Here is an 89,099-nt window from a genome sequence, read left to right on the forward strand (position 1 = left end):
CCGCACACCTTGACGTTCGCGACAGCGACGTCACCAACCGTTTCGCGGCTGACGCCGAGACGGCCATCGGCCCCGCCGACATTCTGGTCAACGCCGCCGGCACCACCGCCGAGCAGCCGGTCTGCGGCCATTCCGACGCGCTTTGGGACAAGATCGTCGACACCAACCTGACCGGCGCCTTCCGCGTCACGCGTGCCGTGCTGCCGGGTATGATCGAGCGCGGCTGGGGCCGCATCGTCAACATTGGCTCGACGGCCGCCTTGGTCGGGTGGAAGGACAACCCGGCCTACTGCGCGTCCAAGGCCGGCCTGCTGGGTCTCACCCGCTGCGTGGCGCTGGAAGGGGCGGCGCATGGCGTCACCTGCGTTATGATCAGCCCGACCTGGGTCGAGACCGAACTGATGCGCCGCAATGTGGCGCAGGTCGTCGAGCGCGAAGGCAAGGGGCGCACGCCAGAGGAAGCGATGGCCGAGATCGCCAGGGGCAACCCGCAGCAGCGCCTGCTGCAGCCGCAGGAGATTGCCGCTCTGGCCGTCTTCCTGTGCTCGGATCTCGCCAAGGGCATCACCATGGAAAACATCCAGATCACCGGCGGAGCGCTTTGGTAGCGTCTCGGACACGCAACCGGCTGATCTCTCCGCAGATGCCTCGCTGTAAGACAAGGTGACCGGATTTGCCATTGAGCGCCGGGCGCAATAGGTTATATTGCACTGCACAATGGAGACGCCGTTTATTGCACGCCCATGTCTGCGAAGATTCCGGCCGGCTCATGGCTTGCCGGCCCTGGGTCGTGTCGGCGGGACTCTGAGATGAAGATTCCAAAGTCCCTGCTGATCGATCCCGAGAAGAATTCGGTCTATGGCGCCTTTGCCGTAGCCGTTTCGATCTGGGCGTTTTCTTATTCGGTCATCTTCGGCCAGATATTGATCCTGGCCTACTATGCGGTCTGGCTCCCGCTCATCCTGGTCGACTACCGGCGGTTTGTGAGGCATCTGTCCAGCGCCTGGCTGCCGCTGCTGTTTGCTGCCTATGTCTGCTTCTCGGTTTTCTGGTCGCAGGCTCCCGGCGTCACCGCAAGGACGTCGGTCCAGTATTTTTCCCATATTGCCTGCGCCTACGTAGCTGCGCGCACCGTCAGCGTGCGCACGCTGACCATAGGGGCGCTGATCGGGATATTTGTCGTCCTCATCTATTCGCTGAAGGTCGGGAACTATTCCGAGGATGTCCTCGACGGCACCGTCAACTTCGTCGGCGCCTTCGCCTCCAAGAACCAGATCGGCTTTGTCGGCTCGCTCGGCATCTATTTCTGCGTCGTCTTCCTTGCGTTCTACAGGCGCGGCCGGCTGAGCTTCATCCTGGCGGTGCCCGTCGTGCTGCTGTCGGCCTATGTCCTGGTCGCCTCGCATTCCGCCACCTCGATGGCCTCGATACCCGCGGTTCTGGCGCTGGTGGCGCTTCTTGCGATGAGCAAACTTCTGTCACGACGCTATCGCCGGGTCATCTTCCTGATCGGCGCCGGCCTGCTGGTCGTGACGGCCTTCGTCGCCTTGAATCTCGGGTTGATGGACTTCGTCCTCGGCCTCTTCGGCAAGGATTCGACGCTCACCGGGCGAACCTATCTGTGGGAGCAAGGCTGGAACACGGTCCAGAAATCGCCGATTCTCGGCGTCGGCTATGCCGCCTATTGGGTGCAGGGTTTCGCTGAAGCCGAGCGGCTGTGGAACGAATTCTACATCACCACCCGCACCGGCTTCCACTTCCACAACACCTATATCGAGGCCCTCGTCGAACTCGGCTTCGTCGGAGCGACGCTGGTGTCGCTGATCATGCTGCGCACGCTCTACGGCCACGTCTCGGCGGTGATCTTCAAGGCATGGCAGGCGGACTCGGTGATCCTTTTCGGCGTGATGGTCCTGCTGCTGATCCGCTCCTTCGTCGAGGTCGAGATACTCAACCCCTACATCATGGGTTCTTTCCTGATGTATTTCAGCTTCTTCAAGCTGGCGCGGCTGCCTGTTACCCGCAGGCGGCGGTCGCCGGCTCTGGAGCCGGCTGACGCGGCCGGGGGCGAGACTGACTGGCCTCGGTATGCCGGCCATCCGGCGGGCGCCGGTCCCTCATAAATTATCATCTCGCGGGCTGAAGGGGGCGGTCTTCCTTTTTGAGCAAGCATGTGCTCGGACGGGAAGCCTCGATCCCGAGACGGCTATTATAGTTTCCGCAGGGGTTCAAACAACTGAGCCAGAGCCTCATCCCGGTTTGTCGGGTGAGGCTCTGGCTCGAAACACTGGATCGTGTTGGAAGTCGGTCTACTGGCTGGCCAGCGGCGCCAGCTTGATCTTGATCACATCGCCGGGCAGCACCGGGGTTTCTTCCTTGGCGGCTATTTCGGTGGTCTTGCCGTCGACATTGCGCACCAGCGAATAGAGCAGGGTCGGCTGCTGATCATTTGTCATAGCGGCCGCCATCGCGGGATCGCTGGCCTGGGCTATCAGGCCTTTCTGCATGTTCACCTTCAACGCGGCCTCGTTCAGGTCGGCTTCGGTCTGCTGCCGGTCAGTGGCGAGACTTGAACTCAAGGTGTTCTGGGCATCGATAGCATCCTGCTTCGCCTTGCTGATCGCCTGCTTGGCGGTGAGGATGGCGGTTTCGTAGTCCAGGATCTTGCCCTGCAGGTCGGCAACCGACTGGCGCGAATCCAGCAGTCGGGCGTTGGCGATCAGGCCTTTCTGCGCCAGCGGGCCGATGCTGGCGAGCTGCTGCTGCGCCAAGTCGACCTGCTGCTGCTGGTTGACGATCTTCTTCTGCAGCGATTCGATCTCGGATTCCAAAACCCCTTTGAGATCGTCGAGCGCTTCAAGCTTCAGCTTCAGCGCCTTTTGGTCCGCTGTCAGGATCGTCATCTCGTCCGCCACGATGGCTGGCAGTCTCGGATCGCCCTCGACCTCCTTCGGCACGTCGAAACTCGCCTTTCCGGCCATATCCGCATCGATGCGGGCGCGCCTTACGATCAGTCGGATGCGCTGGTCGTCGGAGATGTCGAACATGCCCTTGGCGGTGACCAGGTCCTTGCCGAGCTGGGGGCCGTAGTCGGCGTTTCGCCGGATGCCTCCGGCGACGCTGATGGCCTTCAACACCGTCAGGTCGGGCACATAAGGAAACTGGCCGGGGTTCTGGACTTCGCCCGAAATGTAGAATGGCCGGAACTGCGCCATCTCGACCGAGGCTTCCGGTCTGTCTGACAAAGCGAGCTTTTTCTGCAAAGCCTCGCCGATCGCCGTTGCGATTTCGGACGTGGTCTTGCCGGAGGCCGGCAGTTCGCCGGCGAACGGCACCGACAGCGTGCCGGATGGACCGACCGTGTACTCGCCATTCACCGCCGACCAGTCACGGAATGTGCCTTCCACGGTCTGCCATTCGGCGACGCGGATGGTGAGCTTGTCCTGCGAGCCGAGGCGATAGTCGCCGGCGGCGGCGATGTGCGGGACGACGAGGGCCATGGCAAGGCATGTGGCCAGCAAACGCGCCCGCCGCAGCCGGCCGGAATCCGGGCCGCTGCGAAAGGTTTCGAACAAATCTGTTTTCAACTCAACGTTCCGATCCGCTATAGCCCCATCGCCCGATGAGCTTGCGTCGAATGGCCGACGCCAATGTCTGGCATTGGCCACCGGCCGGTCAGTAAGAACCGCGCGACATCCAGACGGCCGGGACGGTCTTGATGATGATGCGAACGTCCTCGAACAGCGACCAGTTCTCGACATAGTGACGGTCGAAGGCGACGCGGCTGTCATAGGACACATCGTTGCGGCCGCTGACCTGCCACAGGCCGGTCAGGCCCGGACGCGATTTCAGGTAGTAGACGGCGGATGTGCCATAGATCTCCAGCTCGTCGCGCACAACCGGACGCGGACCGACAAGGCTCATATCGCCCTGCAGGATGTTGATGATCTGCGGCAACTCATCGAGGCTGAGTTTCCTCAGCACCGCTCCAACGCGGGTGACGCGCGGGTCGTTCTTCAGCTTGCGGGTCGCGATCCATTCCGCGTTGGCGTCCGGGTTGGTGGCGAGATAGGCTGCCAGCACCTTGTCGCCGTCCGGAACCATGGTGCGGAACTTCAGGCACGGAAAAATCCGTCCGCCCCGCCCGATTCGCCTGTGGCCGTAGAAAATCGAGCCGCCGTCGGAAAACTTGACGAGCAGCGCTATCATGACAAATAGCGGGCTGAGGGCGATCAAGCCAATCAGTGAACCGGTGATATCGAAGCTGCGTTTGAGCAGGCCGCCGATCGGCGGCGGAAAATCGATGTCAGCCTGCGAAAAGCTCGCGGTGGCTGACTTGGCAACGTCCCTCATGCCGTAAACTCCATGCGTTGAACGAATGGTTCACCACACGATACCCAAAAAATGTTGCAGCGCAACACACAATTTACCACCCCGTTGAAATAGTCACGTCATGAAATGACTAAATAATAAGCTTGCCATGCACAAATTTCGGCATATTTAGCACATTTGTGACAATAAATGGGCACAGCCGAAAAAATAGAGGCCTTTGTGGGGCGGTTTTTAGGCGGACCTACCTATTTGCCAAGGCGAGGTACAAATCAGTGCTTCATCATGCCGTGATGCTTGGTCAAAACCGTATAAAATACTACTTAATATTGCCCATTTTACTAAAAGATATCGACGAGAGGATATCGGCCTAGCTCCCGTTGCGTGCATTGCAACATGGCAGAGTCGATCGCAAAAAGCTCGATCAAAAATAACCGAAGTTGCCCTTGCCGCCTATTGCTCGCCTTAATAGAATTGCAAATTATACCTGTCACGGTGAGGACAGGTGGAAAAGGCCGGAAGCAACCGGTCGAGAGTGGGCGACCTTAACAAGCCCACATGACAAGGGACGGTGCTCGGGTGGGGCAATCGCGATAATACCCGAGCCGGTTTATGGGCTGTTGGGTATGGCACTTCCAAAATTCATCCTCGGGATGATTTTCGCTCTGGCGATCGTCGTCGGCTGGTCCTGGCTGGGCGGTGCGTCGATAGGCACGATATTGGTGCGTGTCATCATCTGCGCCGTGACCATTCAGGCCGGCTATTTCGTGCTCATCTACACCATGATCGCCAGGAGCGCGCCGACGCCTGCCGACATAGCTCGTGACGCCGAGCGCAAACTGAACGCACCCGAGGTCGCCGAAAGCGAGAAGCTGGGCGGTGCCAGGCGCGGCCTGCATTGATGCAGACTGCTCAAACGTGGCCGGTTTGGCGGCAACGACATGCTTCGAGACAAAGGGACCAAAGCGCCGCGTGAATCCGTTTCGGCGCGACGCGTCCTGGCCGCCGGCTCACGCCACATCAGCGGGTTCGCTCTCCGACTGTTCCCCCGACAGCATCCTCGACAACCGGCTGCCGGTTTTTTCCTTCAGCCGCTGATATTGGCCGACCTCGACGATACGGCCGTTTTCCATCGCCACCACCCAGTCGGCGAAGGCGATCATCGACGGCCGGTGCGCGATGGTCAGGATCGTCATCGTACCGCGTAATCCGTCGATCGACCTGGCGATCAGCGACTGGTTCTGCCAGTCGAGCGCGCTGGTCGCCTCGTCGAGGATGAGCAGCGACGGCTTGCGCAGCAGCGCGCGCGCGAGCGCGATGCGCTGACGTTCGCCGCCCGAGAGCCGCACGCCGCGATCGCCGACCACCGTCTCGAGCCTGAGGTCGAGCCGTTCGACAAACTCGCCGGCGTGCGCCTGACGCAGCGCGGCCCACAGATCGCCATCGCTGGCCCTTGGCGCGGCGAGGCGCAGGTTCGCCGCGATCGTGTCGTGCAGGAGGAACACGTCCTGCGGCACATAGGCCACCTGGTCGCGCCAGCGACGGCGATTGCTGGCATCGATCTCGACGCCATCGACAAGCATCTTGCCGGTGGTGGGCTCCAGCAGGCCAAGCAGCATGTCGGCGATCGTGCTCTTGCCCGATCCGGACGGGCCGATCAGGGCGGTGACCTTGCCGGCCGGCAGGCCGAAGGTGATGCCGCTCACCACCGCCTTGTCGACAGTATCTCCGTAGGCGAAGGACACGCCGCGAATATTCAATCCCGTATTGAGGGAGAGTGTCCCGGCGTCTGCGAACTCGGTATGGCCGGGTTCGCGTTCGGCGTCGAAACGTGCCTGCAGGCTGCGCATTGCCGTAAAGGCGGGCAGGTTGATCAGCACTTGCTGGGCCTGCGTCTGCATGTCCATGAAGCGCGGCGCGATACGCATGAAGACCAGGAGCAGGACGACGATCTCGGCCAGCGACAGGTTGAAGCGGACCAAAGCCACATAGATGAACAGGCTCAGGCCCACGACGCTCGCCACCTGGAATACAGCAGTGCCGATGGTGCTGTTGCGCACATAGTCGATGTTGTCGGCCTTCATCCTCTCAAGCGTCGACCGCAGCTGCGCGAAATAGCTGTCCTCGACGTTCAGGCTCTTGGCCACCTTGATGCCGCCGAGAAATTCCGAGACCGTCCGGTACTGGTCCTGGCGATTGGCGGTCAGCACACGGCCGAAGGCAGTGGCCCGTGCCCGGAAGGGCCGCAGCGCCACGAACATCAGGATGCCGATGACCACGGCAAACAGCGTCATGACCGGCGAGATAAACACGGAAACCAGGAGATAGCCGGCCAGAAGAACGGCGATCTGCACCAGCATCAGCAGTGCGAAAGCCGCGCCCTGGACGCGGTCGATGTCGCCGGTCAGGGCATGATCGAGATCGGAACTGCGCATGCGTGTAAAAACGCCCCAGCGCGCCTTGCCGATGCTTTCGAACAGGTTCATGCGAACGCGATTGATGAAATCGAACAGCAATTTGGCCATGTAGACCGACTTGAAGCGATTGAACGCCGCCTGCGCCGCAACAAGCCCGACCAGCGCGCAAAGCACGGTCGTCAGTTGCAGCGTGCCATCAGGCACCAGCCAGCGCACGAAATCATCATTGGGCAGCCGAACAGCGAAATCCTGGTCGGCACGTCCGACCAGATGCAGCAGCGGGACGAGCAGCAGGATCGAAATGCCCTCGGTCAGGCTGCCGAGGATGAGGAAGAACAGCGCCGTCCACGTTCGCCGGCCGCCGATCCGGGCAATGGTGGCGCCGAAGGCGGCAATTTCTCGAAACAGCGACAGGCGAAGGATTGGGGGCTTCGACATGGTTGCGCTCACAACCGCCGGCTGCCAGCCGACAGATCCTTTTCGATCAGTTCCACGGCTTCGCCGATCCTGTCCAGGCCCGTCGGGACTTCCAGCCGGTACACGCCGATATGGTTGGCAATCCATGAACATTGCCGAAGATGCGCCGTCGCGAAGTCGCCGGGCAGGGCCGCGCGGCCGAAGCGCGTCACATAGGAGAATTTGATGATGGCCGGCAGGGCGGCAATGGCGGGCAAGGGCGTGATGTCAGCCCTTTCGCCGCGCTCGAGGATATAGATCCTGGTCGCCGGCACCTCGTCGCCCGAAAAGCTACCGTTCAGGCGATGCTGCATCTTGTCGATCGCCGCATGCACTTGCGGCCGCACTTCCGCTTCCCCAAGCGAGATCGCCGCCGCGGCGTCGGCCGCCAGCTTGATCTGCGGAAAGCCCGGAACGGTCATTGGCTCACTCGGATTGGCGAGGTCCAGCGCCACCACGTCATCGGTAAGCAGTCGATGCCCGGCCCGGATCATCGCACTTGCGGTCGTCGACTTGCCGGCTCCCTTGTCACCCATGAAGATGGCGCTCGTGCCGGCGGCGGCGATGGCACTGGCATGCAGGACAAGCAGGCCGCGCCGGTGCAAGAGCAGCGCCATGACCGGACCAAGCAGCGGAAACGCGAGCAGCGCGTCGTCGACGCCGGGCGCCGGTTCGATGTCGATACGGCTGGAATCGGTGATCAGGAACGCGCCCACGGCATGCCACGCCAGATATTGCCGGTCCGGCTCGAAGCGAAAGTCGGTCGCGGCTTCGGGCGAGGGCTTTGGCAGGTCGATCGCGCCGACGGCAATCACGACATCCGCCGCCCCCGGCGCCGCCGGCTGCAGTTCGGGCAACGTCACCTCCGACGCGATGGTCAGGCCGTAGGCCCGGTAGAAGCGGCGTTCTCGCATGGCCCGGCCATGCGAAAAGGCATCATCATTGCATAGAGCGAGCGGCTCGTTGCGCGGCATCATGCGGGGCTCCCGCCATGCTGGAACTGCCGCAGCCAGAGCGACAGCGAGGCCGAGCGCCAGACATACTGGACATCCAGGGGGGCTGCCTGATCGGGCTGGCGCAGCAGCCGCGCATAGGCGGCACTCACTTGCGGCAGATTGACGTAAGGCGCGATGCGGTTCGCATCCGAGACCAGCAGCTGTTCCAGGAGGTCGCGATGGTTGCGCAGCATGCCATTGACGAGATTGGCAGTGAAGTCGATCTTGTCGCGCCGCCACTGCACCGCCTCCGGCAATACGCCTTGCATGGCGCGGCGCAGCACATAGCGGCCAAAACCGTGGCTCAGCTTCTCCTCGCCCGGCAACGCCAGGCAGAACTCGACCAGCGGCTTGTCCCAGAAGGGGTAGCGCGGCTCGACCCCGAAATTGGCGGCGGCCTTGTCGAGAACCTCGAAAGCATGCGGGACATAGCCGTTCGACAGGATCCAGCGATGGCTCAAGGCATCGCTGGCCTGGACGCCGGGCGGCATGTAGCCGGCCCGGTGAAACCGGTCGACAAGCTCGGTGCGCTTGGCCAGGTCCGGATTGATCAGGTCGCGCCAGCTTCGTGCGCGCGACACTTGCGCGGGCTTGCGGATCTTGTTCAGGGCACGGTTGGCCATATGCCTCAGCCTGGCGATGCGCCAGGCCGGCCCGTAGAGGGTCAGGAACTGGAGATAAAGGCCAAGCGTGCTGTCGCCATAGGTGTTGGATGCGCTGCGGACCTCGCGCCACAGATCCATCCATCGGCCGCCATTCGCAAGCTCGTGCAGGTGGCCGTGGCCTTGTGAAACGACCTCGTCGCCACCATGGCCGTCCAGCAGCACCTTGATGCCCTTGGCGCCGGCAGTCCGGTAGATGCCGCGGGTGAGCGTCAGGCCCGGCGCCAGGAACGTTCCTTCCTGTTCTTCCAGCACGCGCTCGAATTCGGCGAATGGGGCATAGTTGCCAACCGGGATCAGCGTCGCGTCGACCTTCTGCTGGTCGAGAACGGCATCGATGAAGGGCCGCTCGTCCATCGGCGAGCCCTTCTCGAAAATCAGCGAGAAGGTTGGCAGCTTCGGCTTGCGCGCGGCGGCATTCTGCAGGCCGGCGACACAGGCGATAGACGAGGAATCGAGGCCGCCGCTCAGCATTGCCCCGACCGCCGAGGTCCCTCGCATGCGGTTGCGCACCGATTGCGAGAACAGATGGGCGAATTCCTCCGATGCATCCGACCGCAAGGGCCGCGCCGACGGCTCGATCTGCCAGTATCGGCGCAGCATCACTTGTTGCGCGGTGACGGTTAGGCTGTGGCGGGCCGGCAGGCTGAATATATCGCTGTAGGGGGTCGACTGCGGGTCGTCGGGAAGCCCGGCCAGGAAGCCGGAGATCTGGCGCTCGCTGACACGTGCGCGGATACCCTCGACGCCCAGGATCGGACCGATCTCCGACGCAAAGGCAAAACGCCGGTCCGCCGCGTGGTAGTAGAACGGCTTGACGCCAAAATGATCGCGCGCGCAAAACAGCGATTGCCGCTCGTCATCCCAGATGGCGAAGGCGAAATCGCCTTGCAGATGCTCCGGGCAGGCTTCGCCCCAGCGCAGATAGGCCCGCATCAGCACGATCGCGTCGGCTACCGACTGGTCGCGGATACCGAGCCTGGCCAGCAACTCGTCACGGTTGTCCAGCCGGCAATCGGCGGTGATGGCGAGCCGGCCCCCAGCCATCGTCAAAGGGCCCGGACCGACTTCATCCGATGTGTTGAGCCAGGCGTGGCCAAGGGCGATGCTGGTGTCCAGCCACCAAGAACTGCCGTCAGGACCACGATGGCGCATGCGCGCCAGCATTTGCTGAATGTCGGCCGCCGCGACCGCCGGTGCGTTTGCTCCGCGCAACAGGATTCCGGCGACGCCGCTCATCGGCTGCCGTGGTCGACGAGATGGGCGAAGCCGTCGATCGATCCGCCAAGCACGATATGGTTGTCGCTGACCAGCCAGGCATGTGCTTTCAACTGCTCGCCTGTGCCACGTTCGATGCCGATGCGTATCGTCGATTCATTGCCTTGGCGGGCGAGAATATACTGGCCGGAGAGCGCCTGGGTCAGGCACGTGGCGTAAGGGACGAAACGGGCCGCGGCGGCAACGCCCCAGGCGACACGCCGCAGTTCGCCCATTGAGGCGCACTGCCGCGCGTCGAGGCGCGTCACCAGGCTGCGTACACGATTGTAGGACAACAGCGTCAGCCCCAGCCGAACTGTCGCCACCACCAGCAGGCAATAGCCAAGGAAGATCATTTCCGAGCCACTCAGGGAGAAAATCCTGACCAGCCCGCGCCGGCTCCCCCCGCGCTTCGTCTGCTTGACGTTTGTTTCTCTCGCCGGTTCCTGCCGTAAAGCCGTGGCCCGCGAAGACAAGGCCCGCGAAGACAAGGCCCGCGAAACCAGGGCCCGTGAAACCAGGGACTTGTGCTGGACCGGCTTAGACAAGTGCCTCATGATGCCGTCTCGCAAGCCCATTATCGGCCAGGCCCTTCAGCAATGCGTCGACATCGGCCTGGCAGCGCGCCGGGTCGACATTGTAGCGCGCAAGCACGGCGCTGCGGATGTCGCCGATCGACCGGGGTTCCTGGATCAAATCCCAGATGAAGGCGCCGACGCCATTCAGGCTGTAGTAGACATTGGATTTGAGATTGAGCAGCGCCAAGCCATCTCCGAACTCGCAAGCCACGGCATCCTTGGTCGCGCACACGCTATCGTGGTCGCCCAGATCACGGTCGGATAGCTCCCCGTTCATCCCCAAACCTCGCTGACAAAACGCTGCGACATCTCCAGGTGGCGCAGGAGAAATCGGGAGGCTGGCCCCCCGACCCCTCTTACGTCTGCTTTTGAATCCAGAGTCCCAACATGTCACTCTGGAATCGGCTGTAAGTCTCAGGAGAACGTCAGGTCGCCAATCGGCGTATGCGCGGGGAACGATGCGTCGATCGCCGTGCTGCCGCCGCCGCCCTGGGTGATGGTCTCAATCGAACCATGGACCGTCAGGCTTGGCGTTTCATATTCATGCTTTTCAACATTCTGTTCCATTTTACTCTCCGATTTAGGACTGGAAACGGCCTGTCGAGTGCCGTCAGCACTTTTATGCTGCAATGCAATAGCTGCACGGCAGCATTTATGAGTCAAGACTGTTTTACTTTCTGTTAATCAATTACGGTTGCTGGCGTCGTCACATGAGCGGCATGCCTAAAACTTGTCATTTTTTAGCCGATTCCTTGTGCACGACGATCGCGCCTGTGCTGATTCTTTAAGCATTTGATTTTGCTTGCATAAGCCGTTTGCGTTGTGCCTATATTTAGGCCTCTCTAATGAAAAGAATTTCCATTTGAGAAATCGTCCGGAGATTGCCTAAGCCGACGTGGCAAGAGACATTTCAACCGCGGTTTTCACTGCTTTCCGATGCCACCTCGATAGACGCTTTGGTGGCAAAAATTCGCACTGCAGAAGGAAAGGCTTTACGGCATCGAGGTTTTTGGTGATGCTTGCTTCGCACTTGCAGCATAAGTGTCGGCGCGAAACGCTTTCTTGGGAGACTGTGCGCTAAATGGCCTTGCCGGATGGCTCATACGAACGATTGCGCGCCGCCGGCTGTGCCGGCGAGGTGGCCTATGTGCAGGCTTGCCTGCGATTGTTTTTCGCCGGCCCGGGCGCGGGCGACGTTTCGATGCGCCATCTAGACGGTGAAAAAATTGCCGAGATTGCCAGGCTGAACAAGGTCGCCGTCTTTGTCCTCAAGGCGCTTTCGCGCGCACCCGCGCTTCAGAGGCCAACTAAGCTTTTCCAATGGCTCGACACCTACCGCAGGAAAACGGTTTCGATGAACGCGTCCTGCATCATGGATTCGATGGCGATCCAGGACGTGCTGCGCGCCAGCGAGATCGATTTCGTTTTTCTGAAGGGTCCGTTCCAGCAGCAACTTCTCTACGACGACCATTTTATGAAGCCCTCGGGCGATGTCGACATCCTGGTTTCGCCGCTCGGATTTTTCAGGGCGCGTGATGCGCTTCGCAAGATCGGCTATGAGGTATCAGGCAAGTCGAGCTCCGTCTGGTGGGTCCGCTTCCTCGGCGAACAGCACATGACCCGGGACGACGGGCCGAGGTCGTCCACCGTCGATCTCCACTACCGCCTCCAGCAGCCCGGCTCGCCAAGCCCGCGCGACGCGGACGGGTTCCTGCGGCGCAAGCGACAGGTCGAAATCGCCGGTGCGACGGTGCCGTTCACCTCGGTGGCCGATACATTGCTTTTGTCCTGCATCAGCGTCGCCAAGGCACTTTTCAACCGGGAACCCTGCGCCGGATACGTCTGTGATATCGGCGCCAGCGCCGGCCGCCTCGACGAGGCGGATCAGCAGCGTTTGCTCGATGCCGCTACCGCGCAAGGTCTGGACGACACGCTGCTGCTTGGCCTGCGCGCCGCCGACGTGCTGCTCGGCGGTGCCAGCACGCTGCTGTCGCAGCGCGCGACCAGGATCCTGCCGCGCATCGGCAATGAGGATCTGCTCAGCATGGTCATCGCGCCGTGGCTGCCGTCGCTGCGGTGGCCGCAGCGGCGAACGGTGCTTTGGGAACTGTGCGGCCGCGCGCCGGTCCGCTATCTGGCCGAAGCAGGCTGGGCGGCGTCCGCCGATATCAGCCGCCGCATCTTCGAGCGGCCGGCGAGTCGCTGAAGGTAAATTGGATGCTGATGGCAATTCTGTAGTGCATCGAACGAGTACGGGGCGAGGGCAAATCGATATTACCTGTACGAGAGGCAAATCCATGTCGATGACGAAATCCGAGGTCTGCGTGATCATCGCGGCAAAAAACGCCGCAGCGACAATCGCCGTCGCCATCGCATCCGCATTGCGCGAACCGGAAGTGGCGGAGGTCGTGGTCGTCGACGATGCCTCCACCGACGACACCGCCGGTGTCGCACGATCCGCCGATGATGGCAGCGGGCGGCTCTCCGTGATGCGCCTCGATGTCAATCGCGGCCCCTCCTTTGCCCGCAACGCAGCCATCGCCGGCTCGAAATCGCCGTTCATCAGCATTCTTGATGCCGACGATTTCTTCCTCGAAGGCCGGTTTCGCAACTTGTTTGCCGGCGCCGATTGGGATTTCGCCGCCGACAACATCATGCTGATCAGGGATGATGCGACAGGCGACGCGACGAAAATCGTCGCGCCGCAATTTGCCGCCGATCCGGAATTCCTCGATTTCGAGCGTTTCGTCGAAGGCAACATCTCCAGACGCCGCGTGCAGAGGGGCGAACTGGGCTTTTTGAAGCCGGTGATCAGCCGTGCCTTCCTCGACCGCCATGGGTTGAGCTACGACGAGAGCCTGCGGCTGGGCGAGGACTATGAACTCTACGCCCGCGCGGTCGCATGCGGGGCGCGGTTCAAGGTCATTCGCTCCTGCGGCTACGGCGCCATCGTCCGCGCCGATTCCCTGAGCGGCCGCCACAAGACCCAGGACTTGAAGCGTTTGGCCGATGCGGATCTGGCGCTGCTGGCGATCGACAGCCTGCCGGAAGGCTCGAAGGCGGTGCTGCGGCGGCATGAACGGCACGTGCGCGACAAATATCGGCTGCGTAATTTCCTTGACGTCAAGGCCGAGCGGGGGCTGGGCTCGGCTGCGGCTTACGCCTTCGCCAGCTTGTCCAACCTCGTCCCCATCGTCCAGGGCGTGGCTTCCGACAAGCTCGAGGCGCTGTTTCGTCGTGTCGGCCTTGTGTCCAGCCAAAAGCCTGTGCCGCCGCTGCGCTTTCTGATGGCCGGAACCAGCACGGGCAAGGAACGCTGAGAGTGGTCCCGATGCAGCGATTTGTCCACTCGCGGCATGTCATCACGCAAACCATTTCGGCCGGATTTATGAGTTTACGAATTGGGTGGTTGCCTCGCGGCTCCGACGATGGCAGTCTATGTTGCGGTGCAGCATAGTGGACGACCAGCCGAACTTGGCCCCCGATCGGATTGGTCTGATGTCTCTCCCTCAAAAGGAGCACGACAACGCAACACGAGTTTTTGAGCCCCGGCTGCGGGGATCGGCCAGAAGCCCGGCCCACAAGCCGGCGATGACGGGAACCTGAGTTCATGGCCTCGATATTCGGTTTCAGATCAAGGGATCCGGCCCGCGACCGTCAGGCCGATGTTTCACGTCTTGATCGTCTGGCAAAGCTGTTCGAGCAGATTGCGGCCGAGATCGAGGCCGAGAGAACCGGGCTTGAGAATCGCTACCGGACGACGTCGACCAACGCCGCCTTTCTGGTCGAAGCGATGGAAAACGGCTCTGCTTCCGACAAGCGGTCTTCGGAAGTCAGCGCCCTGACACAGTCGATCCTGAATTGCGAGCGCCGCATCGCGGCGCTGTCGCGCCAGGACGGCATGATGAAAGAGCTCCGTCATTCGCTGGATATGGTCTTTGACGAGGATGCCTCCTCGGCCGCCGCGGCGGAATTCGCCTGGCCGGCAGGCGCCGGCAGAGGTTGAACGTGAAGGCTCGGAACTGTTGCAACAGATTTGATGCAAGGCGGGAAGCAGAAGCAATCGAGAGGGTCACAAGGAGGTCAAGGTTGGCTCGTGCAGGAGCGGTTCGAACGTCGACTTTGGGTTGGGGACACACAGCGCAAAGGTGAGTTTGGTATGAATTGGAATCCGAAACCTACGACGGCAATTGACGCACCGCCTCTCGCATATCGGACCGGACAAGCCGCCCGGCGGCTGGGGTCGCTCGGTGCGTTGCTGCTGGCTGCTCTTGGCGGTTTCCTGGCAACCCCTTCCCATGCCCAGGACATTCCGACATCGCCGTCCTTTGTCGATGATTTCAAAAGCTTCGACCGCACGCGCTGGTATGTTTCCGACGGCTGGAACAACGGCAGCCATCAGAATTGCACCTGGTCGAAAAATATGGTCGAACTGTCGAATGGTGTGCTGTCGCTCGGCTTCGAAAAGCAGACGCTGAAGGATCGCGACTACGTCTGCGGCGAGATCCAGACCAAGCAGCGCTTCGGCTATGGCACCTATGAGGCACGGCTGAAGACCGATACCGGCTCCGGCCTCAACGCCGCGTTCTTCACCTATATCGGTCCAAGCGACAAGCAGCCCTGGGACGAGATCGACTTCGAGGTCCTGACCAAGGACACCTCCAAGGTGCAGGTCAACGCCTATATCGCGGGCAAGGGCAAGAACGAGAAACTGGTCGACGTACCGGGCGGCACGGAGAAGGCCTTCAACGACTACGCCTTCGTCTGGCAGAAGGACAGCTTGCGATGGTACGTCAACGGCCAACTGGTGAACACGATTACCGACCCGGCGAAGCTGCCCAGCCATGCACAGAAGATATTCTTCAGCTTTTGGGGCAGCGATACGATGAAGGGCTGGATGGGAGCGTTCGCGGATCCGGGCCGCAAGCTTTCCCTGCAGGTCGAGCGGGTCGCCTTCACGGCGCTCGGCGAACCCTGTCAATTTCCGGAATCGCTGGCATGCAGTGTAAAGTAGTTGGGAAAGTCGATTTGAACCGGCGGGGCCGAAAACGGTCCGCTGCCTTGCATGGGAATGAAACCGAATGAATTTGACGGTGTTTGGAATTGGCTATGTCGGCCTCGTGCAGGCGGCGGTGCTTGCCGAAGTCGGGCACCAGGTGGTGTGCGTCGACATCGACGCCGCCAAGGTCGAGCGGCTCAACCAGGGCCTGGTTCCCATTTTCGAACCCGGTTTGGAAAACCTCGTTAAGGAGAACCATGCCGCCGGCCGCATCAAGTTCACAACGGATGCCGCCGCCGCTGTCAGGCACGGCGAGATCCAGATGATCGCGGTCGGCACGCCGCCGGGCGAGGACGGCTCGGCCGACCTCAAATATGTGCTGGCAGTCGCCGAGACCATCGGCCGCGAAATGGACAAACCCAAGATCGTCGTCGGCAAGTCGACGGTGCCGGTCGGCACCTGCGAAAAGGTGAAGGCCAGGATCGCCGACACGCTGAAGAAAAGAGGCCGCGAGGACCTGGCTTTCGATGTCGCTTCAAATCCGGAATTCCTCAAGGAAGGGTCCGCGGTCGCCGACTGCATGAAGCCGGACCGCATCATCGTCGGCACCGACAGCGAGGACACCGAGGCTGTGATGCGCGAACTCTACGCGCCGTTCAATCGCAACCACGAGAAGATGATCGTGATGGACGTGCGCAGCGCAGAATTCACCAAATATGCCGCCAACTGCATGCTGGCGACCAAGATCAGCTTCATGAACGAGATGGCCAATCTGGCCGAACAACTCGGCGCCGACATCGAGGAGGTCCGCAAGGGCATCGGCAGCGATCCGCGCATCGGCTACCATTTCATCTATCCGGGCCTCGGCTATGGCGGCTCGTGCTTCCCGAAGGATGTGCGGGCGCTGATCAAGACCGCCGAAGGCGTCAAGTTCGACGCCAAGCTGCTGCGCGCCGTTGAGGAGCGCAACAACGCACAGAAATCGGTTCTCTTCGACAAGGTGGACCGCTATTTCAAGGGCAACCTCAAAGGCAGGACCTTTGCGCTCTGGGGTCTGGCCTTCAAGCCCAACACCGACGACATGCGTGAGGCGCCGGCGCGCGTCCTGATGGAGGCGCTCTGGAAGGCCGGCGCCAATGTGCAGGCCTATGATCCCGAGGCGATGCAGGAATGCCAGGCCATCTACGGGCTGCGCGACGACCTGCTTCTGTGCGGCACCAAGGAGGCGGCGCTGCGCGGCGCCGATGCGCTGCTGATCGCCACAGAATGGAAGAGCTTTCGCGCGCCGTCCTTCGACGCGGTGAAGGACGCGCTGACCACGCCGGTCATCTTCGACGGCCGCAACCTCTATGACCCCAAGGTCATCGCCCGCCATGGCATCGAATATCACTCGATCGGCAGAATGGCGGCATGAGACCGGGCCCTGGCAGACGGATGCAAGACTGGTCCGCACACGGCCTGCGGACGCTGGGGCTGAGCGCGTATTTCTGTGTGGAGTTGTAGCTGATGGTGCTGGACGTAAAGCCGGAGCAAATCACCAAGGATCATTTCGATCTCGTCGCGATCGGTTCCGGCTTCGGTTCGGCCTTCTTCCTGCATGAGTTCGCCAGGCGCCGAAAGGCGCGCATTCTGGTGCTGGAGTGGGGACGCCACAACACCCATGAATGGCAGCTCGAACAGAACGTCAACACCGACATCGAAGACGAGACGACCTACAAGACCAATTCCGACAAGCCGTGGAACTACACGATCGGACTGGGTGGCGGGACGAATTGCTGGTTCGCGCAGACGCCAAGATTTCATCCCAATGATTTCCGGCTGAAAAGCACCTACGGCATCGGTAATGACTGGCCGATCAGTTATGACGACGTCGAGCCGTTCTACTGCGACGCGGAAGACATCATGTCGATCTCCGGCGACCCCGACATGGCGGCGATGCTGCCCCGCTCGAAGCCGTTTCCGCAACCGCCGCATCGCATGTCGACACCGGACAGGATGATGAAGGCGGCGCAGCCCGACCAGCACTTCGTCATGCCAACCGCGCGGGCTCGCGTGCCGACCGCGCAGCGCAGCTCGTGCTGTGCCAATCTGCGTTGCTGGCTGTGCCCGGTCGACGCCAAATTCACCGTCAACAACGGGTTGATGCACGTCTTCGAGCATCCCGACATCTCGGTCTGCCTCGGTGCGGAAGTGCGCCGGCTCGATCACGTCGGCGGTGCTGTCCGTTCGGTCACGTTCAGCCATGACGGCAAGGAATACCAGGTCAGCGGCGATCTCTTCATTCTCGGCGCCAATGCCATCCAGAGTGCGGCGATCATGCTGCGATCCGGCCTGGGCGGCGAATTTGTCGGCAGCGGCCTGCATGAATCCTACGGCTGGAATTTCGAGGTCTATCTCGACGGTGTCGACAATTTCGACGGCAGCACCATCACAACCGGCCTGAATTTCGGCCTCTATGATGGTCCTCACCGATCGGAGCATGCGGCGGCACTGGTCTATTTCGAGAACCGCTGGCAGCACGGAATGCGTGCCGAAAAGGGGCGGCTACGCCAGGCGCTGCCGTTGGTCGTGGTCACCGAGAACCTGCTCGACCCCGAGAACTACGTCACGCTTGACGCGGATGACAATGCCTTCGTCAGCTTCAAGGCGCCATCGGACTACGCGGTGAAGGGCATGGCGCGCGCTCTGGAGAAATTGCCTGACCTTCTGGCGCCGCTGCCGGTCGAAAAGCTCTTCGACCGCGGCATTCGGCCGACCGAATCGCACGTCCAGGGCACGCTGAGGATGGGCACCGGCCCGGCCGATTCTGTGGTCGACAGCGGCATGATCCACCATCAGCTCAGAAACCTGGTCGTCGTCGGCACCAGCACCTATCCGAGCTGCTCCTGCGCCAACCCGAGCCTGACCGCGGCAGCGCTGTCCTTGCGGGCGGCGAGCCGGATCGCGTGAAAGGAGGTATCGCATGATCGAGATTTCCAGACGCTCGGCCCTGGCCGTCTTGGCTGGCGGAGTGGTTTCGACGGGGGTCGCCTACGCCACCGTTTCCTCCTTCTCGGACGAGGATCTGGTGCGCGTCACGCTGGAAAAATACCTTGGCAAGTTGAACATCCGCATCGAGCATCTGCAGCAGTTCGTGCTGGCGTTCCGCGACAGGAATCCATGGAACTTCCCAAGCGAAAAACTGAGTGACGCCGTCACCCTGGTGGAGGAGCTCAAACTGGGCGCCGCGCGTCGCTTGCTGCCCCGGCGGAAGCGGGAAGATCTGCTGCATTTCGACCGCTGGGTCGTCGCCGAATTCCATATGCTGACGGACTACGCCTGGCGCAGTTCGCCCAACGACCCGATCCGGTTTACCGGCTGGCAATCCTGTACCAATCCCTTCGCCAATCTGGAGCCGCCGAAACTTGCCTGACGTCGAAAGCGAGGCGGCGGCCTTTGCCTGTTGTCTCCGAGCAAGGAATACGAGATGCGACAAGGAGCCCGATCATGAAAGTTCTCTTTGCAGGCGGCAACGGCTACCCGCCCGAGTTCAGTGGCGGCGTTCAGTCGAGCACGCATCATCTGGCCGAACAGTTGATCGAGCACGGTCATGAAGCCGCTGTGCTCGCCGCCCTGTTCGGTGACGGTGTCTTCGGCTTCAAGGCGCGCGCCAAGATGAAGCTGTTGCGGCAGCCGGCGGTTGTCGACAGCTATCCCGGCTATCCGGTGGTGCGGGCCTGGTTTCCCTGGGAAGCGGCGGGTTATGCCGTCGACAGGCTGAAGCCCGATGTCGCCGTGGTCCAGTGTCACAAATCGGTTCCGATCGGCAAGGCGCTGCAGGCGGAGGGCGTGCCTCTGGTCGTTTATCTCCGCAATGTCGAGTTCCATGAACTGGGCGGCGATCTGCGCGAATTGCATTCGGCGCTCTACATTGCCAATTCGGATTTCACCGCGCGAACCTACAAAAAAGAATTCGGCATCGAGGCAGCAGTGATCCCGCCAACCATCAACCCGGCGCATTACTCGACGCCGACGACGGGCCAGTTCGTCACGCTGATCAACCCCTATGAGGAAAAGGGATTTGAGCTCGCGGTGCGGATTGCCGGCGCCTGCCGCGAAATTCCATTCCTGTTCGTCGAAAGCTGGAAGCTCGACGACGATCACCGGGCGCGGATCGAACAGACGATCGCTCCCTTGGGCAATGTCGTCCTGGAGAGCCGCACCAGCGACATGAAGACGGTCTATGGCCGCACGAAGATCCTGCTTGCTCCCAGCAAGTGGGAAGAGGCGTGGGGCCGCGTCGCTTCGGAGGCCCATTGCAGCGGAATCCCCGTTATCGGTTCGCGGCGCGGCGGTCTGCCCGAGGCTGTCGGCTCCGGTGGCGTGGTGCTGGATTACGATGCTCCGCTGGCCGATTGGGTCGCGGCCGTCAGGCGGCTGTGGAGCGACAACCAGGAATATGACCGGCTTTCCAGTCTCGCTCGCAGCTTCGCCGGGCGCCCGGAACTCGATCCCGATCGCCAGTTCATCACCTTCTTCTCGATACTGGACAGGGCCATGCAGCAGCGCGCGCGACAGGCGGCCTGACGACGCCGCCTGAGCAGGTCAGGCTGGACGCTTGACCCGGCTTTTCAGCGTCTCGTAGCCGCGGGCGCCAAGCAGTGCGCGGGCAATGGTCTTGGCGGCGCTCTTGCGGCCCTCTTGCGACTTGATCTGCCGCAGCCTTGCCGGCAGGTTGCGGGCCGCCTGGCCAAGTGCCGGCAGCGACAGCGCGTCGGGGAAGCTGACCATATGCGTTTCGACGCACAGCACCGGCTTGCCTGACAGTTCGGTGATCTTCAGCGCCTGTTCGTGCTCGCTCTCGATGAACAGGATGGCATCGGACTTGCGGTAGAAATCGGCCTTGAAACTGCCATGCGCGCCGAGTCGTTGCCGTTCCGCCTTGCTCGGCAGATCGAGCATGATCAGCTGGTCGTATTTGATTTCATGCTTGGCGAGCCATGCCTCGGTGAGCGCGCGGTATTTCTCCAGCCGGCTGGTGACCAGCCAGCCGATCCTGTGGGTCGCGACATGGAGCGGCCGCGCTTCGCTGAGGAATTTCTCATAGGCCGGGCCGTCGTCGTTTTCCGCCTCTGTCGGGTCGAGGCACAGCACGCCGTCAATGTCGACGCAGCATTGCGCCAGGAATTTGTGATGCATGAAGTTCCACTGGAACATGCGCGGATGCGGCACGACCTCGAAGACGAGGTCGGTTTCCTGGTGCAGGGGCTCAAGGCCGAACACGGCGGCAAAGGTGAAGTCCGCCTCGATGCCCGCAGCCTGGATGCGGGCGCGTGCGTCGCGCATGGCATTGCCGCCGGCGACGCTGTCGTCGATCACCAGCACCTTGCGCATCTCGGAAACCTTGCGGTCGAGAGCGGCCCGGCGCTTGGTGACGCCTGATGTGTAGATTCGCCCAGCCAGGAAGCTGTCGAGATCGGTCATCGGAATGTTCGCCGCAAGGCTGACCAGCGTCGCTGCCAAAACGCCGCTTCTCGGCACACCGACGACCAGGTCGATGTCGCGCGGCAGCCGGTGCAGGCCCCTGACGATGGCGTCGTTCATATCGGAGATCGATCGGTAGTGCATGGTTCAGACCTGGTCCTGGAGGAGATGTCCGTAGCAGTCGAAGACGCCCAAATTATTGCGCTTCGCGCGGCGCTGCCGCAGGCAGCCTTGCCGGCAGCATCTTGAGCGCCTCGCGCAAGGCTTCGCGGCCGGAGGCGAATGCCAGTGCGATGATGATCGTGATGAGGTAGGCGAACACGGCGCTGCTGGCCAGGGCGACGACATGCTGCTGCGGCAGCGCTGGCTTGACGAACCAGATCGCGGCCAGCGCCAGATGGGCGCCAAGCACGAACGGCGTTGCCGCGCGCAGCACATGATGCGCCTGCAGCGGTCCGCTCTTGCCGACATAGAGCCATAGGAAAGGCGTCCGCAGATATTCGCTGATCGCATAGGCGATCGCCACGCCCAGCGCGCCATAGGGCAGGCCGAGCATGAAAGCCAGCACCGACGTTACGGCCGTTATGATGCCCCAGCGCATGAAATCGCCGGAGCGGCCCTGGCTGACGAAAAGCCACCCCGCCGGATTGTTGAGCGGCTGCAGCAGCCCGGCAAAGCCGAGCGCCAGGAAAATCGAGGCGCTTGCGCGCCATTGCTCGCCGAGCACGAAGGGGATCAGCACATCCGACATCGCGGTGGCGAAGGCGACACCGGGAAGCGCCACCAGCAGGATCAGCGGCATGACGCGCAGATAGGCGCTGCGGTAGCGATCCGGCTCGTCCTTCAGCCTGGAAAGTGCTGGAACCATCACCTTCGACAAGGGATTGGTGATCTGGCTCAGCGGAAACAGAAGCAGCTTGTAGGCGCGGTCATAGAGGCCGAGCTGCGCCTCGCCCCAATATTTGCCGATCAGCACGTTGTCGAGGTTGCGGGCAAAGAAATTGGCGAAGTTGAAGCCGGTGATGCCGGCGCCGAAATTGATCAGCTCGCCGATGCCGGCGACCTTGCGCGGCAGGCCCGGACGCCAGCGCGAACTCGCCCAGTAGCAGAGCGTCGGCAGCACGGCACCGGTCAGCGTGCCGGCAAACAGGGCCCAATAGGAGCGATCGATGAAGGTCCAGGCGATCGACACGGCAAGCCCGGCGATGGCGCTGGCGACGTCGATGACGGCCAGCCGGCCGAACTGCATACGGCGCGTCAAGAGCGCCAGATGCTGGGCGCCAAGCCCATAGGCCATGATCTGCAGCCCGAACGCAGCCACCAGACCTGTCACGCGCGGCTCGCCATAGAAGGCAGCAACCAGCGGCGCCGCACCCGCAAGCACGCAAGCCAGGATCGCGCTGACGGCGACATTGATCCAGAAGAGGTAGTTCACCTCCTCATGCCGGATGCCTGATTTCTGGATCGTTGCCTGGGTCAGGCCGAAATCCTGGAACAGTGCGATAAAGGCAAGCACCGGCGCGCACATCGCCACGACACCGAAATCCTGTGGCGACAACAACCGGGACAGGACGATAACCGACAGAATCTGTGTCGCGACCCGCACCGATTGCGCCATGGCCGTGACGACCGCGCCGCGCCCAACCGATTTGCGCAAGGAGCCTTCTGGCGGATCGAATGCATTGGCTTCCAAATTCAGGATTCCTGATTTTTTACGTGGATTTTCGAGCCCGAAAATCCACGACCGCCGCCGACCACAAACTACGGCAATAATTTTGCAGTGCAACAGAAAACGTCGATTGGTGCAGCAAAAATGTTGCGATGCAGCAAGAGCTGTACTAGCATTCCCTCGGGTGGGCCAACAGCGGTCGAGTTTTTATGCTGCATGTCTTGTACCTAGTGCACGACGTTTCCGACCCGGCGGTGCGCCGGCGGATCACGATGCTCAGGGCAGGTGGGGCCCAGGTCACCTTGGCCGGATTCCGTCGCACCGCGAATCCGATTGCGGATATCGAGGGACTGCGCCCGATCGACCTCGGCGGGACGCGTGACGGGCGATTCGGCCAACGCCTCGCGGCCGTAGCCAAAGCAGCCGTTTCGATAGGCTCGAAGCTGGGCGGCATGCCAAAGCCGGATGTCATCGTCGCGCGCAACCTGGAAATGCTGGCGCTTGCCCGCCGCGCCAGGTCAGCCTTCGGTGCATCGGTTCCGATCGTATACGAGTGCCTCGACATTCATCGGCTTGTGCTGCGCAACGATGTCCTGGGCAAGGCGCTGCGTGCCACCGAACGATTTCTGGCCAGGGATGTGAAGCTGCTGGTGACCAGTTCGCCTGCCTTCATCGCCAATTATTTCAAGCCGTTCGGCCAGGTCGCGGCACCCATTGAGCTGGTCGAAAACAAATATTTCGAGGCCGCGACGATTGTGCCCGGCGCTCCGGAGGCTGAATTGAGCCCGGTCGGCCCGCCATGGCGGATCGGCTGGTTCGGCGCGCTGCGCTGCCGCCGCTCGCTCGAGCTGCTGGCTGATTTCTCCCGCCGCACGGAGGGCCGCTTCGAGATCGTGCTGCGCGGCCGTCCGGCTTTGTCGGAATTCCCTGACTTTCACGGCTTTGTCGAGGCCGAGCCATGGCTGTCGTTTCTCGGGCCCTACCGCAATCCGGAAGACATGGCGGCGATCTACAACGATGTCCATTTTTCCTGGGCGATCGATTTCTTCGAAGCGGGGCAGAACTCCGAATGGCTTCTGCCCAACCGGCTCTATGAGGGTTGTCGTTTCGGCGCGGTGCCGATCTCGATGGGCAATACCGAGACCGGGCGGTTCCTCAAGCAGCAGGATATCGGCGTGCTGTTGCCGCAGGCGTCGCCCGAAGCGCTCGAAGCCGCGCTAGGCAAGATGGAGGAGCATCGCTTCGCCAGGCTGAAGGGGCGTGTTCTGGCGCGCAACCCGAGAACCTGGAGCTACGATCGCAGCGATTGCCGTGCGCTTGTCGAGCGGCTGCGCAGCCTGACGGCCGTGCCCGGTTCGTTTGCCGCCGAGGCATTGGCTTAGGATGGCCGGGAATGGACAGGGGCAAGATGGACAGAGGTTGATGATGCAGACGGAAAAACCCTCATCCAGCCTGATCGTCATCCCATGCCTGAACGAAGCCGCCCATATCGGTGCGCTGCTCGATCAATTGCGGCCCGCGGCCGCCCGGCTTGGCGCCCGGATCATCGTCGCCGACGGCGGCAGCACCGACGGCACGCTTTCCATCGTAGACGACGTCATTGCCAGGGACCCGCGGGTTATCCTGCTCCACAACAAGCGGCGTATCCAGAGCGCGGCGATCAATCTCGCCGTCGGTACTTTCGGCGATGGTGCCGACTATCTCATCCGCATCGATGCGCATGGCGGTTATCCCGACGATTATTGCGACCGGCTGGTCGAGGAAGCCCTGGCTACATCAGCGGATTCGGTTGTCGTTTCGATGCTGACCAGCGGCAGCGGTGCCGTGCAGAAAGCGGCGGCCGCGGCGCAGAACTCCAAGCTCGGCACCGGCGGCTCGAAGCATAGGCATCTTTCGCAGGGACAGTGGATCGATCACGGCCATCATGCACTGATGCGGATATCGGCGTTCGGTGCCGTCGGCGGCTATGACGAAACGTTCAGCCACAACGAGGACGCCGAGCTCGATTATCGCCTGCGCAAGGCCGGCTACAAGATCTGGATGAGCGGCAAGACGCAGATGGTCTACTACCCGCGTGCCTCGCTCTCAGGCCTCTATTTCCAGTATCTCGGCTACGGTCGCGGGCGTGCCAAGAATGTACTGAAGCATCGCGTCATCCCGAAGGTGAGGCAGATGGTGCCGCTGCTGGTGTTCCCGGTGGTGCTGCTGGCGGCCTTCTCCTTCGTGCACTGGCTGGCGGCGATGCCGCTGCTGCTGTGGGCGTCGGTTTGCCTGGGCTACGGGCTAGTGGCGGCTATCCGCCAGCGCAAGGCCGACGTTGCGCTGGCCGGTGTCTCGGCCATGGTCATGCATCTTGGCTGGTCGGTCGGCTTCTGGCTGCAGCTTCTCGGCCTCGGCTCGCGACGAGGAGTGGCCTGATGGCGGTGTCGGCAAAGGACCGCAGCATCGACATCGGCGTCTGCACGTTCCGCCGGCCGGAACTGGCCGACACGCTGCGCTCGCTCGACGCCATGGAGATGCCGGTGGGATTCGATGTCCGCATCGTCGTCGCCGACAATGACGACACCCCATCGGCCCGTGACCTGGTGGCGGCGCTGTCGCGGGAATTGACGGTGCCGATCCACTATCAGCACGCCCCGGCGCGCAACATCTCGATCGCCCGCAACGCCTGCCTCGATGCGAGCACCGCGGATTTCGTCGCCTTCATCGATGACGACGAGACGGCCACGACGCCATGGCTTGCCGAACTGGTCGCGATGGCGCAGCAAAGCGGTGCCGCCGCCGTGCTCGGCCCGGTCAGGGCGCGCTATCGCCCGGACGCGCCGGACTGGATGCGGCGCGGCGATTTCCATTCGACCTTGCCCGTCTGGGTGCGCGGCGAGATCCAGACCGGCTACACCTGCAACGTTCTGCTGCGGATGGGCTCGGACAGCCTGCGCGGCCGCCGCTTCAGCCTGGCGCGTGGCCAGACCGGCGGCGAGGACACCGAATTCTTCGACCAGATGCACAAGGCAGGCGGCCGCATCGCCTTCTCGCCCGAGGCATGGGTCGAGGAGGTGGTGCCGCGCTCCAGGGCGGCATTCGATTGGCTCGGCCGCCGCCGCTTCCGCGTCGGCCAGACGCATGGCCATCTCCTGGGCAGCAGCGCCAGCGGAATCGGTCTGGCCAAGCAGGTCGGCCTGGCCTCGGCAAAGGCCATCTATTGCTTCGCCTCGGCACTTCCGGTCGTCGTCAGTCCGGTACGCAGGAACCGCAGCGTGCTGCGCGGCATTATGCATCTTGGTGTCGTCAGCGGCCTCGTCGGCATCCGCGAAATCCGCCTCTATGGCCAGCCGTCGCCACAGCAGGGAGGCAAGCGTGCAGCCTGACGTCAGCTCTATCCCCGATGTTTCCTTCGTTATTGCCGCCTACAATGCCGAGACGACCCTTGATCGGGCGATCGCCAGCGCCATCGCCCAGAAGGGTGTCAGCGTCGAAATCATCGTCGTCGACGACAAGTCGCGCGATGCGACGCTCGATGTTGCGCGGGCCTATCCCGGGGATATCGTCCGTGTCATCGCCCTGCCAAGCAATCGCGGCCCGGGCGGCGCCAGGAATGCCGGCCTCGATGCCGCCCGCGGCAGATGGATCGCGGTTCTCGATTCCGACGACGCGGTCTTTCCCGGCCGGCTCGCCAGGATGATCGCGCGTGCCGAAAGCGCGGATGCCCAGATCGCCGTCGACAATCTGCAGGTCGTTCGCGAGGACGGCGTTATCGAGGACGCGATGTTTCCGCGGCAATATCTGGAAGGCTTGCGCGAGATTTCGCTGGCCACCTACATCGCCGGCAACGTCGTCTTCGAATCCAAGTTCAACCTCGGCTACCTCAAGCCGATCTTCCAGCGCGAGTTCCTGAACGAAAACCGGCTTCGCTATGACGAGAAGCTGAGGATCGGCGAAGACTACATCCTCTTTGCCGCCGCCCTGGCCAACGGCGGAAAATGCGTCGTCGAGCCTGATATCGGCTATGCCTACCATATTCGCAGCGTCTCCATTTCGCGCGTGCTCGAGCTTCACCACGTCGAAGCCATGCGCAGGGCGGATGCCGTGTTCGCTCAAACCCATCGGATGGATGAGGCCGCGCAGGCCGCGTTCGCGCGGCGTGGCCGCAGCCTGCGCAAGGCGGCATCGTTTCTGTCACTGGTACAGCACATCAAGGCGCGGTCCCCGCTCAAGGCGATCCGGACTGCGCTCAGCGACCCGGCGGCGGTCAGGCATATGGGCATGCCGATCGCCGTGCGGTTGCGAAGAATGGCGGCACAATTTGCCGTCGGGGCGGGGAGGTGAAGATGCAGGCACATGGAGGGAATTTTCGTGGCCTGTGAACGGATTGAAGTCGATCTCCTCAGAAGGAATTTGCGATGAAGAAAATCAGGAAGGCCGTGATACCGGTGGCGGGGCTTGGAACGCGGTTCCTGCCGGCGACCAAGTCGATGCCGAAGGAAATGCTTCCCGTCGTCGACAGGCCTGTCGTCCAATATGCGGTGGACGAGGCCTTCGAGGCGGGCATCGAGCACATCGTCTTCGTGACCGGTCGCAACAAGGCGGTGATCGAGGACTATTTCGACCTGCATCCGGAATTGATCGGCACCCTGGAGCAGACCGGCAAGAAGACCCAGCTGGAGGCGCTCGAAAGCATGCTGCCTGTGGCCGGCGCCACCAGCTTCATCCGCCAGCAATCCCCGCAAGGCCTCGGCCATGCCGTCTGGTGCGCGCGCGAGGTTATCGGCAACGAGCCCTTCGCCTTGCTGCTGCCGGACATGGTGTCCTTCGGCGGTCGCGGATGCCTCGCCGAAACCGTCGAGCTTTATGAGCGCACGGGCGGCAACGTAATCGCCGTCGAGCGTTGCGAACCCAGCGAGACCAACAAATATGGCATCGTTGGCCGTGGCGCCGAGATCGGCGGCGGTTTCGAGGTGACGGCCATGGTCGAGAAGCCGGCGCCGGCCAATGCGCCTTCGAATTTCTACATCAACGGCCGCTACATCCTGCAGCCGGAGATTTTCGCGCTCCTGGGCAATCAGCAGCGCGGCGCCGGCAACGAGATTCAACTGACGGATGCCATGGTTCGTCTGTCGAAGGATCAGCCGTTCTTCGCCCAGCCTTTCCTCGGCCGCATGTTCGACTGTGGTTCCAAGGAAGGGTTCATCCAGGCCAACATCGCCTTCGCGCTGGCGCGCGACGACATGAAGGGTCCGGTTTTCGAGATGCTTCAGGAGTTCGTCCGGTCGCATGAACGCCAGGAAGAAGCCGCATAATGCCCATCTTTCGGGAGTATCGTCAGATGGCCGGCGAAGAGGGGCCGGCAGGTTCTCTCCGTCTGGCACGACGCTTGCATTGCTCTGGCGATGCTCCCGATCTTCGAGGCGCCTGCAAGCCAAGGCATGATCCCTGAAAGTGGGTCCCGGTTTCCGGAAAAGATCATGTTGAAACAGTAAGATAGAGCCAATTGCGATCAATCGGAATAGGACCGGCTCTAGAATTGGACCGAAGATGAATTATGCCAACTTTCCTCTCGACAAGAGGATGCCATTGCCGAATTCGGACGCAGGAGACGGCGAAGACTTCATCGATATCGAGCGGCTGCTTGGCATGGCCGCACGGCAGGCCAAGGTGGTTGCCGTGTGTGCCGTCATCGGTCTCTTCCTGGGCCTGCTCTATTTGCAGACAACGCCGCCCAAATATCAGTCGATCGCCAGCGTGCTGATCGACGAGGGCTTGAACAAGATCGTCGACGACATTTCGGCGACGTCGACAACCATGCAGACCGATTCCGCCATCCTGAGCCAGATCGAGATCCTGACCTCGACGCGGCTTGCCGCCGTGGTCGTCGACAAGCTGAAGCTCGACCAGAACGACACGTTCATGAATCCGCCCCAGTCGGCGCTTGCCCAAGGCATAGGCCTCATCCGCAGCCTGATCCAGTATGTCCGCCCCAGCTCTTCCATGCCGGGTGGCGCTGACTTCAGCAAGCTCGACCCGGCCGCCCGCGATGCGCTGATCGCCACGTCGCGCCGCGACTACGCGATCCTCAAGCTGCAGAACGAGATCCGGGCGGAACGCGTCGGCCGAAGCTACGTCATCGCGCTCGGCTATCAGGCGACGGATCCGGCCTTGGCAAACGCCATCACCAAGGCCTATGCCGATGCCTATCTCGCCGATCAGCTCGATGCCAGCTTCGATGCCACCGAGCGGGCTGCGGTCTGGCTGCAGGGCCGGTTGACGGAGCTGCGCCAGAGCTCGCAGGCAGCTTCGCTCGCGGTTGAGAAATTCAGGGCTGAACATGGGCTGGCGGCCAACAGCGATGGCCAGCTGATGAGCGACAAGCAGCTTTCCGACCTCAACGCCCAGCTTATCGTGGCGCAGGCCGACACCGCACGCGCCAGCGCCCGCTACCAGCAGTACAAGGCCATCGTCGACAGCGGCTCCGAAAACGCTTTCAAGGATGCCGCCATATCGAGCGACCAGCCAAGCAGCTCGGTCATATCGGCGCTCAAGACCCGCTACCTCACGGTGGCCAAGCGGCTGCAGGACGTCGAGGCGAATTTCGGCCCCGAGCACCCGCAGGCGGTGGCTCTCTCCAAGGAGAAGGCCGACATATCGACGCAGATTTTCGGCGAGCTGAAGCAGCTGACCGAAAGCTATCGCAACGAATATGAGGTGGCGCAGGCACGCGAGACCGCGCTCAGGGCCAACGTCGCGGCCGCGCAAGGCAAGAGTTCCGTCGACAACCAGACGCAAGTCAAGCTGCGTGAACTCGATCAGCAGGCGACGGCGCTCACCACGCTCTATCAGACATTCCTGGGTCGTTACGAGGAAGCCGCGCAGCAGCAGTCCTTCCCGGTCGGCAAGATCCGCATCATCTCCGACGCGTCGATGCCGATGACGGCCTCAAGCCCGCGCACCATCGTCGTGCTCGGACTTTCGCTGGTGCTTGGCCTGCTGATGGGCGCCGGCTTTGGTGGCCTGAACGAGTTTAACGAACGCTTCTTCAGGACCGGCGAGGACGTGCGCGACCGCGTCAACCTGAAATTCCTCGGCTACCTGCCGACGATCGGCGGCAAGCTCGGCAAGGAAGAAAAGCCGGGCGAGACCCAGGTGGACGCCAAGACCACCCAATCGCTGTCTTCAGCCGAAAAGCGGGCGCGCATGCGGGTCAGCATCGATTCTCCAGCCTCGATGTTCTCCGAAACGCTGCGCAGCGCCAAGATCGCCTTCGACGTCGTGATGGAAGGGCAAGGCAGCCGCGTCATCGGCATCATCTCGGTGCTTCCCGGCGAGGGCAAGTCGACGGTCGCGGCAAATCTCGCCAGCTTGCTTGCCGCCAATGGCTCCAAGACGCTGCTGATCGACGGCGACTTGCGCAATCCCGGCCTCAGCCGAGGCCTTGGCATGGAAACCGAGCAGGGCTTGATGGAAGCGGTGGTCGGCGGCCAGACCTGGCAGTCCGTCGGCAAGATCGACAGGCAGACGAAGCTGGCGATCATCCCGGCGGTGCTGCGCGGTCACTTCTCGCATACCAGCGAACTTCTCTCCTCGGCCGGCATGCGGCGCTTCATCGAGAACGCCAAGGAGACGTTCGAATACATCGTCGTCGATCTGCCGCCGCTCGGACCGGTGGTCGACGCCAAGGCCTTCGCGCCATTGGTCGACGGTTTTGTACTGGTCACCGAGTGGGGGCGCACCCCGCGCGCGATGGTCAGGTCGATGCTGGAATCCGAACCCTATGTCGCCAACAAGATCGTCGGCGCGGTGCTGAACAAGGTCGATTTGAAGAAACTGGCCAAATACGGATCGTTCGGCGGCTCGGAAAAATTCTTCGATAAATATTCGAGCTACTATCTGGAAAAGTCGGAAGTGCGCGGCAAGGCGCCGGTCTGACGTCGAGTGGGTCCACTCTGAAGTGTATCGATCTTCAGGCCAGCACACCTGAATATCGTTGCGCGTCAGGAGAAGATCAGCCTGCCTTGCTTGTCGGCGATCCTGACGGCGGTCAGGCGTCCGCTCTGGAAGGCGGCCGTGTCGATGCCGAGCCGGCGCCCTTCGAGCTTCGGGACATCCACCGGCGTATGCCCGTGCACCACCCAGCGGTCGAGCAGGTGCGTTGCCTCGAAGAAGTCCGAACGGATGTTGATCAGGTCATGGTCGGTTTGCGCCGCAAGGTCGACGCCGGGCCTGATGCCGGCGTGGACAAACACGAACTTCCGCGAACGGACCATGATCGGCAGCCCGCGCAGGAAGCTGACGTGATCGTCCGGAATGATCTCCCTTATGCGCCGGTCGATCTGCGCGCTGCTCCCGTAGAGGCTGGTGAGGCGCGCCGGATCGATGCCATAGGAAAACAGGGTTTGCAGGCCGCCCGTCGCCAGCCAGGGTTCGCGGGACAGATTTCCGTCGAGATAGTTCAGCATTGCCACTTCGTGGTTGCCCGCAAGGCAAATGCGCTGAAATCCTTTCGGCGGCGGCGCCAGGAGATGATCGAGCACCCGCGCCGACTGAAACCCCCGGTCGATGTAGTCGCCAAGCATGACGATGATCTTGCGGCTCTGGAAGCGCAGCGAATCGAGCAGGATCTTCTGCTCCAGCGCGCGGAGTTCCTTGTAGCAGCCATGCACGTCGCCGATCGCATAGACGACAGCGTCCTGCATGTCGATATCGAGGCGCGGACGCGCCGCGATGCGGGGTTTTCGCTGGAACAGGGTCACGTGCCGGGCGTCTCGAGGCAAGCTCTCATGCCGAAGGCATAAGTGCCTGTTATCATGCCCGAAACGAAGAATTCCGCAATCGTGGAAAATGTAGCTGCGCCGGGTCGGCACCGCCAATGCATGTCGCTCGGAAGTGAGCTCCGTTTTGGGAGAGCGATCCGTGGAACAAAGGCCTGGAGTGGGCCTGAATCCGCTCAGGCGCGACATGCTTTAGGTCGGCGGCCGGGCCGGTCTGCCGGACCGTCGTCAGGCTGCCTTGAGCCGATAACGGAAAACGGTATGGTCGAGCAGCAGCCGGATGCGTGGTTCGGCCTCGGTCGCCACTAGCCAGCTTGCCGCGATCATCGTCGCGCCGACGACCGCCATCGAGAACAGATGCGGCAGACCGGCGCGGACCAGGATGCCGAGCAGGGCCGCGCCGACGACATCGTGCAGCAGGTAGAGCGGATAGGTCATCAGCCCGATCCGGCGCCAGCCGCTCCAGGAGAGGTCGAGCCGCAGCGACCACGCCATCAGCGCGATGCCTATGAGGAAGATGAGGATCGGCGGGGCGAAGGGCATATCACGCCCGACCTTCAGGATATGAACGTCGACCGAACTGGCGATCTGCAGCACGCCACCGGCCAGGAACAGGGCGCAGAAGGCTAGGCGGGCGGCTGTCACCGCCTTGAAGCGCATCAGCCACAGCATGACGCCGGTGGCGAAGAACACGCCGTGATGCACCAGAAGCAGGTCGAGCGTGCGTGTTTCGGCAAGGTCGGCCCAGTCGAGCGGGTAGTAGAGGCACCAGAACAGCGCGCTGACCAGGCCGATGGCGAGGGCCACAATTTCCATTAGATGGAAGCGGCCGAGCCGCAGCAAGGTCCAGACGACGGCATAGAAGGCGATCTCGATGCCGAGCGTCCAGTAGACGCTGTCCACCCATGGCGCGTAAGGGGCGAACAGGCCGGTGCGGACGAGCCTGACGACGGCATCGGTCGGCCAGCTGAGGCCGACGATCAAAAGCACCGCCGCAGTGACCGGCGCACAGATCCACACGGCCGGCGCCAGCCGTTTCACCCTGGCTTCGAAAAACCGCAGGGGTGTCGACCTTTCGGCGCTGAAGGCGATGACGAAGCCGCTGATGACGAAGAAGATCTGGACGCCGACCCAGCCGGATTCGACCCAGGCGCCTATTGCCGGCTGCGGGGGAACGCCGCCCGTGGCGCGCGCCGAAACACCGTCAGGATACGCCCACACCCAGAAGCCATAGTGGTAGACCATGACCATGACGGCGGCGAGAAAGCGCAGGATGTCGACGCCGCCAAATGTAATCTTCTGCTGAGCCATGCGACCTTTGTCGATGGCCCCCCGCGAACGACTTTAGGGTGCATTGCTGCGTCGCACAATAAAAGTATTGCTTGCCGATCGAAAAGGTCGTCCGCGGCCCACCCTTCAGTGGCTCAAAGTCCGATTCCGCGCTCCTTCAGCGCCGCAGTGATCTCGTCGAGGATGACCGGATCGTCGATGGTTGCCGGCATGGCCCATTCCTCCTTGTCGGCGATCTTCTGCATGGTGCCGCGCAGGATCTTGCCCGAACGCGTCTTGGGCAAGCGCTTGATCGTCACCACCGTCTTGAAGGCGGCGACCGGGCCGATGCGTTCGCGCACCAGGCCGACCACCTCGTTCTCGATGGAGCCGATATCGCGGGTCACACCCGCATTCAGCACCACGAAGCCCAGCGGAACCTGGCCCTTCATGGCGTCGGCAATGCCGATGACCGCGCATTCGGCGACATCGGGATGGGCCGAAAGCACCTCTTCCATGGCGCCGGTCGACAGGCGGTGGCCGGCGACATTGATGATGTCGTCGGTGCGGGCCATGACGTAGAGATAGCCGTCCTCGTCGACCATGCCGGCATCCGCCGTCTTGTAGAAGCCGGGGAACTCGTCGAGATAGGCCTGGCGGAACCGTTGATCGGCATTCCACAGCGTTGGCAGGCAGCCGGCCGGCAGCGGCAGTTTGATCACCACATTGCCCAGCGTGCCGCGCTGCACCTCATGGCCAGCATCGTCGAGAACGCGGATGTCGTAGCCGGGCATCGGCACACCGGGCGAGCCGTATTTCACCGGCAGCAGGCCAAGGCCGGCGGGATTGATCGTCATCGGCGAGCCGGTCTCTGTCTGCCACCAATGGTCGACCACAGGCACATTCAGCTTCTGCTCCGCCCATTTGATGGTTTCCGGGTCGGCGCGCTCGCCGGCAAGAAACAGCGTGCGGAACTTCGAGAGGTCGTGTTTGGCAATGAACTCGCCCTTCGGGTCCTGCCCCTTGATGGCGCGGAATGCGGTCGGCGCGGTGAACAGCGCGACCACGCCATGCTCCGCTATCACCCGCCAGTAGGTGCCGGCATCGGGCGTGCCGACAGGCTTGCCCTCGAACAGGATGCTGGTGCAGCCATGCAGCAGCGGTCCGTAGACGATGTAGGAATGGCCGACCACCCAGCCGACATCGGATGCCGCCCAGAACACCTCGCCCGGCTTGACGCCGAACTCGTTTTCCATCGTCCATTTCAGCGCGACCATATGGCCGCCATTGTCGCGCACGATGCCCTTGGGCTGACCGGTCGTGCCCGATGTGTAGATGATGTAGAGCGGATCGGTGGCAAGCACCGGCACGCAATCGACATTGGCGCCCGCTGCCCGTTCGCGGGCGACGGCATCGGCGTAGTCGATGTCGAAATGCTCCTTCAACTCGCAGCGCAACTGGTCGCGCTGCAGGATCAGGCAGGCGTCCGGCTTGTGGCGGGAGATCTCGATCGCCTTGTCGAGCAACGGCTTGTAGGCAACGACGCGGCCTGGCTCCAGGCCACAGGATGCCGAAATGATCAGCTTCGGCCTGGCATCGTCGATGCGGGTGGCAAGCTCATGCGAGGCGAAGCCGCCGAAGACCACCGAATGCACCGCGCCGATGCGGGCGCAGGCGAGCATGGCGATGGCCGCCTCGGCCACCATCGGCATGTAGATGATGACGCGGTCACCCTTGCCGATGCTGCGGTTCTTCAGCACCGAAGTCAGCGCGACGACCTCGCGCTTCAGCTCGGCATAAGTGAACTTTTTCACGGTTCCGGCAATCGCACTGTCATGGATCAGCGCGATCTGGTCGGCGCGGCCGCCGGCGACGTGGCGGTCGATGGCATTGTAGCAGGTGTTGCAGGTGGCGCCGGTGAACCAGCGGCCATAGACACCGGCATTGGCGTCGAACACCTTGTCCCAGGGCGAATACCAGTCGATGGCGCCGGCCGCATCCGCCCAGAATTGTTCCGGATCGCGTTTCCAGCCTTCATAGACCTCGTGATAGCGTGAAGCCATCCATACCTCCCCGGGAAATGTTTTTCTTCCTTCCAGATAGCGCGCTCTACCCTTGGCCGCAAATCCACGCCATTGTGACGACGGCATCGACCTGGCGCTTGGGGGCAAGCAGCTATGAACTGCGAGACGGGACTGGGGTGGTGATGTCTGCTGCTGTTCGGATCATCGGGCGCTTTTCGCTATCGTCGGTCATGGGCGCCGTACTTGCTATGTCCACCGGAACCGCTGAAGCCGGCGATGCCGCGGCACGGCACATCATCGGCTTTTCGCCGGATGGCGCTTATTTCGCCTTCGAGCAATATGGAACGCTCGACGCCGGCGCCTCGGACTCCGGCTGGTCTGAGATCGACATCATCGATACCCGTACGGATCGGTTCGTTGGCGGTAAGCCGATCCTCGTCGTCGATGAGACGGAGGAGGCGACACTGACGCTGGAGCAGGCGAGGGCGCAGGCCGCCGCTCAGGCGGCGCCCATTCTCGCCCATTATGCAATCACATCCCCAGCCGAGCAGACAGCGTCCGACAAATTCACCTTTCCGGGTGAAATGGTTGCCTACAACGACATCTCCCGCCTCGAACAGGTGTCGCAGAAATGGCTGTCGCCGCTCCATGGCGAAACGGGCGTTTCGACCATCCAGCTCGACGAGATCCTGGCAGCCAGCACGAGCGATTGTTCGGCGAGTTTCGCAACGACGGAGCAGCGCGACACATCTGGCAAGGCACTCGGCTTCCGGCTGACGCTGCAAGGCCAGGACGGCAAGCCGTTCAAGATCCTGCACGAGGACAAGACCGTGCCGGGCTCAAGAAACTGCCCGACCTCCTACAGCCTGTCGGAATCCTACGAACTTACCCCGGCCGGCAAGCCGGCGGTAATTGTCGTGCTGGTGCAGCGTTTCAGCCAGGGTTTCGAGGGGCGCGATCGCCGCTTCCTCGCAGTGACCGGGCAGCCACGCTGAGAGGTCACGCCCAAGCGCCGGCAGCCGCTCTGTCTCAAGGTTGTTTCTAGATCGGCAGGGCCACAAGCATGAGGCCAATGCCGCCAGCGATCAAAATGGCTGTCGCCAGCGCTTTTCTATGACGTTCGAAGCTCGTCGGAGCTCGCTCCCAATTGTAACGCATACGCTATCTCCCCAATACCCAGGCAGGTTTTACCTTACTTAGGGGAAGAAATGCAACGTCCGCTGCCGGCAGCCCGCTGTTTGTCACGTTTCATCGATGACTATTTCTGGGCCGAATGCGGCCGGGAAGACGCAACCGAGCAGGTTCTAACGCGACTGGCGCGGAGAATCTGTCAGCAAGGCCGTTGGTCCCCTGAACTGGGCTCCCGTGATCGGCCGATAGACAGCGCTCCACCTCCGCGCTATCTGATTTCCGGGATGAGCATGGCTTGGAGGGGGCGTGGTGGAAATAGTCTCTGGAACCGTTCTGCGGCTGGCCGAGGATGCCTCGGTGCAGCATGTGGGCGATGGCGCAGTCGTGCTTTTGGCGCGCAGCGGCCAGCTCTATACATGCAACGGCACGACCGAAGCCTTTCTCGACAAGGTGGACGGCGCGCGCAACCTCGACCAGATCGTCGACCTGCTTTGCGAGGAGTTCGAGGTCGACAAGGGGACGCTCGATCAGGACATGGCGGCACTGGCCACGGATCTGATCTCGGAAGGTATCCTCGCCGCGCCAGGTGCTTGATGGCTGACGGCCCGCTCCTGCGCGCTCTTTTTCGCTGCCATCTCTGGGCGAGCGCGCGGCTGATGCCGGTCCTTGTCACCAACCGGAGCTTCGAGGAGGTGCTCAAATGGGCGCCGCTCGCCTCGTCGACGCCCTATCGCGGTCTGGCGTCCGCCTACATCGTCGCGAGCGTCAACCGCACGGTCCGCCATCCCTGGCTGATGCGTGACCGCAGGTGCTTGAGGGAAGGTCTGCTCGGTCATCGTTTCCTGCGACTAGCCGGCTTCGATCCGGACCTGCGCTTCGGCGTCGAACCGCAGTCGATGCAAGCGCAGCGTCTATCGGCGCATTGCTGGGTCTGCCTCGACGGCAAGCCGGTGGTCAGCGACAAGCTTCCCGGCATGGTCGAGATCTATCGTCATCATGCCGATGCCGTAAAGGCGCGTCCCGCTTGACCAGACCTTCAGCCTGCTATGGCCTCAACGGCCTGATCCTTGGCATATCGGCCGAGCGCTCCGAGCTGTGGCAGGATTTCGACCGGATGCTGGGCAGCCTGCGCATAGAGGAACCCGTCGCGCCGGACTTTCGTCTTGAGATCACCGAAACAGACACGCTGGACGAGACACCCAATGGATCCCTGGTCTTCGATGGCGAGGTGCCGGAGGATGGTCCCTGCCGGATGATCGAGGATGGCGGCATTGTCCATCTGGTCTTTCCCGGGCGCCAAACCGTTGCGATCAATGGTGGGGAAGGTTGGGCCGAACTCCGGATTAGCACCGGTACGAAAGCCGCCTGGACGCCGTCGATGTTGGTCCTGGATGCCGCGCTCGACGCCGGTGGCCAGCATATGCTGCATACGGCCGGGCTGACCTTGCCTGACCGCGATGCGGTGGTGCTGATCCACGCCCCGAGCGGCACCGGCAAGACCACGACGTCGCTGGCGCTGGCAACACAGGGCTTTGGCCTCTGCTCCGACGACGCCATGATCCTGAATGTCGCTTCGGGCAAGGTTGTAGCCTGGGGCTTGCCGCGCGCCGTCAAAATCCACCGGAAGACTGCCGAAATGATCCCGCAGGTGGCGCCATGCCTTGGCCAGACGTGGGATCGCAACGGCGAACAGCCGGTCTCGTTAGAACGGTTGGGCGGTATCATCCGGGTGGAAAACGCATCCGCCCGGCCGGTGGCGGCGCTTCTGCACCTGGCGCGTTCCGCCGACGGGCAGACCCGGCTCGTCGCCATGGCCAGGACCGACGCGATGGTGGCGCTGGCAGTCGACAATGTCCGCACCGGCATGACCGGGCTGCTGCCGATGCAGAAGCGCAGGCTGGCGACCATCGCCGGGCTGGTCAATGCGGTGCCGACCTTCCAGCTCGAAGTAGGCGCGCGCCCGGCTGACGCTGCGGCGCTGATCCGCGGCACCCTGGATTGACGTCAAGTCAGGCTACTTGCGGCCTGGCCTTGGCCAATCTCTGAATCCACCGGAAGGCGTCGCGGCGCAGGCGTGAGCCCAGTCTGTCCCTGGAATTGACGCCAAGCAGCGTATTCGTTGTGATCAACCGCCTGGCCAGCCGTATGGAGAGGTCGGGCTTGATGCGGCCGGCGAGTTCGAGCGCGCGGCTCTCGTCGAACAGCTGGCCGGTCACATTGAGCACGATTGCCAACTCCAGTTCGATGCCGGTCATACGGGCAGCGTCGAACAGGCGTGCTTCCGCTTCGGGTGATTGCAGCGCCCGCACGCCTTGCAGCACGTCGACGCAAAGCTGCAGGCGGTGGAATTTGTGGCCGCCGGCGGCGTGCACGATGGCGATCGTTAGAAGAGCCGCCGGCGTGTCCGTGGCTTCGCCGTCGATGGCGCGCAATTCAGGGAAACCCAGCGACAGGCGCCGCCGCATGCCGGTGTCATGCACGAGGTCGCCATGCAGTTCGACCAGCAGGCTGGAATTCTCTTTTTCCAGCCATTTGAATTCCTGCAATTCGTAGGATTCGGCCTCGTTGCTGCCAAGCTCGAAGCCGCATGCCGCGATCACCTGGTTTGCCCTGGCCAGATTGGCGGGTTCGACCAGGATGTCGATGTCGGTGAAGGGCCTGTCGGCGACGTTGCGGTAGAGCTTTCGCGCGAAGACGGGTCCCTTGACGATCCGCGCCGGAATATTGTCCGCCGCCAATCCCTTCATGATGCGGTCGCCATGATACTTCAACAGCATCGACTGGCCGGTGGCGATCGTTGCCTTCTGGCGCAGATCCTCCAGCTTGCCGTGCAGGTCGGCATCCGCTGGCAGCCGCGCGTCCCCGCTGAGCTTGCGCAACATGATCGGCAGCACGCCGTGAAACTCGGCATTGTCGAGCAGCGCCGTCAGCGTCTTTGCCGACAAATCTTCGCCGCCTGCCGCCGCCTCGGGGTCAGCGAAGCGCAGCAAGAGTCTTTCTTCGGCGGAAGTAAGCGGTGGCAGCATCAACCCAGCTAGCATTGCGAGCAAGTCAGGAATGGTTGCAGAAAAGCCTAATGTAAGCCAGCTTTTACATGCCCCAGCGCAGCGCCGCAGTGTGTACCGGCGCGTCCCAGAATGCGGTCGTCTCGTCGTCGAGCATGGTCAGCGTGATCGAGCAGCCGGCCATATCGAGCGAGGTGACGTAGGAGCCGACCAGCGAACGGGTCACCGTCACGCCATGCTTCTCGAAGATTAGCCGTGCGCTGTTGTACATCAGATAGAGTTCCATCAGCGGCGTGCCGCCGAAGCCGTTGACGAACAGCAGCGCCGGGCCTTTCGCTTTGTCGCCGAGATCGCCGAGGATCGCGGCGCAAATCTCCTGCGCGATCGCATCGGCGCTTTTCAGCGCATCGCGCCGGCGGCCGGGCTCGCCATGGATGCCGACGCCGAACTCCATCTCGCCGTCGCCGATATCGAAAGTCGGCTTGCCCGCCGCCGGCACGGTGCAACTGGTCAGCGCCACGCCCATCGAGCGGGTAGCAGCGTTGACGCGGTCGCCAAGCGCCTTCAGCGACGCCAGAGCCAGGCCGTGTTCGGCCGCCGCGCCGACGATCTTTTCCACCACCAGCGTGCCGGCGACGCCACGCCGGCCCGTCGTATAGGAAGAATTCTCGACCGCGACATCGTCATTGGTCACGATCTGCTGGACGCCTTCCGACATTTCGGCCGCCATCTCGAAATTCATGACGTCGCCCTCATAGTTCTTGACGATGAACAGGCAGCCGGCGCCGGTGTCGACGGCCTCTGCCGCCGCCAGCATCTGGTCCGGTGTCGGCGAGGTGAATACCTGGCCGGGGCAGGCGGCGTCCAGCATGCCGTGACCGACAAAGCCGCCATGCAGCGGCTCGTGACCGGAACCGCCGCCGGAGATCAGCGCCACCTTGCCCGGCCGCAAGGTCTTTCGGCGGATGAATTTGTGCGCGTCGCCGAGCACGAGGATGTCGGCATGGGCGGCGACGAAGCCGTCGAGGCTTTCGGTCAGCACCGTGTCCACCGAATTGATAAACTTCTTCACGGCCGTCTCCTCCCGAAATAGGCCTTCCAAAGCAATTCCAGGAAAAGTGTATCGCGGTTTTCCGTCCGGAATTGCGTAAAACAAGAGTTCGATCAGCCACTCTTGCCGGTGATGCTGGTGATCTTTTGGATAAAATCGTTCACCGCCTTATCGAGCGCGGCGTTCTGCTTGTCGTCGCCGAAATCCGGCACGATCAGCGAGACATGCCGCGTCTTGCGCATGCCTGATGCGATCGACATCTTGCCTGGATGCGCCTGGTGATAGGCGGCGAGAAACTGGTCGCGCTCGGCCGGGCTGAAATGGCAGACGGAAAATATAGCCGGCAAATGTTTTGACGGAATCGGGATCGAATAGGCAGGACTGGAAATCTGCGTGACGAAGCTGCGGTGCTTGCCGAGCGCATCGGCCAGGCGCTGGCGCATACCGGACGGGCGCTGGTCGATGACCTGCGACAGGATCGTCTTGTAGGCGCGGATCGCCTCTTCGGAACCGGGTTCGGGTGTCCTGTCGACCATGCCGGCCGCGCCTAGACAGAAACGTCCGCGACGGCCGCCTTGGCCATGGCGAGTTGCGCCGGCGCGACGGAAAGATCGCGCAGGCCGGCCTCGATCAGTGACGGGATCGAGGCTGGATCGCCGGCTGCATCGCCGCACAGGCTGACCGGGATCTCTTCCCGCTGGCCAAACGCCGTCACGGCAGCGATCAGCCGCAGCACGGCCGGATGACGGACCGAATTGAGATGCGCCACGGCAGCGTTGTCGCGGGCGGCCGCCATGACATACTGGGTGAGATCATTGGAGCCGATCGAGAAGAAGGCGGCATCGGTAAAGGCTTCCGGTACGATCGCCACCGAAGGCACTTCGACCATGATGCCGAGCGGCGGCATGTTGTGTGCGACGCCGCGTGCGGCAAGTGCAGTCTGCTCTTCGGCGAACATCGCCGCTGCCTGTCGGTATTCCTCCACAATGGCGATCATAGGGAACATCACTTTCAGGCTGCCATGGACAGCGGCGCGCAGCAGCGCCCGGATCTGTACACGAAACACCTCGGGTCTTGCCAGCGACAGCCTGATCCCGCGCAGGCCGAGAAACGGATTGCTCTCCTCGACCGTAAAGCCGGGCACCGGCTTGTCGCCGCCGGCGTCAACGGTGCGGATCGTCACCGGTTTTTCACCGGCCCACTCCAGCACCTTGCGATAGGCGCGATACTGCGTCTCCTCATCCGGCAGCGTCTTGCCGAACAGGAATTCGGTGCGCATCAACCCGACTCCGTCGCAGGTCGTAATGTCGATGAGGTCGACATCGGACGGGTCGGCGATGTTGACCTGCACGCGCACCGCCGTGCCGGCCTTGGTCACCGCCGGTCGCGCCAGGAACGTCCCGGCCCGGTCGCTGCGCGCCCGGAATGATGAGGACGATTGGCGAAAAGCAGCGATTTCAGTCTTGGAGGGTGACAGCACAATGCCGCCATGTTCGGCGTCGAGCAGCGCTGTGCCGGTTAGACGAGCCAGCGAAGTGCCCAACCCGACAACCATCGGCACGCCGCGCGAACGCGCCAGCATGGCGACGTGGCTGGCGGTGCTGCCCGCCTTCAGTGCGATGCCGCCGCCGCGGCTCCAGTCGGTTTCGAGAAAACGCGTCGGCGCGATATCCCAGCCGTAGAGGATGGCGCCGGTTGGCGCCTGGACGTCGCCATCCTCGGACAGCGCCCGCAGCACCTGGTCCCTGATATCGCGTATGTCGGCGGCCCGTGCGCGGAAATAATCCTGGTCTGAAGCGTCGTAGCCGGCAATCTCGGTATCAAGCGCTTGCCGCCAGGCTTTGTCGGCTGGCAGGCCGGTGCGGATCGCGGCAAAGGCCGGGCTGCTCAGCGCATCGTCTTGCAGCATGGCGATCTGAAACTCGAGAATGTCGGCGGCATCGCCCTCGGCCATCTCGCTCAATGCGGTGAGACGGCTTGTCGCGACGGCGATTGCGGCTTCGAGCGCGGCCTTCTCGTCGTCGGCTGTTTGTTTGCCGACATAGGATACGACAGTCTGGTCGAGGTCGAACAGTGGCCCCTCGGCATAGCCGGCCGACGCCGAAATGCCTTGCAGTCTAAGCGGTTCGGACATGGTCCGCGCCTTCGTCGAAATCGCGCCGCACCAGTTCGACCAACGCGTCGACGGCATCATTGGCGCCGTCACCGCTGGCCCTGATGTGCAGCACGGTGCCCTTCGGCGCCTTGGCCGCCATCACCTTGACGATGCTCTTGGCGTCGAACCATGGTCCATTGGCGGCGAGCGCGATCTCCACCTCGGCGGCAAAACTCTTGGCCAGCTTGGTGAACTTCACCGAAGGACGCGCGTGCAGACCCACCTCGTGGGTGATCACAACGGTCGCTTCGGCGGATGCGGACATGTCTTTCAAAATTCCCGTTCGTTCACGACGGCGACAATTCATGTGCCGTCGCCACCACTTCCCGCAGCGAGGCGCCGCCGGAGGCCTCGGTCGCTGCCATCACCGCGCCTTCGACGATCGGCGCGTTGCAGACTATGATCTTGTGCGACCGTGGCTCGCCGATCATCTCCACCGCCATTTCCGAGTTGGTCTCGGCGCCGCCGAGATCGACCAGAATGGCGACACCGGCTTCCGACCAGGCCTTGTCGATGGCGCCCATGATCGCCTCGACATTGGTGCCGAGCCCGCCATGGCCGTTTCCGCCGCACCATGCAAGCGGCACTTCGTCGCCCACCATCTGCCGCACCATGTCGGCCGTGCCCTCGGCAACCAGCGGCGAATGCGAGACGATGACGATGCCGACATTGCTCATGCGCTTTCCCCGAGGCTGTGCGCCACTGTGCGCACCAGCAGCGCGGTTGAGCGCGCGCCGGCGTCCATATGACCGATCGATCGGTTGCCCAGGAACGAGGCGCGGCCACGCAAGGCTTTCATAGGGACGGTCGCGTCGGCCGCGGCGTCGGCGATATCGGCGATTTCAAGAGCTGTCTTTCCCTGCAGCAGCGCGTCATGCACCGGCTGCAGCACGTCGAGCATGGTTTTTTGTCCGATCTGCGATTTGCCGCGTGCTGCCACAGCTTCGATCGCCTTGCCGAACGCCGCCGTCAGATTGGCGCGATCGGGTTTCGCCGAAATCTCCTTGCCGAATGCCAGGAACAGGGTGCCGAACAGCGGGCCGGAGGCGCCGCCGACCGTCATCACCAGCTTGGTGCCGATCGCCTTCAGGGCATCGGGCAGCGGTTTGGCCGAAAATGCTTCGGCTTCGGCGCGCACGGCCTCGAAGCCGCGCTTCATGTTCAGCCCGTGGTCGCCGTCGCCGATCGCCTGGTCGAGCGCCGTCAATTCCTCGGCGTTCGCGGCGATCGTATCCGCGGCGGCCGCGATCAGCCGGGCAAGGTTCAACGCCGCCATGTCACCCGCATTCCCGGTTTCCATCTTGCCGGCAGTATCGAAAGAACGGTCATTCGACAACTGGAGCATACGTCAGGCCGCTTCATGCAATGCCGCGGCCGCCGCGAAGACTTCGGCGACCGCGTGAGCGCCGGGGTCGACCACACCTTGCAGCTTGCTGCCGACATAGGTCGACCGCCCGGCTTTTGCCTTGTCCATGGCGGCCGTGGCCTCGGCACCATGGCGGGCTGCTGTTGCCGCCTCCTCCAGGCCGTTCGCGTCGAGTGCTTTGAGCGCCGGCTCCAGCGCATCGACCATGGTTCTATCGCCAATTCTGGCGCCGCCATAAAAGGTCATCCGTTCAAGGCCGGCAAGCAGCGCTCTGGGCAGGCTCGCGCCGCCGCCCAGAGCCTGCGCCGCCGCCGTGAAGAAGATCGACAGCAGCACGCCGCTGGAGCCGCCCATCGACGCGCTCAGAATGTCGCCTATCGCGCCAAGGGTGGCTGCAGGCTCGGCAAGCGGTAGCGTGTCGAGCCGCTCGAGAACACTGCGCGCGCCGGTCGCCACCGTCGAACCGGTGTCGCCGTCGCCTGTTTTGGCGTCCAGTCCGTTCAAAGTAGCTTCGAGCGCGATCAGCCTTTCGCAGATGGTAACGAGAAGAGACCGGGTCCGCGCATCCTGGCTGGGCTTGCGTGCCACGCTTTGTCCGGCCGCTTTCGCCATCGGCACGACGGCAGGTGAAACAACCGGCTTTGCCGGTATCCAGGCATGCGGGCCGACCGGCGCCTGCAAGGCGGTTTCGCGCGCCGCATCCAGCCGGATCAGCGACAGCGAGAAGCCGTTCATGTTGAGCGCCGTCATCAGCGGGCCCGGGCCGATCGTCAGTTTGATGGTTTTAGCCAACGGCGAGGCAAGCACCGCATTGGCGATAACGGACATTTCGAGCGGCGGCACGGAGCCGAGATTGTTGATCAGCAAGGCGTAGGTGGCCTTGGGATCAAGCCGCTTCGCAAGGCGCTCCGCCATGATCGCCACCAGCCTGTCGGCGCTCTGCACCGCAATCCGCTCGACGCCCGGCTCGCCGTGAATGCCAAGGCCGAGTTCGCCATCGTTCTCGCCAAATCTGTCTTCGTGCGGCTGGCCCGGGATCGAGCAGGACGACAGCGACATCCCGAGCGAAACGATGTCCTTGGCCGCCGCCCGCGCCGCTGCCGCGATTTCAGCCAGATCGTGGCCGGCTTCCGACAGGTGGCCTGATATCTTGTGCACGAACAAGGTGCCGGCAACGCCGCGCGGCTGGGTGATGTCGGGCAAAGCGATATCGTCGGCGACAATGACCATCTCGACACGAAACCCTTCGGCGCGCGCCTTCTCTGCCGCCAGGCCGAAATTGAGACGGTCGCCGGTGTAGTTCTTGACGATCAGCAGGCAGCCGGCCGGGCCGGTGACCGCGCGAATGGCCGCCAGCACCGCTTCGACGCTTGGCGAGGCAAAGATCTCGCCCGAAACCGCCGCCGTCAGCATGCCCCTGCCGACGAAACCGGCATGTGAAGGCTCGTGCCCGGCCCCGCCGCCGGAGACGACACTGACTTTCGTCTTGTCCCAGTCGGCGCGCAGGACGACCTTGATCTCGGGATAGCCGTCGAGGCGCGCGAGATCGCCGGAGCCAATGGTTCGTAGCAGGCCGTCCAGCGCCTCGGTGACGATCGTTTCCCTGCGATTGAAAAAGTGCTTCATCGATTCGTCCCGTACTGGCAAAGTCAAAACCGGTGCTGAATCACCGAAAACCGCTCACATCAATCGCTGTCCATCGGCGCCGAAATACAGCGGCGCCCGGTAGCGGATCACCACTTTGTCGCCCTGCGCCAGATCCGTGTCGGGATCGGTCAGCGTCACCAGTTTCTTGGTGCCTACCGTCACATGCAAATGGTTCTGGTCACCGAGATGCTCGACCCAGTCGACAACGCCGTCAGCATGGCCATTCGCGGCCTTCGCGATCGTCAGATGCTCGGTGCGCGCGCCGATCGTCTTGGTGCCGGCCGGTGCGCCGCCGTCAGGCAGCAGCCCGGTCGGCAGAAGATTGATCGCCGGCTGGCCGAGCCTCGCCGCGACATGCAGGTTTGCCGGCTCTGAATAGATGGTGCGCGGCGAGCCGATCTGCACCAGCACGCCCTCGGTGAGGATGCCGATGCGGTCTGCCATCGTCATCGCCTCGATCTGGTCGTGGGTGACGTAGAGCATGGTGGCGCCGAGCTCGGTCTGGATGCGCTTCAGCTCGAGCCGCAGATCCGCCCGCAGCTTGGCGTCGAGCGATGACAGCGGCTCGTCCATCAGATAGATGGACGGTTTGCGCACCAGCGCGCGGCCGATGGCGACGCGCTGCATTTCGCCGCCCGAAAGCTTGGTCGAGCGGTTGGCGAGCTTGTGATGGATGCGCACCATCTTCGCCACCTCCTCGACCCGGCGGCGGATCTGGTCTTCCGGCATTTTCCGCGCCGGCGAGCGCAGCGGAAAGGCGAGATTGTCGAAGACCGACAGATGCGGATAGAGCGAATATTGCTGGAAGACGAAGGCGGTGTCGCGCTCGGCCGGCGACAGCGTCGTGGCATTGTGTCCGCCGATCTCGATCGTGCCGCTGTCCGGCCGTTCCAACCCGGCGATGAGCCGCAGCGTCGTCGTCTTGCCGGCCCCGGTTGGCCCGAGCAGCACGACGAATTCACCATCTGCTATGTGCAGGTCGAGGCCGTCGACGGCGACATGGTCGCCGAAACTCTTGGTCACGTTCTTGATGTGCACCTCAGCCATGCTGGGCCCTCCGTTCCGAGGCGACATCGTGGATCGCGGTTCTCACCGCGCGGCCCGATCCCTTCTCGAACAGCGACAGCCGCGCGCTGCTCAGCGTCAGGCCGACATGGTCGCCGGTGGCGAGCCTGATTTCGGCCGGTACGCGTGCCTTGATGATGCCATCCGCCGTCTCCACCGCGACGATCTGCGTGGTGCCGAGATATTCGGTGCCGTAGATGGCGCCGCGCAATTTTGAGGCGTCGTCGAAGCGGATGTGTTCAGGGCGGATGCCGAGCGCCATGTCGCCAGGTGCGATGTCCTCGCGCACCTCCGGCACCGCGACCTTCGCGCCTTGCACGATGATCTCCCTGGCGCCCTTGGCGAGCCCGCCGCCAAATCCCAAAAAGTTCATCGGTGGCGAGCCGATGAAGTCGGCGACGAACATGGTCGCCGGGCGGTCATAGATTTCGCGCGGGCTTCCGAACTGCTCGATGACGCCATGGTTCATCACCGCGATCTTGTCGGCCATCGACATCGCTTCCATCTGGTCGTGCGTGACATAGACCGTCGTGGCATGGATGCGGTTGTGCAGTTCGCGCAGCTCGTGGACCATCAAATCGCGGAATTCGGTGTCAAGGGTTCCCAGCGGCTCATCCATCAGGAAGCATTTTGGCCGCCGCACGATGGCGCGGCCGAGCGCGACGCGCTGGCGGTCGCCGCCGGCAAGTCCGGAGACGGATTTGTTGAGCAGATGGTCGATGCGCAGCAGCTTCGCCGTTTCCTCGACCCGCGTGCGGATTTCGGCCGAAGGCATGCCTTGCGCCAGCAGCGGGAAGCCGATGTTCTTGCGCACATTCATGTGCGGGTAGAGCGCGAACAGCTGGAAGACGAAGGCGATGTCGCGCTCGCGGGCCCGCAGCATGGTAACGTCGTCGCCGCCGAGCAGGATCTGGCCGCCGGTCGGCAGCTCAAGCCCCGCGATCATGCGCAAGGTCGTCGTCTTGCCGCAGCCGGACGGGCCGAGCATGACGAAGAACTCGCCATCCTCGACGACGAAGTTGGAATCCTGCACGGCGACGAAATCGCCGAAAGCCTTTCTCAGGTGCTGGACACGGATTTCGGCCATGATTATTCCGGGAACTTGGAGACGATGATGAACATCACGGTGCCAGCGAGCATGGTGATGAAGGAGTAGGTGTAGAGCGACAGCGCGAAGGGCTGGAACAGCATCAGGAAGCCGATGGCGATCAGCGCTGTCGCGATGTTTTCCATCAGCCCGCGCCGTGCCCAGGCCGGCCAGCGCGATTTGCGGTTCCCAGGCTTGGTCAAGCTCATTTGCGCACCGCGCCGAAGGTGATGCCGCGCAGCAATTGCTTGCGAAGCAGGATGGTGAAAACCAGGATCGGCACCAGGAAGATCGTCGTGCCGGCCGCGACCGCCGGCCAGTCCTGGCCGCCTTCGCCGATGATGGTCGGGATGAAGGGCGGCGCGGTCTGCGCCGTGCCGGAGGTCAGGAGCGCTGCGAACGCATACTCGTTCCAGGCGAAGATCAGGCAGAAGATGGCGGTCGCGGCTATGCCGGTCGTCGCCTGCGGCAGCACGGTGCGCCAGAAGGCCTGCAGCCGCGTGTAGCCGTCGATCATTGCCGCTTCTTCATATTCGCGCGGGATCTCGTCGATGAAGCCCTTCAGCAGCCAGACAGCCAGCGACACATTGACCGCCGTGTAGAGCAGGATCATGCCGAGCGCGGTGTCCGACAGGCCAAGCTCGCGGTACATCAGATAGATCGGAATGGCGACGGCGATCGGCGGCATGAAGCGCGTCGACAGGATGAAGAACAGGAGGTCGTCGGCGAGCGGCACCTTGAAGCGCGAAAAGCCGTAAGCCGACAGTGTGCCGAGGAAGACGGCGCAGAAGGTCGAACCGAAGGCGATGATCAGCGAATTGACGAAGCGCGGCAGGAAATTGGACGGACCGGCGATCACCATGTTGCGCTTGCGCGTGGTCTCGTCGCAGAAGCCCGTCGCCGGGCCCAGCGAGTTGATGTATTCCGGCGTCTGCCGGGTCCGCGTCGTGAACAAATTGCAGTAGCCCTCGAGGCTGGGCTGGAACAGGATCTTGGGCGGATAGGCAATCGAATCCGGCGGCGTCTTGAAGCTGGTGGCGAAGATCCACAGCAGCGGCACGATCGAGATCAGTGCGTAAAGCACGATGATCGTGCCGGCGATCCGTTTCGAGTTGCTGCTCGGTGCGACGACCGAATGGGCTGTGGTCAGGCTCATCTCTGCTTCACCTTGTTGAGCGCCTTGACGTAGATGTTGGCCAGGCCGAACACCGCCACGAAAAGGATGATGGCGAAGGCCGAGGAATAACCGGTGCGCCAGCTTTCGAAAGCCTGCCGCTTCAGCGTTATCGAGGCGACCTCGGTCGTCGAGCCCGGCCCGCCGCCGGTCAACAGATTGACCATGTCGAACATCTTGAAGTTCTCGATGCCGCGAAACAGCACCGCCAGCATGATGAAGGGCAGCGCCATCGGCAGCGTGATCGACCAGAACTGCCGCCAGTTCGAGGCGCGGTCGACCTCGGCCGCCTCGTAGATGTATTCGGGGATGGAGCGGAGGCCCGCGAGGCAGATCAGCATCACGTAGGGCGTCCACATCCAGGTATCGACGATGATGATCGACCAGGGCGCCAGCGACACGTTGGAGAGCATCTGGATATCGGTCGGCGGAATCCTCGTGACAAAGGAGATCGCATAGGCGAACAGGCCGATCTGCGGCTCATAGAGGAAGCGCCAGAAATTGCCGACCACCGCCGGCGACAGCATCATCGGCACCAGGATCAGCGTCGTCCAGAAGGCGTGGCCTCGGAACTTCCTGTCGATCAGCCAGGCCAGCGTGAAGCCGATCAGCGTCTGCAAAAGGATCGTCCAGAACACGAAATGCGCGGTCGTCTGCATGGCGATCCAGATATCCTTGTCGCCGAGGATGCGCTGGTAGTTGGCAAGGCCGAGATTTTTCACCACCTCGTTCGGGCGGTTGGCCCGGTAGTTGGTGAACGACAGATAGATCGCCCAGAACAGCGGGAAGATGTTGATGGCCAGCAGCAACAGGATCGTCGGCGAGATGAACAGCCAGGCGAGGCCCTTGTCGCTGATGCCCCGGACCTTGCGGGCCAACGGTTCCGGGGTCGCCCGGGCAACGTTCTCCGCGGTCCGATTGAGCATGGTGAGTCCTGCTTCGGTCACTTGGTCGTCTCTGTCATGGAATTTATCTGAACTGCATCCCGTGCCAAGGGGCGGCACGGGATGCTTGGCTTAGCTCGGGAGGAGCTGGTTACATCTTGCCATCGTCCTGGAAGACCTGGGTCCAGTCCTTGACCAGGCCGTCGAGCGCATCCTTGGCCGAACCCTGGCCGGCGACGACATAGTCGTGGAAGCGTTTCTGCGAAGCCTGCAGCAGCGGGGCGTAGCTCGGCTCGGCCCAGAAGTCCTTCACGATTGCCATCGAGTCGAGGAAGGTCTGCGCATAGGGCTGGCTGGCCGGGAACTTCGGATCCTTGACCACCGCGTTGAGGCACGAATAGCCGCCGAGCGACCACCATTTGGCCTGCACATCCTTGTTGGCGAACCACTTGATGTATTTCAGCGCCGCCTCCTGCTTGTCGGAATAGGACACCACGGAGATACCCTGGCCGCCGAGCTGGGCGAACTGCTCGCCGTCGGGACCCTTCGGGTTGACGAAGTAACCGATCTTGTCGCCGCCGACATTCTCGTCCTTCTGCAGGCCCGGCCATGTGAAGGCGAAGTTCATGTGCATCGCCACCTGGCCGGATTTGAAGGCATCGACGCCTTCGCCCATGTAGCTGTTCGAGGCACCGGGCGGCGTGCAGCAATCATAGAGCGCCTTGTAGAATTCCAGCCCCTTGACCGACTTGTCGGAGTTGACGAAGCCTTCCATTTCATAGGGCTTCTTGGGGTTTTCGTACTGGAAGCCATAGCTGTAGAGCACGTCCATGGCGCCCATGGTGATGCCTTCGGAGCCGCGCTCGGTGTAGATCGAGGCGCCATAGACGGTCTTGCCGTCGATCTCGCGCTTCTGGAAGAACTCGGCGACCTGCTTCAACTGGTCGAAAGTGGTTGGCGGGCCGAGATCCCAACCGTACTTCTCCTTGAATTCCTTCTGCAGTTCCGGCTTGGAGAACCAGTCCTTGCGGTAGGTCCAGCCGACGACGTCGCCCATGGCCGGCAGCGCCCAGTAGTTCGGCGTGTTCTTCGGCCATTCCGAATAGCCGACGACGGTTGCCGGCACGAAATCGTCCATGCTGATCTTCTCCTTGTCGAAGAAGTCGTTCAGCTTGACGTAATGGCCGTTCTCGGCAGCGCCGCCGATCCACTGGCTGTCACCGATGATCAGGTCGCACAATTTGCCGTGCGAGTTCAGTTCGTTGAGAAAACGGTCGGCATAGTTGGTCCACGGCACGAACTCGAATTTCATGCCGATACCGGTTTCCTTGGTAAAATCCTTGGACAGTTCGACAAGTGCGTTGGCCGGGTCCCAGGCGGCCCAGCACAGGGTCAGGTCTTCAGCGTGCGCGACGTTCGCGACGGCTGTCGACGCTGTGATTGCCGAGGTCAGTCCCAACGCCAGTTTCAAGCTCGATTTCATGACTTCCTCCCATTTGCGAAACGCGCCCGGATGACGGTTTCAAAAAGCCCTCAACCCCTCTCCTCAGGGGCCCAAACATGGCTGCGCGGTTACACTGCAGATGTTTAGTAATTTGTTTAGTGATGCAATTTTTACTAAACAAGGCAAGCGAATTCGTTGCTGCGCCGCAGCATGCTTATGGCGATGTCTGAAAACGTTGGGAAAAGCGCGGGTCGCTGGCTGGTTTACCGAAGCTGTTCAGGCCGATTCTGACCGGGACGTGGGGCAGGCTCGGCTTTCAATCTACCCTTCTGGTGCTCACCATCACCTTGCGGATCGCCGGCGCCGGCGGCAGCAGCGCGCGGATATCGGCGAACGGGAACGACGGTTCGAAACGGAAGGCTTCGGCCGATGAGCCTTGCGCGCCGTTGCACTGGCCGGCGCGAAAGGCGTTCTGTGTCCGCGCAATGTCGACGAAGCGGTCGGGATCCTGCGATTGATGCATGCGGATCGCCTCGGCCTTGACGTCGGCATGGGCGGAAATGTCGACATAGTGCGTCGGCGAAAAACCGGTGCCGCCCATCGTGTCGGCATGCAGCACTGGGACGGCGAAAGACGCCGCGATACGAACGCCGTCCGACAGCGCGCGATGGTCTGCATGATAATCGTTGGGCGCATGCGTGATCACCAGATCCGGGCCGATTTGACCGATCAGTGCTTTCAGAGCTCCAATCAGCGCTGCATCGGCCACCAGCTCGCCGTCCGGGAAGTCGAGGAAGCGTGGCACTGCGCCTACCAGCGCGGCCGCGGCCGTTGCTTCGTCGCGACGGACACGAGCGAGAACAGCGGGATCACTTGTGCCGCCCCTGGCACCATCCGTGGCCATGGCAAAAGTGAGTTCTGCGCCTTGCGCAGCATAGGCGGCCATCGTACCGAACATGAAGATCTCGATGTCGTCCGGATGCGCACCGAGCGCCAGGATTTTCAAACCACTCTCTCCCCGGAATTGGAACAACGTGACGAACGGAATCCTGCTCGCCCTGATCGCCTACGCAAGCTATTCGGGTAGCGATGCCGTTGTCAAAAGCCTGGGCGGTCAGCTCACGATCTTCGAGATCGGCTTTTTCATAACCTTGTTCGCGGGCTTCTTCCTGTTCTTCACGCGGCCCGCGGGCGAACGTTGGCGCGATTTCTGGCGCACCAGAAGGCCATGGGCGGTGCAGGCGCGTGCCTGGGCGGGCATCGCTTCCGGCGTGCTCAGTGTCTACGCCTTCACCACCATTCCGCTGGCCGAGTCCTATGCGTTGATATTCCTGGCGCCGCTCTGCGTCACCATTCTCTCCACGGTGATCCTCAAGGAGAAGGTCGGCCCCTGGCGCTGGCTGGCGGTGGTCGCCGGTTTCGCCGGTGTCATGCTGGTGGTGCGGCCGGGCTTTCGCGAGCTCAATCTCGGCCACCTTGCCGCCTTCGGTGTTGCCTTCCTCGCCGCCACCAGCGTCATCCTGATGCGCTCGCTGGCGCAGCAGGAAAAGCGCACCACCATGCTCGGCGTGCTGGTCGGCTACGGCCTGCTGTTCAACGGCATCGGTGCCGCCGCCACCTCGTTCACCGTTCCCGACGGCAAGCAGTTGCTGTGGTTGGTGGCGGCCGGTGCCTTCACAGCAGGTGGACAATTCCTTCAACTGCTGGCCATGAAATACGCGCCTGCCAACCGGGTCGTGCCGACGCATTATTCGCAGATCGCCTGGGCGGTGATCCTCGGCGCGTTGTTTTTCCAGGAATATCCGGACGGGCTGTCGCTGGTTGGCCTGGCGGTCGTTGGCGGCGCCGGCCTGTTGACCATGGTGCGTGAGGAAGCGCGGCTGGGGACCGTGCGCTGGAACCCGTTTTCGCGTACCCGGCTTTGAACCGACTCTGGTTGCGCCGTGGCCGTAACCGCTGATATGCGGGCGCCATGACCACAAAACCCCTGCCGGAGCTTCCTGTGTCCGTCGTGCTGCCGGCGCTGAGGGAAGCGCTTGGCGATGGCAACAGCGCCGTGCTGGTGGCGCCGCCCGGCGCTGGCAAGACCACGCTGGTGCCGCTGGCGCTGCTTGACGCGCCTTGGCTCGGCGCCGGCAAGATCATCCTGCTTGAACCGCGCCGCCTCGCCGCTCGCGCCGCCGCTCGCCGGATGGCTGAGTTGCTTGGTGAGGAACCCGGCGCCACCGTCGGCTACGCCATGCGCATGGAAAACCGCATTTCGGCAAAGACCAGGATCGTGGTCGTCACCGAAGGCGTGCTGGCGCGCATGATCCTCGACGATCCCGAACTGCCCGGTGTTTCGGCTGTCATTTTCGACGAATTCCACGAGCGTTCGCTCGACGGCGATTTCGGTCTCGCTCTGGCGCTCGACGTGCAGGGGGCGCTCAGGCCGGATCTGCGCTTGGCTGTGATGTCGGCGACGCTCGACGGCGCGCGCGTCGCCAAACTCATGTCGGGCGCGCCGGTCGTCGAAAGCGAGGGTCGCGCCTTTCCCGTCGATATCCGTTATGACGAACGGCCGGCCGGCATCGCCATCGAGGACGCGATGGCCAAGGCGATCCGCGCCGCCCTTGCCGACGAGAGCGGCAGCGTCCTTGCCTTCCTGCCCGGCCAGCGCGAGATCGAGCGCACCGCCGAACGGCTGGCCGGCAAGGTCGGCACCGATACCGACATCGTCCCGCTCTACGGCATGCTGGACGGCAAGGCGCAGGACGCGGCGATCAAGCCGGCAACATCGGGCCGCCGCAAGGTGGTGCTGGCCACCTCGATAGCCGAAACCTCGATCACCATCGACGGCGTGCGCGTCGTCATCGATTCCGGCCTGTCGCGGCTGCCGCGCTATGAGCCGGCCAGTGGCTTGACCCGACTGGAGACCGTGCGTGTCAGCAAGGCTTCCGCCGACCAGCGCGCCGGCCGTGCCGGGCGCACGCAGCCAGGCGTCGCCATCCGGCTGTGGCGGGCCGAGCAAACGGCTGCACTTCCTGCTTTCACGCCGCCGGAAATCCTTGAGGCCGATCTGTCCGGACTGCTGCTCGATTGTGCTGCCTTCGGCGTTGCCGATCCGTCAGCGCTTGCTTTTCTCGATCCGCCGCCTGTTCCGGCCCTCAATGAGGCAAGGGGGCTACTGCGCGCGCTGGATGCCATCGACCACACGGGGCGCCTGACGGAGGCGGGTGCAGCGATGCGCAAGCTCGCTCTGCCGGTGCGGTTGGCGCATATGGTTGCCGAGGCATCCCGGAGCGGCCATGCCTTCGAGGCGGCAATGTTCGCCGTGCTCCTCACCGAACGCGGCCTCGGTGGCGACGGCGCCGATCTGGAGCGGCGGCTGATGCGTTTTCGCGGGGAAAGATCTCCGCGCGCTACCGCCGCCAAGCAACTCGCCGAAAGGCTGGCAAGGCAGGCTGGCGGGGCGAAGGGCAGCGAAGCTGCGGCGGGCGGTCCCCTGCTCGTGCACGCCTGGCCGGATCGGGTGGCGAAGGCGCGTGGCGAGCGTGGCCGTTTCGTGCTGGCCAACGGCTCCGGCGCCATGCTCGACGCCGCCGATCCGCTGGCGGGCGAGCCGTTTCTGGTCGTCGCCGACCTGCAGGGCAAGGCACAGAATGCGCGCATCACGGCGGCAGCGGCGATCGGCGAGGACGATGTCCGTGTCGCGTTGGCGGACAGGATCGAGGCGCGCCGTGAAACGAGCTTCGATCGGGACAAGCGCGCCGTGCGTGTACGTGAAACCGTGCGCCTTGGCGCCATCACGCTCGCCGAGCGCATGCTGCCGCCGCCAACGGGGGCCGACGCCGACCGCGCCGTCCTCGATGCCGTGCGCCAGCACGGGCTGTCGCTGCTGACCTGGAGCAAGGAGGCGCAAACGCTGCGCCAGCGGCTTGGCTGGCTGCATCGCGGCCTGGGCGCGCCATGGCCCGATATGGCGGATGACGCGCTCGTCGAGCGCCTCGACGACTGGCTGCTGCCTTACCTCGCCGGCGCGGCATCGTTTGCCGCCATCGATGCAGGTGTTGTCTCGGCCGGACTGGCCAGCCTCGTGCCGCATGATCTGCAGCGCAGGATCGATACGCTGGCGCCAACCCATTTCGACGCTCCGTCCGGCAGCCATGTGCCTATCCGCTATGACAGCGAATGGCCGGTGCTGGCGGTTCGCGTGCAGGAACTGTTCGGGCTCGACCGGCATCCCGCCATCGCCAATGGCACTGTGCCGCTGACGCTCGAACTCCTGTCGCCGGCGCACCGGCCGATCCAGACGACGCGCGACCTGCCCGGCTTCTGGCGCGGCTCCTGGGCCGACGTACGCGCCGACATGCGCGGCCGCTATCCCAAGCATGTCTGGCCGGAAAACCCGCTGCTCGCCGCCGCCACCGCCCGGGCCAAGCCGCGCGGGACCTAGCCTTTGGAGCTTCGCGGCTGTAATTCATGGCCATGATCAACGTTTTGCGTTCGCCCGATTTCCAGCAGAGCCAGAGACTGCGCCTCAACACGCTAATCCGGTTGCGATGGCTTGCCATTGTCGGTCAGAGCCTGGCGGTGCTCGTCGTCGCCTATGGGCTGAAGTTTCCGCTGCCGGTCAGCCTCTGCTTTGCCCTGATCGCCTGTTCGGCCTGGATGAACCTGTTTCTCGCCTTTCGCTTTCCGGCGGCGCACCGGCTCACGCCGCTTGCGGCCTTCGGCATCCTCATCTTCGACAGCCTGCAGCTTGCCGGCCTGCTCTACATGACCGGCGGCCTCACCAATCCGTTCTCGCTGCTGATGACCGTGCCTGTCGTCATTTCGGCGACATCGCTGCCCCTGCGCCTGACTGCCATCCTCGGCGGGCTGGTCATGTCGGCGGCGACCTTTCTGGTCTTTGTCCATCTGCCGCTGCCCTGGCATGAGGATGCGCCGCTGGCCATGCCTTTTCTCTATGTCGCCGGCATGTGGATGGCGGTGCTGTCCTCGATCGCCTTCACCGCCATATATGCCTTCCGGGTGGCCGCCGAAGCCCGGCTTCTGGCCAATGCGCTCGCCGCAACAGAGCTGGTGCTGCAGCGCGAGCAGCACCTTTCGGCGCTCGACGGGCTGGCCGCCGCGGCCGCGCACGAGCTCGGCACGCCGCTCGCCACCATCGCGCTTGTCGCCAAGGAGATGGAAAAGGCGCTCGGCAAGGATCCGAAATACGGGGAAGACGTGACGCTGTTGCGTTCGCAGAGCGAGCGTTGCCGCGAGATTCTCAAGCGGCTGACCAGCCTGTCCTCGGAGGGTGAGGCGCATCTTTCGCGGCTGCCATTGACATCGCTGGTCGAGGAGGTCACCGCGCCGCACCGGGACTTCGGCATCTCGATCAAGCTTCGGCCCGGCGAACGCATCGGCCCCGAGCCGGTCGGGCAGCGCAATCCGGGCGTCATCTACGGCCTCGGCAACCTGGTCGAGAACGCGGTCGATTTCGCCCGCAAAAGCGTCACCGTGCGCTGGAGCTGGGACGAGGCCACCGTCACCTTCTCGATCGTCGATGACGGCCCCGGTTTTCCGGCCGAGATCATCGACCGCATCGGCGAGCCCTATATGTCGACGCGCCAGGGCAATGAAACCGGCGGTGGTCTGGGCCTCGGCCTGTTCATCGCCAAGACCCTGCTCGAACGCTCTGGTGCCGTGCTCGATTTCCGCAATTCGAGTGGCCTGGGCGAGGGCGCCATGGTCCAGATATCGTGGCCGCGTGGTGTGTTCCTCAATCCGGAAATCACTTCGGCCAGCATGTTCGACACTGCCTGAGAGCCTTGAAGGACCTCTAAAAATTGGACAAGGAGGCTCAGGAACTATATTTGCGTAAAATTAAGGCAGCAGGAATTTTGAGACTATGACAGGCGACGAGAATATTGGCGCAATGGTTGAAGGCGAGGACACCTCGCTGCTTGTCGTCGATGACGACAAGCCGTTCCTTACGCGTCTGGCCCGCGCTATGGAAGCCAGGGGCTTCGTGGTCGAGACGGCCGAGAGCGTCGAGGAGGCGGTTGCCAAGGCGCGCGCCAATCCACCCGCCTACGCCGTGGTCGACATGCGGCTCGGCGACGGCAACGGCCTCGACGTGGTCGCGGCCATCCGCGAAAAGCGCGAGGATTCCCGCACCATCATCCTGACCGGCTATGGCAACATCGCCACCGCGGTGACCGCGGTGAAGCTCGGTGCGGTCGATTATCTCTCCAAGCCCGCCGACGCCGATGATATCTTCGCCGCACTCACCCGCACCGCCGGCGAGCGCGCGGCGCCGCCGGAAAACCCGATGTCGGCCGACCGCGTCCGATGGGAGCATATCCAGCGCGTCTATGAGATGTGCGAGCGCAACGTCTCCGAGACAGCGCGCCGGCTCAACATGCACCGTCGCACCTTGCAGCGCATACTGGCAAAGCGCGCGCCGCGTTAAGGCCACCGTTTGCCATCTTGCCGATTGAAACCCGCCGAAACAGGCGGCATGACGGAGGCGACATGCAGGATCTGAAGCAGCGGCCGATTTCCGTCTTCCGCGAATTTCTCGATAGCGAAGCGGCCGGCGGCATCATCCTGATGGCGGCGGCGGCACTTGCGTTGATCGTCGCCAACTCGCCGCTCGCCGAAACCTATTTCTCCGTGCTCCACGCCTATCTCGGCCCGCTCAGCGTCTCGCACTGGGTCAATGACGGGCTGATGGCGGTGTTCTTCCTGCTCGTCGGGCTGGAGATCAAGCGCGAGATGCTGGACGGCCAGCTCTCCACCTGGCCTCGGCGCGTGCTGCCCGGCATCGCCGCCGCCGGCGGCATGCTGGTTCCGGCACTCGTCTATGTCGCCGTCAACCGCAACAATGCGGCCGCCCTGTCCGGCTGGGCGATCCCGACCGCCACCGACATAGCTTTTGCGCTCGGCGTGCTGTCGCTGCTCGGCAGCCGCGTGCCGGCTTCGCTGAAGGTGTTCCTCACAGCATTGGCCATCATCGACGACCTCGGTGCCGTCATCATCATCGCCATCTTCTACACCAGCGGCTTGTCGCTGGCTTATCTGGGTGCCGCCTTCGCAATCATTGCCGCGCTTGTCGTGCTCAACCGCATGCGGGTGATGACGCTTGTGCCCTATCTCGTTCTGGGCGTCGTCCTGTGGGTTCTGGTGCTGAAATCTGGCGTCCATGCAACGCTTGCCGGCGTGGCGCTGGCGCTGACCATCCCGCTTGAGCGCTCCGCCGGGATCGGTCACGATCTGGACCGTTCGCCGCTGCACCGGCTCGAGCACGGCCTGCACAAGATTGTGGCTTTCGTCGTCATCCCGATCTTCGGCTTTGCCAATGCCGGCGTTTCGCTCGCCGGCCTGAGCTTTGGCGCGCTGATCGAGCCGTTGACGCTGGGTGTCGCCGCCGGCCTGGTGGTCGGCAAGCTGGTCGGCGTGTTCGGCTCCTCGGCACTTGCCATCAGGCTCGGTCTTGCCGACCTACCCGCCAATGCCGGCTGGACGCACATGATCGGCATATCGCTGCTGTGCGGCATCGGCTTCACCATGAGCCTGTTCATCGGCCTACTCGCCTTCGCCGGCGACGTGGCGCTGCAGGACGCGGTCAAGGTCGGCATCCTCGCCGGCTCCTTCATCGCCGCCATCCTGGGCGCTGCCGTGCTGCTCATGGCGTCCGCTAGGGGTGGCGTGGAGGACGGCGAAGAGGAGAGCCGGCCATAGACTGAAGGACGCCGCTACTCGCTCTCACCCTCCAGCGCCGGCACCGACACGCCGGCAAGCTCCGCCGCCAGCAGCCGCGAAGCGCCGGCCCGCGCGATCCGCAGCATCAGCGCCTTGCGCGTTGCCGCTGCCATGCGGTGCTCGGGCGCATCGCGCAGGATCTCGGCGCCATAGCCGTCGGAAAGGATGAAGCCGCATTCGTGCGGGAAGATCTCCGAGGGTACGCCGGGATGGGTGGCGAAGAAGAAGCGGTCGGAATGCAGCCGGTAGTCGGGCCATTTGCGGTCGACCCTGAAATCCTCGATCGAGGATTTGATCTCGATGATCCAGATATCGCCCTGCCGGGTCAAAGCGACGAGGTCGGCACGGCGGCCGGTGGCCAGCGACAGTTCGGGCAAGACATGCGCGCCCATATCCATGAGCAGCCGCTGCACACCGCGCCGCACCAGCATGGCGCGTTCGGACTGGCGACCGTCGATGAGAGGGTTGATTGGGATGGGCGAGATGATCGGCATGCCAGGCACCATGCCAGATTCTGTTCACGGTTTGAACCTGTTTTATGCAGGCGATTGTATATTCGATATACCCGGATATACCCAAAAGAAGTCAGGCATTGATCCTTGAAAGATTGAGCTTGTGGTGCACACCATCGTTCTCATGGGGACGGGCGGCACAAAATTGAACAGCACTGATGGTGAACAACTGTGGGCCTTTGACCTTGATGCTCTGCGCAAGGCTTTCAGAAAGTCCGTTCAGGAGCATAAAGTCACCACGGCTGATTGGGCGGAGCACGCCAAGCAGTTCCTGGAAAAACAGAGAGATCGTCAGCGCAAATCGACTTGATATGCTGCGCCGGTCAATTTCCATTTGGTAACTTTAAGATAGCAGCGAAAAAGTCTTTGCGCGTCACCAACCAAAGTCAGATGCAACCGCTTTAGTTCCGCGAATGCCGAATGGCATAAGCAGGGAGACGTCACTTCGACACTTTCGTGAAGTGCGCACCCCATCTGCGGGTGATGCATCGCTTTATGTAAATTAGCTAAAGCGAATATAAGAGAAAAGTGATATTTTGGAAGCAGCCGGGGCACCCCCCAATACACCCCGCTCCGGTCAGGCCCGGTGGCGGTCCACCCAAAGGAAGGCTACCGGGCCGATCCCTGCAACCAACCGGTGACCCGCTCGTTGATCCCATGCCGGGTTGATCCCCCGGCACTCCAGGACCTGCCCGCTGCCGAGGGGCGGCGGGCCTTTTTTGCCGATTGATTGAAGCCCGCAGCGATAGCGAAGGCGCCGGCGGGCGCCGGGACCTTCGCGTTGCTGGTCTCGTCAGAAGTGGATCCAGAAGGATCTGCGGAAACATCTGCGGCGCCAATAGCCATTGCGCCAATAGCGACGGCAGACCCGCCTCCACCCGCGTCGGCGACGGCGGCGGTGCCATCTGCGGTGCCGCACCAACTCGACGCCATCCTGGACACCGGGACCATCCGGGTCGAGAATATCGTCGGACGGTTTGTCGAGCTCGTCGAGAATGCCGGGCCCCGTATTCGGGATGCCGGCCAAGGCGGTGGCAGGACGCGCGATTGCGACGACGGTCGCAGCCCCTGCCAGCCCAAGCATTCCAGTCAGAAACAATCGCCGATCCATGCCAACCTCCATCGTTGATCATTGCGACAAGGGAAGACATAGAGCGGCTGATTGACGCGCCCAGATGCCGAAGAAAATTGGGTCAATCGCTCTGCCGTGCCGGCGGCGGGCCTTTTTTGGCGATCTCTGACAATCCACGCGGCCAATGCGCCTGTTCCCGGGGATCATTCCTCCGACAAGCCGGCCGCCGTTGCGGCCGTTTCAATGCTCACCGGCACGCCCTGGCGCAGGGAGTTGCTGACCGTGTTGACGAGGTCGCGAGCAAAGGCTTGCCTTCGAGGTTCAGCGTCACGGTCACGGCGATCTTGTCGAGCGTTACGCCCATTTCCTCGGCGACGTAGCGAAGATCGTTGCAGAAGCAGCCGCCGATCGCCAGGGCAAGCAACTGGCCGCCATTGAAGCCCAGGCCCATGCCGCCGGCCTTGCCTTCGGGCCGGTCGACGATGATCGTGTGGCCGCCGGCCCAGCCCATGGCGGCTCGCGTGTCCTCCACATTGCGCAGTTCGACGGTCATCGAGACCATTGCGGATGTCCTCCCGGCAGGAGTCGACCAGGCTTCGGGCGTCGTCGACATACGGTCATTATGCAGGCGCAGAGGCGCCCTTGTCGCTGGGCAATGCCGCGCCCGCCATGTCATCAAGGATCGGACAATCCGGCCTTTCGTCGCCGTGACAGGCATGAATCAGTTTCTGCAGCGTCGAGCGCATCGACTGCAACTCGCGCACTTTCTCCTCGATCGCCGTGACATGGGCGGCGGCGATTTCGCGCACGTTTTGGCTGGCGCGGCTGCGATCCTGGTAAAGCGCCATCAGCTGGCGGCAATCGTCGATGGAAAAGCCGAGATTGCGCGCGCGGCGCAGGAAGGCCAGCCGATGGATGTCGTCTCCGGAATAATCGCGGTAGCCGTTGGCGGCGCGTGCCGGGGCGATCAGGCCGATCTCTTCATAGTAACGGATGGTCTTGGCCGACAGGCCGGAGCGGTGGGCGGCGTCACCGACATTCATGACGGTTCTCCTCGATTTCTAGGAACCCATGGAGCAGGCCCCTTGAATTTGCTTCACAATCCTGTGAGTCCTGTTGCCAAAATGCCATAGTGATACGCTTACCGGTACGTCAAGGCAGGCATATAGGCATCGCGCGCTTGGCAAGCAAAGCAAATGCCAGCATGAATGATGATGAGAGAGCGGCCGACTCGTGCCGCCGAGTTTGGGCGGGGCACCGGATCACCTGATGCGCATGAAGTCGTTTGCAATCATCGCCGCACTGGCGCTCTCCACTGCTATCGCCGGTTGCAGCACCATCGGCTCGCAGATCTTCTCCAACGACTACGGCGCGGTCACCGACGCCGGTTATCAGCTGCCGCGCATCCCGATCGAGAAAGTGCCGATGAAGTACCATCGGCAGGAAGTGAACTACGATAGCCCGGAAAAGCCGGGCACGATCATCGTCGATACGCAGAACAAGTTCCTTTATTTCATCGAGGGCGACGGAAGGGCCATTCGCTACGGCATCGGCGTCGGCCGCGAGGGCTTCGAGTGGCATGGCACCGCCCACATTGCGCTCAAGCGCGAATGGCCGACCTGGACGCCGCCGAGGCAGATGATCCAGCGCCAGCCGGAATTGGAAAAGTTTGCCGGCGGCATGGAGCCGGGCCTGAAGAACCCGCTCGGCGCGCGCGCCATGTACCTGTTCAACAAGGGCGGTGATTCAGGCTATCGCCTGCATGGCAGCCCCGAATGGAATTCGATCGGCAAGGCGATGTCGTCTGGCTGCATCCGGCTGATGAATCAGGATATCATCGACCTCTATGACCGCGCCTCGGTCGGCGCCAAGGTCATCGTTCTCTAGAGGCAGTTTTCGTACGCGGACCGTCTAGGCAACAACGGACGTCCCAAGCAGAAAACCGGGCAATTCGGCCCGGTTTTTTGTTGTTTGCGCGATGCGACGCCTGTTCGGCGGTCAGGACACCGCCGAGAACGCGGTGGGAACTAAAATTTGGTTGATGATTGTCTCGGTGATCTGGCCATCACGCTCGGAGTCTTCCCGCGCCTGCGTCCAGGCAGGGTCCTTCACGAACGCCGTCCAACGCTCTTCGCGTTCGGCCAGCGATTCCCATGCCAGCATGTAGGTCAGTTCGTTGTTCGAAGCTCCGATCAGCGTGGTAAAGAAACCCGCTTGGCGGATACCGTGCTTATCCCATAATTTGAGCGTGATCTTGTCGAAGCGATCAAGAAGCGCCGGCAAGCGTCCCGGCAAAGCCCGGTAAACCCGAAGTTCGTAGATCATTTTGGAGTTCCTTCTGACCGATGCGCCGGAAGAAATCGGACCAGATGGTCAGCAGGGTAGAATTATCAAAACGGGCGTCAGGAGACCTGCTCGACCTGCTGCACTTCCGGCACGAAATGGCGCAGAAGGTTCTGGATGCCGTGCTTCAGCGTCGCCGTCGATGACGGGCAGCCGGCGCAGGCACCCTTCATGTGCAGGAACACCGTGCCATTCTCGAAGCCGCGGAAGGTGATGTCGCCGCCATCCTGGGCGACCGCCGGGCGCACCCGCGTGTCGAGCAGCTCCTTGATGGTGATGACCAGCTCCTCGTCGGCCTTGTCGTAGAACTCACCGGTCTGGCTGGTCTCGGCGGCCGGGCCAGCCTTGGCCATGACGGGCGCGCCGGACATGAAATGCTCCATGATGGCGCCGAGGATCGCCGGCTTCAAATGCTGCCAGTCGGGGCCATCCTTGGTCACGGTGATGAAGTCATAGCCGAAGAAAACGCCGGTGACGCCAGGAATTTCGAACAGCCGGCCGGCCAGCGGCGAGGCGACGGCGGCGCTGTCGGCATCGCGGAAATCGGCGGTGCCTTCCACAAGCACTTCCTTGCCGGGCAGGAATTTCAGCGTCGCCGGGTTTGGCGTCGATTCGGTCTGGATGAACATGGCCGTCTCCGTGCCCGTTTGGGCATCTAGTTTGGAACAATTCTAAATAGGCTCAATTGGCTGGACATTCAAGCGAAACGCATCGCCGGAATGGCTGGCTGGCGGAATGTTTTTTACGCGCCCCTGGGACGTGCCCGAAGGTGTGTTGAGATTCAGGTCAGGCCGGCATCACCTGAAAATCAGCACACCTCAGGCCAGGCTGTCTATTTCCTCGTCCGAAAGGTTCTGCGGCACGACAGTCACCGGGATCGGGAAGGCGGCACCCTTGCCGGCCACGGCGCCGACCAGCGGTCCCGGGCCTTCCTTGCCCGCACCGGCGGCCAGCACCAGGATGGCGATGTCCTGGTCTTCCTCGATCAATTTGTGAATCTCTTCCGTCGGCTTGCCTTCGCGGACCACCATCTCGGGCTCGATGCCGAGCTTCTGGCGCACCTTGTTGGCATAGCTGTCGAGTGCGGCGCGCGCCGTGGCGTTGGCTTCCTCGCGCATGATCTTCTCGACACCCAGCCAATGCTGGAAGTCGTCCGGCACGATGACATAGAGCAGCACCAGCGTGCCGCTGGTGCTCTGCGCCCGTTTCGAGGCATAGGCGACGGCACGCTCGCATTCCGGCGTGTCGTCGATGATCGTCAGGAATTTCCTGCGATGGCCGGCTTCGCGGCTGAGGCGTTTGGAGACCATGTCTATCTACTCGGTGTCTTGCGGCGCAATCTGCCACTGCGGCGGACCGGCGGCAAGCCGCCGGCCTTGTGCCAGTGCACCCAATGTCGCGATCAGCCCTGCAGCAGGCCGATAATGTCGCGCACCGTCTTCATCGTCGCTTCGGCCAGCACGCCGGCGCGCTCGCCGCCGTCCTTAAGCACCGCGTCGACATAGGCGCGGTCATCCGAAATGCGGCGCATCTCGCTGGCGATCGGCGCCAGTTTTTCCACAGCAAGATCGGCCAAGGCCGGCTTGAACACGGAAAACTGCTGGCCGGCGAATTGCTTGAGCACATCCGCCTTCGACATCTCGGCGAGACCCGCATAGATGCCGACCAGGTTTTCTGCCTCGGGCCGGCCGGCCAGGCCATCCAGCTCGCTCGGCAACGCTTCCGGATCGGTCTTGGCCTTGCGGATCTTCTTCGAGATGTCATCGGCGTCGTCGGTCAGGTTGATGCGCGACAGATCAGACGGGTCCGATTTGGACATCTTCTTGGAGCCGTCGCGCAGCGACATGATGCGCGCCGCCGGCCCGCCGATGACCGGCTCGGTCAGCGGGAAATAGCCGTTCACGGTCTCTTCGCCGACCTGCATCTCGACGCCGACGCCGAGCGCTGCGATACGGTCGGAGAAGTCGTTGTTGAATTTCTGCGCGATGTCGCGGGTGAGCTCCAGATGCTGTTTCTGGTCCTCACCGACAGGGACGTGGGTGGCACGGTAGAGCAGGATGTCGGCAGCCATCAGCGAGGGATAGGCGAGCAGGCCGAGCGAGGCATTCTCGCGGTCCTTGCCGGCCTTGTCCTTGAACTGCGTCATGCGGTTCATCCAGCCGATGCGCGCCACGCAATTGAAGATCCAGGCAAGCTCCGCGTGCTGCATGACCCGTGACTGGTTGAAGACGATGTGCTTCTTCGGATCGATGCCCGAGGCCAGGAACGCAGCGGTGATAGACCGCGTCTGGTCGGCCAGGTCTTCATAGACGAGTTGGGCTGTCAGCGAATGCAGGTCGACGACGCAATAGATGCAATCGGAGGTGTCCTGCAGGGCAACGAATTTCTTGATGGCGCCGAGATAATTGCCGAGGTGCAGATTGCCGGTCGGCTGGACACCGGAAAAGACGAGTGGCTTGAAGGCGGTCATGATTGTCCTCATGGCTTGTGGAGGGCCGTATAAGCGTGATTCCGAAAAGTTGCAGACTTTTCGGAGCCAATCACGCGGCTGGAAACCGCGCGCGGCGAAAGTCTTGCGACGGGCGCGCTTATGGACGAAGACGGCGCTGCGATCAAGACGGCGCTGCGAGCGTGTCGTGCGCTACTCGTCAAGTTCGGTCTTTGCGATCGGTGGCGCCGACTTGCCAGATCCCCGCTTGACGTTGCGACGGATCATGCCGAAATCGGCGCCGCCGGTGGCAAACGCCGTGATGAAGTACAGCAGCGCCCCACCCGCAACCAGCGACAGCAGCGTCGTCGCCTTGACCACCAGCGGCGAGCCGGGCCCGAGCCTGACGGCGAACCAATGCTCGGCAAAATAGAGCGCTGCCCCCATCACGATAGCCGACAGCACCAGACGTGGAATGCGCTTCATCAGCGGCACGTCGCGGCCCCAGTGGCCGCGCCGGATCAGGACGCCGAGCAGCATCACCGCGTTGACCCAGCCGGCGACGGCTGAGGCCACCGCGATGCCGGGTGCGCCCATCCGTGGAAACAGCGTCAGCGCCGTGGTGACGTTCACCGCCACCGAGATGGCGGCAAAGATCATCGGAGTACGCGTGTCCTCTCGGGCGAAATAGCCCGGCGTGAATGCCTTGATCAGCACGAAGGCCGGGAGGCCGAGGCCGAAGATCGCCAGGATCGCCGCCACCGTTGGCGTCGAGCCGTTGGCGGCGAACGCGCCGCGCTCATAGACCAGCCGTACGATCGGCTCCGACATCACCCAGAGTGCGGCGGCTGCCGGCAGCGTCAGGAACAGTGTGAACTCGACCGAGCGGTTTTGCAGATTGGCCGCCTCGATCAGATTGCCCGACTTCAGCGCGCGCGACAGTTCGGGCAACAGTACGATGGCGACCGCGACACCGACCACGCCGAGCGGCAACTGGTAGATGCGGTCGGCATAGGCGAGCGAGGAGACCGCGCTGTTCTGCGCCGAGGCGATCGCCGTGCCGATCAGCTGGTTGATCTGTGTGATGCCGCCGGTGATGGCCGCCGGCAGCGCCAGGATCAGCAGCCGCTTGACCGCGGGCGTCATTTTGGGACGGCGAAAGCCGATCGAGATGCCGGCATGGCGCACTGCCACCCAGACGATCGCCAGCTGCACCAGTCCGGCGGCAAGCACGCCCCAGGACAGCCCGTAGCCGACTGTGAGGGCATCCGAGCCCTTGTACCAGGCATAGGCGAGCACGCCGATCAGGATGATGTTGAGGAACACCGGCGCCACGGCGGCGGCGAAATAGCGGCGCAGCGAATTCAGCATGCCCGCCATCATCGCGCCCAGCGACATGCAGATCAGATAAGGGAACATGATCGTCGCCAGCGTCACCGTGGTGTCGAACTTCCCCGGCGTGCCGGCAAAACCCGGCGCCACCAGATAGCGCACGATCAGCGGCATCGACAGTTCCATGATGATGGTCAGCGCCAGCAGCGCCGTGAACAGCACGCCGAACACTTCCTCGGAAAAGCGCTTGGCGCCTTCGGTGCCGTGGGTCTCGATCTCCTTGGCGAACAGCGGCACGAAGGCGGCGTTGAAGGCACCCTCGGCAAACAGCCGGCGAAAGGTGTTGGGAAACTGGAAGGCGGCGTTGAAGGCATCGGCGACCGGTCCGGTGCCGAGTGCGGCGGCCATCAGCATCTCGCGGCCGAAACCGAGCGCGCGGCTCATCAGCGTGCCGGAAGCGACCGTTGCGAATTTCTTGACGAGGCTCATGCTTTTGGGAACTGCCTGCGGAATTGGGACAAAGTGATGGTCGTTGTCACTCGGCCGCCGCCCTGGACTTGCCGCCGCGTTCGGGCACGATGCCTTCGAGCGTTGCCATCAGCCGATTGCGGATGGTGGCGATGCGGGCCGGGCTATCTATCTTCTGGCCAGTGAGATCGGTGACATAGAAAGTGTCGATGACCTTTTCGCCGAAGGTGGTGATGTGGGCCGATGCGATGTCAAGCGACAGGTCGGAAAGCGTTCCGGTGATCTCCGACAGCAGCCCAGGCCGGTCGAGGCCCTCGACCTCGATGACCGAAAAACGATTCGACAGCGTGTTGCGGATTTCGGCACGCGGCGGGATCTTGAACACCTTGGAGCCGCGCCGCGGCTTGGTGCGCTTCTCGATCATTTCCGGCAGCCAGCTCTTGCCCGACAGCACGTCCTCGATCAGCCGGCCGACACGCTCGGCACGCCGGCGCTCGTCCTCGTCGCGGTCGAATTCTCTGCTGATCAGGATCGTGTCGAGCGCACGGCCGTCCGACGTCGTGAAGATCTGCGCGTCGACAATGTTGCCGCCGGCCCCGGCGCACGCCCCGGCGATGACCGAGAGCAGGCGGGGGTGGTCCTGCGCCAGCACGGTGATTTCGGTCACCGCCTCGAACTGGTGGGTCTTGACCATGGTGGCAAGCTTGTTGCCTGACGCGTCAGCCTCACGAATGAATTCGGCATGGCGCAGCTGGTCTGCGAGATCGACGGTCAAAAGGTAATTCTCGTAGTGCTGGCCGACATAGCGCTTGCGGGCCTTGTCCGGCCAGTCGGCAAGCGCCTCGGCCAGACGCTCGCGCGCCGCCGCCGTGCGTTGCGCGCGCGACACTTCCGAAAACCCGCCGGTCAACAGCAATTCGGTCTCGTAGTAGAGCGTGCGCAGCAACTGGCCCTTCCAGCCGTTCCAGACACCCGGTCCGACGCCCCTGATGTCGCAGACGGTGAGGATCAAAAGCAGCTTCAGCCGCTCGACCGACTGCACGATCGCGGCGAAATCCTCGATGGTCTTGCGGTCGTTGAGATCGCGGGTCTGGGCTGTCATCGACATCACGAGATGGTTCTCGACCAGCCAGGCAACGGTCTCGGTATCGGCAGGCGACAGCCCCATATGCGGACAGATGCGGCGTGCGATCCTGGCCCCCGCCTCGGAATGATCCTCCGGCCTCCCCTTGGCGATGTCGTGCAGCAGTACGGCGACATAGAGCGCCTCGCGGCTCTTCTTCAGCCCCGGCATCAGCGTGTGCGACAGGGGATGGACCTTTTCGCCGTCGCCGCGTTCGATCTCGGCCAGCACGCCGATGCAGCGGATCAGATGCTCGTCCACCGTGTAGTGGTGGTACATCGAGAACTGCATCATGGCGACGATCTTGCCGAAATCCGGGATCAGCCTGCCGAGCAGCCCGGCCTCGTTCATGCGGCGCAGATTGAGTTCGGCATTGCGATCCGAGGTCAATATGTCGAGGAACAGCCGGTTGGCCTCCTCGTCGCGCCGCAGCGACTTGTTGACCAGGCCGAGCGAACGGGTCAGCAGCTTCAGCGCATCGGGGTGGAATTCCAGACCGTGCTTGTCGGCGAACCAGAACAGCCTGAGCAGATTGACCGGATCGCGCTCGAACACCTGGTCGTCGGCGATGTTGATGCGGTGGTTGTCGACAATGAAGTCCGACGTGCCGGCCAGCTTGCGCTTGCGCCGCGAGAAAGTCAGGAAGATGCGGTTGAAGCCCGGCACGTGCTTGGCCTGCTCCTCCTCGAGCGCGGCACAGAAGATGCGGGTCAGGTCGCCGACGTCCTTGGCAACGAGGAAGTAGTGCTTCATGAAGCGCTCGACCGCGGACAGGCCGGGGTGCGTGGTGTAGCCGAGCCGTTCGGCGATCTCGCGCTGGATGTCGAAATGCAGCCGCTCCTCGGCCTTGCCGGTGAGGAAATGCATGTGACAGCGTACCGCCCACAGGAAATCCTCGGCCTTCTGGAACTCGCGGTACTCGCCCTCGGTGAAGACGCCTTTATCGACCAGTTCCTCGCCGGTGCGCACCCGGTAGAAATATTTGCCGATCCAGAACAGCGTCTGCAGATCGCGCAGGCCACCCTTGCCGTCCTTGACGTTGGGCTCGACCAGATAGCGGCTTTCGCCGGCCTTGGCATGGCGGTCATCGCGTTCGGCAAGCTTGGCCTGGACATATTCGGGGCCGGTCGTGCGCACCACCTCATGGTCGAAGCGCAGCATCAGTTCATCATAGAGCTTTTCCTCGCCCCACAGGAAACGTGCTTCGAGGATCGAGGTGCGGATGGTGACATCGGTGCGCGACAGGCGCAGGCATTCGTCGATATTGCGTGTGGCGTGGCCGACCTTCAGCCCCAGGTCCCACAGCATGTAGAGCATGTATTCGACTGTCTGTTCGCCCCACGGCGTCTGCTTGTAAGGCAGCAGGAACAACAGGTCGATGTCGGACCCCGGCGCCAGCGTTCCACGGCCGTAGCCGCCGACAGCGACGACGGCCATGCGCTCCGCGGAGGACGGGTTCTTGACCCGGTAGACATGGGTGACGGCGAAATCGTAAAGCGCCCGGATGATCTCGTCCATGAGATGCGACAGCCGCGCCGCGCAGGCGCTGCCGCCGCCATCGTCCCTCAGCATGCGTTCGGCAATGGCGCGCCCGTCCGCCAGTCGTCCCTTGAGCAGCTGGAGCACACCATTGCGCGCAGCCTGCCCTGAGCCGTCGCCCGCCGTGGCCGCGGTCAGCGCGGTCATCTCGCGGCGCAAGGCTTCGCCGTCGATCAATTCGTCGAGCTTCAGGGAGATTCTTGCCATATATCCAGTCGGCCTTGCCGTTTCGGCGGCGTCTATAGCGCGTTTTGGCGGCGCTGGGTATGGGGCGTTGAAGCCGGTTCAAGACCCGGCTGAGTTTTGGCTCGGATAAGTAAATGGAATGACCATTCTCCGCTTCAGTCGACCGAAATCGACAATGCGCTTGCCTATTCGCCGAGCCTCGGCTTTGACCCGCGCTATGGCTGTCTTTCTGCGTTTCCCGGTCCCGGCGGGTGCGGCGCACTGGATATCCCGCTTTTCTCTGAGCAGGCTTGGCAATTGGAGCGCCCTGTCGCCAAGGAACTGATCTTGCGCGCAGAGCGCAGGAACAAGCTGATAGATCGTCTCGCCTCGCAAAACCGAAAACTCGGGGTTGAAGACAAGGTCGTCGACAGCGATGCCGATCTTCTCGGTGGCCTTGATCAGGTCGAGCGCGGTTTGCCTGGAGATGATGTAGCCGGCGGTTCCTATATGTCCGGCGTCGAGTTTGGATGTGGAAAAGCCGTGACCGATGGCAATGCGCTTGCGTCGGATCACGGTCTTACAGAAGTAGCTTTCGAGCTTGACGACTTCGGCATCGGCTGGGATCCAGTCGCTGTCGCGAAGCAATGCGCCGGCTTTTGCGGCAAAGACGATGTCGTCCTCGAAAATCGCCCCGTAGCGAGCGTCGCCTTGGGCGATGACAGCCCAGCAGGCCCGGTGACTGAGCAGGCAGGCGATCTCGCCGTCAGTCAATGGCAGCCTGTTCCGATATCCGACATTTTGCGGCAGCTGGTCCAGCTCCGGCCGGTCGCGTGCGTCTATGGCCTGAACGCGTTCGAATGCAACGCCGATGCGGGCAAACTCCGCCGTCACACGGGCAAGGCGATCGGGAGACCGATCGAGATTGATGACCAGACGCTTCATTGCCGAAGAAAATCCCCACCCCCGCGACGCTCGCGCTTTCTAGCAGGCCTGGTGTTGCCGCGTGAGACTTTTTCTGGGGTGGATGGACGCGCCGTGGACCGGAGAAGAAAAGTCGAAACAGCCCTTGACCTTCCAGTTACTGGAAGCCCTATCTCCACGTCACACAGCGATCCATCAAGGCATTTTCGAATGACGCATTCAGATCACGATCATCACGCGCACGGTAGCTGCTGCTCGACAAAAGGCGTCGTGCCCACCACGAAGAGCGTCGTCCGCGACCCGGTCTGCGGCATGACTGTCGATCCGGCGGCTGGCAAGCCGACGGCCGAGCATGATGGCCATCTCTATCATTTCTGCAGCCAGGGCTGCCGCACGAAATTCGTCGCCGAACCGGAAAAATTCCTGACCGCCACCGATCCGGTCTGCGGCATGAGCGTCGACCGCGCGACAGCCAGGTACTTTGCCCGCCACGAAGGCCGGGGCTTCTATTTCTGCTCGGCCGCTTGCCAGGCGAAATTCGAGGCGGAGCCGCAAAAATATCTCGGCGGCAGGCCAGCACCGCAGCCGATGCCCAAGGGCACGCAATACACCTGCCCGATGCACCCGGAGATCGTCCGCGACAAGCCCGGATCCTGCCCGAAATGCGGCATGGCGCTGGAGCCGATGGGCATACCAACGGGTGACGAGGGTCCCAATCCGGAACTGGTCGATTTCACCAGGCGATTCTGGGTCAGTGCCGCTCTTTCCGTCCCTTTGCTGGTCGTCGCCATGGCGCCGATGCTTGGCCTGACTTTCCAGGCTTTTGTCGACGAGCGGACGAAGGTCTGGCTTGAGCTGGCATTGGCCAGCCCCGTCGTGTTGTGGGCGGCACTGCCTTTCTTCCACCGCGGCTGGGATTCGCTCGTCAACCGCAGCCCCAACATGTGGACGCTGATCTCGCTCGGCGTCGGCGCTGCCTATCTCTACAGCGTCGTCGCCACGCTGTTTCCGGATATCTTTCCGCATCAGTTCCGCGGCCATGGCGGTGCGGTGCCGGTTTATTTCGAGGCTGCCGCCGTCATCGTCGCGCTGGTCTTCCTTGGCCAGGTGCTGGAGCTGCGCGCCCGTGAAAAGACCGGTTCGGCGATCCGCGCCTTGCTCGATCTCGCACCGAAGACAGCGCGGCTGATCGCCGCCGATGGTTCCGAAAACGACGTGCCCCTCGCCGCCGTCAAGGCCGGCGATCGCCTGCGCATACGCCCCGGTGACGCCGTGCCGGTCGATGGCACGGTGCTGGAAGGACGGTCCTCGCTCGACGAATCGATGATCACGGGCGAGCCGTTGCCGGTCGAGAAGGTCGAGGGCGATGCGCTGACCGGCGGCACGCTCAACAAGAATGGTGCGCTGATCATGCGCGCTGAGAAGGTCGGCGCCGAGACGACGCTGGCGCGCATCGTCGAGCTCGTCGCCAAGGCGCAGCGCTCGCGCGCCCCGATCCAAGGGTTGGCTGATCGCGTTTCTTTCTACTTTGTCCCGGCCGTCGTCCTTGTCGCGATTATCGCCTTCATCGCCTGGGCCGTGTTTGGACCCGAGCCCAGCCTGATCTTTGCCATCGTCTCGGCGGTGTCGGTGCTGATCATCGCTTGTCCCTGTGCGCTCGGCCTGGCGACGCCGATGTCGATCATGACCGCCACCGGGCGCGGGGCGCATGCCGGCGTGCTGATCAAGGAAGCCGCAGCACTCGAACGCTTCGCTTCCGTCGACACGCTGATCGTCGACAAAACGGGGACGCTGACCGAAGGCCGGCCGAAGCTGACCGATGTCGTCACGGCAAACGGCTTCTCCGAAGACGAATTGCTGGCGCTTGCCGCGGGCCTGGAGAAAGGCTCGGAGCATCCGCTGGCTGAAGCCATCGTCGACGGCGCCGCTACGCGCGGCGTGACCGTTGCAGAGGCCAGCGGCTTCGAGGCGGTCACCGGGAAGGGTGTGTCCGGTTCGGTCTCGGGAAAGACGGTCGCACTCGGGAACGCCGCGATGATGGTCGACCTTGGCGTCGACATCGCATCCATCTCGGCCAAGGCCGAGGCGCTGCAACTCGAAGGCAAGACGGCGATGTTCGTTGCTGTCGACAAAAAACCGGCCGGCATCGTCGCCGTCGCCGACCCTATCAAGACAACGACGGCCGAGGCGATCAAGGCGCTGCATGAAAGCGGCTTGCGGATCGTCATGGCGACCGGCGACAATGAACGCACGGCCAACGCGATCGCCAGAAGCCTCGGCATCGACGAGGTCCGCGCCGGCCTGCTGCCGGAACAGAAGGCAGCCCTTGTCGAGGAACTGCGCGCAAAAGGCACCGGCGTTGCCATGGCCGGCGACGGCGTCAACGATGCACCGGCCCTTGCCGCCGCCGATGTCGGCATCGCCATGGGCACCGGCGCCGATGTCGCCGTCGAAAGCGCCGGCATCACCTTGGTCAAAGGCGACCTCAACGGCATCGTGCGGGCGCGCACGCTGGCTCAGGCGACGATCCGCAACATCCGCCAGAACCTGTTCTTTGCCTTCCTCTACAACGTGCTTGGCGTGCCGGTCGCCGCCGGCGTGCTCTATCCGCTCACTGGCACGCTTCTGTCGCCGATGCTGGCAGCGGCGGCGATGAGCCTGTCCTCGGTGTCGGTGATCGCAAACGCATTGCGGCTGAGAACATTGAAACTCTGATCCAAGCCCCCAAATACGAAACCCATCCAACAGGAGACCATGTATGACCTTCGCCAAAAAACTCGTGCTGCTGCTGATGGCGGCCGGAATGCTGGTTGCCGTCTTCCTCGAAAGCGTTCCGGCGCAGAGCGAAGAGATGAAACACGACATGGGCGCTATGGCGACGGACGCGACCAGTCCTTCGACGGAAGGCTACAAGGCGGCGATGGACAAGATGCATGCCGACATGATGGCGTCCGACTATACCGGCAATGCCGACGTCGATTTCGTCAGAGGCATGATCCCGCACCATCAGGGTGCGATCGACATGGCCAAGGTTGAACTTGCCAATGGCAAGGACCCGGAAATCCGCAAGCTGGCCGAAGGCGTCATCGCCGCGCAGGAAGCAGAGATCAAGCAGATGCAGGCCTGGCTCGCCGCCCATCCGGTGAAGTAAGTCTTCAGCCATCGCCAGCGCGGCGAGAACGCCTCTGGATTTATCGCCCAGCCTGCGATGCGATCCGGCCCTAACTGGAGCCCGCCATGCCACCGACCATCAGAACCACCAAACTGCCCTCCGGCGAAGCCGTTCAGGTGCTTGGCCAGGGCACATGGAAGATGGGCGAAGATTCCCGTCGCCGCGCCGATGAGGTGAATGCCCTCAAGCTCGGCCTCGACCTCGGCATCACGTTGATCGACACCGCCGAAATGTATGCCAGCGGCGGTGCCGAGGAGGTGGTGGCCGAAGCCATTGCCGGGCGCCGCGACGAGACCTTCCTGGTCTCGAAAGTGCTACCGTCGAACGCCTCGCGCGCGGGCGTGCAGCGGGCCTGCGAAAACAGCCTGAAACGCCTGCGCACCGACCGCATCGATCTCTATCTCTTGCATTGGCCCGGCAGCGTGCCATTGACGGAAACCGTCGCGGCCTTCGAGGCCCTGAAAAAGGCCGGCAAGATCCGCCACTGGGGCGTCAGCAATTTCGACACCGACGAGATGGAAGAGCTGATCGGCCTGCCCGATGGCGGCAATGTCCAGACCAACCAGGTGCTCTACAATTTGGTCCGGCGTGGCCTCGAATTCGATCTGGCGCCCTGGAGCCGGCAGCGCGGCATCCCCTTGATGGCCTATTCGCCGGTCGAGCAGGGTGCGTTGGCGCGCAATGCCAGGCTCGAAGCCATTGCCGGGCGCCACAATGCGACCCCAGCGCAAATCGCCCTGGCCTGGGTGATGCATCAGGAGGGCGTCATCGCCATCCCGAAGGCCAGCAGCGAGGAGCATGTCCGCCAGAATGTCGCTGCGCTCGACATCAAGCTTGCGCCGCAGGACATCGCCGATCTCGACCGCGCTTTCCCGCCACCAGCGCGCAAGCGCGGGTTGGAGATGATCTGACTACGTCCCCGCCAACCCCTTCAGCCGGTAGAGCGCTTCCAGCGCCTCGCGTGGCGTCATTTCGTCCGGGTTGATGTCGCCAAGTGCCGCGCCCAGCGCGTCGCTCTTGATCGGCTTCGGCGCTTCTCGTTTCACCGCCACCGAAAACAATGGAAGATCGTCGACCAGCCGGTTGGTCTTGCCCGAAACTTCGCCCTCTTCCAGTTGGTGCAGCACTTCCTTGGCCCGGTCGACCACCGCTTCCGGCAGGCCGGCCAGCCGCGCCACCTGCACGCCGTAGGAGCGGTCGGCGGCACCCTTGCCGACCTCGTGCAGGAAGACGACGTCGTTTTCCCATTCTTTGACCCGCATGGTGACATTGTGGAGCCGCGCCAGCTTGCCGGCCAGCGAGGTCATTTCGTGGAAATGGGTGGCGAAGATTGCCCGGCAGCGGTTCTTCTCATGCAGATATTCGACCGCCGCCCAGGCGATCGACAGGCCATCGAAAGTGGCGGTGCCGCGGCCGATCTCGTCGAGGATCACCAGTGCGCGCTCACCGGCCTGGTTGAGGATCGCCGCCGTCTCGACCATCTCGACCATGAACGTCGAGCGGCCGCGCGCCAGATCGTCCGAGGCGCCGACGCGCGAGAACAGCCGGTCGACGACGCCGATATGGGCCGATGTCGCCGGTACGAACGAGCCGGTCTGGGCCAGGATGGCGATCAGCGCGTTTTGCCTGAGAAACGTCGACTTGCCGCCCATGTTCGGGCCGGTCAGGAGCCAGATGGCGCCGTTCCGGGCAGCTCCCTCCGGCGACAGGTCGCAATCGTTGGCGACGAACGGGCCTTCGCCGGAGCGGCGCAAGGCCTGTTCGACCACCGGATGCCGCCCGCCCGTAATCTCGAAGGCAAGGCTCGAATCCACCACCGGCCGGCACCAGGCTTCGCTTTCCGACAGAAGCGCGAGCGCCGCGGAGACATCGAGCACGGCCAGCGCATCGGCGCCGGCGCGGATCTTCTCCGCTTCGCCGACCGCTTCCGTCGTCAGCGCCTCGAAGGCGGCCAGTTCGATGTTGAGCGCCCGGTCGGCGGCATTGGCGATCTTGGTCTCGAGCTCGGCAAGCTCGGTCGTGGTAAAGCGCATGGCGTTGGCCATGGTCTGGCGGTGGATGAAGCGCGCCTTGGCGCCATCGCTGCTGGTCATCACCGCATGATGGTTGGCGGTCACCTCGATATAGTAGCCAAGCACATTGTTGTGCCGGATTTTCAGCGAGCGGATGCCGGTCTCGTCGATCAGCGAGCGTTCCAGCCCGGCGATCACCTTTCGCGATTCGTCGCGCAGCGCCCGCATCTCGTCGAGATCGGCATGGTAGCCGCCACGAACGAAGCCGCCGTCGCGCTTGAGCAGCGGCAGTTCGTCGCCAAGTGCCTGCATCAGATGCTGCGAAAGCGCTTGGGGCAGTGCATGGATGGCGGCCAATGCCGCCGCAAGTTCCGGGGGCAGGGCGGTGGCGGCAAAGATTTCGGCGATCGCGCCTGCAGCCTCGAAGCCGGCGCGCAGCGCGCCGAGGTCGCGCGGCCCACCCCGGTTGAGCGCCAGCCTGGACAGCGCGCGGGGCATGTCGGCAACGCTCTTCAGGCTCGACCGCACCGCCTGGCAAAGTCGCGTTTCGGAACGGAAGAACGACACTGAGTCCAGCCTGGCGCCGATCGCCGCCGGGTCGGTCAGCGGCGCCATCAGCCGGTCGGCGAGCAGCCTTGCGCCGCCGCCGGTCACCGTGCGGTCGATCGCCTTGAACAGCGAGCCTTCGCGGCTGCCCGACAGCGTGCGCAGCAGTTCCAGATTGCCGCGTGTCGCCGGATCGATGAACAGGGTCGAACCCTGCTCCTCGCGTTCGGGCCGCGACAGCGGCGGGCGCTCCGCTTTCTGCGTCTTCTCGACATAGGCAATGGCGCCCGAGATCGCCGATAGTTCGGCGCGCGAAAAGGCGCCAAAACTGTCCGGCGTCGCCACATCGAAGAAGCGGGCGATGCGCCCTGTCGCCGACGCCGAATCGAACAGTGACGGTGGTTGCGGGCTGGCGACGCGGCCGAGCACGTCGAACACCGGCTTCAGCTCCGGATCGTGGAACACTGGCTCGGCAACGATCAACTCACGCGGATCAACACGGAAGATGTCAGCCAAAAGCCGGTCGGCGGTGGTGTCGGTGACGCGGAAGGCGCCGGTCGAGATGTCGATCCAGGCCAGCGCAAAGGAGTGGTCCGCTCCGCCTTTCACCCGCCCCAGCGCCATCAGGAAGCTCGATTCCGACGGCGCCAGCAATTTGTCCTCGGTGATGGTGCCTGGTGTCACCAGCCGCACCACATCGCGGCGCACCACCGATTTGCCGCCGCGTTTCTTCGCCTCGGCCGGATCTTCGATCTGTTCGCAGACGGCAACGCGGAAACCCTGGCCGATCAGCTTCTGCAGATAGTCGTCAGCAGCATGCACCGGCACGCCGCACATCGGAATGTCGAGCCCTTGATACTTGCCGCGCTTGGTCAAGACGATGCCCAGCGCCCGGCTCGCCTTCTCGGCATCGTCGAAGAACAGCTCGTAGAAATCGCCCATGCGGTAGAACAGCAGCGAATCCGGGTTTGCCGCCTTGATCTCGATGAATTGCTCGATCATCGGCGTGGCGCCGGCGTGGGCGGTCGGCACCGGCGTCATCGCCTCGGGGGCGTCCGGCTCGTTCGGGCTGTGCATGTTCATGCGCCGCACGCTAGCAGATGTGATCGCGCGGTTTAATGCCGGGGCTTCGAAAAACAGGGGACGACCGGGACGGCAGGATGCCCGCAATCGCGCGTACCAACCGCGATTCCGCACGCTGGCGGTTTACACGCGGCGGCGCGTGGTCTTAATTCGGTCCGACACAAAGCACCCGCTTCAACGAGGTGCTGCACCGGTGAGGAAATCAAGAACATCATGGCCAGGAAAACCGAGAACAGCGGTCCGTCCGTCAGTGCGCAGGAAGCGCTCGAATTCCACGCCATGGGTCGCCCCGGCAAGCTGGAGGTCGTCGCCACCAAGCCGATGGCGACGCAACGCGACCTCAGCCTCGCCTATTCGCCTGGTGTCGCGGTTCCGGTCCTGGCCATCGCCGAAGACCCCTCGCGCGCCTTCGACTACACGACGCGCGGCAACATGGTCGCCGTCATCTCCAACGGCACGGCTATCCTCGGTCTCGGCAATCTCGGCGCGCTGGCCTCCAAGCCGGTGATGGAGGGCAAGGCGGTGCTGTTCAAGCGCTTCGCCGATGTCGATTCCATCGACCTCGAGGTCGACACCGAGGACGCCGACGAGTTCATCAACTGCGTGCGTTTCCTCGGGCCCTCTTTCGGCGGCATCAATCTCGAGGACATCAAGGCGCCGGAATGCTTCATCATCGAGCAGCGGCTGCGCGAATTGATGGACATTCCGGTCTTCCATGACGACCAGCACGGCACTGCGATCATCTCCGCCGCCGGCCTGATCAACGCGCTGGAGATCACCGGTCGCGACATGAAGACCACGAAAATGGTCTGCAACGGCGCCGGCGCCGCCGGCATCGCCTGCATCGAGCTGATGAAGGCGATGGGCTTTTCGCCCGAAAACATCATCCTGTGCGACACCAAGGGCGTGGTTTTCCAGGGCCGCACCGAAGGCATGAACCAGTGGAAATCGGCGCATGCGGTCAAGACCGAGGCGCGCAGTCTCGCCGAGGCGCTCGACGGCGCCGACGTCTTCCTCGGCCTCTCCGCCAAGGGCGCGCTGACCACCGCCATGGTGCAGTCGATGGCCAAGAACCCGATCATCTTCGCCATGGCCAATCCCGACCCGGAAATCACGCCGGAGGAGGTCGCCGAAATCCGCACAGACGCCATCATGGCCACAGGGCGTTCCGATTATCCCAATCAGGTCAACAACGTGCTCGGCTTCCCCTATATCTTCCGCGGCGCGCTGGATGTCAGGGCAACCACCATCAATGACGACATGAAGATCGCCGCCGCCCAGGCGCTGGCGGCACTGGCGCGCCAGGACGTGCCCGACGACGTTGCCGCCGCCTATCAGGGTAATCGGCCGAAATTCGGCCCCAACTACATCATCCCGGTGCCGTTCGACCCGCGCCTGATCTCGGCCATTCCGATTGCGGTCGCCAAGGCGGCGATGGATTCAGGCGTCGCCCGCAAGCCGATCCTTGACCTCGACCGTTACGCGCAGGAACTGTCGGCCCGCCGCGACCCGATCGCCTCGACCCTGCAGCGCATCTACGACCGCGTGCGCCGCCAGCCCAAGCGCATCGTCTTCGCCGAGGGCGAGGAGGAACAGGTCATGCGCGCCGCCGTCTCCTATGTGAACCAGAAGCTCGGCACCGCCATCCTGCTCGGCCGCGACGACGTCATCAAGGAAAACGCCAAGCACGCCGGCATCGATCTCAACAAACAAGGCATCGAGATCATCAATGCAAGGCTGTCGCGCCGCAACGGCATCTACACCGACTACCTCTACGAGCGCATGCAGCGCAAAGGCTTCCTGTTTCGCGACTGCCAGCGGCTGATCAACAACGATCGCAACCACTTTGCCGCCTGCATGGTGGCGCTGGGCGACGCCGACGGCATCGTCACCGGCGTCACCCGCAACTATTCGACCGCGCTCGACGACATCCGCCGCGTCATCGACGCCAAGCCCGGCCACCGCGTCATCGGCGTCTCGATCGTGCTGGCGCGGGGCAAGACCGTGCTGGTCGCCGACACCGCCGTGCACGATATGCCGAACGCCGAGCAGATCGCCGACATCGCCGAGGAGGCGGCAGGCTTTGCCCGCCGCATGGGTTATGAGCCGAGGCTCGCCATGCTCGCCTATTCCACCTTTGGCCATCCGCAGGGCGAACGCTCCGAGCGCGTCCAGGAAGCCGTGCGCATCCTCGACAAGCGCCGCGTCGATTTCGAATATGACGGCGAAATGGCCGCCGACGTCGCCCTCAACGCCCGCGCCATGGCGCAATATCCGTTCATCCGCCTGACCGGCCCGGCCAATGTGCTGATCATGCCGGCGTTCCACTCGGCCTCGATTTCGACCAAGATGTTGCAGGAACTCGGCGGCTCGACGGTGATCGGGCCGCTGCTGGTCGGCCTGAACAAGCCGGTTCAGATCGTGTCGCTGAATGCCAAGGACAGCGATATCGTCAACATGGCGGCGATCGCGGCGTACACGGCGGGGACTTGAGGGGCTGGCCTCAGCGGTGAGTCGGCGAGGCGTTCAGCCCGGCGCGAATATGCGAGCGGCCTCGACGACCTCGTCCACCTGATCCTGCCGCAGCAAGTCGATCGGGACGCGGCCGTCGAGCTGCGCCGAGGGCCGCGTCAGCCACAGCCATGCGAGCCTCGGATTGGTGATCAGGGATAGCACGTCGCGAATGCCTGCAACCGGCCGGCCGTCGACGAACTGCACCAGCGGGAAGACATGTTTGCGGCCGCCCTTGCGCAAGGCGATGACCTCACCCCGCCGCTGCCAGCGGTGCAGGGTCGAGCGGGCGATGCGCAGATGCTCTTCCAGATAGGTCGAACCGGCGACGCGGCCGGCCCAGTCCTCGATCAGCATCGATTCGAGATCGTCGGACTTTGGCAGCGAAGGAGGCTCGACATCGGCCAACGGGGTCGTCGGCGGATTTGTCACGCCGGCAATACCGGCTTCGCTGCGGCGCGCGGCTTCCGCCGCCAGCGCGCGCACGAATTTCGAGGCCAGGCCGGGCAGGTCGGCATGGATGGCGTCGATGGCGCGCTGGTGCTTCGGTGACAGCAAGGTGACAGCGGACGCTATGCTGCCGGCGATCTTGCCGACCGAGACCATGGTGGGCTTGTTGATGGCCTCGTCATAGTGGGCAAGTGCACGTTCGACGTCTTCCGCGACCATCTCCGCGAAGTCGTCCTGCTTGAGGCCCTGGATTTGAAATCTGTTCATGCATCTGTCTTCTGGCCGCGCGCTCCCCCTCAGCTGCGGCCGATTGTTGAACTTCTAGTGCGGAAAACGGAAATCACGGCGGCGACGGATCCTGCCGCCCGACAGCTTGCTGTCTTGCATGTCTTGACACCCCAACTGACTGAGGGCGCACAGATGTTAGTCGCGGGCGCCCAGATTGCGTGTAGGTGTCATGTGTGACAGCCGCGCGACGGCATTTCCTTCTCCCCTTGTGGGAGAAGGTGGATTGGCGCGTAGCGCCAAGACGGTTGAGGGGTGTTCCAGCTTGGCGCCAAGCTACCCCTCACCCGGATTGCCATCCGATTTGTAAAGGACAAATCGGGGCAATCCGACCTCTCCCACAAGGGGAGAGGTTAAAAGCGTCGGGACCCCTACAGCAATCCCGCCTGCTCAGCCTCGCGGCGCAGATTCTGCCGGGGCCTGGGGCCGATCTGCTGGATCACCAATCCGGCCGCCAGTGAGCCAAGGTCGCCGCAGGTTTGCAGGTCGCGGCCTTGCGTGTAGCCATGCAGGAAGCCGGCGGCATAGAGATCGCCGGCGCCCGTCGTGTCGACCAGTTCCTTGATGGCGGTCGCCTTGATCACCACCGTCTCGTCGCCGCGCACGATCACGGAGCCTTTTTCCGAGCGGGTCACGGCGGCGATCCGGCAATCCTTGCGGATCTGCGCCAGCGCCTCGTCGAACGAGGATGTCTGGTAGAGCGATTTGATCTCGTGGCTGTTGGCAAAGACGATGTCGACCGTGCCCGAACGCATCAGCTCGAGGAATTCGTCGCGGTAGCGGTCGACGCAGAACGAATCCGACAGCGTCATCGACACTTCGCGGCCTGCTGCGTGCGCCAGCTTCGCCGTCTGGCGGATCGCTTCCTTGGCGCGCGGCGGGTCCCACAGATAGCCTTCGAAATAGGTGACCTTGGCGCCAGAAGCCTTATCGGCCTCGACATCCTCCGGCCCAAGCTCGACGCAGGCGCCGAGATAGGTGTTCATCGAACGCTCGCCGTCAGGGGTGACGAAGATCATCGACCGCGCCGTCGGCGGCTCGCCCTTGAGCGGCGTGGTGTCGAAGGCGACGCCCTGTGCATGGATGTCGTGGGCGTAGATTTCGCCCAGCGCATCGTTGGAAACCTTGCCGAAGAAGGCGGCGCGGCCGCCGAAGCTGGCGACGCCGGCCGCCGTGTTGCCGGCGCTGCCGCCGGACGCCTCGATCGCCGGGCCCATGCGGCTGTAGAGCAGTTCGGCGCGTTGTGTGTCGATGAGGTTCATCGCGCCCTTGATGATGCCGTTGGTCTCGAGGAATTCCTCGTCGCACTGGGCGATGATGTCGACAATGGCATTGCCGATGCAAAGCACGTCATAATCCGGCATCAAAATCTCCGCCAAAAACCCGAGCCGGCTTCTTGCCACGCCGGCCCGGCGCGGGTCTAGCGATTTGAAACCGGTTTGCCTAGGGCGTGACACGCAACTTTGGCGGAACAGGCAAAGGCGCATCAGCCGCGAGGCGCTATGACAATTCGACCGTGGCCGAAGCATTTCATCGCCGCACCGCCTATAAGCCTGGATCAGACGATCCCGCTTCGAAGGCGAGCCAGCCCCCAATGTCTACAAAAAGCATGTCGACGAAGAACGAGCCTGCAAAAAACGATCTGACCACCGACCTGGTACTGCTCGTCGTGCTGGCAGTGCTCTGGGGCGCCTCCTACACCTTCATCAAGATCGGCGTCGAAACCATCCCGCCGGTCACCTTCATTGCCGCCCGCACCCTGATCGCTGGCGGCATCCTGTTGGCCATCATCCGCTGGCGCGGGCTCGCCTTGCCGGGCGATGCTGCAAGCTGGCGCCGCTTCGCCTTCCAGGCCTGCCTCAACAGCGTTATTCCGTTCACCCTGATCGCCGCGGCCGAACGCTCGGTCGATGCCGGCCTCGCCACCATCCTCAACGCGACCTCGCCGATCTTCACCTTCCTCTTGACCGCGCTCATCACCCGCCACGAGCCGGTCACCTTGCGCAAACTGATCGGTGTGGGCGCCGGCATTGCCGGCATCTGCCTCATTATCGGCACGCAGGCGCTGAGTGGCCTCGGTCATGAATTGTGGGCGCAATTGGCAATCGTCGCCGCGACGGTCTGCTATGCCGGGGCCGCCATTTTCGGCCGCGGTTTCAAGGGCCTCGACCCAATGCTACCGGCCGCCGGTTCCATGTTGTGCGGCGCCGTCATCCTCGTGCCGCTCAGTCTGGTGTTCGACCAGCCGTGGACGCTGGCGCCATCGACCGCGTCGATCCTGGCCCTGCTCGGCCTGTCGGTCTTTTCCACCGCGCTGGCCTTCGTCATCTATTTCCGCCTCATCCACACGCTGGGTTCGGTCGGCACCACCTCGCAGGCCTATCTGCGCGTGCCGATCGGCGTCGGCATCGGCGCTCTCTTCCTCGGCGAAAGTCTTGGTTCGACGGCATGGCTGGGCATGGGTTTTGTCGTGGCCGGGGTCGCTGCCATGACCATCCCGGTTCGAAAGCCGGCATTTGCGCGGTAGACGCCAGCCCGCTTGTGCTCATGGCCTGCGCTGCCTATCTCGGAAGCATCCGCCTTTTAGGCGGCGTCCGCTAACCGGGGGTGTGACAAGGTGATTTTCGACGCTGCCCGCGCTGCGGCCCTCGAGCTGATTTCGCCTCCCTTTCGGGCCGTGTTCGTCAAGACGCTGGGCTTGACCGTGCTGGCACTGGTGGCTCTGTGGTTCGGCCTGACGAGCCTCGTCGAGTGGCTGGCGCTGCCGTGGCTGCAGACGCTGTTGCCCGGCATGCCGTCCTGGGCCGGGTGGCTCGGCGGCATCATCGCGGCAATAGCGCTTGCCTTCGGCATGGCGTTGCTCATCGCGCCGGTGACGGCTGTTGTCGCCGGCCTGTTCCTCGACGATATCGCCGAAGTGGTCGAGCGCACCGACTACCCCGGCGATCCGACCGGCCGCGCCATGCCGGCGCTGCGCTCGCTGGTGCTGTCGGCGCGATTCCTCGGTGTCGTCATTCTCGGCAACATCGTCGCGCTGCTGCTTCTCTTGGTGCCGGGCGTCAACATAGCCGCCTTCTTCATCGTCAACGGCTATCTGCTCGGGCGCGAGTTCTTCGAATTCGCCGCCATGCGCTTTCGCGGCGAAGACGAGGCCAGGGCCTTGCGCAGGCACTATGCCGGCACAGTGTTTCTCGCCGGGCTGCTCATCGCCGCTTTCCTCGCCGTGCCGTTGCTCAACCTGCTGACGCCGCTGTTCGCCGCCGCCATGATGGTGCATCTGCACAAGGCGATCTCGGTGCGGGAAGTGGCTCGCCCCTCACGCGGCTAGGCATTTTCTTCAGCGCAACAGAAATCCGCGTCCGAGCTCGTCATCGGCCTCGACGATGAATTCGGCCCGCCCGGAATAATAGGCGCGGCCGCCGACGCGGGCGATGATCGCCTCATGCCGTCCAGCCTTCGCCGTCCGCGCCACGGCTCCGGAAAAACGCGAGCCGGCGATGCTCTCGAATGTGCGCGTCTGTCCGATCGCGATCTCGCCCTTGGCATGCATGGCCGCCAGCCTTGCGGTGACGCCGGAACCGGTTGGCGAGCGATCGACCTCGGCTTCGGCGAAGACGCAGATGTTTTTGGTCACCTCGCCGGAAAATGTGTCGCGGCCGTCGGTCAGGATGGTGCCGTATAGGTAGGCTAGGTCGCCGTGGTCGGGATGCGACAGCGGAAATTCAGCCTTGAGCCTGTCCGTCAGCCCCGTTGCCGCATCGACGAAATCGCGCATCCGGCTTCTGCCGAATTCGAGCCCGAATTGGTGACAATCGGCCAGCGCGTAGAAGGCGCCGCCATAGGCGACGTCGAAGCCAATCGTGCCGTGGCCCGCCAATTCGATCGCCTGTCCACCGGCGAACAGGAAGGCCGGCACGCTTTCGAACGACACCGCACCGGCCTTGCCGTCCCTGACCTCGACCGAGGCGACGACCAGCCCGCACGGCGCCTCGATATTGACTGTCGTGACTGGTTCCTGTTTCGCCACCAGCCCTTCATCGATGGCGTAGCGGCCGAGCGCGACGATGGCGTGGCCGCACATCGTCGAATAACCCTCATTGTGCATGAACAGCACGGCGAGGTCGGCGCCGGGCAGGTCCGGCTCGACCAGCAAGGCGCCATACATGTCGTAATGGCCGCGTGGCTCGAACATCAGGATTTTCCTGAGATGATCGAGATGGTCGCGCACATAGGCGCGCTTTTCCAGGATCGTGCCCTTGGGGATACCGGGATAGCCGCCGGTGACGATCCTTAGCGGCTCGCCGCCAGTATGCATGTCGATCACGGTCAGCGTCATGCGACGGGCCCCATTAATCCGAAGATTTGCCGAAGAGGGCCTGCAATTTGCTGAACGGCATGGCGGCGCGGGTGAAGCCGAAGGTGCCGTCTTGCTGGATTTCGCGTGCCGCCGTTTCCAGCATGCCGTAGGCGAAATTGGTCAGCCACGGCCCGAGCGAGATACGCTTGACGCCGGCCATGGCGAGATCGGCGATGGTAAAACCCGGTACCGCCATGACATTGACCGGCTTGCTGACGGCAGAGCAGAGCGTGCGGATCATCTCGACGTTGCCGATGCCTGGCGCATAGAGTACGTCGGCGCCGGCCTTCTCGAACGCCTGCAGCCGCTTGATCGTGTCGTCGAGGTCGGACTTGCCCCAGAGGAAATTCTCGGCCCGCGCAGTGAAGACGAAATCGCGTTTCAGGGCCCGCGCCGCTTCCACGGCCGCCGCAACGCGTTCGACGGCGTGCGCAAAATCATAGATCGGCTTGTCCGGATCGCCGGTGTGGTCTTCGATCGAGCAGCCGGCAAGGCCGGCAGCTTCCGCCGCGAAGATGGTTTCGGCGGCCTGCTCGGCGCTGTCGCCCTTGCCTTTCTCGAGGTCGGCCGAGACCGGCAGGCTGGTCGCCGCGGTCACTTCGCGGCAATGGTGGATCATCTGGTCGAAGGTCACCGCGCCGTCCGGCAGGCCGCGCGAAAAGGCAAAGCCGGCGCTGGTCGTCGCCAGCGCCGTGAAGCCGAACGAGCCGAGCAGCTTGGTCGTGCCGATATCCCAGGGATTGGGCACGACGAAGGTCGAGGCATGCAGGTCGCGAAAGATCTTGCCCTTGTCCATGGTAGTTCCCCCATCATATGCGGTGTGGCCGAACGGATTTTATCCTGCTCCATCTGGCCGGGCAAACGAATGCGATTGGTTCAGAAGCGTTTGGCGTTCTCTCCTGCCAATTTGTCCAGCGCGTCGGAATCCTTGGCGTAGTGCGACGTTGTCTTGTCCCAATGATAGGTGACGGAGATGTCGTGAGATTCAGGTTTGGGCGGCTGGTCATCGCAGCTTTCGTCGTTCACGACGGTGGCATCGGTCACCGTTACCTTGATCGCCGCATGGCGTCGGCCCTCTGCGAAGGCTTTAAAGGCAACGTCCTGCGTCCGGCTATAGGCACACACGTGCTCGTCGAACAAATAGATGATGTCGATCAGCTTCAACTTGTCCCTGGCGACCATAATCAGCGGGACGATCATATAGTTCTGGTTTGAATTGGAATGCGAACTCTCGATCATGAGGATATCATCATTGGCGCCGATGCCGAGCTTGCCGGGTTCGCGGAAATAGGTGCTGCGGTCGAGGGCGACATTGGCGGCGTCGAGCAGCCTTGGTTTGCCCGTAATGTCGTAGAGCGCTAGCACCGCATAGCCTTCTGCGCTGTCTGAGGAATCGCCGAGATCGAACAGCATGGTCAGGCGGTCCTTGCCTCCCGCCTTGATGGCAAGCACGGAGGCATTGGAAAAGCCTGAGGTTTCGGGCGGCGAGCCGCCGCTGTCGGGTCCCTCGATATGGCGCATCGCGATCGGCAGCCCGCCCCTGTAAAAGCCATTCTTGTCGGCGGCGAGGTCTGGAATGATCATCCTGGCGAGGTCGAGATAGGTGATGTCTTTTTGGCCGGGCAGTGGGCTGCCGAGCTCCGGAAGGCTGGCGTCTTGCGCGCCGGCTGCGGTCCACAGCAATGGCAGCAGCATCACGGCGAGGATGAAGCGAAGCAGGTTCGTCGGCATGGTCGCCTCAGGCTGTCGGGCGCGCGGAACGTAGCACAGCCTCCCAACCCGTCCAGTCCGTCAGCCAGCTCAGTGGATCGGCACCAGCCCGGCCAGTTCGCGCATGTCGTCGAACAGGATGCCGCCGGCCTGGATAAGGCCGTCGCGGTCGGAATAGGGATCGGCGTGATAGGAAAACACCCGCATGCCGGCCGCGATGCCGGCCTGCGTGCCAGCGACGCTGTCCTCGATGACGATGCAGTCGGCAGGTGCAAAGCCCACGGTTTTCGCAGCATGCAGGAACAGGTCCGGAAACGGCTTGCCGCGCGCGACCATCGTCGAGGAAAACATCGCGTGTTCGAACAGCGGCAACAGCCCGGTCTGGCCAAGTGTGATGTGCATCTTCGACACCCGGGCCGAGGTGGCGACGCAATAGGCGATCCCGGCTGACCGCACGGCCTCGACGAATTCGCGGACATAAGGGATTGCTTCGACGCCGTGGGCGAACAGGTCTGGCAGGCCGGCGTTCCAGCGATCGACAAAATCGGCGCCAAGCCTGACGCTGGTCTTTTCTTCGATCTCTTTCTGCACCGACGCCATGCTGCGGCCGGAGAAATTCTTGCGGCAATATTCGAAGCTTGTCGGATAGCCGGCAGCGGTCAGCCATTCGGCAAGGCGCCGATTGGCCAGGTTCTCCGTGTCGACCAGGATCCCGTCGCAGTCGAAGATGACAAGTTTAGGCAGTTCAGGCATCAGGCGGTGCCGGTCGATCCGAACCCGCCCGCGCCGCGCGCCGTGCCGCCGGCCAGGTTGCGCTCTTCCACGGCGGCTTGCGTCACCGCGGCAAAAACGATCTGGGCGATGCGCATGCCGCGCGTCACGGCAAAGTCCTCGTCGCCGAGATTGATCAGCAGCACCTTGACCTCGCCGCGATAGTCGCTGTCGATGGTGCCGGGCGTGTTGAGGACGGTCAGCCCATGTTTGAAGGCAAGGCCTGAGCGCGGCCGCACCTGGCCTTCCATGCCTTCGGGAATTTCCAGGATCAGCCCGGTCGGCACCAGAGCGCGTTTTCCGGGCAGGATCAGCAGCGGCCGGTCGTCCGGCACCGCGGCGCGCAGATCCATGCCGGCAGCACCGGTGCTTTCATAAGCAGGAAGGGGAAGTCCTTCAGCATGCGGCAACCTGACGAAGCCGACGGTCGGACCGATGACGGAGGGAGTTTGAAGGGCTGCGCGCATAAAATCGATCCTATCGGCGCGATTGCCGATTCGGTCAATTCGCCCGCAAGCCTATCAACGGCTTTCTTTCAGGCATCAGTATGGCCTGACCTGAATCTCAACATACCTTAGCGCACTTCCATCGGAACCACCGTCGTCTCCTTGATCTCCTCCATCACGAAGGAGGCGGAGACGTCGGACAGCGCCACCTTGGCGATCAGCCGCTGGTAGAGCCGGTCATAGGCCTTCACGTCGGCGACGCGGGCGCGCAGAACGTAGTCGAGGTCGCCGGACATGCGGTAGACGCCGATGATCTCGGGAAAGCCGGTCACCGCCGCCCGGAATCTCTGCAGCCACTCCGGATCGTGGTTGGACGTGCGGATCAGGATGAAGACGGAAAGGCCAAGCCCGAGCTTTTCGGCATCGACCAGCGCCACCCTGCCGGTGATGACACCGGCCTCCTCCAGCCGCTTCACCCGGCGCCAGCAGGCATTGCGCGACAGCGCCACCCGTTCCGACAACTGGTCGACCGACAGCGTGCCGTCGCGTTGCAACTCGGCGAGCAATTTCCGGTCGATTTCGTCAATTTCCAGCGCCATGTGGGATATTTGTCCCATGCATCACCGAAATACAAGGACATTTTGAGACCGATGAACCGGCGAAGCATGTCAGGATACTCATATCAGGAACTTCAAGCGCTGAAGGGGAACCAGCATGTCGGTCGCAAGGATTTTCACCTCTCATCCGGCCAAGGTCGGCGAAACCTATTTCAGCCACATGGGCTTTGCCGCCTGGTTTTCGTCGCGCCTGTTGATGGCGGCCGGCGCCGCGCTCGTTCATGCTTTCTTGCCATTTCTGTTTGAAACTACCGCCAGCCGAATCGTTCGCGAGCTTTACGAGCGGACGCACAACAGAGGCACGCACGCGACCAAGGAGCCGGCGGCTCTTCCGGATCGCGCCTAGGCGATCCCGCCATCGAGCTTCGTCACCATGACCAGGGACGGGATCAACATTCGGCCTTTTGCTCCGGCCGTGGCGAAGCTGGCGTTGGCCGGGTAGTTGCAAATTGCGGCAACGCCGCGGGCCAGCGCCCCCCTCTGTCCTGCCGGACATCTCCCCCTCAAGGGGGGAGATTGGATGTCGCGACGGCTTTCGCCAATCGCCGACCTTGCGGGACTGAGCGAGGCGCCGAAACTGCCAATCTCCCCACTCGAGGGGGAGATGTCC

Annotated in this window: 81 protein-coding genes and 1 pseudogene; 34 read left to right on the top strand and 48 right to left on the bottom strand. The window is 63.1% G+C overall.

The window, feature by feature from the left end; all coding sequences use genetic code 11:
• Both EN990_RS09005 and EN990_RS09010 read left to right on the top strand, forming a co-directional pair.
• The coding region (locus EN990_RS09005) for an SDR family oxidoreductase (protein ID WP_127388286.1) at positions 1 to 608 on the top strand (608 nt) is incomplete at its 5' end.
• A gap of 201 nt (positions 609 to 809) precedes the next feature.
• Entirely contained in the window at positions 810 to 2,123 is a 1,314-nt protein-coding gene (locus EN990_RS09010) for an O-antigen ligase (protein WP_127367914.1), read from the top strand.
• A gap of 186 nt (positions 2,124 to 2,309) precedes the next feature.
• On the opposite strand, the gene EN990_RS09015 is transcribed toward EN990_RS09010, so the two are convergent.
• Together EN990_RS09015 and EN990_RS09020 are read right to left on the bottom strand one after the other, a co-directional pair.
• On the bottom strand, positions 2,310 to 3,575 hold the full coding sequence (locus tag EN990_RS09015; RefSeq protein WP_164753485.1) for a polysaccharide biosynthesis/export family protein: 1,266 nt from the start codon (positions 3,573 to 3,575) through the stop codon (positions 2,310 to 2,312).
• Positions 3,576 to 3,675: 100 nt separating this feature from the next.
• A complete protein-coding gene (locus EN990_RS09020; protein ID WP_013528120.1) occupies positions 3,676 to 4,353 on the bottom strand; it encodes a sugar transferase in 678 nt (225 codons plus the stop codon).
• Between the two features lie 602 nt (positions 4,354 to 4,955).
• Here EN990_RS09020 and EN990_RS09025 point away from each other — a divergent pair.
• A complete protein-coding gene (locus tag EN990_RS09025; protein WP_013528119.1) occupies positions 4,956 to 5,231 on the top strand; it encodes an exopolysaccharide production repressor ExoX protein in 276 nt (91 codons plus the stop codon).
• Between the two features lie 108 nt (positions 5,232 to 5,339).
• Here EN990_RS09025 and EN990_RS09030 read toward each other — a convergent pair whose 3' ends face one another.
• From EN990_RS09030 to EN990_RS09055, 6 genes are all read right to left on the bottom strand, one after another.
• Positions 5,340 to 7,184, bottom strand: coding sequence for an ABC transporter ATP-binding protein (locus EN990_RS09030; protein ID WP_127367916.1), 1,845 nt, complete (start codon positions 7,182 to 7,184; stop codon positions 5,340 to 5,342).
• 8 nt (positions 7,185 to 7,192) lie between these two features.
• The gene (locus EN990_RS09035; RefSeq protein ID WP_127367917.1) at positions 7,193 to 8,179 is read right to left on the bottom strand and encodes a serine kinase; all 987 of its coding nucleotides are present in this window, start codon (positions 8,177 to 8,179) and stop codon (positions 7,193 to 7,195) included.
• Positions 8,176 to 10,098 (bottom strand): lasso peptide isopeptide bond-forming cyclase, encoded by a 1,923-nt coding sequence (locus EN990_RS09040; RefSeq protein WP_127367918.1) that lies wholly within the window; start codon positions 10,096 to 10,098, stop codon positions 8,176 to 8,178. Before EN990_RS09040 ends, EN990_RS09035 begins: the two co-directional genes overlap by 4 nt.
• Entirely contained in the window at positions 10,095 to 10,472 is a 378-nt protein-coding gene (locus EN990_RS09045; RefSeq protein WP_245460866.1) for a lasso peptide biosynthesis B2 protein, read from the bottom strand. The genes EN990_RS09040 and EN990_RS09045 overlap by 4 nt, the downstream gene beginning before the upstream one ends.
• Before the next feature lie 184 nt (positions 10,473 to 10,656).
• Positions 10,657 to 10,971, bottom strand: coding sequence for a PqqD family protein (locus EN990_RS09050; protein WP_013528114.1), 315 nt, complete (start codon positions 10,969 to 10,971; stop codon positions 10,657 to 10,659).
• Between the two features lie 137 nt (positions 10,972 to 11,108).
• Positions 11,109 to 11,261, bottom strand: coding sequence for a lasso peptide (locus tag EN990_RS09055; RefSeq protein WP_010913078.1), 153 nt, complete (start codon positions 11,259 to 11,261; stop codon positions 11,109 to 11,111).
• Positions 11,262 to 11,775: 514 nt separating this feature from the next.
• Here EN990_RS09055 and EN990_RS09060 point away from each other — a divergent pair.
• The 8 genes from EN990_RS09060 (at position 11,776) to EN990_RS09095 (ending at position 20,259) form a co-directional block, all read left to right on the top strand.
• Positions 11,776 to 12,900 (top strand): nucleotidyltransferase family protein, encoded by a 1,125-nt coding sequence (locus EN990_RS09060; RefSeq protein ID WP_127367920.1) that lies wholly within the window; start codon positions 11,776 to 11,778, stop codon positions 12,898 to 12,900.
• Positions 12,901 to 12,991: 91 nt separating this feature from the next.
• Positions 12,992 to 14,014, top strand: a complete 1,023-nt coding sequence (locus EN990_RS09065) for a glycosyltransferase (protein WP_013528112.1) — start codon at positions 12,992 to 12,994, stop codon at positions 14,012 to 14,014.
• A gap of 290 nt (positions 14,015 to 14,304) precedes the next feature.
• Positions 14,305 to 14,700 (top strand): hypothetical protein, encoded by a 396-nt coding sequence (locus EN990_RS09070; protein WP_127369213.1) that lies wholly within the window; start codon positions 14,305 to 14,307, stop codon positions 14,698 to 14,700.
• 153 nt (positions 14,701 to 14,853) lie between these two features.
• Complete coding sequence (locus EN990_RS09075; RefSeq protein WP_024501832.1) at positions 14,854 to 15,708, top strand: family 16 glycosylhydrolase; 855 nt, start codon at positions 14,854 to 14,856, stop codon at positions 15,706 to 15,708.
• 67 nt (positions 15,709 to 15,775) lie between these two features.
• Entirely contained in the window at positions 15,776 to 17,107 is a 1,332-nt protein-coding gene (locus EN990_RS09080) for a UDP-glucose/GDP-mannose dehydrogenase family protein (protein ID WP_013528109.1), read from the top strand.
• A gap of 92 nt (positions 17,108 to 17,199) precedes the next feature.
• On the top strand, positions 17,200 to 18,642 hold the full coding sequence (locus EN990_RS09085) for a GMC family oxidoreductase (RefSeq protein WP_063169883.1): 1,443 nt from the start codon (positions 17,200 to 17,202) through the stop codon (positions 18,640 to 18,642).
• A 13-nt stretch (positions 18,643 to 18,655) separates the two neighbouring features.
• On the top strand, positions 18,656 to 19,105 hold the full coding sequence (locus tag EN990_RS09090; RefSeq protein WP_013528107.1) for a hypothetical protein: 450 nt from the start codon (positions 18,656 to 18,658) through the stop codon (positions 19,103 to 19,105).
• Positions 19,106 to 19,179: 74 nt separating this feature from the next.
• Positions 19,180 to 20,259 (top strand): glycosyltransferase, encoded by a 1,080-nt coding sequence (locus EN990_RS09095; protein WP_064992952.1) that lies wholly within the window; start codon positions 19,180 to 19,182, stop codon positions 20,257 to 20,259.
• An 18-nt stretch (positions 20,260 to 20,277) separates the two neighbouring features.
• On the opposite strand, the gene EN990_RS09100 is transcribed toward EN990_RS09095, so the two are convergent.
• Positions 20,278 to 21,300 (bottom strand): phosphoribosyltransferase family protein, encoded by a 1,023-nt coding sequence (locus EN990_RS09100; RefSeq protein WP_013528105.1) that lies wholly within the window; start codon positions 21,298 to 21,300, stop codon positions 20,278 to 20,280.
• 52 nt (positions 21,301 to 21,352) lie between these two features.
• A complete protein-coding gene (locus tag EN990_RS09105; RefSeq protein ID WP_013528104.1) occupies positions 21,353 to 22,849 on the bottom strand; it encodes a lipopolysaccharide biosynthesis protein in 1,497 nt (498 codons plus the stop codon).
• Positions 22,850 to 23,034: 185 nt separating this feature from the next.
• Between EN990_RS09105 and EN990_RS09110 the strand changes: the two genes are divergently transcribed.
• From EN990_RS09110 to EN990_RS09135, 6 genes are all read left to right on the top strand, one after another.
• Complete coding sequence (locus tag EN990_RS09110) at positions 23,035 to 24,207, top strand: glycosyltransferase (protein ID WP_127369356.1); 1,173 nt, start codon at positions 23,035 to 23,037, stop codon at positions 24,205 to 24,207.
• Between the two features lie 43 nt (positions 24,208 to 24,250).
• On the top strand, positions 24,251 to 25,243 hold the full coding sequence (locus tag EN990_RS09115) for a glycosyltransferase family 2 protein (RefSeq protein ID WP_063173531.1): 993 nt from the start codon (positions 24,251 to 24,253) through the stop codon (positions 25,241 to 25,243).
• Positions 25,243 to 26,193, top strand: coding sequence for a glycosyltransferase family 2 protein (locus EN990_RS09120; protein ID WP_127369355.1), 951 nt, complete (start codon positions 25,243 to 25,245; stop codon positions 26,191 to 26,193). The genes EN990_RS09115 and EN990_RS09120 overlap by 1 nt, the downstream gene beginning before the upstream one ends.
• Positions 26,183 to 27,151 carry a glycosyltransferase family 2 protein gene (locus tag EN990_RS09125; RefSeq protein ID WP_027164271.1) on the top strand — a complete coding sequence of 323 codons (969 nt, stop codon included), beginning with the start codon at positions 26,183 to 26,185 and terminating at the stop codon, positions 27,149 to 27,151. The genes EN990_RS09120 and EN990_RS09125 overlap by 11 nt, the downstream gene beginning before the upstream one ends.
• A 74-nt stretch (positions 27,152 to 27,225) precedes the next feature.
• A complete protein-coding gene (locus tag EN990_RS09130; RefSeq protein WP_013528099.1) occupies positions 27,226 to 28,122 on the top strand; it encodes a UTP--glucose-1-phosphate uridylyltransferase in 897 nt (298 codons plus the stop codon).
• A 235-nt stretch (positions 28,123 to 28,357) separates the two neighbouring features.
• Complete coding sequence (locus EN990_RS09135) at positions 28,358 to 30,745, top strand: polysaccharide biosynthesis tyrosine autokinase (RefSeq protein WP_127388287.1); 2,388 nt, start codon at positions 28,358 to 28,360, stop codon at positions 30,743 to 30,745.
• A gap of 65 nt (positions 30,746 to 30,810) precedes the next feature.
• Here the strand turns inward: EN990_RS09135 and EN990_RS09140 are convergent, their stop codons facing one another.
• The 3 genes from EN990_RS09140 to EN990_RS09150 all read right to left on the bottom strand — a co-directional run bounded on the left by EN990_RS09140 (position 30,811) and on the right by EN990_RS09150 (position 34,919).
• Entirely contained in the window at positions 30,811 to 31,569 is a 759-nt protein-coding gene (locus tag EN990_RS09140) for a metallophosphoesterase family protein (protein ID WP_013528097.1), read from the bottom strand.
• 246 nt (positions 31,570 to 31,815) lie between these two features.
• Entirely contained in the window at positions 31,816 to 32,898 is a 1,083-nt protein-coding gene (locus tag EN990_RS09145; protein ID WP_024501824.1) for an acyltransferase, read from the bottom strand.
• 113 nt (positions 32,899 to 33,011) lie between these two features.
• Positions 33,012 to 34,919, bottom strand: a complete 1,908-nt coding sequence (locus EN990_RS09150; RefSeq protein WP_127368594.1) for a propionyl-CoA synthetase — start codon at positions 34,917 to 34,919, stop codon at positions 33,012 to 33,014.
• A 143-nt stretch (positions 34,920 to 35,062) separates the two neighbouring features.
• Between EN990_RS09150 and EN990_RS09155 the strand changes: the two genes are divergently transcribed.
• The 4 genes from EN990_RS09155 to EN990_RS09170 all read left to right on the top strand — a co-directional run bounded on the left by EN990_RS09155 (position 35,063) and on the right by EN990_RS09170 (position 38,013).
• Entirely contained in the window at positions 35,063 to 35,875 is an 813-nt protein-coding gene (locus EN990_RS09155; RefSeq protein ID WP_164753479.1) for a DUF2259 domain-containing protein, read from the top strand.
• Between the two features lie 442 nt (positions 35,876 to 36,317).
• Positions 36,318 to 36,605, top strand: a complete 288-nt coding sequence (locus EN990_RS09160; RefSeq protein WP_032898709.1) for a PqqD family protein — start codon at positions 36,318 to 36,320, stop codon at positions 36,603 to 36,605.
• Complete coding sequence (locus tag EN990_RS09165) at positions 36,605 to 37,039, top strand: lasso peptide biosynthesis B2 protein (protein ID WP_013528092.1); 435 nt, start codon at positions 36,605 to 36,607, stop codon at positions 37,037 to 37,039. The genes EN990_RS09160 and EN990_RS09165 overlap by 1 nt, the downstream gene beginning before the upstream one ends.
• Positions 37,036 to 38,013, top strand: a complete 978-nt coding sequence (locus EN990_RS09170; protein ID WP_013528091.1) for a hypothetical protein — start codon at positions 37,036 to 37,038, stop codon at positions 38,011 to 38,013. Before EN990_RS09165 ends, EN990_RS09170 begins: the two co-directional genes overlap by 4 nt.
• A gap of 7 nt (positions 38,014 to 38,020) precedes the next feature.
• Here EN990_RS09170 and EN990_RS09175 read toward each other — a convergent pair whose 3' ends face one another.
• From EN990_RS09175 to EN990_RS09245, 15 genes are all read right to left on the bottom strand, one after another.
• Entirely contained in the window at positions 38,021 to 39,001 is a 981-nt protein-coding gene (locus tag EN990_RS09175; protein WP_224618437.1) for a nucleotidyltransferase family protein, read from the bottom strand.
• Positions 39,002 to 39,101: 100 nt separating this feature from the next.
• A complete protein-coding gene (gene dhaK, locus EN990_RS09180) occupies positions 39,102 to 40,088 on the bottom strand; it encodes a dihydroxyacetone kinase subunit DhaK (RefSeq protein ID WP_063173532.1) in 987 nt (328 codons plus the stop codon).
• A gap of 92 nt (positions 40,089 to 40,180) precedes the next feature.
• The gene (locus tag EN990_RS09185; RefSeq protein ID WP_013528088.1) at positions 40,181 to 40,603 is read right to left on the bottom strand and encodes a hypothetical protein; all 423 of its coding nucleotides are present in this window, start codon (positions 40,601 to 40,603) and stop codon (positions 40,181 to 40,183) included.
• Positions 40,604 to 40,614: 11 nt separating this feature from the next.
• A complete protein-coding gene (ptsP, locus tag EN990_RS09190) occupies positions 40,615 to 42,201 on the bottom strand; it encodes a phosphoenolpyruvate--protein phosphotransferase (RefSeq protein WP_127384624.1) in 1,587 nt (528 codons plus the stop codon).
• Entirely contained in the window at positions 42,185 to 42,487 is a 303-nt protein-coding gene (locus EN990_RS09195) for an HPr family phosphocarrier protein (RefSeq protein ID WP_013528086.1), read from the bottom strand. Before EN990_RS09195 ends, ptsP begins: the two co-directional genes overlap by 17 nt.
• A gap of 22 nt (positions 42,488 to 42,509) precedes the next feature.
• Positions 42,510 to 42,899 carry a dihydroxyacetone kinase phosphoryl donor subunit DhaM gene (dhaM, locus tag EN990_RS09200; protein ID WP_013528085.1) on the bottom strand — a complete coding sequence of 130 codons (390 nt, stop codon included), beginning with the start codon at positions 42,897 to 42,899 and terminating at the stop codon, positions 42,510 to 42,512.
• Positions 42,896 to 43,498 (bottom strand): dihydroxyacetone kinase subunit DhaL, encoded by a 603-nt coding sequence (gene dhaL / locus EN990_RS09205; RefSeq protein ID WP_127370067.1) that lies wholly within the window; start codon positions 43,496 to 43,498, stop codon positions 42,896 to 42,898. The genes dhaM and dhaL overlap by 4 nt, the downstream gene beginning before the upstream one ends.
• A gap of 72 nt (positions 43,499 to 43,570) precedes the next feature.
• The gene (locus EN990_RS09210) at positions 43,571 to 45,214 is read right to left on the bottom strand and encodes a dihydroxyacetone kinase subunit DhaK (protein ID WP_127370065.1); all 1,644 of its coding nucleotides are present in this window, start codon (positions 45,212 to 45,214) and stop codon (positions 43,571 to 43,573) included.
• A 54-nt stretch (positions 45,215 to 45,268) separates the two neighbouring features.
• The gene (locus tag EN990_RS09215) at positions 45,269 to 46,282 is read right to left on the bottom strand and encodes an ABC transporter ATP-binding protein (RefSeq protein ID WP_013528082.1); all 1,014 of its coding nucleotides are present in this window, start codon (positions 46,280 to 46,282) and stop codon (positions 45,269 to 45,271) included.
• The gene (locus tag EN990_RS09220; RefSeq protein ID WP_013528081.1) at positions 46,275 to 47,387 is read right to left on the bottom strand and encodes an ABC transporter ATP-binding protein; all 1,113 of its coding nucleotides are present in this window, start codon (positions 47,385 to 47,387) and stop codon (positions 46,275 to 46,277) included. The genes EN990_RS09215 and EN990_RS09220 overlap by 8 nt, the downstream gene beginning before the upstream one ends.
• A 2-nt stretch (positions 47,388 to 47,389) precedes the next feature.
• Positions 47,390 to 47,596 (bottom strand): hypothetical protein, encoded by a 207-nt coding sequence (locus EN990_RS09225; RefSeq protein ID WP_013528080.1) that lies wholly within the window; start codon positions 47,594 to 47,596, stop codon positions 47,390 to 47,392.
• The gene (locus EN990_RS09230; RefSeq protein ID WP_013528079.1) at positions 47,593 to 48,543 is read right to left on the bottom strand and encodes a carbohydrate ABC transporter permease; all 951 of its coding nucleotides are present in this window, start codon (positions 48,541 to 48,543) and stop codon (positions 47,593 to 47,595) included. Before EN990_RS09230 ends, EN990_RS09225 begins: the two co-directional genes overlap by 4 nt.
• Positions 48,540 to 49,487, bottom strand: a complete 948-nt coding sequence (locus EN990_RS09235) for a sugar ABC transporter permease (RefSeq protein WP_013528078.1) — start codon at positions 49,485 to 49,487, stop codon at positions 48,540 to 48,542. Before EN990_RS09235 ends, EN990_RS09230 begins: the two co-directional genes overlap by 4 nt.
• Before the next feature lie 109 nt (positions 49,488 to 49,596).
• Positions 49,597 to 50,928, bottom strand: coding sequence for an ABC transporter substrate-binding protein (locus EN990_RS09240; RefSeq protein ID WP_027164284.1), 1,332 nt, complete (start codon positions 50,926 to 50,928; stop codon positions 49,597 to 49,599).
• A 277-nt stretch (positions 50,929 to 51,205) separates the two neighbouring features.
• Positions 51,206 to 51,895 (bottom strand): PIG-L deacetylase family protein, encoded by a 690-nt coding sequence (locus EN990_RS09245; RefSeq protein WP_063169898.1) that lies wholly within the window; start codon positions 51,893 to 51,895, stop codon positions 51,206 to 51,208.
• A 28-nt stretch (positions 51,896 to 51,923) separates the two neighbouring features.
• Here EN990_RS09245 and EN990_RS09250 point away from each other — a divergent pair, with 28 nt between their 5' ends.
• The 5 genes from EN990_RS09250 (at position 51,924) to nhaA (ending at position 58,602) form a co-directional block, all read left to right on the top strand.
• Positions 51,924 to 52,814, top strand: coding sequence for a DMT family transporter (locus tag EN990_RS09250; protein ID WP_127369036.1), 891 nt, complete (start codon positions 51,924 to 51,926; stop codon positions 52,812 to 52,814).
• Positions 52,815 to 52,861: 47 nt separating this feature from the next.
• A complete protein-coding gene (gene hrpB, locus EN990_RS09255) occupies positions 52,862 to 55,324 on the top strand; it encodes an ATP-dependent helicase HrpB (protein ID WP_127388288.1) in 2,463 nt (820 codons plus the stop codon).
• A 26-nt stretch (positions 55,325 to 55,350) separates the two neighbouring features.
• Positions 55,351 to 56,682: an ActS/PrrB/RegB family redox-sensitive histidine kinase gene (locus EN990_RS09260; protein ID WP_013528073.1), complete on the top strand. Its 1,332-nt coding sequence runs from the start codon at positions 55,351 to 55,353 to the stop codon at positions 56,680 to 56,682.
• A gap of 85 nt (positions 56,683 to 56,767) precedes the next feature.
• Positions 56,768 to 57,331: an ActR/PrrA/RegA family redox response regulator transcription factor gene (locus EN990_RS09265; RefSeq protein WP_013528072.1), complete on the top strand. Its 564-nt coding sequence runs from the start codon at positions 56,768 to 56,770 to the stop codon at positions 57,329 to 57,331.
• 62 nt (positions 57,332 to 57,393) lie between these two features.
• On the top strand, positions 57,394 to 58,602 hold the full coding sequence (gene nhaA, locus EN990_RS09270; protein WP_063169902.1) for a Na+/H+ antiporter NhaA: 1,209 nt from the start codon (positions 57,394 to 57,396) through the stop codon (positions 58,600 to 58,602).
• A gap of 14 nt (positions 58,603 to 58,616) precedes the next feature.
• Here the strand turns inward: nhaA and EN990_RS09275 are convergent, their stop codons facing one another.
• From EN990_RS09275 to cueR, 4 genes and pseudogenes are all read right to left on the bottom strand, one after another.
• Entirely contained in the window at positions 58,617 to 59,117 is a 501-nt protein-coding gene (locus tag EN990_RS09275; protein WP_050596417.1) for an MmcB family DNA repair protein, read from the bottom strand.
• A gap of 91 nt (positions 59,118 to 59,208) precedes the next feature.
• A complete protein-coding gene (locus tag EN990_RS09280) occupies positions 59,209 to 59,469 on the bottom strand; it encodes a hypothetical protein (protein WP_127219059.1) in 261 nt (86 codons plus the stop codon).
• Between the two features lie 941 nt (positions 59,470 to 60,410).
• Positions 60,411 to 60,769, bottom strand: a pseudogene (locus EN990_RS09290) (OsmC family protein).
• Positions 60,770 to 60,827: 58 nt separating this feature from the next.
• Positions 60,828 to 61,250, bottom strand: a complete 423-nt coding sequence (cueR, locus tag EN990_RS09295; protein WP_127368587.1) for a Cu(I)-responsive transcriptional regulator — start codon at positions 61,248 to 61,250, stop codon at positions 60,828 to 60,830.
• A gap of 226 nt (positions 61,251 to 61,476) precedes the next feature.
• Between cueR and EN990_RS09300 the strand changes: the two genes are divergently transcribed.
• Positions 61,477 to 62,094: a L,D-transpeptidase gene (locus tag EN990_RS09300; protein WP_013528066.1), complete on the top strand. Its 618-nt coding sequence runs from the start codon at positions 61,477 to 61,479 to the stop codon at positions 62,092 to 62,094.
• A gap of 111 nt (positions 62,095 to 62,205) precedes the next feature.
• Here EN990_RS09300 and EN990_RS09305 read toward each other — a convergent pair whose 3' ends face one another.
• From EN990_RS09305 to EN990_RS09335, 7 genes are all read right to left on the bottom strand, one after another.
• Complete coding sequence (locus tag EN990_RS09305) at positions 62,206 to 62,532, bottom strand: NIPSNAP family protein (RefSeq protein ID WP_064992973.1); 327 nt, start codon at positions 62,530 to 62,532, stop codon at positions 62,206 to 62,208.
• Between the two features lie 77 nt (positions 62,533 to 62,609).
• Positions 62,610 to 63,179, bottom strand: coding sequence for a NifU family protein (locus tag EN990_RS09310; RefSeq protein WP_013528064.1), 570 nt, complete (start codon positions 63,177 to 63,179; stop codon positions 62,610 to 62,612).
• A gap of 189 nt (positions 63,180 to 63,368) precedes the next feature.
• Entirely contained in the window at positions 63,369 to 63,860 is a 492-nt protein-coding gene (locus EN990_RS09315; RefSeq protein WP_013528063.1) for a universal stress protein, read from the bottom strand.
• Positions 63,861 to 63,952: 92 nt separating this feature from the next.
• Entirely contained in the window at positions 63,953 to 65,020 is a 1,068-nt protein-coding gene (gene trpS / locus EN990_RS09320; RefSeq protein ID WP_013528062.1) for a tryptophan--tRNA ligase, read from the bottom strand.
• 171 nt (positions 65,021 to 65,191) lie between these two features.
• Positions 65,192 to 66,799, bottom strand: coding sequence for a murein biosynthesis integral membrane protein MurJ (gene murJ, locus EN990_RS09325; protein WP_024501802.1), 1,608 nt, complete (start codon positions 66,797 to 66,799; stop codon positions 65,192 to 65,194).
• Positions 66,800 to 66,845: 46 nt separating this feature from the next.
• Positions 66,846 to 69,647, bottom strand: coding sequence for a [protein-PII] uridylyltransferase (locus EN990_RS09330; protein WP_127385369.1), 2,802 nt, complete (start codon positions 69,645 to 69,647; stop codon positions 66,846 to 66,848).
• Between the two features lie 78 nt (positions 69,648 to 69,725).
• Entirely contained in the window at positions 69,726 to 70,550 is an 825-nt protein-coding gene (locus EN990_RS09335) for a glycosyltransferase family 25 protein (RefSeq protein WP_127369548.1), read from the bottom strand.
• 189 nt (positions 70,551 to 70,739) lie between these two features.
• Between EN990_RS09335 and EN990_RS09340 the strand changes: the two genes are divergently transcribed.
• From EN990_RS09340 to EN990_RS09350, 3 genes are all read left to right on the top strand, one after another.
• Positions 70,740 to 73,244: a heavy metal translocating P-type ATPase gene (locus tag EN990_RS09340; protein ID WP_127385368.1), complete on the top strand. Its 2,505-nt coding sequence runs from the start codon at positions 70,740 to 70,742 to the stop codon at positions 73,242 to 73,244.
• 43 nt (positions 73,245 to 73,287) lie between these two features.
• The gene (locus EN990_RS09345) at positions 73,288 to 73,680 is read left to right on the top strand and encodes a DUF305 domain-containing protein (protein WP_013528057.1); all 393 of its coding nucleotides are present in this window, start codon (positions 73,288 to 73,290) and stop codon (positions 73,678 to 73,680) included.
• A gap of 86 nt (positions 73,681 to 73,766) precedes the next feature.
• Positions 73,767 to 74,612 carry an aldo/keto reductase gene (locus EN990_RS09350; protein ID WP_063169905.1) on the top strand — a complete coding sequence of 282 codons (846 nt, stop codon included), beginning with the start codon at positions 73,767 to 73,769 and terminating at the stop codon, positions 74,610 to 74,612.
• On the opposite strand, the gene mutS is transcribed toward EN990_RS09350, so the two are convergent.
• Positions 74,613 to 77,342: a DNA mismatch repair protein MutS gene (gene mutS / locus EN990_RS09355; protein WP_127384830.1), complete on the bottom strand. Its 2,730-nt coding sequence runs from the start codon at positions 77,340 to 77,342 to the stop codon at positions 74,613 to 74,615.
• Positions 77,343 to 77,555: 213 nt separating this feature from the next.
• On the opposite strand from mutS, the gene EN990_RS09360 reads away from it, so the two are divergent.
• Entirely contained in the window at positions 77,556 to 79,835 is a 2,280-nt protein-coding gene (locus EN990_RS09360; protein ID WP_024501796.1) for an NADP-dependent malic enzyme, read from the top strand.
• Between the two features lie 33 nt (positions 79,836 to 79,868).
• Here the strand turns inward: EN990_RS09360 and EN990_RS09365 are convergent, their stop codons facing one another.
• Together EN990_RS09365 and EN990_RS09370 are read right to left on the bottom strand one after the other, a co-directional pair.
• Complete coding sequence (locus EN990_RS09365) at positions 79,869 to 80,570, bottom strand: antitoxin Xre/MbcA/ParS toxin-binding domain-containing protein (RefSeq protein WP_127384829.1); 702 nt, start codon at positions 80,568 to 80,570, stop codon at positions 79,869 to 79,871.
• Positions 80,571 to 80,959: 389 nt separating this feature from the next.
• Positions 80,960 to 81,952, bottom strand: coding sequence for an adenosine kinase (locus tag EN990_RS09370; RefSeq protein ID WP_013528052.1), 993 nt, complete (start codon positions 81,950 to 81,952; stop codon positions 80,960 to 80,962).
• 230 nt (positions 81,953 to 82,182) lie between these two features.
• Here EN990_RS09370 and EN990_RS09375 point away from each other — a divergent pair, with 230 nt between their 5' ends.
• Entirely contained in the window at positions 82,183 to 83,115 is a 933-nt protein-coding gene (locus EN990_RS09375; RefSeq protein WP_013528051.1) for an EamA family transporter, read from the top strand.
• Positions 83,116 to 83,205: 90 nt separating this feature from the next.
• Positions 83,206 to 83,916: a sulfate transporter family protein gene (locus tag EN990_RS09380; protein WP_027163754.1), complete on the top strand. Its 711-nt coding sequence runs from the start codon at positions 83,206 to 83,208 to the stop codon at positions 83,914 to 83,916.
• A 9-nt stretch (positions 83,917 to 83,925) separates the two neighbouring features.
• On the opposite strand, the gene EN990_RS09385 is transcribed toward EN990_RS09380, so the two are convergent.
• The 6 genes from EN990_RS09385 to EN990_RS09410 form a co-directional block, all read right to left on the bottom strand.
• Positions 83,926 to 84,924, bottom strand: coding sequence for a proline racemase family protein (locus tag EN990_RS09385; RefSeq protein WP_064995777.1), 999 nt, complete (start codon positions 84,922 to 84,924; stop codon positions 83,926 to 83,928).
• 13 nt (positions 84,925 to 84,937) lie between these two features.
• Complete coding sequence (locus EN990_RS09390; protein ID WP_024505790.1) at positions 84,938 to 85,741, bottom strand: oxaloacetate decarboxylase; 804 nt, start codon at positions 85,739 to 85,741, stop codon at positions 84,938 to 84,940.
• Between the two features lie 80 nt (positions 85,742 to 85,821).
• Complete coding sequence (locus EN990_RS09395; protein WP_127369194.1) at positions 85,822 to 86,676, bottom strand: hypothetical protein; 855 nt, start codon at positions 86,674 to 86,676, stop codon at positions 85,822 to 85,824.
• Between the two features lie 69 nt (positions 86,677 to 86,745).
• On the bottom strand, positions 86,746 to 87,408 hold the full coding sequence (locus EN990_RS09400; protein WP_127369195.1) for an HAD family phosphatase: 663 nt from the start codon (positions 87,406 to 87,408) through the stop codon (positions 86,746 to 86,748).
• Entirely contained in the window at positions 87,408 to 87,893 is a 486-nt protein-coding gene (gene dut / locus EN990_RS09405) for a dUTP diphosphatase (protein WP_013528045.1), read from the bottom strand. The genes EN990_RS09400 and dut overlap by 1 nt, the downstream gene beginning before the upstream one ends.
• A 107-nt stretch (positions 87,894 to 88,000) precedes the next feature.
• Positions 88,001 to 88,471 carry an Lrp/AsnC family transcriptional regulator gene (locus EN990_RS09410; RefSeq protein ID WP_013528044.1) on the bottom strand — a complete coding sequence of 157 codons (471 nt, stop codon included), beginning with the start codon at positions 88,469 to 88,471 and terminating at the stop codon, positions 88,001 to 88,003.
• Positions 88,472 to 88,586: 115 nt separating this feature from the next.
• On the opposite strand from EN990_RS09410, the gene EN990_RS09415 reads away from it, so the two are divergent.
• Positions 88,587 to 88,835, top strand: a complete 249-nt coding sequence (locus EN990_RS09415; RefSeq protein ID WP_063169910.1) for a DUF6356 family protein — start codon at positions 88,587 to 88,589, stop codon at positions 88,833 to 88,835.
• The last annotated feature ends 264 nt before the right edge of the window (positions 88,836 to 89,099 follow it).

The sequence above is a fragment of the Mesorhizobium sp. M7A.F.Ca.US.005.03.1.1 genome, assembly GCF_003997975.1.
Taxonomy (GTDB): Bacteria; Pseudomonadota; Alphaproteobacteria; order Rhizobiales; family Rhizobiaceae; genus Mesorhizobium; species Mesorhizobium ciceri.

Bases quoted from the DNA above. Each gene is read 5' to 3' on its own strand.
- EN990_RS09010 (WP_127367914.1), top strand. From the start codon at position 810: ATGAAGATTCCAAAGTCCCTGCTGATCGATCCCGAGAAGAATTCGGTC.
- EN990_RS09020 (WP_013528120.1), bottom strand. From the start codon at position 4,353: ATGAGGGACGTTGCCAAGTCAGCCACCGCGAGCTTTTCGCAGGCTGAC.
- EN990_RS09025 (WP_013528119.1), top strand. From the start codon at position 4,956: ATGGCACTTCCAAAATTCATCCTCGGGATGATTTTCGCTCTGGCGATC.
- EN990_RS09030 (WP_127367916.1), bottom strand. From the start codon at position 7,184: ATGTCGAAGCCCCCAATCCTTCGCCTGTCGCTGTTTCGAGAAATTGCC.
- EN990_RS09035 (WP_127367917.1), bottom strand. From the start codon at position 8,179: ATGATGCCGCGCAACGAGCCGCTCGCTCTATGCAATGATGATGCCTTT.
- EN990_RS09040 (WP_127367918.1), bottom strand. From the start codon at position 10,098: ATGAGCGGCGTCGCCGGAATCCTGTTGCGCGGAGCAAACGCACCGGCG.
- EN990_RS09045 (WP_245460866.1), bottom strand. From the start codon at position 10,472: ATGATCTTCCTTGGCTATTGCCTGCTGGTGGTGGCGACAGTTCGGCTG.
- EN990_RS09050 (WP_013528114.1), bottom strand. From the start codon at position 10,971: ATGAACGGGGAGCTATCCGACCGTGATCTGGGCGACCACGATAGCGTG.
- EN990_RS09055 (WP_010913078.1), bottom strand. From the start codon at position 11,261: ATGGAACAGAATGTTGAAAAGCATGAATATGAAACGCCAAGCCTGACG.
- EN990_RS09060 (WP_127367920.1), top strand. From the start codon at position 11,776: ATGGCCTTGCCGGATGGCTCATACGAACGATTGCGCGCCGCCGGCTGT.
- EN990_RS09065 (WP_013528112.1), top strand. From the start codon at position 12,992: ATGTCGATGACGAAATCCGAGGTCTGCGTGATCATCGCGGCAAAAAAC.
- EN990_RS09070 (WP_127369213.1), top strand. From the start codon at position 14,305: ATGGCCTCGATATTCGGTTTCAGATCAAGGGATCCGGCCCGCGACCGT.
- EN990_RS09075 (WP_024501832.1), top strand. From the start codon at position 14,854: ATGAATTGGAATCCGAAACCTACGACGGCAATTGACGCACCGCCTCTC.
- EN990_RS09080 (WP_013528109.1), top strand. From the start codon at position 15,776: ATGAATTTGACGGTGTTTGGAATTGGCTATGTCGGCCTCGTGCAGGCG.
- EN990_RS09085 (WP_063169883.1), top strand. From the start codon at position 17,200: ATGGTGCTGGACGTAAAGCCGGAGCAAATCACCAAGGATCATTTCGAT.
- EN990_RS09090 (WP_013528107.1), top strand. From the start codon at position 18,656: ATGATCGAGATTTCCAGACGCTCGGCCCTGGCCGTCTTGGCTGGCGGA.
- EN990_RS09095 (WP_064992952.1), top strand. From the start codon at position 19,180: ATGAAAGTTCTCTTTGCAGGCGGCAACGGCTACCCGCCCGAGTTCAGT.
- EN990_RS09100 (WP_013528105.1), bottom strand. From the start codon at position 21,300: ATGCACTACCGATCGATCTCCGATATGAACGACGCCATCGTCAGGGGC.
- EN990_RS09110 (WP_127369356.1), top strand. From the start codon at position 23,035: ATGCTGCATGTCTTGTACCTAGTGCACGACGTTTCCGACCCGGCGGTG.
- EN990_RS09115 (WP_063173531.1), top strand. From the start codon at position 24,251: ATGCAGACGGAAAAACCCTCATCCAGCCTGATCGTCATCCCATGCCTG.
- EN990_RS09120 (WP_127369355.1), top strand. From the start codon at position 25,243: ATGGCGGTGTCGGCAAAGGACCGCAGCATCGACATCGGCGTCTGCACG.
- EN990_RS09130 (WP_013528099.1), top strand. From the start codon at position 27,226: ATGAAGAAAATCAGGAAGGCCGTGATACCGGTGGCGGGGCTTGGAACG.
- EN990_RS09135 (WP_127388287.1), top strand. From the start codon at position 28,358: ATGAATTATGCCAACTTTCCTCTCGACAAGAGGATGCCATTGCCGAAT.
- EN990_RS09145 (WP_024501824.1), bottom strand. From the start codon at position 32,898: ATGGCTCAGCAGAAGATTACATTTGGCGGCGTCGACATCCTGCGCTTT.
- EN990_RS09150 (WP_127368594.1), bottom strand. From the start codon at position 34,919: ATGGCTTCACGCTATCACGAGGTCTATGAAGGCTGGAAACGCGATCCG.
- EN990_RS09155 (WP_164753479.1), top strand. From the start codon at position 35,063: ATGTCTGCTGCTGTTCGGATCATCGGGCGCTTTTCGCTATCGTCGGTC.
- EN990_RS09165 (WP_013528092.1), top strand. From the start codon at position 36,605: ATGGCTGACGGCCCGCTCCTGCGCGCTCTTTTTCGCTGCCATCTCTGG.
- EN990_RS09185 (WP_013528088.1), bottom strand. From the start codon at position 40,603: ATGGTCGACAGGACACCCGAACCCGGTTCCGAAGAGGCGATCCGCGCC.
- ptsP (WP_127384624.1), bottom strand. From the start codon at position 42,201: ATGTCCGAACCGCTTAGACTGCAAGGCATTTCGGCGTCGGCCGGCTAT.
- EN990_RS09195 (WP_013528086.1), bottom strand. From the start codon at position 42,487: ATGTCCGCATCCGCCGAAGCGACCGTTGTGATCACCCACGAGGTGGGT.
- dhaM (WP_013528085.1), bottom strand. From the start codon at position 42,899: ATGAGCAATGTCGGCATCGTCATCGTCTCGCATTCGCCGCTGGTTGCC.
- dhaL (WP_127370067.1), bottom strand. From the start codon at position 43,498: ATGGCGGCGTTGAACCTTGCCCGGCTGATCGCGGCCGCCGCGGATACG.
- EN990_RS09210 (WP_127370065.1), bottom strand. From the start codon at position 45,214: ATGAAGCACTTTTTCAATCGCAGGGAAACGATCGTCACCGAGGCGCTG.
- EN990_RS09215 (WP_013528082.1), bottom strand. From the start codon at position 46,282: ATGGCTGAGGTGCACATCAAGAACGTGACCAAGAGTTTCGGCGACCAT.
- EN990_RS09220 (WP_013528081.1), bottom strand. From the start codon at position 47,387: ATGGCCGAAATCCGTGTCCAGCACCTGAGAAAGGCTTTCGGCGATTTC.
- EN990_RS09225 (WP_013528080.1), bottom strand. From the start codon at position 47,596: ATGAGCTTGACCAAGCCTGGGAACCGCAAATCGCGCTGGCCGGCCTGG.
- EN990_RS09230 (WP_013528079.1), bottom strand. From the start codon at position 48,543: ATGAGCCTGACCACAGCCCATTCGGTCGTCGCACCGAGCAGCAACTCG.
- EN990_RS09235 (WP_013528078.1), bottom strand. From the start codon at position 49,487: ATGCTCAATCGGACCGCGGAGAACGTTGCCCGGGCGACCCCGGAACCG.
- EN990_RS09240 (WP_027164284.1), bottom strand. From the start codon at position 50,928: ATGAAATCGAGCTTGAAACTGGCGTTGGGACTGACCTCGGCAATCACA.
- hrpB (WP_127388288.1), top strand. From the start codon at position 52,862: ATGACCACAAAACCCCTGCCGGAGCTTCCTGTGTCCGTCGTGCTGCCG.
- EN990_RS09260 (WP_013528073.1), top strand. From the start codon at position 55,351: ATGGCCATGATCAACGTTTTGCGTTCGCCCGATTTCCAGCAGAGCCAG.
- EN990_RS09265 (WP_013528072.1), top strand. From the start codon at position 56,768: ATGACAGGCGACGAGAATATTGGCGCAATGGTTGAAGGCGAGGACACC.
- nhaA (WP_063169902.1), top strand. From the start codon at position 57,394: ATGCAGGATCTGAAGCAGCGGCCGATTTCCGTCTTCCGCGAATTTCTC.
- EN990_RS09275 (WP_050596417.1), bottom strand. From the start codon at position 59,117: ATGCCGATCATCTCGCCCATCCCAATCAACCCTCTCATCGACGGTCGC.
- EN990_RS09280 (WP_127219059.1), bottom strand. From the start codon at position 59,469: ATGGAAATTGACCGGCGCAGCATATCAAGTCGATTTGCGCTGACGATC.
- cueR (WP_127368587.1), bottom strand. From the start codon at position 61,250: ATGAATGTCGGTGACGCCGCCCACCGCTCCGGCCTGTCGGCCAAGACC.
- EN990_RS09300 (WP_013528066.1), top strand. From the start codon at position 61,477: ATGCGCATGAAGTCGTTTGCAATCATCGCCGCACTGGCGCTCTCCACT.
- EN990_RS09305 (WP_064992973.1), bottom strand. From the start codon at position 62,532: ATGATCTACGAACTTCGGGTTTACCGGGCTTTGCCGGGACGCTTGCCG.
- EN990_RS09310 (WP_013528064.1), bottom strand. From the start codon at position 63,179: ATGTTCATCCAGACCGAATCGACGCCAAACCCGGCGACGCTGAAATTC.
- EN990_RS09315 (WP_013528063.1), bottom strand. From the start codon at position 63,860: ATGGTCTCCAAACGCCTCAGCCGCGAAGCCGGCCATCGCAGGAAATTC.
- trpS (WP_013528062.1), bottom strand. From the start codon at position 65,020: ATGACCGCCTTCAAGCCACTCGTCTTTTCCGGTGTCCAGCCGACCGGC.
- murJ (WP_024501802.1), bottom strand. From the start codon at position 66,799: ATGAGCCTCGTCAAGAAATTCGCAACGGTCGCTTCCGGCACGCTGATG.
- EN990_RS09330 (WP_127385369.1), bottom strand. From the start codon at position 69,647: ATGGCAAGAATCTCCCTGAAGCTCGACGAATTGATCGACGGCGAAGCC.
- EN990_RS09335 (WP_127369548.1), bottom strand. From the start codon at position 70,550: ATGAAGCGTCTGGTCATCAATCTCGATCGGTCTCCCGATCGCCTTGCC.
- EN990_RS09340 (WP_127385368.1), top strand. From the start codon at position 70,740: ATGACGCATTCAGATCACGATCATCACGCGCACGGTAGCTGCTGCTCG.
- EN990_RS09345 (WP_013528057.1), top strand. From the start codon at position 73,288: ATGACCTTCGCCAAAAAACTCGTGCTGCTGCTGATGGCGGCCGGAATG.
- EN990_RS09350 (WP_063169905.1), top strand. From the start codon at position 73,767: ATGCCACCGACCATCAGAACCACCAAACTGCCCTCCGGCGAAGCCGTT.
- mutS (WP_127384830.1), bottom strand. From the start codon at position 77,342: ATGAACATGCACAGCCCGAACGAGCCGGACGCCCCCGAGGCGATGACG.
- EN990_RS09360 (WP_024501796.1), top strand. From the start codon at position 77,556: ATGGCCAGGAAAACCGAGAACAGCGGTCCGTCCGTCAGTGCGCAGGAA.
- EN990_RS09365 (WP_127384829.1), bottom strand. From the start codon at position 80,570: ATGAACAGATTTCAAATCCAGGGCCTCAAGCAGGACGACTTCGCGGAG.
- EN990_RS09370 (WP_013528052.1), bottom strand. From the start codon at position 81,952: ATGCCGGATTATGACGTGCTTTGCATCGGCAATGCCATTGTCGACATC.
- EN990_RS09375 (WP_013528051.1), top strand. From the start codon at position 82,183: ATGTCTACAAAAAGCATGTCGACGAAGAACGAGCCTGCAAAAAACGAT.
- EN990_RS09385 (WP_064995777.1), bottom strand. From the start codon at position 84,924: ATGACGCTGACCGTGATCGACATGCATACTGGCGGCGAGCCGCTAAGG.
- EN990_RS09390 (WP_024505790.1), bottom strand. From the start codon at position 85,741: ATGGACAAGGGCAAGATCTTTCGCGACCTGCATGCCTCGACCTTCGTC.
- EN990_RS09395 (WP_127369194.1), bottom strand. From the start codon at position 86,676: ATGCCGACGAACCTGCTTCGCTTCATCCTCGCCGTGATGCTGCTGCCA.
- EN990_RS09400 (WP_127369195.1), bottom strand. From the start codon at position 87,408: ATGCCTGAACTGCCTAAACTTGTCATCTTCGACTGCGACGGGATCCTG.
- dut (WP_013528045.1), bottom strand. From the start codon at position 87,893: ATGCGCGCAGCCCTTCAAACTCCCTCCGTCATCGGTCCGACCGTCGGC.
- EN990_RS09410 (WP_013528044.1), bottom strand. From the start codon at position 88,471: ATGGCGCTGGAAATTGACGAAATCGACCGGAAATTGCTCGCCGAGTTG.
- EN990_RS09415 (WP_063169910.1), top strand. From the start codon at position 88,587: ATGTCGGTCGCAAGGATTTTCACCTCTCATCCGGCCAAGGTCGGCGAA.